The organism is Cupriavidus pampae (assembly GCF_914271485.1).
Lineage (GTDB): Bacteria > Pseudomonadota > Gammaproteobacteria > Burkholderiales > Burkholderiaceae > Cupriavidus > Cupriavidus pampae.
On the sequence record NZ_CAJZAG010000019.1, the window covers coordinates 1 to 101,570 of the forward strand.

Sequence of the window (101,570 nt, forward strand, 5' to 3'; positions counted from 1 at the left end):
CAACTTTGCGCCGATGATAGTGCGGATTACCCGTGTGAAAGTAGGTCATCGCCAGGCTCTTATGCTCAGAACCCCTCAGCGCACTCCGCTGAGGGGTTTTGTTTTTTATGCGTCGCTTCGATGTCCAATCGATGCGACAAGCGATGAGACCGTCACGCTCCATCGACGACTCAAAGGCCCCCGCAGCAGGCCGGTGAGCGTCCCCTATAGGGTAGGAGCGTGATGTTTATCGCGCCGATTGTGGTTCGCTTCCGAGGCGTTTCTTGCCGCGGTAGCAGGCTGACAAGGCCGCCGCAAAGCCTTTCCTCGTAAGGGGATAGTGCTTGACAGCCTTGGCCAGCTTCGCCATAATCGCTAGTTCGCTGCGGAGAGGTGCCCGAGTGGCTAAAGGGGGCAGACTGTAAATCTGTTGGCTTACGCCTACGCTGGTTCGAATCCAGCCCTCTCCACCAGAATGCAAGACAGCAATCCGGCCTAGCCGGTGTGAAGCAGGAAGTACGCAGGAAAGTAACCCGGGCGGGTGTAGCTCAATGGTAGAGCAGAAGCCTTCCAAGCTTACGACGAGGGTTCGATTCCCTTCACCCGCTCCAGCGTCGCGGTTGCTGTCAAAGAAGTAGTTCAAGTTTCGCCCATGTGGCTCAGTGGTAGAGCACTCCCTTGGTAAGGGAGAGGTCGGCAGTTCGATCCTGCCCATGGGCACCAAATACCCGCACTGGCAGTTGCTACCGAGACAGGAGTCGCGAAATGGCAAAGGAAAAGTTCGAACGGACCAAGCCGCACGTGAACGTAGGCACGATTGGTCACGTTGACCATGGCAAGACGACGCTGACGGCGGCAATCGCCACGGTGCTGGCTGCGAAGTTCGGTGGTTCGGCCAAGAAGTACGACGAAATCGACGCGGCGCCGGAAGAGAAGGCACGTGGTATCACGATCAACACGGCGCACGTTGAGTACGAGACGGCAAACCGCCACTACGCACACGTTGACTGCCCGGGCCACGCTGACTATGTGAAGAACATGATCACGGGCGCGGCACAGATGGACGGCGCGATCCTGGTGTGCTCGGCCGCTGACGGCCCGATGCCGCAGACGCGCGAGCACATCCTGCTGGCCCGTCAGGTTGGCGTGCCTTACATCATCGTGTTCCTGAACAAGTGCGACATGGTGGACGACGCCGAGCTGCTCGAGCTGGTGGAAATGGAAGTGCGCGAGCTGCTGTCGAAGTACGACTTCCCGGGCGACGACACGCCGATCATCAAGGGTTCGGCCAAGCTGGCGCTGGAAGGCGACAAGGGCGAGCTGGGCGAAGTGGCGATCATGAACCTGGCCGACGCGCTGGACACGTACATCCCGACGCCGGAGCGCGCGGTTGACGGTACGTTCCTGATGCCGGTGGAAGACGTGTTCTCGATCTCGGGTCGTGGCACGGTGGTGACCGGTCGTATCGAGCGTGGCGTGGTGAAGGTCGGCGAAGAAATCGAAATCGTGGGTATCCGCCCGACGGTGAAGACGACTTGCACGGGCGTGGAAATGTTCCGCAAGCTGCTGGATCAGGGCCAGGCTGGTGACAACGTGGGTCTGCTGCTGCGCGGCACGAAGCGCGAAGACGTGGAGCGTGGTCAAGTCCTGTGCAAGCCGGGCTCGATCAAGCCGCACACGCACTTCACGGGTGAGGTGTACATCCTGTCGAAGGACGAAGGTGGTCGTCACACGCCGTTCTTCAACAACTACCGCCCGCAGTTCTATTTCCGTACGACCGACGTGACGGGCTCGATCGAGCTGCCGGCGGACAAGGAAATGGTTATGCCGGGTGACAACGTGTCGATCACGGTCAAGCTGATTGCCCCGATCGCCATGGAAGAAGGTCTGCGTTTCGCCATCCGTGAAGGCGGTCGTACCGTCGGCGCCGGTGTCGTGGCCAAGATCCTCGACTAAGCAGTATTACTGGCGAACGCGACAACAACCGGTCGCGTTCGTTTGCCAGCGGGGTTGGCCTTGTGCCGACCCCAAAGTTGTTTTAGGGGTATAGCTCAACTGGCAGAGCGTCGGTCTCCAAAACCGAAGGTTGGGGGTTCGATTCCCTCTGCCCCTGCCAATTCAATCAGCCGCGTCGCGAGAGCAATCGCGACGCGGCTTAGTCTCGTTTGCGAAACATGGCCAATCCCAATGTCGAAACCGTAGGTGCCTCGAGCGGCAAGTGGCTGCTCGCGGTGGCGGTGCTGCTGGTGGTTGCCGGAGTCATCGGTTTCTACGTGCTTGCGCAGCAGCCCGGGTACGTACGCGGTGCCGCGCTGTTCGTCGGGCTTGCGCTCGGCGTCGTGGTGGCACTGGTATCCGCGCCCGGCAAGGACTTCGTGGGGTTCGCCAAGGAATCGTACCGGGAAGTTCGCAAGGTCGTATGGCCGACGCGCAAGGAAGCGGGTCAGATGACGGGCCTCGTGTTCGTCTTCGTCGTGATCATGGCGCTGTTCCTGTGGTCGGCTGACAAGCTGATCGAGTGGGTGATTTTCTCGCTCGTTCTTGGCTGGAAATAAGAGGTAGCACATGACGGATAACGCCCAGCAGGAAACCACCGCCGCGGAATCGCCTTCGTCGAAGAAGCGTTGGTATGTCGTGCATGCTTATTCCGGCATGGAAAAGAGCGTGCAACGCGCGCTGCAGGAGCGCATCGACCGCGCAGAGATGCAGGACAAGTTTGGCCGCATCCTGGTGCCGTCGGAAGAAGTTGTCGAGATCAAGGGTGGTCACAAGTCGGTGACCGAGCGTCGTTTCTTCCCGGGCTACGTGCTTGTGGAAATGGAAATGACCGACGAGACGTGGCACCTCGTGAAGAACACGAGCAAGGTGACCGGTTTCGTGGGCGGGGCGCGTAATCGCCCGAGCCCGATTTCCCAGCGGGAAGTCGACAAGATCATGACCCAGATGCAGGAAGGGGTCGAGAAGCCGCGTCCCAAGACGCTGTTCGAAGTGGGTGAAATGGTGCGCGTCAAGGACGGCCCGTTCACGGACTTCAACGGCAATGTCGAGGAAGTGAATTACGAGAAGTCGCGTCTGCGCGTCTCGGTCACGATCTTCGGACGTGCAACGCCGGTCGAGCTCGAGTTCGGTCAGGTCGAGAAGGTGTAAAGGGCTTTGCCCGGCGCACTCGCAAGAGTGGCGACGGGTTGATCCGGCAGATGCCGGATCCAAAGAGGAGCGTGAGGTCACGCCAGGCGTGGCGACAGCGCGTTATGACTCAACTGGATCATCCCGTTAGCGGATGATCCGTATGGAGTAAAGATGGCCAAGAAGATCATTGGCTTTATCAAGCTGCAAATTCCGGCTGGTAAGGCAAATCCCTCCCCGCCCGTTGGTCCCGCACTGGGTCAGCGTGGTCTGAACATCATGGAGTTCTGCAAGGCGTTCAACGCCCAGACCCAGGGTATGGAACCCGGTCTGCCGGTGCCGGTGGTGATTACCGCCTTCGCCGACAAGAGCTTCACGTTCGTGATGAAGTCGCCTCCCGCGACCGTGCTGATCAAGAAGGCAGCCGGCGTGGCCAAGGGCTCGCCGAAGCCGCATACCGACAAGGTTGGCAAGATCACCCGCGCCCAGGCTGAAGAAATCGCCAAGGCCAAGAACGCCGACCTGACCGCTGCCGATCTGGACGCGGCCGTGCGTACGATCGCCGGTTCGGCACGTTCGATGGGCATCACCGTGGAGGGTCTGTAAATGGCTAAGGTTTCGAAGCGCGTCGCCGCCAACAAGGCGAAGGTCGAGCGTACCAAGTTCTACGCGATCGACGAGGCCCTGGGCCTGGTGAAGGGTGCTGCCTCGGCAAAGTTTGACGAATCGATCGACGTGGCCGTGCAACTCGGCATCGATGCGAAGAAGTCGGACCAGGTGGTTCGCGGTTCCGTGGTGCTGCCGGCTGGTACCGGCAAGTCGGTGCGCGTGGCAGTGTTCGCGCAAGGCGACAAGGCCCAGGCCGCCAAGGACGCTGGCGCCGATATCGTCGGCATGGAAGACCTGGCCGAGCAAGTCAAGGCCGGTAACCTGAACTTCGACGTCGTGATCGCTTCGCCGGACACGATGCGTATCGTCGGTACGCTGGGCCAGATCCTCGGCCCGCGCGGCCTGATGCCGAACCCGAAGGTCGGCACGGTGACGCCGGACGTAGCCCAGGCCGTGAAGAACGCCAAGGCTGGTCAGGTGCAATACCGTGTGGACAAGGCCGGTATCATCCACGCGACCATTGGTCGTCGCTCGTTCGAAGACGCCGCGCTGAAGAGCAACCTCGCCGCACTGCTGGACGCGCTGGTGAAGTCGAAGCCGGCCACGAGCAAGGGCGTGTACCTGCGCAAGATCGCCGTGTCGTCCACGATGGGCGTTGGCGTGCGCGTTGACCAGGCTTCGCTGGCAGCCTGAACGCTGCCGCAGTCGCTGACCGGAACCCGATAACGCCGGTTGGACAAGAATGAAAGATCTCGCCTTGTGCGAGATCGGCTCCGGACCCGAAAGGAATGGAGCAAGGCTTTGGGCAGTGGAGTGGCCGCGGCGCGCAAGCGCAAAGGCCGCCCCGCTGGTTATCAAAGACCGCTGGTGTTCATGGGCGCAGTCTGGCTACGTGGACTTAATCGGAAGGCGACGAGCCGACCCGCCAGCGCAGATGGCGAACCCGAGGGATTGAAGCATCCGGGCAACCGGGTGATTCGGGCCAATCGGACGCCGTTCGTTTGGACTGATGCGTGTCGTTGGACCATGGGTCCGATAGCGCATCGTTTTGGAGCTTAACCGTGCCACTCAATATTGAAGATAAGAAGGCCGTCGTTGCTGAGGTTTCGGCGCAAGTCGCCGCTGCCCAGACCATCGTCGTCGCCGAATATCGCGGCATTAAGGTTAGCGATCTGACCAAGCTGCGCGCTACCGCTCGCACGCAAGGCGTCTACCTGCGCGTTCTGAAGAACACGCTGGCTCGCCGCGCTGTGGAAGGTACGCCGTTTGCAGGCCTCGCAGAGCAACTCACCGGTCCGCTGATCTACGGTATTTCCGCAGATGCAGTGTCGCCGGCGAAGGTGCTGAACGATTTTGCCAAGACCAACGACAAGCTGGTTCTTCGTGCAGGCTCGTTCGATGGCAAGGTTCTCGATGCTGCCGCCGTGAAGGCGCTGGCTTCGATTCCGAGCCGCGATGAACTGCTGGCTCAGCTGCTGGGCGTTATGCAGGCACCGGTGTCGGGCTTCGCCCGTCTGCTGGCTGCGCTGTCCGCCAAGAAGGCAGAAGGCGAACCCGCTGCGGCAGAAGCCGCTCCCGCGGAATCGGCCTGAGCCCTGCGTGGTCTCGCTTAGATAGATCGCAATACCCAATACCGAATCACATCTAGTAGGAGTAATTCCAAATGGCAATCAGCAAAGACGACATCCTTGAAGCCGTAGGCGCGATGTCCGTGATGGAACTGAACGACCTGGTGAAGGCGTTCGAAGAAAAGTTTGGCGTATCCGCCGCTGCGATGGCTGTTGCCGCCGCTCCGGGCGCTGGTGGCGCTGCTGCCGCTGAAGAAAAGACCGAGTTCAACGTTGTTCTGGCCGAAGTGGGCGCAAACAAGGTTGGCGTGATCAAGGCCGTTCGCGAAATCACCGGTCTGGGCCTGAAGGAAGCCAAGGATCTGGTCGATGGCGCACCGAAGCCCGTGAAGGAAGGCGTGGACAAGGCTGCTGCCGACGAAGCCAAGAAGAAGCTGGAAGACGCTGGCGCGAAGGTCGAAATCAAGTAAGTGGTATGCGCGTGCCCTCCGGCACGCGGTCAGGGCTGGCAAAGGGAATTCCCGGCGCCAGCCTTTTTGCGCTTCTGCGGGTGTGTTTGATGCGGCACCTGGATGACCTGCCAAATCAAGCGAGCAGGGCAGAATGCGCGAGAATGTGATGTAACAGAGGCTGCGCCGGCGAAGATTCGATGTTGCCGCAGCAGAACACAAACATCAGTGGCACACTAAGTGGTTGCTGATGTTTGTCTTCTGAACCGACTGCAGAAGACAAGTTTGGTCGGGTGTCCCCCGGGCGAGTACAGGCATTGCGCCAATGCAATGACCACACCGCCCGCAGCGTGCGGACACCGTCAGCCAGAGGTTGGTAGCGGCCAACCGCCAAATCCCCTCCCAGTCGCTGAACACCTCAGGGTAGGACAGGTCCACCTGCCCTGCGATGATTCGGAGATCCCATGGCGTACAGCTTCACCGAAAAGAAGCGCATTCGCAAATCGTTTGCGAAGCGCGCGACGGTTCATCAGGTTCCATTCCTGCTTGCCACTCAGATTGAATCCTACACCCAGTTCCTGCAAGCGGATACGCCTGCCGTGCGCCGGAAAACCGAGGGGTTGCAGGCCGCTTTTAACGCGATCTTCCCCATTTCGTCCCATAACGGGCTTGCCCGTATGGAGTTCGTCTCGTATCACCTGTCCAACCCGCCGTTCGACGTCAAGGAATGCCAGCAGCGTGGCCTGACGTTCCACTCGGCGCTTCGTGCCAAGGTTCGCCTGATCATCAACGATCGCGAAAACCCGGGCAAGGTGAAGGAAGTGAAGGAGCAGGAAGTGTACATGGGCGAAATTCCGCTCATGACCTCGACCGGCTCGTTCGTGATCAATGGCACCGAGCGTGTCATCGTGTCCCAGCTGCACCGTTCGCCGGGCGTGTTCTTCGAGCACGACAAGGGCAAGACGCACAGCTCGGGCAAGCTGCTGTTCTCGGCGCGGATCATCCCGTACCGCGGCTCGTGGCTCGACTTCGAATTCGACCCGAAGGACATCCTGTACTTCCGCGTCGACCGCCGCCGGAAGATGCCGGTGACGATCCTGCTGAAGTCGATCGGTCTGACGCCCGAGCAGATCCTTGCGCATTTCTTCGTGTTCGACAACTTCACGCTGCAATCGGAAGGCGCGCAGCTGGAGTTCGTGCCCGAGCGTCTGCGCGGTGAAGTCGCCCGCTTCGACATCGCCGACAAGAACGGTCGCGTGGTCGTCGAGAAGGACAAGCGTATCAACGCGAAGCACATTCGCGACCTCGACTCGGCCGGTACCAAGCTGATCAGCGTGCCGGAAGACTATCTGCTCGGCCGCGTGCTGGCGAAGAACATCATCGACCCGGACACGGGTGAGGTGATTGCCAACGCCAACGACGAGCTGACCGAGACGTTGCTCGAGAACCTGCGTGAAGCCGGCGTCAAGGAAATCCAGACGCTGTACACGAACGACCTCGACCAGGGTCCGTACATGTCGCAGACGCTGCGCGTGGACGAGACTGCGGACCAGACCGCTGCGCGTATCGCGATCTATCGCATGATGCGCCCGGGCGAGCCGCCGACCGAGGAAGCCGTGGAAGCGCTGTTCCAGCGTCTGTTCTACAGCGAGGAATCGTACGATCTGTCGCGCGTTGGCCGCATGAAGGTCAACAGCCGTCTGTCGCGCCCGAGCGGCGAGGGCAGCATGGTGCTGCAGGACGAGGACATCCTCGAGACGATCAAGATCCTGGTCAACCTGCGTAACGGCAAGGGCGAGGTCGATGACATCGATCACCTGGGTAACCGTCGCGTGCGTTGCGTGGGCGAACTGGCCGAAAACCAGTTCCGCGCTGGTCTGTCGCGTGTGGAGCGTGCGGTCAAGGAACGTCTGGGCCAGGCCGAGACCGAAAACCTGATGCCGCATGACCTGATCAACTCGAAGCCGATCTCGTCGGCGATTCGCGAGTTCTTCGGTTCGTCGCAGCTGTCGCAGTTTATGGACCAGACCAACCCGCTGTCGGAAATCACGCACAAGCGTCGTGTTTCCGCACTGGGCCCGGGCGGTCTGACGCGCGAGCGCGCGGGCTTTGAAGTCCGCGACGTGCACCCGACCCACTATGGCCGCGTGTGCCCGATCGAAACGCCGGAAGGTCCGAACATTGGTCTGATCAACTCGCTCGCACTGTATGCGCGCCTGAACGAGTACGGCTTCCTCGAGACGCCGTACCGCAAGGTCGTGGACAGCAAGCTGACCGACCAAGTGGACTACCTGTCGGCTATCGAGGAAGGCAAGTACGTGGTGGCGCAGGCCAACGCGACGCTCGACGGCGAAGGCAACCTGATCGACGAACTGGTTTCCGCGCGTGAAGGTTCCGAGCGTGAAACCCGTATGGTCACGCCGGACCGCGTGCAGTACATCGACGTGGCGCCGTCGCAGATCGTGTCGGCGGCAGCTTCGCTGGTGCCGTTCCTCGAGCACGACGATGCAAACCGTGCACTGATGGGCGCGAACATGCAGCGTCAGGCCGTGCCTTGCCTGCGTCCGGACAAGCCGCTGGTGGGTACCGGTATTGAGCGTACGGTGGCTGTTGACTCGGGCACCGCCGTGCAGGCGACGCGTGGTGGCGTGGTCGACTACGTCGATGCGATGCGTATCGTGATCCGTGTGAACGACGATGAAGCCGTGGCCGGTGAAGTCGGCGTGGACATCTACAACCTGATCAAGTACACGCGCTCGAACCAGAACACGAACATCAACCAGCGTCCGATGGTCAAGGTGGGCGACATCGTGGCCCGCGGCGACGTGGTGGCCGATGGTGCGTCGACCGACCTCGGCGAACTGGCGCTTGGCCAGAACATGCTCGTGGCGTTCATGCCGTGGAACGGCTACAACTTCGAAGATTCGATCCTGATCTCCGAACGCGTGGTGGCCGAAGACCGCTACACCTCGATCCACATCGAGGAACTGTCGGTCGTGGCCCGTGACACGAAGCTGGGACCCGAGGAAATCACGCGCGACATCTCGAACCTCGCCGAAGCGCAACTCGCGCGTCTGGACGAGTCGGGCATCACGTATATCGGCGCCGAAGTGGAAGCCGGTGACGTGCTGGTCGGCAAGGTGACGCCGAAGGGCGAAACCCAGCTGACGCCGGAAGAGAAGCTGCTGCGCGCGATCTTCGGCGAGAAGGCATCGGACGTGAAGGACACCTCGCTGCGCGTGCCGTCGGGCATGAGCGGCATCGTGATCGACGTCCAGGTCTTCACGCGTGAAGGCGTGACCCGCGACAAGCGTGCCCAGTCGATCATCGACGACGAACTGAAGCGCTATCGCCTGGACCTGAACGACCAGCTGCGTATCGTGGAAGGCGATGCGTTCCAGCGTCTGGAGCGTCTGCTGCTCGACAAGACCGTGAACGGCGGTCCGAAGAAGCTGGCCAAGGGCGCCAAGCTGACGCGCGAGTACCTGGCCGATCTGGACAAGTACCACTGGTTCGACATCCGTCCGGCCGACGAAGAAGTGGCTGCCCAGCTGGAAGCCGTCAAGGAAGCCATCGAGCAGAAGCGTCACGAGTTCGACCTCGCGTTCGAAGAGAAGCGCAAGAAGCTCACGCAGGGCGACGAACTGCCGCCGGGCGTGATCAAGATGGTCAAGGTGTACCTGGCCGTCAAGCGCCGTCTGCAGCCTGGCGACAAGATGGCAGGCCGTCACGGTAACAAGGGTGTGGTGTCGAAGATCGTGCCGATCGAAGACATGCCGTACATGGCGGACGGTACCCCGGCCGACATCGTGCTGAACCCGCTGGGTGTGCCGTCGCGGATGAACGTGGGCCAGATTCTGGAAACCCACCTGGGCTGGGCCGCACGCGGTCTGGGCGAGCGTATCGGCAACATGCTGAAGGCACAGGTGAAGGCCCAGGAACTGCGCAAGTTGCTGGCTCAGATCTACAACGAGAGCGGCAAGCCGGAAGATCTGGACAGCCTGTCCGATGCGGAAGTGCTCGAGCTCGCCACGAACCTGAAGAAGGGCGTGCCGTTTGCGACCCCGGTGTTCGACGGTGCGCACGAGGACGAAATCCGTCGCATGCTGGATCTGGCCTACCCGAGCGACATCGCCAGCGAGAAGGGTCTGACTGCTTCCAAGCAGCAGGTCACGCTGCACGATGGCCGTACCGGCGAAGCGTTCGAGCGTCCGGTCACGCTGGGTGTGATGCACATGCTGAAGCTGCACCACTTGGTCGATGACAAGATGCACGCGCGTTCGACGGGTCCGTACTCGCTGGTGACGCAGCAACCGCTGGGCGGCAAGGCGCAGTTCGGTGGCCAGCGTTTCGGTGAGATGGAAGTGTGGGCACTGGAAGCCTACGGCGCATCGTACGTGCTGCAGGAAATGCTGACGGTCAAGTCCGATGACGTGAACGGGCGTACCAAGGTGTACGAAAACATCGTCAAGGGCGAGCACTCGATCGACGCTGGCATGCCGGAGTCGTTCAACGTGCTGGTGAAGGAAATCCGCTCGCTGGGTATCGACATCGATCTCGATCGCTACTGATCGCGGCACCCCGGTTAAGCAGGATTTCTCACAGAATGAATGCCGCCCCTTCGGACAATGTCCGGGTGGGCGGCGAAACAAGGAGTTGCAATGAAAGCATTGCTCGATCTCTTTAAGCAGGTTCAGCAGGAAGAGCAGTTCGACGCGATCAAGATCGGCCTCGCCTCGCCCGAGAAGATCCGTTCGTGGTCGTACGGTGAAGTGAAGAAGCCGGAAACGATCAACTACCGCACGTTCAAGCCGGAGCGCGATGGTCTGTTCTGCGCCAAGATCTTTGGCCCGATCAAGGACTACGAGTGCCTGTGCGGCAAGTACAAGCGCCTGAAGCACCGTGGCGTGATCTGCGAGAAGTGCGGCGTGGAAGTGACGCTCGCCAAGGTTCGCCGTGAGCGCATGGGCCACATCGAACTGGCTGCGCCGACCGCGCACATCTGGTTCCTGAAGTCGCTGCCGTCGCGTCTGGGCATGGTCCTGGACATGACGCTGCGCGACATCGAGCGCGTGCTGTACTTCGAAGCGTTCGTGGTGCTCGAGCCTGGCATGACCCCGCTCAAGAAGAGCCAGATCATGTCCGAGGACGACTACCTCGCGAAGTGCGACGAGTACGGTGAGGGTGAATTCGTGGCGATGATGGGTGCCGAGGGCATCCGTGAACTGCTGCGCGGCATCGACATCGAAAAGCAGATCGAACAGATCCGCGCCGAGCTGCAGGCCACGGGCTCGGAAGCCAAGATCAAGAAGTTTGCCAAGCGCCTGAAGGTGCTCGAGGCCTTCCAGCGTTCGGGCATCAAGCCCGAGTGGATGATCCTCGAAGTGCTGCCGGTGCTGCCGCCCGAGCTGCGCCCGCTGGTGCCGCTGGATGGTGGCCGCTTCGCGACCTCGGACCTGAACGACCTGTATCGCCGCGTGATCAACCGTAACAACCGGTTGAAGCGCCTGCTCGAGCTGAAGGCTCCTGAGATCATCGTGCGCAACGAAAAGCGCATGCTGCAGGAAGCCGTGGACTCGCTGCTGGACAACGGCCGTCGCGGCAAGGCGATGACTGGCGCCAACAAGCGTCCGCTGAAGTCGCTCGCCGAAATGATCAAGGGTAAGGGCGGTCGTTTCCGTCAGAACCTGCTGGGCAAGCGCGTCGACTACTCGGGCCGTTCGGTCATCGTGGTGGGCCCGACGCTCAAGCTGCATCAGTGCGGCCTGCCCAAGCTGATGGCGCTCGAGCTGTTCAAGCCTTTCATCTTCCACAAGCTGGAAACGATGGGCATCGCCACCACGATCAAGGCGGCGAAGAAGGAAGTGGAAAGCCAGACCGCTGTGGTGTGGGACATCCTCGAAGAGGTGATCCGCGAGCACCCGGTGATGCTGAACCGCGCGCCGACGCTGCACCGTCTGGGTATCCAGGCGTTCGAGCCGGTGCTGATCGAAGGCAAGGCCATTCAGCTGCACCCGCTGGTCTGCGCGGCGTTCAACGCCGACTTCGACGGTGACCAGATGGCCGTTCACGTGCCGCTGTCGCTGGAAGCGCAGATGGAAGCCCGCACGCTGATGCTGGCGTCGAACAACGTCCTGTTCCCGGCCAACGGAGATCCGTCGATCGTGCCGTCGCAAGACGTGGTGCTGGGTCTGTACTACACGACCCGCGACAAGATCAACGGCAAGGGCGAGGGCATGACCTTTGCCGACGTCAGCGAAGTGCTGCGTGCGTACGAGAACAAGGAAGTCGAGCTGGCTTCCCGCGTGAACGTGCGTATCGTCGAGTACGACATGGTGGACAAGGACGCGCAGGGCGACGCTCGCTTTGCGCCGAAGATCACGCTGCAGGCCACCACGGTCGGCCGCGCGATCCTGTCCGAAATCCTGCCGAGGGGTCTGCCGTTCTCGGTGCTGAACAAGCCGCTGAAGAAGAAGGAAATCTCGCGTCTGATCAACACCGCATTCCGCAAGTGCGGCCTGCGCGAGACCGTGATCTTCGCCGACAAGCTGCTGCAGTCGGGCTTCCGCCTGGCAACGCGCGCCGGTATCTCGATCGCGATCGACGACATGCTGGTGCCGCCGCAGAAGGAGAAGATCATCTCCGAAGCGGCTGCCAAGGTGAAGGAATACGACAAGCAGTACATGTCGGGTCTGGTGACGGACCAGGAGCGTTACAACAACGTCGTGGATATCTGGGGCGCCGCCGGCGACCAGGTGGGCAAGGCGATGATGGAGCAGCTCCAGCACGAAGACGTGGTGGACCGCGAAGGCAAGACCGTCAAGCAGGATTCGTTCAACTCGATCTACATGATGGCCGACTCGGGTGCGCGTGGCTCCGCCGCGCAGATCCGTCAGCTGGCCGGCATGCGGGGCCTGATGGCCAAGCCGGATGGCTCGATCATCGAGACGCCGATTACGGCGAACTTCCGCGAAGGCCTGAACGTTCTGCAGTACTTTATCTCGACCCACGGTGCGCGTAAGGGTCTGGCCGATACCGCACTGAAGACCGCGAACTCGGGTTACCTGACCCGTCGTCTGGTCGACGTGACGCAGGATCTGGTCGTGGTTGAGGACGATTGCGGTACGTCCAACGGCGTGGCCATGAAGGCGCTGGTTGAAGGTGGTGAAGTCATCGAAGCCCTGCGCGACCGTATCCTCGGCCGTGTGACCGTGGCTGACGTGGTGAACCCGGAAACGCAGGAAACGGCGATCGAAACGGGCACGCTGCTCGACGAAGATCTGGTCGACCTGATCGACAGCCTCGGCGTGGACGAAGTGAAGGTGCGTACGCCGCTGGCGTGCGACACGCGCTACGGTCTGTGCGCGATGTGCTACGGCCGCGATCTGGGCCGCGGCGTGCTGGTGAACTCGGGCGAAGCAGTGGGCGTGATTGCTGCGCAGTCGATCGGTGAGCCGGGCACGCAGCTGACCATGCGTACGTTCCACATCGGTGGTGCGGCATCGCGTGCGGCTGTGGCCTCAAGCGTGGAAGCCAAGGCGACCGGTACCATCCGCTTCACGGCGACGATGCGCTACGTGACCAACGCCAAGGGCGAACTGATCGTGATCTCGCGTTCGGGCGAGACGCTGATCACGGACGACCATGGCCGCGAGCGCGAGCGTCACAAGATCCCGTACGGCGCGACGCTGCTGGTGCAGGACGGTCAGCCCATCAAGGCTGGTACGCAGCTGGCGACGTGGGATGCACTGACGCGACCGATCGTCTCGGAGTACTCGGGCACCATCAAGTTCGAGAACGTCGAAGAAGGCGTGACCGTTGCGAAGCAGATGGACGAAGTGACGGGTCTGTCGACGCTGGTCGTCATCGATGCCAAGCGCCGTACCGCCGCGACGAAGGGTCTGCGCCCGCAGGTGAAGCTGATGGACGCCAACAACCAGGAAGTGAAGATTCCGGGTACGGATCACTCCGTGACCATTGGCTTCCAGGTTGGCGCGCTGATTACGGTGAAGGACGGTCAGCAGGTGCACGTGGGTGAAGTGCTCGCGCGTATCCCGACCGAGTCGCAGAAGACTCGCGACATTACCGGTGGTCTGCCGCGTGTGGCCGAGCTGTTCGAAGCGCGTTCGCCGAAGGATGCCGCCGTGCTGGCGGAAGTCACCGGTACCACGTCGTTCGGTAAGGACACCAAGGGCAAGCAGCGTCTGGTCATCACGGACCTCGATGGCAATGCGCACGAGTTCCTGATCGCGAAGGAAAAGCAGGTGCTGGTGCACGATGGCCAGGTGGTGAACAAGGGCGAAATGATTGTCGAGGGTCCGGCGGATCCGCACGACATCCTGCGCCTGAAGGGCATCGAGGAACTCGCGCACTACATCGTCGACGAAGTGCAGGACGTGTACCGTCTGCAGGGCGTGAAGATCAACGACAAGCACATCGAAGTGATCGTGCGTCAGATGCTGCGCCGCGTGCAAATCGTGGACGTGGGCGACACCAAGTTCATCCCGGGTGAACAGGTGGAGCGTTCGGAACTGCTTGACGAAAACGATCGCGTGATCGCCGATGCCAAGCGTCCGGCCACGTACGAAAACCTGCTGCTCGGTATCACCAAGGCGTCGCTGTCCACGGACAGCTTCATCTCGGCGGCATCGTTCCAGGAAACGACGCGCGTGCTGACGGAAGCCGCGATCATGGGCAAGACCGATGACCTGCGTGGTCTGAAGGAAAACGTGATCGTGGGTCGTCTGATCCCCGCCGGTACCGGCCTGGCCTACCACCGTGCCCGCAAGGCGCGCGAGGCGGCCGAGCGCGAACGTGCACAGGCCATCTCGGACGAAGAGCAATCGCTCTTCATCGAGCCGCCTGTGGTGCAGGCGACCGAAGGCGACGGCGACGCTGTCTGATCCTTCAAGTTGCCATCCTCGTGATGGCGGCAAGTAAAGCCCGGCCTCTGGCCGGGCTTTTTTTTGCCCAAGCCGTCGTGGCACCGCGCTTGTTGCACTGATTTCGCGGGGATGTGATTCACCGCGTTTGGGTTCATGTGGATGCTATGCGTGTCGACCACACGCGAGGAGGCGTCCGTGACCGTTGCTCCGCTGTTTCTGTGCCAGATGCCGATGGCGGTGGCCGCGCTGTGCACCATGGCGTTTCCAGACGGTGCGAGGTCGCAGGCCGCGTCGCGACTCTCCCCCGGAGCTTCGATGACGCAGGCAGCGCCGCAGGTGTGGCTCAATCTCACACCCGGTGCCGCGATGCTGAACCTCAATGATCCCCACACGCGCGATCGCATCGCGCGGGATTGCGCGAGCGGGCGGCCCACCTCGCCCGACGATTGCGCGCAGCTCGAGGCGCTGCGGCGGTACGAAGCGTCGCAGCAGCCCGGCGCTCCGGACAGAGGGGGCGTGGCACCACCGCCGGGGCTGCGGTGGCCCACCGACACGGGCTTCCCACCGGCGGGTGGGAGGCCGGATGCGATGCCATTCCCTTGCGCTCCGGCGAACCCATGTCAGCGTTGATTGCCTATATGCGGGGTTCAGGCACGGAGCTTAGTGGTAAGGTTACGGCTTTTCCGGCTTCGCCTATTTCGTTGTCTATGTCGCGCGCGCTGGCGATTCTCAAAGATGTCTTTGGCTATCACGCCTTCCGCGGCCGGCAGGCGGAGATCATCGATCATGTAGCGGACGGTGGTGACAGCCTCGTGCTGATGCCCACCGGCGGCGGCAAGTCGTTGTGCTACCAGATTCCGGCACTGCTGCGGCAACGCGCGGGCCAGGGGACGGGCATCGTCGTGTCCCCGCTGATCGCGCTGATGCAGGATCAGGTCGCGGCGCTCACGGAAGCCGGCGTGCATGCCGCTGTCCTCAACTCCACGCTGACGAGCGCCGAGGCTTCCGCGGTGGAGCGCGACCTGCTCGCGGGCCGGATCGAAATCCTTTATGTGGCGCCGGAACGGCTGATGACGCCGCGCTTTCTCGACCTGCTCGAGCGCGCGCGCGTCGGTCTGTTCGCGATCGATGAGGCGCACTGCGTATCGCAGTGGGGCCACGACTTCCGGCCGGAATACATCCAGTTGTCGGTGCTGCACGAGCGCTTTCCGAGCGTGCCGCGCATCGCGCTGACCGCCACCGCCGATGCCGTCACGCGCGACGAGATCATCGAGCGTCTGGCGCTCGACGAAGCGCAGGTGTTCATCTCCAGCTTCGATCGACCCAATATCCGCTACCGCATCGTGGAGAAGGACAATGCGCGTCAGCAACTGCTGGCGTTCATCAAGGCCGAGCACATGGGCACAGGCGGCTCGCACGATAGTGGCATCGTGTACTGCCTGTCGCGCAAGAAAGTGGAGGAGACCGCGAGCTGGCTCGCGAGTCATGGCATCCGGGCGCTGGGCTATCACGCCGGCATGGACGCACAGGTGCGCCAGCACCATCAGGCCCGCTTCCGCGAGGAAGAGGGGATCGTGATGGTGGCGACCATTGCGTTCGGCATGGGCATCGACAAGCCCGATGTCCGGTTTGTCGCGCACCTCGACCTGCCCAAGAGCATGGAAGGCTATTACCAGGAGACCGGCCGTGCCGGTCGCGACGGGCTGCCCGCCAATGCGTGGATGGCCTATGGCCTTGGTGACGTCGTGCAGCAGAAGCGCATGATCGATGAGTCGGAAGCTGACGATGCGCACAAGCGTGTGTCGTCATCGAAGCTCGATGCGCTGCTGGGTTTGTGCGAGACGCCGGGCTGCCGGCGCGTGCGCATCCTCGCGTATTTCGAGGAATCGGCCGAGCCTTGCGGCAACTGCGATACCTGCCTGGAGCCGCCGGCAACCTGGGACGGCACGCGCGAAGCGCAGATGGCGTTGTCCTGCGTCTACCGGACCGCGCAGGCAAGCCGCGTGCATTTCGGTGCCACGCACCTGATCGACGTGCTGCGTGGCAACGCGTCGGAGAAGGTGCGGCAATGGGGCCACGACAAGGTTTCCACGTTCGGCATCGGCGCCGATCGCTCGGTATCCGACTGGCATGCCATCTTCCGCCAGCTGATCGCCCACGGACTGCTCGTGATCGATCACGGCGGCCATGGCGCGCTGCTGCTTGGCGACTCAGCGCGTGCCGTACTCAAGGGCGAGCAATCGATCACGCTGCGGCGTCAGGTCAGCAAGCCCGCACGCGGCGGTGATCGCGCCGCGCGCGGCAGCCGGACGGACCATACCGCGGACATGGACATCGATACGCTGGCCAACTGGGAGGCGTTGCGACGCTGGCGCACGGAGGCCGCGCGCGAGCACGGTGTGCCGGCCTACGTCATCTTCCACGACGCGACGCTGGCCGAGCTCGCGCGCAGCGCGCCCGATACGCTGGGCGCGCTGGCGGAAGTGCCGGGCATTGGTGCATCCAAGCTCGAGCGCTACGGCGACGACATCCTCGAGACGCTGCGCGCGGTGTCGTGACGGTCCGCGTCGTTTACGTACCGCGCGTACCGCGGTATACGTTCGAGACGCTTGACCGTTGCCGAGCAGCCCGCTATAGTGCCAGATTCGAGTTTTTGGCTTCGGATTTCGCTCGCCCGTGGAATATGTGAACGTCTGTTCGCTACGGGTGGAGTCGGTGGGATCCAGGCGAGCTCGCGCTCTTTGGCAAGTCTGTCATTTCACAGCCCTTCCTTTCGAGCGTTCGCTCAATCCTCTCGCCCAAAATTCGTAGTGCCCCTCTGGCCGACTGATCCGGTAGAGGGGTGTTTTTGTAAAACCAAGCTGGATTGAACAATGCCAACTATCAACCAACTGGTTCGCAAGCCGCGTGTCTCTGAAGTCGTCAAGAGCAAGAGCCCCGCGCTTGAGAACTGCCCGCAGCGTCGCGGCGTGTGCACCCGCGTGTACACCACGACGCCGAAGAAGCCGAACTCGGCACTGCGTAAGGTCGCCAAGGTGCGCCTGACCAACGGTTTCGAGGTCATCTCGTACATCGGCGGTGAAGGCCACAACCTGCAGGAACACTCGGTCGTGCTGATCCGCGGCGGTCGTGTGAAGGATTTGCCGGGTGTGCGTTACCACATCGTCCGTGGCTCGCTCGACTTGCAAGGCGTGAAGGATCGCCGTCAGGCTCGTTCGAAGTACGGCGCGAAGCGTCCGAAGGCTGCCTAACTGGCAACCAGGGCATAACGCCCAAAGCAATAAGCGATGGTCTGTGGCGCATGCGTCATGGGGCTGTCACCAGGCGGCGGTACAACGGAGCGTTTTGGCGCCGTGCCGTCGAGTAAGTGGTCACCCGGCGAATTTGCTGAACGCAAGCTAGTTGGTGGCCGGAGAGCGGGATTTGAACCGCGCTCTCAACTGAATCTAGAGGAAAGAAGATGCCACGTCGTCGTGAAGTCCCCAAGCGGGAAATTCTGCCTGATCCGAAGTTCGGTAACGTTGAAGTTGCCAAGTTCATGAACGTGCTGATGCTGGACGGCAAGAAGTCGGTTGCCGAACGTATCGTGTACGGCGCGTTTGATCAGATCGAAAAGAAGGCAGGCAAGGCCCCGATCGAAGTGTTCTCCGTTGCGATCAACAACGTGAAGCCGGTGGTCGAAGTGAAGAGCCGCCGCGTTGGCGGTGCTAACTATCAGGTTCCGGTCGAAGTTCGTCCGTCGCGTCGTCTGGCATTGGCGATGCGTTGGTTGCGCGAGGCCGCGAAGAAACGCAGCGAGAAGTCGATGGCGCTGCGCCTGGCGGGTGAGCTGCTCGAGGCAGCAGAAGGTCGTGGCGGCGCGATGAAGAAGCGCGATGAAGTGCACCGCATGGCCGAAGCCAACAAGGCGTTCTCGCACTTCCGCTTCTAAAGCGCGCGAGTTACGCGGTTGGTTGCCGGGCGGGCTGTGTCGTTACACATCTCGCCCGTTTGTGTTAAAGGCGCAGGTCATGAGATTTCTGCGCCTCATGGACGAATAGAGGATTAAAGTGGCTCGTAAGACTCCTATTGAGCGCTACCGTAACATCGGTATCTCGGCTCACATTGACGCGGGTAAAACCACCACGACCGAGCGGATCCTGTTCTACACCGGTGTGAACCACAAGATCGGTGAAGTGCATGATGGCGCGGCCACCATGGACTGGATGGAGCAGGAGCAGGAGCGTGGCATCACGATCACGTCCGCTGCGACCACCGCCTTCTGGAAGGGCATGGCCGGCAACTACCCTGAGCACCGCTTCAACATCATCGACACCCCGGGGCACGTGGACTTCACCATCGAGGTGGAGCGTTCCATGCGCGTGCTGGATGGCGCTTGCATGGTGTACTGCGCAGTGGGTGGCGTGCAGCCGCAGTCGGAAACCGTCTGGCGTCAGGCCAACAAGTATGGCGTGCCGCGTCTGGCGTTCGTCAACAAGATGGACCGCACCGGCGCGAACTTCTTCAAGGTCTACGACCAACTGAAGAACCGCCTGAAGGCCAACCCGGTGCCCGTCGTGGTGCCGATCGGCGCTGAAGACGGCTTCCAGGGCGTCGTCGATCTGCTGGAAATGAAGGCGATCATTTGGGACGAAGCCAGCCAGGGCGTGAAGTTCGAATACCAGGACATCCCGGCCGAGCTGCAAGCTACCGCTGACGAATGGCGCGAGAAGATGGTCGAGTCCGCCGCCGAAGCCAGTGAAGAGCTGATGGAAAAGTACCTGGGCGGCGAAGAGCTGACCCGCGACGAGATCGTCAAGGCGCTGCGTGACCGTACCATCGCCTGCGAAATCCAGCCGATGCTGTGCGGCACCGCGTTCAAGAACAAGGGCGTGCAGCGTATGCTCGACGCCGTGATCGACTTCCTGCCGTCGCCGGTCGATATTCCGCCGGTCAAGGGCGTGGACGAAAACGACGACGAGAAGAAGCTCGAGCGCAAGGCTGACGACAGCGAGAAGTTCTCGGCGCTGGCGTTCAAGATCATGACCGACCCGTTCGTTGGTCAGCTGATCTTCTTCCGCGTGTATTCGGGCAAGATCAATTCGGGCGACACCGTGTACAACCCGGTGAAGCAGAAGAAGGAGCGTCTGGGCCGTATTCTGCAGATGCACGCCAACCAGCGCGAAGAAATCAAGGAAGTGCTGGCCGGCGACATCGCCGCCGCGGTGGGCCTGAAGGATGCCACCACGGGCGATACGCTGTGCGATCCGGCTGCACCGATCGTGCTCGAGCGCATGATCTTCCCGGAGCCGGTGATCTCGCAGGCTGTCGAACCGAAGACCAAGGCTGACCAGGAAAAGATGGGCATCGCTCTGAACCGCCTGGCCGCTGAAGATCCTTCGTTCCGCGTGCGTACCGACGAAGAATCGGGTCAGACCATCATTTCGGGTATGGGCGAGCTCCACCTGGAAATTTTGGTTGACCGGATGAAGCGCGAATTCGGCGTGGAAGCCAACATCGGCGCACCGCAGGTTGCCTACCGCGAAACCATTCGCAAGACGGCCGAAGGCGTTGAAGGCAAGTTCGTCAAGCAGTCGGGCGGCCGCGGCCAGTACGGTCACGCCGTGATCACGCTGGAACCGCAAGAGCAGGGCAAGGGCTTCGAGTTCATCGACGCCATCAAGGGTGGTGTGATTCCTCGCGAATACATCCCCGCAGTGGAAAAGGGTATCGTCGATACCCTGCCGGCCGGTATTCTGGCGGGCTTCCCGGTGGTGGACGTGAAGGTGACGCTGACGTTCGGTTCGTACCACGATGTGGACTCGAACGAAAACGCGTTCCGCATGGCCGGCTCGATGGCTTTCAAGGAAGCCATGCGTAAGGCCAGCCCGGTTCTGCTCGAGCCGATGATGGCCGTGGAAGTGGAAACGCCGGAAGACTACACGGGTACCGTGATGGGCGACTTGTCGTCCCGCCGCGGCATCGTGCAGGGCATGGACGACATGGTTGGCGGCGGCAAGATCATCAAGGCCGAAGTCCCGCTGTCGGAAATGTTCGGCTATTCCACGTCGCTGCGCTCGGCCACGCAAGGCCGCGCCACGTACACCATGGAATTCAAGCATTACTCTGAAGCACCGAAGAATATCGCCGAGGCCGTGATGTCGGCCAAGGGCAAGTAAGACTAGCTTCGTCGCCATGCGCAACCCGCATGGCGGCGCAAATGAATCGACAAGACTGAATTCCATTAGGAGCTGAAAAATGGCAAAGGAAAAGTTCGAACGGACCAAGCCGCACGTGAACGTAGGCACGATTGGTCACGTTGACCATGGCAAGACGACGCTGACGGCGGCAATCGCCACGGTGCTGGCTGCGAAGTTCGGTGGTTCGGCCAAGAAGTACGACGAAATCGACGCGGCGCCGGAAGAGAAGGCACGTGGTATCACGATCAACACGGCGCACGTTGAGTACGAGACGGCAAACCGCCACTACGCACACGTTGACTGCCCGGGCCACGCTGACTATGTGAAGAACATGATCACGGGCGCGGCACAGATGGACGGCGCGATCCTGGTGTGCTCGGCCGCTGACGGCCCGATGCCGCAGACGCGCGAGCACATCCTGCTGGCCCGTCAGGTTGGCGTGCCTTACATCATCGTGTTCCTGAACAAGTGCGACATGGTGGACGACGCCGAGCTGCTCGAGCTGGTGGAAATGGAAGTGCGCGAGCTGCTGTCGAAGTACGACTTCCCGGGCGACGACACGCCGATCATCAAGGGTTCGGCCAAGCTGGCGCTGGAAGGCGACAAGGGCGAGCTGGGCGAAGTGGCGATCATGAACCTGGCCGACGCGCTGGACACGTACATCCCGACGCCGGAGCGCGCGGTTGACGGTACGTTCCTGATGCCGGTGGAAGACGTGTTCTCGATCTCGGGTCGTGGCACGGTGGTGACCGGTCGTATCGAGCGTGGCGTGGTGAAGGTCGGCGAAGAAATCGAAATCGTGGGTATCCGCCCGACGGTGAAGACGACTTGCACGGGCGTGGAAATGTTCCGCAAGCTGCTGGATCAGGGCCAGGCTGGTGACAACGTGGGTCTGCTGCTGCGCGGCACGAAGCGCGAAGACGTGGAGCGTGGTCAAGTCCTGTGCAAGCCGGGCTCGATCAAGCCGCACACGCACTTCACGGGTGAGGTGTACATCCTGTCGAAGGACGAAGGTGGTCGTCACACGCCGTTCTTCAACAACTACCGCCCGCAGTTCTATTTCCGTACGACCGACGTGACGGGCTCGATCGAGCTGCCGGCGGACAAGGAAATGGTTATGCCGGGTGACAACGTGTCGATCACGGTCAAGCTGATTGCCCCGATCGCCATGGAAGAAGGTCTGCGTTTCGCCATCCGTGAAGGCGGTCGTACCGTCGGCGCCGGTGTCGTGGCCAAGATCCTCGACTAAGCATCCTGCCGGGGCATGCCTTCGGGCATGACCCCTTTATCCCGGGCCACGCGCCCATCGCTCTTTAAGGAACAATCATGCAGAACCAGAAGATCCGTATCCGCCTGAAGGCATTCGACTATCGCCTGATCGACCAGTCGGCAGCCGAAATCGTGGATACCGCCAAGCGCACCGGCGCGATCGTCAAGGGTCCCGTGCCCCTGCCGACCCGCATCCAACGCTTCGACATCCTGCGTTCGCCGCACGTCAACAAGACCAGCCGCGATCAGTTCGAAATCCGTACGCACCAGCGTCTGATGGATATCGTTGATCCGACCGACAAGACCGTGGACGCGCTGATGAAGCTCGACCTGCCGGCCGGCGTGGACGTCGAAATCAAGGTGTAAGCATCGATTGGGGCGACGTCAGTCGCTCGATATCGACTCGGAACGGCGAACCCAGGTTCGCCGTTTTGCATGAAACAGTGGCTAACGCCGCCGTAAAGTATTCCCTGCGCCGCAATGGCGTGGTCCGGTCGCACGATCGTAGAGAAAGTTAGTCCCTCACTGTTGTTCTTTCCAAAGTACTGAGATATAGTGTACGGCTACCCGTTTCTTCGGGTACTGGGTGGCCATTTGGCCGAGCGCAATCTTCTTCGCGCAGCCCGCTCACATAGTTTTCGTGTTGTATCAATCAGCCCCGGCCAATCGCAGCTGGGAATGGAGCAAACCATGAGCCTTGGCCTTGTAGGTCGCAAGGTTGGCATGACCCGTATTTTCACGGATGACGGTGATTCGATTCCCGTTACCGTGGTCGAGGTCGGCGACAACCGCGTGACGCAAATCAAGACGGACGAGACCGACGGTTATACCGCCGTTCAAGTCACCTTCGGCAGCCGCCGCGCAAGCCGCGTTACGAAGCCGCTGGCGGGTCACCTCGCCAAAGCCGGCGTCGAAGCCGGCGAAGTCATCAAAGAGTTCCGTATCGATGCCGCAAAGGCTGCCGAGCTGCAAGCCGGCGCCGCGCTGTCGGTCGACCTCTTTGAAGTCGGTCAGAAGATCGACGTTCAAGGCGTGAGCATTGGTAAGGGCTACGCCGGTACCATCAAGCGCTATCACTTTGCATCGGGTCGTGCCTCCCACGGTAACTCGCGTTCGCACAACGTGCCGGGTTCCATTGGTATGGCGCAGGATCCGGGCCGTGTGTTCCCCGGCAAGCGCATGACGGGCCATCTGGGCGACGTCACCCGCACCGTTCAAAACCTCGAGATCGCCAAGATCGACGCAGAGCGCAAGCTGCTGCTGGTCAAGGGTGCCATCCCGGGTTCGAAGGGCGGCAAGGTCATCGTTACCCCGGCCGTCAAGGCCAAAGCCAAAGCTTAAGGAGCGGATCAATGGAACTCAAGCTCCTCCAGGACAATGGCCAAATCGGCGCGAGCGTTGACGCTTCGCCCGAAGTATTCGGCCGTGACTACAACGAAGCCCTCGTTCACCAGATCGTAGTTGCTTACCAGGCCAACGCGCGTAGCGGTAACCGTAAGCAGAAGGATCGTGAAGAGGTCAAGCACACGACCAAGAAGCCTTGGCGTCAGAAGGGTACGGGCCGCGCTCGTGCCGGTATGTCTTCCTCGCCGCTGTGGCGCGGGGGCGGCCGTATCTTCCCGAATTCGCCGGAAGAGAACTTCACGCAGAAGGTCAACAAGAAGATGTTCCGTGCCGGTATGCGCTCGATTTACTCGCAGCTGGCCCGTGAAGGTCGTATCAACGTCGTGGACGGTTTCACTGTCGACGCGCCCAAGACCAAGCTCTTGGCCGACAAGTTCAAGGCCATGGGCCTGGACTCGGTGCTGATCATCACCGACAGCCTCGACGAAAACCTCTACCTGGCTTCGCGCAACCTGCCGCACGTGGCAGTTGTCGAGCCGCGCCAGGCAGATCCGCTCTCGCTCGTGCACTACAAGAAGGTGCTCGTGACGAAGGCGGCTGTCGCGCAGATCGAGGAGTTGCTCAAATGACGCAAGTAGCCAAGAACGATCATCGTTTGATGCAGGTGCTGCTCGCGCCGGTGGTTTCCGAAAAGGCAACCCTGGTCGCCGACAAGAATGAACAAGTGGTGTTCGAAGTGGCCCGCGATGCTAACAAGCTCGAGGTAAAGGCCGCCGTAGAACTGCTGTTCAAGGTCGAGGTGCAGTCCGTTCAGATCCTGAACCAGAAGGGTAAGCAAAAGCGTTTCGGTCGCTTCATGGGTCGTCGTAACCATGTGAAGAAGGCCTACGTTTCGCTGAAGCCGGGTCAGGAAATCAATTTTGAAGCGGAGGCCAAGTAATCATGGCACTCGTCAAGACCAAGCCGACCTCGCCGGGTCGTCGCTCGATGGTGAAGGTCGTCAACAAGGACCTTCACAAGGGCGCCCCGCACGCTCCGCTGCTGGAAAAGCAATTCCAGAAGTCGGGTCGTAACAACAACGGTCATATCACCACCCGTCACAAGGGCGGTGGTCATAAGCACCACTACCGTGTGGTCGACTTCAAGCGCAACGACAAGGACGGCATCCCCGCCAAGGTCGAGCGTCTGGAATACGATCCGAACCGCAGCGCGAACATCGCGCTCGTGCTGTTCGCCGACGGTGAGCGCCGTTACATCATCGCCACCAAGGGCATGACTGCCGGTCAGCCGCTGCTGAACGGTTCGGAAGCGCCGATCAAGGCTGGTAACAACCTGCCGATCCGCAACATTCCGGTCGGTACCACGATCAACAACGTGGAAATGCTGCCGGGCAAGGGTGCGCAAATCGCGCGCGCTGCTGGTGGTTCCGCCGTGTTGCTGGCTCGCGAAGGCGTGTACGCCCAGGTGCGTCTGCGCTCCGGTGAAGTGCGTCGCATTCATATCGAATGCCGCGCCACCATCGGTGAAGTAGGCAACGAAGAGCACAGCCTGCGTGTTATCGGCAAGGCCGGTGCAACGCGTTGGCGCGGTATTCGCCCGACCGTCCGCGGTGTGGTGATGAACCCGGTCGACCACCCGCACGGTGGTGGTGAGGGCCGTACCGCTGCTGGTCGCGATCCGGTTTCGCCGTGGGGTACCCCGGCTAAGGGTTACCGCACCCGCAGCAACAAGCGCACTGCCAGCATGATCGTGCAGAAGCGCCACAAGCGTTAATCGGTAGGTAGGAGCTAAAGATATGACTCGTTCCGCAAAAAAGGGTCCGTTCTGCGACGCCCACCTGCTGAAGAAGGTGGAAACCGCAGTTAGCGGCAAGGACAAGAAGCCCATTAAGACGTGGTCGCGCCGCTCGACCATCATGCCGGACTTCATCGGTCTGACGATCGCCGTGCACAACGGCCGTCAACACGTGCCGGTGTATGTGACGGAAAACATGGTTGGCCACAAGCTCGGCGAATTTGCGCTCACGCGTACGTTCAAGGGCCACGCGGCTGACAAGAAAGCGAAGAGGTAAGGGGCCCATCATGGAAGTGAAAGCGATTCATCGCGGTGCCCGCATCTCCGCCCAGAAGACGCGTCTGGTTGCTGACCAGATCCGTGGTCTGCCGATCGAGCGCGCGCTCAACGTCCTGACGTTCAGCCCGAAGAAGGCCGCCGGGATTGTGAAGAAGGTGGTCGAATCGGCCATCGCCAACGCTGAGCACAACGAAGGTGCCGACATCGACGAACTGAAGGTCAAATCGATCTTCATCGACAAGGCAACCTCGCTCAAGCGCTTCACGGCACGGGCAAAGGGCCGCGGCAACCGCATCGAGAAACAAACCTGTCACATCACTGTGACGCTCGGCAACTAAGGAGTCACGATGGGACAGAAGATTCATCCGACTGGCTTCCGTCTGGCCGTCAGCCGTAACTGGGCTTCGCGTTGGTACGCCAACAACACGAAGTTCGCCGGCATGCTGAAAGAAGACATCGAAGTTCGTGAGTTTCTGAAGAAGAAGCTCAAGAACGCTTCGGTTGGCCGCGTCGTGATCGAGCGCCCTGCCCGCAATGCACGTCTCACCATCTATAGCTCGCGTCCGGGCGTGGTGATCGGCAAGAAGGGTGAGGACATCGAACTGCTCAAGGCCGAGCTGCAACGTCGCATGGGTGTGCCCGTGCACGTGAACATCGAGGAAATCCGCAAGCCGGAAACCGATGCGCAGCTGATCGCCGACTCGATCACCCAGCAGCTCGAGCGCCGTATCATGTTCCGCCGCGCAATGAAACGCGCGATGCAGAACGCGATGCGCCTCGGTGCCCAGGGCATCAAGATCATGAGCTCGGGTCGTCTGAACGGCATCGAAATCGCACGTACCGAGTGGTACCGCGAGGGCCGTGTGCCCCTGCACACCCTGCGTGCGGACATCGACTACGGCTTCTCCGAAGCAGAAACCACCTACGGCATCATCGGTGTCAAGGTGTGGGTCTACAAGGGAGACCACCTGGGTCGCAACGATGCGCCCGTGGTGGAAGAGCCGCAAGACGAGCGCCGTCGTCGTCCGGCACGTCCGGAAGGCCGTCGCCGTGATGGCGATCGTCCGGCGGGCAACCGCCGCGGTGGCCCCGGTGCTGGTCGCCGCGCTGCGCCTGGCGCAGATGCGAAGAGTGGAGAATAACAATGCTGCAACCCAAGCGCAGAAAGTATCGCAAGGAGCAGAAAGGCCGCAACACGGGTAAAGCTACCCGTGGCAACGCCGTGTCTTTCGGCGAATTCGGCCTGAAGGCCATGGGCCGCGGTCGTCTGACCGCGCGCCAGATCGAATCGGCCCGTCGTGCGATGACCCGTCACATCAAGCGTGGCGGTCGCATCTGGATCCGGATTTTCCCGGACAAGCCGATTTCGAAGAAGCCCGCTGAAGTCCGTATGGGTAACGGTAAGGGCAATCCGGAGTACTACGTGGCTGAGATTCAGCCGGGCAAGATGCTGTACGAAATGGATGGTGTGAGCGAAGAGCTGGCACGTGAGGCGTTCCGCCTGGCTGCCGCCAAGCTGCCGATCGCCACCAATTTCGTTGTGCGTCAGGTCGGGACGTAAGGAGAGCAGGGATGAAAGCATCCGAACTTCGCGGCAAGGACGCCGCCGGGCTGAACCAGGAGCTCTCCGAGCTGCTGAAGGCCCAATTTAGCCTGCGCATGCAAAAGGCCACCCAACAGCTGCAGAACACCAGCCAGCTGAAGAAGGTGCGCAAGGACATCGCGCGGGTGCAAACCGTGCTGAATGAGAAGGCAAGCTCGAAATGACTGAAACTGCAAAAACGGAATCGTCGCTTCGCCGCACGCTGGTTGGCCGGGTTGTGAGCGACAAGATGGACAAGACCGTAACGGTCCTGATCGAAAACCGCGTCAAGCACCCGCTGTATGGCAAGTACGTGCTGCGTTCGAAGAAGTACCACGCACACGACGAAGCCAACCAGTACAAGGAAGGCGACAAGGTCGAAATCCAGGAAACGCGTCCGCTCTCGCGGACCAAGTCCTGGGTGGTTTCCCGGCTGGTAGAAGCGGCGCGCGTCATCTAAGAACAACGTTCTCAGATTGACTTGCAAGGTCCAGGGTTATGTTGCTATAATCCTGGACTTCCGCTTTATTGCGCCCGCCCAAGCAGTACCAACCAGGTGGGCCTGTAAAGCGAAACCCGCCCAGATGATGTTGCCGTAGCTGTTCAGCGGATCGCGTCGTCTGGTGACTACCGACTTCAAAGTTGATCAACCCAAGCGGTTCTGGCGCAAAGCCTTGGACCGACGGGACCAAGACTGACCGACGGGCTCGCCTGACGGATTAAGTTGGGAAGATAACACCATGATTCAGACAGAAAGCCGGCTCGAAGTGGCCGATAACACTGGTGCGCGCGAAGTACTGTGCATCAAAGTGCTGGGTGGGTCCAAGCGCCGCTATGCGAGCGTGGGCGACATCATCAAGGTGACCGTGAAGGACGCAGCGCCGCGCGGTCGCGTAAAGAAGGGCGATATTTACAACGCCGTTGTCGTGCGCACCGCCAAGGGCGTGCGTCGCGCTGACGGTTCGCTCGTCAAGTTCGACGGCAATGCCGCCGTCCTGCTGAACACCAAGCTCGAGCCGATCGGCACCCGCATCTTCGGGCCGGTGACTCGTGAACTCCGTACCGAGCGCTTCATGAAGATCGTGTCGCTCGCTCCGGAAGTGCTGTAAGGAGCCGACATGAACAAGATTCGCAAAGGCGATGAGGTCATCGTGCTGACCGGCAAGGACAAGGGCAAGCGCGGTACCGTGCAAGCTATCCTCGGCGAGAAGCTCGCAGTGGAAGGCGTGAACGTCGCGAAGAAGCACGCTCGCCCGAACCCGATGCTGGGCACTACTGGTGGTGTGGTCGATAAGGTCATGCCGCTGCATATTTCCAACGTTGCGCTCGTGGATGCCAATGGCAAGCCGTCGCGCGTCGGCATCAAGGTGGAAGACGGTAAGCGCGTGCGCTTCCTGAAGACCACTGGCGCCGTCGTCGCTGCTTGATTCTGGGCACGCATAGGAGTTGAGCATGGCAGCACGTCTGCAAGAGTTTTACAAAGAGAAGGTTGTACCGAAGCTGATCGAGCAATTCGGCTACAAGTCGGTCATGGAAGTGCCGCGCATCACCAAGATCACCCTGAACATGGGTCTTGGCGAAGCCATCAATGACAAGAAGGTCATTGAGCTGGCCGTGGGCGACCTGACGAAGATCGCTGGTCAAAAACCCGTGGTGACGAAGGCCAAGAAGGCAATCGCCGGCTTCAAGATTCGCCAGGGCTATCCGATCGGTGCGATGGTGACCCTGCGCGGTGAGCGCATGTTCGAATTTCTCGATCGTTTCGTGACCGTGGCACTGCCGCGCGTTCGTGACTTCCGTGGTGTGTCGGGCCGTTCGTTCGATGGTCGTGGCAACTACAACATCGGTGTGAAAGAGCAGATCATTTTCCCCGAAATCGAGTACGACAAGATCGACGCACTGCGTGGTCTGAACATCAGCATCACGACGACGGCGAAGAACGACGAAGAAGCCAAGGCGCTTCTCGGTGCGTTCAAGTTCCCGTTCCGTAATTAAGGGGTAACCGTGGCTAAACTGGCTCTGATTGAACGTGAGAAGAAGCGCGCAAAGCTCGTGGCGAAGTTCGCCCCGAAGCGCGCTGCCCTCAAGGCCATCATCGACGACCAAGAAAAGTCGGAAGAAGAGCGTTATCTGGCGCGTCTCGAGCTGCAACAGCTCCCGCGCAACGCGAATCCGACCCGTCAGCGCAACCGTTGCGCGATCACCGGTCGTCCCCGCGGCACCTTCCGCAAGTTTGGCCTGGCGCGTAACAAGATCCGCGAGATCGCCTTCAAGGGCGAAATTCCGGGTCTGACGAAAGCCAGCTGGTAATTACGCACAGGCTACAGGAGAAACAGTATGAGCATGAGCGATCCGATCGCCGATATGCTGACGCGCATCCGCAACGCTCAAGGCGTGCAGAAGGCGTCCGTTGTCATGCCCTCGTCGAAGCTGAAAGCAGCGATCGCCAAGGTCCTGAAGGACGAAGGCTATATCGATGACTTCGCTGTCCAGGAAGATGGCGGCAAGGCACAACTGACTATCGGTCTCAAGTACTACGCCGGCCGTCCGGTCATCGAGCGCATTGAACGCGTGTCGAAGCCCGGTCTGCGCGTGTACAAGGGCCGTACCGACATTCCCCAGGTGATGAACGGCCTCGGCGTAGCGATCATCTCGACCCCCCAGGGTCTGATGACCGACCGCAAGGCACGTGCCACCGGCGTGGGCGGCGAAGTTCTTTGCTACGTCGCTTAAGGAGGAACCATGTCCCGTGTAGGTAAGGCTCCCATCGCGCTGCCGAAAGGCGCGGAAGTGAATGTGGCAGGCGGCGTGCTCTCCGTAAAGGGCCCGCTTGGTACGCTGTCGCAAGAGATTCACGGTCTGGTGAAGGCTAATGTCGAAAACGACACGCTGACCTTCGCACCGGCCGACGAGTCGCGTGAAGCAAACGCCCTGCAAGGCACCATGCGCGCCCTGGCGGCAAACATGGTCAAGGGCGTGACCACCGGTTTCGAGCGCAAGCTCACCCTGGTCGGCGTGGGCTATCGTGCCCAGCTGCAGGGTAGCGCGCTGAAGCTCCAGCTTGGTTTCTCGCACGACGTGATCCATGAGATGCCGGCCGGCGTAAAGGCGGAAACGCCGACGCAGACCGAGATCATCATCAAGGGTGCGGACAAGCAGAAAGTCGGTCAGGTTGCCGCGGAAGTTCGCGCGTACCGTCCGCCTGAGCCCTATAAGGGCAAGGGTGTTCGTTACGCCGACGAGCGTGTCCTCCTGAAGGAAACCAAGAAGAAGTAAGGGGTGCAATGATGAACAAGAAAGACGCTCGTTTGCGCCGTGCACGTCAGACCCGCGCCAAAATCGCGGAGTTGAAGGTCAACCGTCTGACCGTGTTCCGTACGAATTCGCATATCTACGCTCAGGTCTACTCGCCGTGCGGCACCCAAGTGGTGGCGTCGGCTTCGACGGCCGAAGCAGAAGTGCGCAAGGAACTGACCGGCAACGGTGCTACCGTCGCCGCCGCCACCGTGGTTGGCAAGCGCGTCGCCGAGAAGGCGAAGGCAGCTGGCGTGGAAGTTGTTGCGTTCGATCGCGGCGGTTTCCGTTTCCACGGCCGCGTGAAGGCCCTGGCCGACGCTGCGCGCGAAGCCGGCCTGAAGTTCTAAGCGAGAGAGAGATACGTCATGGCAAAGATGCAAGCAAAAGTCCAGCAGGACGAACGCGACGACGGCCTCCGCGAGAAGATGATCTCGGTCAACCGCGTCACCAAGGTGGTGAAGGGCGGCCGGATTCTCGGTTTCGCCGCGCTGACCGTGGTTGGTGATGGCGATGGCCGCATCGGCATGGGCAAGGGCAAGGCGAAGGAAGTGCCCGTGGCCGTGCAGAAGGCGATGGACGAAGCCCGTCGCAAGATGGTCAAGGTCTCGCTGAAGAACGGTACGCTGCAACACGAAGTGGTTGGCAAGCACGGCGCCGCCAAGGTGCTGATGATGCCCGCGAAGGAAGGTACCGGCGTGATCGCTGGTGGCCCGATGCGCGCCATTTTCGAAGTGATGGGCGTGACGAACGTGGTCACCAAGTCGCACGGCTCGACGAACCCGTACAACATGGTTCGCGCAACTCTCGACGGTCTGCAGAAGATGAGCACGCCGAGCGAGATCGCTGCGAAGCGCGGCAAGTCGGTCGAAGACATCCTCGGTTAAGGTGAACGAAATGTCGCAGAAAACCGTAAAAGTGCAACTCGTGCGCAGCCTGATCGGCACGCGCGAAGATCATCGCGCAACCGTCCGTGGCCTGGGCCTGCGCCGAATCAATTCGGTGTCGGAACTGCAGGACACGCCCGCCGTGCGCGGCATGATCAACAAGGTCTCGTACCTGGTCAAGGTTCTGGCCTGATACCGGGAACTCGGAGAGCAACATGCAACTGAACAACCTGAAACCGGCCGCCGGTTCGAAGCACGCCAAGCGTCGCGTCGGCCGCGGTATCGGCTCCGGCCTGGGCAAGACCGCCGGTCGTGGTCACAAGGGTCAGAAGTCGCGCTCGGGCGGCTTCCACAAGGTCGGCTTCGAAGGCGGTCAAATGCCGCTGTATCGTCGTCTGCCGAAGCGTGGTTTTACCTCGCTGACCAAGGCGTTCAACGCCGAGGTGACCCTGCGCGACATCGAGCGTCTGGAAGCTGCTGAAGTGGACCTTCTGGTCCTGAAGCAGGCCGGCCTCGTGGGCGAGCTGGTCAAGAACGCGAAGGTGATCAAGGCTGGCGAGCTGACCCGCAAGGTCACGATCAAGGGTCTGGGCGCCACTGCTGGTGCCAAGGCCGCGATCGAAGCCGCTGGCGGCCAGATCGCCGAGTAATTAGCAGCAGCCATCGCAGCAGGACGCGAGTCATAGTCGGAGCATCGTTTGGCCACGGCGAAACCTAACGCAAGCACGCAAGCCAGGAACACCGCAAAGTACGGCGATCTCAAGCGCCGTCTGATGTTTCTGGTGCTGGCCCTGATCGTCTACCGCATCGGTGCGCATATTCCGGTGCCGGGAATCGATCCGGATCAGCTCGCGAAGCTTTTCCAGAGTCAGTCGGGTGGCATCCTTGGGATGTTCAACCTGTTCTCGGGCGGTGCGCTGTCGCGCTTCACCGTCTTCGCGCTCGGCATCATGCCGTACATCTCGGCGTCGATCATCATGCAGTTGCTGACGATCGTGCTGCCGCAGCTGGAGACGTTGAAGAAGGAAGGGCAGGCGGGCCAGAGGAAGATCACGCAGTACACGCGCTACGGGACGGTGCTTCTGGCGCTGTTCCAGGCGCTGTCGATTGCAGTGGCATTGGAGTCGCAACCGGGTCTGGTTATCGATCCGGGCCTGATGTTCCGGGCGACGGCGGTGATCACGCTGGTGACCGGCACGATGTTCCTGATGTGGCTCGGTGAGCAGATCACCGAACGCGGTCTGGGCAACGGGATTTCGATCATCATCTTCGGTGGTATCGCGGCGGGCTTGCCCAACGCGATCGGCGGACTGTTTGAACTGGTCCGTACGGGTTCCATGAGCATCATTGCGGCGATCGTGATCGTTGCGATCATTGCAGGTGTGACCTTCGCCGTGGTGTTCGTCGAACGCGGTCAGCGCAAGATCCTCGTGAACTATGCCAAGCGTCAGGTCGGCAACAAGGTGTACGGCGGTCAGTCGTCGCACCTGCCGCTGAAGCTGAACATGGCCGGGGTGATTCCGCCGATCTTCGCGTCGTCGATCATTCTGTTCCCGGCGACGATCGCGGGGTGGTTCACGTCTGACTCGACGGGGTCGGTTGGCCGGTTCATCAAGGACCTCGCCGCCACGCTGTCGCCGGGTCAGCCGGTGTACATCCTGCTGTATGCGGCTGCGATTATTTTCTTCTGCTTCTTCTATACGGCCCTGGTGTACAACAGCCGTGAAGTTGCAGACAACCTGAAGAAAAGCGGTGCCTTCATTCCGGGTATTCGTCCGGGCGAGCAGACGACGCGCTACATCGACAAGATTCTGGTGCGATTGACGCTGGCTGGCGCGATGTACATCACGCTGGTCTGCCTGCTGCCTGAATTCCTGGTGCTGCGCTGGAACGTTCCGTTCTATTTCGGCGGAACCTCATTGCTGATCATCGTGGTCGTTACGATGGACTTCATGGCACAAGTACAGTCGTACGTCATGTCGCAACAGTATGAGTCCCTGCTGAAGAAGGCGAATTTCAAGGGTAACCTGACCTTGCGATGAAGTAGGGTCAGACCAGGCTCTAGGTATGGCAAAAGACGACGTCATCCAGATGCAAGGGGAGGTCCTGGAAAATCTCCCCAACGCGACGTTCCGCGTCAAGCTCGAAAATGGCCATGTAGTGCTGGGCCACATCTCCGGCAAGATGCGAATGAACTACATCCGGATTCTTCCGGGTGACAAGGTGACCGTCGAATTGACGCCGTATGATCTGTCACGCGCGCGCATCGTCTTCCGGACGAAGTGAAGCGAACAGGAATTGAAGGAAGAGGAAAATCATGAAAGTGCTGGCTTCTGTGAAGCGCATTTGCCGCAACTGCAAAATTATCAAGCGCAACGGTGTAGTGCGCGTGATCTGCTCGTCGGATCCTCGCCACAAGCAACGCCAAGGCTAATCGAAGAGGATTGACGAATGGCACGTATCGCAGGGGTTAACATCCCCAACCACAAGCACACCGAAATCGGCCTGACGGCTATTTACGGTGTCGGTCGCTCGCGCGCTCGCAAGATTTGCGAGGCCACCGGTGTTCCGTTTGACAAGAAGGTCAAGGATCTGACCGACGGCGACCTGGAAAAGCTTCGTGACGAAGTGGGCAAGGTAACGGTTGAGGGTGACCTGCGCCGCGAAAACACGATGAACATCAAGCGTCTGATGGACCTTGGTTGCTATCGTGGCGTTCGTCACCGCAAGGGTCTGCCGCTCCGCGGCCAGCGTACCCGCACCAACGCCCGCACCCGCAAGGGTCCGCGTAAGGCCGGCGTGGCTCTGAAGAAGTAAAGCCGAAGGCATAGGAACAGACACATGGCAAAAGGTCCGAACAACGCCGCCCAGCGCGCGCGTAAGAAGGTCAAGAAGAACGTTGCCGACGGCATTGCGCACGTTCACGCTTCGTTCAACAACACCATCATCACGATCACCGACCGTCAGGGCAACGCCCTGTCGTGGGCGACCGCCGGTGGCCAGGGCTTCAAGGGTTCGCGCAAGTCGACGCCCTTCGCTGCTCAGGTTGCTGCCGAGAACGCCGGCCGCGTGGCGCAAGACCAGGGTATCAAGAACCTGGAAGTGCGCATCAAGGGCCCCGGTCCTGGCCGTGAATCGGCTGTCCGTGCGCTGAACGCGCTGGGCATCAAGATCGCCGTGATCGAAGACGTGACGCCGGTGCCGCACAACGGCTGCCGTCCGCCGAAGCGTCGTCGTATCTAAGCATCGACACTGAACGCCGATATCGAGCCCGTGCAAATTGGCTCGATGCCGGTGTTTCGCCGATGTGGTAGTATCGCGCGTTGACCTGCTGCAACCTGTTGCGGCAGGTTTTCGTTTTGTGTTTCATGCTTTTGCGTTACTTCGCGGTGTTTCGGCGCCGCGAATGCCAATAAGCCCACCGTCCGTCAGATTTGCTGACGGACTCGCGGCGTGCCCGGTTTCCAGATGAAACCCGAGGCGGCGCAGCGATCGATCAAAGGAAGATAAAGTGGCACGTTATACCGGCCCGAAGGCCAAACTTTCCCGCCGCGAAGGCACCGATCTGTTCCTGAAGAGCGCACGCCGCTCGCTGGCCGACAAGTGCAAGCTGGATAGCAAGCCTGGTCAACACGGTCGCACCTCGGGTGCCCGTACCTCCGACTACGGCAACCAGCTGCGCGAAAAGCAGAAGGTCAAGCGTATTTACGGCGTGCTCGAGCGTCAATTCCGCCGTTACTTCGCGGAAGCCGACCGTCGCAAGGGCAACACCGGCGAAAACCTGCTGCAACTGCTGGAATCGCGTCTGGACAACGTCGTCTATCGCATGGGCTTTGGCTCGACGCGCGCTGAAGCGCGTCAGCTGGTGTCGCACAAGGCGATCATGGTGAACGGCATTGCACTGAACGTGCCGTCGGCCCAGATCAAGTCGGGCGACGTTGTGACCGTGCGCGAACTGTCGCGCAAGCAGGTCCGCATCGCTGAAGCGCTGTCGCTGGCCGAGCAGTCGGGTTTCCCGACCTGGGTGGCTGTCGATGCCAAGAAGTTCGAAGGCACCTTCAAGCAAGCCCCGGATCGCACCGATATCTCTGGCGACATCAACGAGAGCCTGATCGTCGAATTGTATTCGCGTTAATCGACTCGATCGATTCGCGAACGGTTCCGCGGTTGCGCCTCCCGCAACGCCTCGTTATCAGCCCGACGCGCGTCATGCGCGGTCGGGCTTATTGCCCATCATGCGATGGGCTTTTCAGGTTCCAAACGTCAGCCTTATCGGTGTAACGAGCCGAGGGTATTGAAAAGGACAACCTAATGCAAACAGCACTCCTCAAGCCTAAAATTATCGCCGTAGAACCGCTTGGCGACCATCACGCCAAAGTCGTGATGGAGCCGTTCGAGCGCGGCTACGGCCATACGCTCGGTAACGCGCTGCGTCGCGTGCTGCTGTCGTCGATGGTTGGCTACGCGCCGACCGAGGTCACGATCGCTGGAGTGGTGCACGAGTATTCCACCATCGACGGTGTGCAGGAAGACGTGGTCAACCTGCTTCTGAACCTCAAGGGTGTCGTGTTCAAGCTGCACAATCGTGACGAAGTCACGGTGTCGCTGCGCAAGGATGGTGAAGGCGTGGTTACGGCTGCCGATATCGAGCTGCCGCACGACGTTGAGATCATCAACCCGAATCACGTGATCGCCCATCTGTCCGCCGGCGGCAAGCTGGACATGCAGATCAAGGTCGAGCAAGGCCGCGGCTATGTGCCGGGCAACGTGCGCAAGTTCGGTGACGAAGCGGGCAAGGTTATCGGCCGCATCGTGCTGGACGCGTCGTTCTCGCCGGTGCGCCGTGTGTCGTACGCCGTTGAATCCGCTCGCGTGGAACAACGTACCGACCTCGACAAGCTGGTGATGAACATCGAAACCGACGGCGTGATTTCGCCCGAGGAAGCGATCCGCCAGTCGGCTCGCATCCTGGTGGATCAGCTGTCCGTGTTCGCCGCGCTGGAAGGCACCGAGTCCGCCGCCGAGGCCGCTTCGAGCCGTACGCCGCAGATCGATCCGATCCTGCTGCGCCCGGTCGACGACCTGGAGCTGACGGTGCGCTCGGCCAACTGCCTGAAGGCCGAAAACATCTACTACATCGGCGACCTGATCCAGCGTACCGAGAACGAACTGCTCAAGACCCCGAACCTGGGTCGCAAGTCGCTCAACGAGATCAAGGAAGTCCTCGCCTCCCGTGGCCTGACGCTCGGCATGAAGCTCGAGAACTGGCCGCCTGCTGGCCTGGAGAAGTAATTGACATAGCCGGGCTGCGGCAACGCGGCCCGGCTTGTCGAAACGCCGTCGGCATGGTGCCGACAAGAAGGGTGGCAACACCCGGAAGCACTACCGGCCCGCGCCCATGCCTGCCAGTTATCTGGTGGCATAGCGATAGAAGAGCTGGTCAAACACTGTTATCGAAAAGGAATCATCATGCGTCACCGTCATGGTTTGCGGAAGCTGAACCGCACCTCGTCGCACCGTCTCGCGATGCTGCGCAACATGTCCAACTCGCTGTTCCAACACGAGCTGATCAAGACCACCCTGCCGAAGGCCAAGGAACTGCGCAAGGTTGTCGAGCCCCTCATCACGCTGGCCAAGAAGGACACCGTGGCGAACCGTCGCCTGGCGTTCGCTCGCCTGCGCGATCGCGACATCGTGACCAAGCTGTTCACGGAACTGGGCCCGCGTTACAACGCGCGTCCGGGCGGCTACACCCGCGTGCTGAAGTTCGGTTTCCGTCAGGGCGACAATGCGCCGATGGCGCTGGTCGAGCTGGTCGACCGTCCGGAGATCACCGAAGCCCCGGCTGAAGAAGCTGCGGAATAAGGTATCGGACCTGCGGCAGCCTGTCTCACGACGGGTCTGCACGTAGCGCTTACAATCGAGCCAGGCTTTTGCCTGGCTCTTTTGTTTTTGGGCCCAACACAGAACAGGGAAGCGACGGGTATGCAGGTGCAGTCCGGGATCAGATCGGCCGCCATGATTTGGCGGGTTGACGCGCGGCGTGTGCTGCGGTGGATAGCCGCTGCCTGGCTGCTCGTGCTGCTGTGCCTGCTCGGGTGGCAGGGTACCGCGCGTGCCGCCACCGAGGACGACTTCCTGCCGCCGGAACAGGCGTTTCGATTTGCGGCGCGGCAGCTCGACGATCGGACGGTCGAGATTCGCTTTGACGTTGCCGATGGGTACTACCTGTATCGGGAGCGTTTCGCGTTTGCGGCGCAGCCTGCGTTGGTGAAGCTCGGTGCGCCGGAATTTCCGCACGGCAAGGTCAAGTTCGACGAGACCTTCAACAAGGATATGGAGACCTACCGCGGCAGCGTGACGATTCGCGTGCCCGTGGAGGCTGGGCCGGCCGATGGCAAATGGGCGCTGACCGTGACCTCGCAGGGGTGCGCGGACAAGGGGCTGTGCTATCCGCCGCAGGAACACGTGTTCCGCGTGGGCGGGGCGCCGCTGGCGAATCTGTTTGGCGATCGCGCGCCCGCCGCGACGACGTCGAGCGTTGCTGCGGCGGGTGCTTCCGCGTTGCCCGCACCGACACCGTCGGCCACCGTTGTGGCCGCGGATGACGGCGACCGTATCGCACGGGCGCTGGCCAGCCGCAATCTCGGCGTCATCGTCGCACTGTTCTTCGGTCTGGGCCTGCTGCTGACCTTCACCCCGTGCGTGCTGCCGATGGTGCCGATCCTGTCTTCGATCGTGGTCGGCGAGCATGTCACGCGTGGCCGGGCGCTGACGGTGTCGCTGGCCTATGTGCTCGGCATGGCCGTGGTGTACACGGCGATCGGCGTGGCGGCGGGACTGATCGGTGAAGGTTTGGCAGCTGCGCTGCAGACGCCCTGGGTGCTCGGCGCCTTTGCGGTGTTGATGGTGGCGCTGGCGCTGTCGATGTTCGGACTTTATGAATTGCAGCTGCCGCAGGGCTGGCAGACGCGGCTGACGGAGTCATCAAATCGCCGTCAGGGCGGGCAGATCGCGGGGGCAGCGCTGATGGGCGCGATCTCGGCGCTGATCGTCGGACCGTGCGTGACGGCGCCGCTCGCGGGTGCGTTGGCTTATATCGCGCAGACTGGCGATGCCATGATTGGCGGCAGCGCGTTGTTCGCGATGGCGATCGGCATGGGGGTGCCGCTTGTGTTGGTGGGCGTGGGCGCAGGCAATCTGCTGCCGCGCGCGGGCCGCTGGATGGAGGCGACCAAGCGCTTCTTCGGCTTCGTGTTGCTGGGCGTGGCGATCTGGATGATCACGCCGGTGCTGCCCGCGTGGACCGTGATGATTGCGTGGGCGGCGTTGCTGCTTGTGGGCGCGGTCTACCTTGGCGCATTCGATGCGCTGGGCGCCGACGCGCGCGGTCTGGCGCGTCTGGGCAAGGGGCTGGGCATCCTCGCCGCGTTGGCCGGCGCGATCGTGCTGGTGGGGCTTGCCTCCGGTGGTCGCGATCCGTTGCAGCCGTTGTCGCATTTCAGCGTGAGCGGCAACGAGGGCGGAGCGGGTGGGGCGCGCGAGCAGTCATCGGTGCGTTTCGAGCGCATTCGCAGCGTGGCGGAACTCGACGCACGCGTGGCGGCTGCCGCGGCGGCGGGCCGCCCGGTGATGCTCGATTTCTATGCGGACTGGTGCGTGAGCTGCAAGGAGATGGAGAAGTTCACGTTCTCCGATGCGAAGGTGGGCGCGCGCATGGCGCAGCTGACGCTGCTGCAGGCGGACGTGACCGCGAACAATGCCGACGATCGTGCGCTGCTCAAGCGCTTCAACCTGTTCGGGCCGCCCGGGATCATCCTGTTCGGTGCCGATGGCCAGGAGCGCCCCGTGCGCGTGATCGGTTATCAATCGGCTGATCGTTTCCTCGATAGCCTCGAGCGCGCGTTCGGCGCCTCCAGCGTCGCCGCGCGTTGATCCGATCGGGCGCTAGCGGTCCAGCCAGCGTCCTAGCGCCCACAGTGCGCCGATGCCGGCGACCACGGCACCCATCAGGCCGATCGACCACCAGAAGCCCTGCGGCGCATGGAGCCACGGCATGCGCTCGAAGTTCATGCCGAAGATCCCGGTGATCAGCGTCAGCGGCATGAACAACGCGGTGATGACCGTCAGCGTGCGCATGGTGCGATTGGTGCGATGCGCGACCGCCGAGAAGTGGATCTGCACGGCCGACTCGATCGAGTCCTCCAGCCGCCGCGCATGCGCGAGCACGCGCTGAATATGCTCCATGAGATCGGTAAGCCGGACCAGCAGTACCTCGTCGCGGCTGGCCGCCGCTGGCAGCGGCGCACCGTCTTGCTCGCTGCTATAGCGATTGTCGAGCAGACTGTCGCGAAACTCCTGCAGCGCGTCGCGTTGCTCCTCGCTCAGATGCTCGAGCCGTCGCAACTGGATGCGCGCATCGAGCAGCCCTTCCCAACTCGAAAAACTGCGGCGCGCGCTGAGCAATGCGCGCTGCCAGCGGTCGAGCTGGCGCGTGAGCGGCGAGCGTAGTTCGAGGTAGCGATCCACCATCGCGTTGAGCAACCGCAGCATCAGGTCCTCGGGCCGCGTGGGCGGACGTACCCCATGCACCAGCGCGGCCTGTCCGTTGGTGCCGGGGGCGCCGGCCGGTCGCGGTGCCTGACAGAGGTCGAGCAGGCGCTGGCGTACCTGATCCAGCGTGCGGGATGGACCCTGGCGCACGGTGACGAGTACCGTGTCGAACACGAAGAACGTGACCGGCTGGGTGTCGATACGTGCAAGCGCGGGCAAGAAGCCGGGCGGATACTTGCGCGCGGGTTTTTGCGCTGAGATGGGTACGGTCGAAGGTGTCGCCGCAGGCAGTGGCGTGGCCGGGGGCACGGACGCAGGCGCCGAGGCCGCATGCGCGGCGTCAGCCTCAGCGAACAGGCGGCTGGTCTCGAACGTGAGCTTGCGGAAGATCACCATGTCATACGCATTGGTCGTGTCGAAGAACGACGGATGCGATGGATTGGTGGCGTCCATCAGATGCAGGTCGAGCACGGGCGCGCCGGTCAGCGGCGTCAGGCGGTCACGCCACGCGGCGGGCGCGGGCGCGACTTCCTCGGTGTCGAAGTCCGCCCACACAAAGCGCGCTGCCGCGTTGCCAGCAAGAAACTCGCGCGCCGCCTCGAGGGTGGCGAGCGGGTGGACCTGACTGGCCGAGAAGCCAAGCAGTTGCATCGGCGGTGATCAGGCCCGCAGCAGACGCGCGGCGTCGCGCGCGAAGTACGTGAGGATGCCGTCGGCACCGGCGCGGCGGAACGCGAGCAGCGATTCCATCATCACCTTGTCGTGGTCGAGCCAGCCATTCTGCGCGGCGGCCTTGAGCATCGCGTATTCGCCGCTCACCTGGTACACGTAGGTCGGGTAGCGGAACTCGTCCTTCACGCGGCGCAGGATATCGAGGTACGGCATGCCGGGCTTGACCATGACCATGTCCGCGCCCTCCATGATGTCCTGTGCGACTTCGCGCAGGGCCTCATCGGTATTGGACGGGTCCATCTGGTACGTCATCTTGTTGCTCTTGCCCAGGTTCGCGGCCGAGCCCACGGCATCGCGGAACGGGCCGTAGAACGCGGACGCGTACTTGGCCGAGTACGCCATGATGCGCGTGTGGATGTGGCCGTGCTCTTCGAGCGCGGCGCGGACCGCGCCGATGCGGCCATCCATCATGTCGGACGGCGCGACGATATCGACGCCGGCCTCGGCCTGCGCGAGCGCCTGCTTGACCAGGATCTCCACCGTGATGTCGTTGATCACGTAGCCGTTGTCATCGAGCACGCCATCCTGGCCGTGACTCGTGTACGGGTCCAGTGCCACATCGGTCAGGATGCCGAGTTCAGGGAAGCGGTCCTTCAGTGCGCGCACGGCGCGCGGCACAAGGCCTTCCGCGCGCGTGGCCTCGATGCCATCGGGCGTCTTCAGCGACGGGTCGATCACCGGGAACAGCGCGATCACGGGAATGCCAAGCTTCACGCAGTCTTCTGCGATGGGCAGCAACAGGTCTACCGAGACGCGCTCCACACCAGGCATCGACGCTACGGTCTGACGCTGGTTCTGGCCTTCGAGGATGAAGACCGGGTAGATCAGGTTGTCGGGAGAGAGGCGAGTCTCGCGCATCATGCGGCGCGAGAAATCGTCGCGGCGCATGCGGCGGGGACGATATTCGGGAAACGTGGACATGTGCAGTTCCGGGGGAGTCGGCGCGATCACGCCGAAAGAAAAACTAAACTTTTAAGTGTGCCCGCTATCATACTCGCGGACACCTTGTGTTGCTTCGTGCGGCACGGTGTCCCCCGCTACTCCTCCCTGAGCGGGTACCCGCCCCAACCGGCGGGACGTTGGACCCCGTTGCCATGCAACGGGGCTTTTTTTGGGCACTTGAATCTAGGACTTGGACTTGCTGCGTTGCGTGACCTTCGGTCGCAGCGCTTTCGGTACCCGGTGCTTGGTCTTCTTGACCGGGGCCTTGGCAGCAGCGACCTTCCGGGTTTTTGCCACAGGCGCAGCAACAGCACCACCCGCCCCAAGGACAGCGGCATCCGCGCCCTCGGCGACTTCCGCCACCTCATCCGCAGCGCTGCCTTCATCGCTGCTCTCATCGCTGCTTTCGGTCGCTTCGACGCCATTCGCCTCAGGCGCCAAGGCTTCAGGCAATGAGAGCCAGCCGGCGATGACACGTTGTGCTTCCTCGATGCCACGGCGCTTGATGCTGGAAAACAACTGTGCGGTCATCGGCACCGGCGTCTCGAGCTGGTCCGCATAGCCGGCCAGCACCTTGCGCGTCTGGCGCAGCGCCAATGCGTTCTCGCTGTTGGTCAGCTTGTCCGCCTTGGTCAGCAGCACGTGGATCGGCCGGCCCGTGGGCAGGAACCACTCCACCATCTGGCAATCGAGGTCCGTGAATGGACGACGCGCGTCCATCATCAATACCAGCCCCGACAACTGCGTGCGGGTCTGCACGTAGTCGCTGAGCAGCCCCTGCCAGTGATACTTGGCCGTGCCCGAGACCTCCGCATAGCCGTAGCCGGGCAGATCGACGAGGAAGGCGAGCGGGTCCGGTGCCTTGACCGGCGCCACCGAGAAAAAGTTGATGTGCTGCGTGCGGCCGGGAGTACGCGACGAGAACGCGAGGCGCTTCTGGTTGCACAGGATGTTGATGGCCGTCGATTTGCCGGCATTGGAGCGGCCGGCAAACGCCACCTCCGGGACTGCCGTGGCGGGCAGATCGCGCAGGTGATTGACGGTAATGAAGAAGCGGGCCTGATGAAGAAGGGACATGCGAGAGAGTGGAGGACGGGACGCCGGTCGGGGGGCACGCGAGGCCAACTTGTGGCATCTCGTCACAGTGGCGTGCAGCCGTCAATCCGGAAAGCGATTTATTGTACAATACGCCGGTTTACGGTCTCCTGAGCGGGTGACGTGTGACATCCATTTTGTCGCACAGAGGTCTTGCACAGGACGCATGTCGCGGCAGTGGTGTTATCACCGAGGCTGCGACGGCCCGTCGCCGAAGGCGTTCCCACCGCCAGAGCTCCGGGTCGGCCGGCCTTGCATCCAGTATTCATAACAATTCTGACAAGGTGTGCGAATGAACCGCATTGCGAAGTTTCTGGCTGTCGTGGCGCTCGCTGTCCCGGCGTTGACCATGACGGGTTTGGCTACTGCCGCAGAGCAGGCCGCCGCTAAAGCCGATCCGGCCAAGGGCGAAACGCTCTATTCGCAAGGTGCGCCCGACCGCAATGTTCCCGCCTGCCTGAGCTGCCACGGCGCGGCTGGCAATAGCGGTGCGGCGGCAAATCCCAAGCTCGCCGGCCAGCAGGCCGAGTACGTGCACAAGCAACTCGAAGACTTCAAGGCCAAGACGCGTAACAACGCGATCATGACGCCGTACGCCTCGGTGCTGACCGACCAGGAAATGCGTGACATCGGCGCATACCTGGCCAAGCAGCAGCTGAAGCCGGCCACGGCCAAGAACAAGGATACGATCGAAGCCGGGCAGAAGATCTATCGCGCCGGTATCGCGGCCAAGGGTGTGCCGGCGTGCGCGGGCTGCCATGGTCCGACAGGGGCCGGTATCCCGGCGCAGTACCCACGCATCGGCGGCCAGTACTCCGAATACACGGAGGCACAGCTGATCGCATTCCGTCAGGGTACCCGCAAGAACAACTCGGTGATGAGCACGGTCGCCGCGCGCATGTCGGATGCCGAGATCAAGGCCGTCGCCGACTACGTGGCCGGCGTGCGCTGACATCTCGCCGTGCCGGACGCTGGTCGATGAAACCCTGCGTCCTGCCAACAATCGAAGAGGGTGGCGTGCTTGCAAAGCATGTCCACCCTCTTTCCTTTTTCACCACACGCAACAGCTGATTTGCCTCGGCGTTACCGTCCATGTCGACCGCTTCCACTTCGGGCCTGCACCTGAAGACCTCCCACCGCCTGCTGCGCGACATCGTCGAGTTGATGTCCTCGATGCGCTTTGCGATCACGCTGCTGACGGTGATCGCCATTGCCAGCGTGATCGGCACCGTGCTCAAGCAGAACGAGCCGTATCCGAACTACGTGAACCAGTTCGGCCCATTCTGGGCGGACCTGTTCCATGCGCTGTCGCTGCAGAAGGTCTATGGCTCGTGGTGGTTCCTGCTGATCCTGGCCTTCCTGGTGACGTCCACATCGTTGTGCATTGCACGAAACGGCCCGCGCATGATCGCCGACATGCGGTCGTGGAAGGATCATGTGCGCGAGCGCAGCCTGCGCGCGTTCCATCACCGCGGCGAGTTCGAGGGCGGCATGGCCCGCGCCGATGCGGTGGCGCGTCTGAATGCGCTGCTGCGCAACCGGGGTTACCGCATCAAGCCGGTGGAGCATGAAGGCGCCACGCTGCTGGCGGCGAAGGCGGGCGCGGCCAACAAGCTCGGGTACATCCTCGCGCATACGGCGATCGTGGTGATCTGCATCGGCGGTCTGCTGGACGGCGACATGCTGATTCGCGCGCAGATGTGGTTCGGCGGCAAGACTCCGATCAGCGGTAACGCCGTGATTACCGATGTGCCGCCGCAACATCGGTTGTCGGCGACCAATCCGGGCTTCCGCGGCAATGCATTTGTGCCCGAGGGCGCGACCGTCTCGACCGCGATTCTCAATGTGGCGGACGGCGCGCTGGTGCAGGACCTGCCGTTCACATTGACACTCAAGAAGTTCACGGTCGATTTCTATTCGACCGGCATGCCCAAGCTGTTCGCGTCGGATGTCGTGGTGACCGACCGCGCCACCGGCAAGCAGACCGAGGCGACGATCAAGGTGAACGAGCCGCTGATCGTCGATGGCATCGCGATCTATCAGTCGAGCTTCGAGGATGGCGGTTCGCGCCTGAAGTTCGTCGGCTATCCGATGGGCGGCACGACGGGCTCGACCTTTGCGCTGTCAGGGGCGGTGGGTGGCAGCGCCACGTTGACCGGTACCGGGACCGGGGCGGACGATGACAACCTGACCGTGGAGTTCAGCGACTTCCGCCTGATGAACGTCGAGAACGTGACCGACGCGTCGGGCAAGCCTGATGCGCGCGGCGTGGCGCGCAAGTCGATGGGTGCCGCGCTGGAGCAGCACCTCGGCGCGGCGGCCAATGCGGAGCGGCAGAAGGAGTTCCGCAACGTCGGCCCGTCGGTGCAATACAAGCTGCGCGACCGCAACGGCCAGGCGCGCGAATTCAACAACTATATGGTGCCCGTGGAGCTCGACGGACAGCTCGTGTTTCTGGCGGGCATGCGTGAAGCGCCGGACGAGCCGTTCCGATATCTGCGCATCCCGGCCGACGAGGAACGTTCCGTGGCGGACTGGATGCGTCTGCGCGCGGCGCTGCAGGATCGCGCCATGCGCGGTGAGGCCGCGCGGCGCTTTGCCGCGATCTCGATGCCGGGGGAGGGCAAGGAGACGCTGCGCCAGCAACTGGCCGAGAGCGCGCTGCGGGCGATGGATCTGTTTGCGGGCGCGGCACGCGCGCAACCCGACGCGCCGCCCGGTGGCTTTACGGCGATTGCCGCGTTCCTCGAGAAGACCGTGCCGCCGGCCGAGCAGCAGAAGGCCGCCGATGTGCTGCTGCGTATCCTCAACGGCAGCATGTGGGAGTTGTGGCAGATTGCGCGCGAGAAGGACAAGGCACCGGCAGTGGCCAATGACGCCAAGAGCAGTGCGTTCCTGCAACAAGCGGTCAACTCGCTGTCGGATAGTTTTTTCTACGCCGCACCGGTTTTTCTGCAACTGGATGATTTCGAGCAAGTGCGTGCAAGCGTGTTCCAGATGACGCGTGCGCCCGGTAAAAACATCGTGTATCTTGGGTGCTTGCTGCTCGTACTTGGCGTTTTTGCGATGTTCTACATTCGCGAACGCCGTGTATGGATCTGGGTCAAGGATAAACACGAAGGTCAGGGCAGCGAGGTGCTGATGGCGATGTCCACACAGCGCCGAACCCTCGATTTTGAGCGGGAGTTCGCGGCATTGCGCGACGATGTGGGTCGTGCGGCCGGCGCCAACCCGACGGAGGGATAACGGCCTCGTACGTCGCATACGGGGTGACACGAACCACAAGAGCAGGAATGCCATGTCTTCCAATGTGAATCCCGTCACGTCCGGGATGCATCCGACCTCCAAGCAGGCGATGCCATCCCAGACGCAGCCTCCGGCCGCGCACGCCGCCGAGGCTTATCTTGAACCGTCGTTCCTGCGCCGCCTCTCGTGGGTGGATTGGGTCTACGCGCTGTTGCTGGTCGTGGGAGCGGGTTTTGCGCTCACTCAGTACGGCGAGTGGATGAATGTCTACGACAAGGCCGTGTTGATCGGCGCCGTGCCGACCTTTGCGCTGCTCGGATGGCACTGGAAGGCGGTGCGGCCGCTGATGGCCGGGCTCGCGGTGCTGGCGATCGGGGCGATCCAGCTCTATCACGGCGATCTCGCGCGCGCCGAGCAAGCTTTCTTCCTCAAGTACTTCCTGTCGAGCCAGTCCGCGATTCTGTGGATGAGCGCGCTCGTGTTCCTGTCCACGCTGTTCTACTGGGTTGGGCTGGCCACGCGCTCCGACACCGGCTATAGCATCGGCAGCAAGCTCTGCTGGGCTGCGGTGGTGCTGGGCTTCACGGGCCTGTTCGTGCGCTGGTACGAGTCGTACCTGATCGGCACCGACGTGGGTCATATTCCCATCTCGAACCTGTACGAAGTGTTCGTGCTGTTCACGCTGATCACGTCGCTGTTCTACCTGTACTACGAGCGTCGCTATGCGACGCGCGCGCTGGGACCGTTCGTGATGCTGGTGGTGTCGGCGGCGGTCGGATTCCTGCTCTGGTACACGGTCAGCCGCAACGCGCAGGAGATCCAGCCGCTGGTTCCGGCGCTGCAGAGCTGGTGGATGAAGATCCACGTGCCCGCAAACTTCATTGGCTACGGCACCTTCTCGCTGGCGGCAATGGTCGCGGTGGCCTATCTGCTGAAGGAGCGCGGCATTCTCGCGGAGCGCCTGCCGTCGCTCGAGCTGCTTGACGACGTCATGTACAAGGCGATCGCGGTGGGCTTTGCGTTCTTCACGATCGCGACGATTCTTGGCGCACTCTGGGCTGCGGAGGCCTGGGGCGGCTACTGGAGCTGGGATCCGAAGGAGACCTGGGCGCTGATCGTGTGGCTCAACTATGCGGCGTGGCTGCATATGCGGCTGATGAAGGGCCTGCGTGGCACGATGGCGGCCTGGTGGTCGCTGGTGGGCCTGCTGGTTACCACGTTCGCGTTCTTGGGTGTGAACATGTTCCTGTCGGGCCTGCATAGCTACGGTGAGCTTTGATCCAGTTGCCTCCCCAGAAAATGAAGAGCCCGTCGCTTTTAGCGGCGGGTTTTTTGTTTGCGGCGAAAAAAGTCGCACTTCGCCGGAATAAACGCGTCACATCCAGTGTTTACTGAGAGAAGCGGACGCCGGCGGTCGGCGTCCAAAAACGAGAAGGAGAATTCACCATGGCATTGAACTCGCTGTTCCGTCCGGCCGGCATCGCGCTGGCATCCGCCTCGATCCTGCTCGGCGCCTGCGCTGGCTACGGTGGCGCGGGCGGCAACCTGCCACCGACCGTCAAGGTGACCGATGGCGTGCTGACCGATCCGCAAGGGCTGACGCTGTACACGTTCGACCGCGACACCGCCGGCAGCGGCAAGAGCGTCTGCAATGCCACGTGCGCGACCAACTGGCCGCCGCTGCTGGCCAGCCCGGGCACCAGCGCGAGCGGCAGCTACACGATCATCACGCGTGACGATGGCACGCGTCAGTGGGCCTTCAAGGGCAGCCCGCTGTATCGCTTTGCCAAGGACGCCAAGCCTGGCGACCGCGCTGGCGATAACCTGAACAACGTCTGGCACGTGGCCAAGCCGTAATCTTTCCCACTGGCGCCGAGCATGGCAGACCCCGGTCTGGCCATGCTCGGCCGCGTCCTGCATCGCACCCGAGCGGCACTTCGTCCACCGCGACACAGTGGCATACAAAATTGTTGTCAGGATTGCCCGCACCAACCGACAAAGCGGAAAGTCCAACGCTGCAATGGGTACGTTTTTTTTGGCCGGACGTACCGGTGCGTACCTAAGGCCGAACTCGAGGTGCTTCTGAAATGCTGATTCCTTCCCCCAAATGGCTGCGTGGCGATGACATCGCCGCGTCGGAGATCACGCCGCGTCATGTGTTCGAATCGCGCCGCCGGCTAATGATGATGGCTGCGGCAGGCGCCGCGGGTGCCACGCTGTCGCCGTGGTTCATGCGACGCGCACACGCTGCGCAGGCGCATGGTGCCAAGCTGGCCGCGAAGCTGAATCAGGCGTATGCCATCAGCGAGAAGCCCACGCCGTACGACGACGTGACCACGTACAACAATTTCTACGAGTTCGGTACGGACAAGTCCGACCCCGCGCGTTACGCAGGCACGTTGCGGACGCGTCCATGGCAGGTGTCGGTGGAAGGCCTCGTCAAGCAGCCGAAGGTGTATGACATCGACGAGTTGCTCAAGCTTGCGCCGCTCGAGGAGCGCGTCTACCGCATGCGTTGCGTAGAGGGCTGGTCGATGGTGATCCCGTGGATCGGCTATTCGCTGTCGGAGTTGATCAAGCGCGTGGAGCCGCAGCCCGGTGCGAAGTTCGTGCAGTTCATCACGCTGGCGGACAAGAAGCAGATGCCCGGTATCGGCAGTCCCGTGCTGGACTGGCCCTATAGCGAGGGCCTGCGCATGGACGAGGCGATGCATCCGCTGGCGTTGCTGACGTTTGGTCTCTACGGTGAAGTGCTGCCGAATCAGAACGGTGCGCCGGTACGCATGGTGTTGCCGTGGAAGTACGGCTTCAAGAGCGCGAAGTCTATCGTGAAGATCCGCTTTGTCGACAAGCAGCCGCCGACGAGCTGGAACCTCGCCGCAGCCAACGAGTACGGGTTCTACTCGAACGTGAACCCCGATGTCGATCATCCGCGCTGGAGTCAGGCGACCGAGCGACGCATCGGCGAGGACAAGGGGTCTGGCGGCTTTGCCGCGCTGTTCGCGCCCAAGCGCAAGACGTTGCCGTTCAATGGCTACGGCCAGCAGGTGGCATCGTTGTACGCGGGCATGGACCTCAAGAAAAACTTCTGATGGCGCGGGAGCGTGACATGAGCACCAATCCGTCTGCCGCACCGACCGGCACAAGGGCAGGAGCTCGGGTCGCGGGTGCCGCCGCACCGAGCGCCGGCACGCTTGCGATGCTATCCCCCGCGCGACTGCGGGCGGTAAAGGTGGCGGTGTGGCTGCTCGCCTTGCTGCCGTTCGCGCGCCTGATGTACCTCGGCGCCACGTCGCAATTCGGCGCCAATCCACTCGAGTTCGTGACACGTTCGACCGGTACGTGGACGCTGGTTCTGCTGTGCGTCACGCTGGCCGTGACGCCGCTGCGACGCCTGACTGGATGGAACTGGGTAGTGCGGCTACGCCGGCTGCTCGGGCTATTTGCGTTCTTCTACGGCCTGCAGCATTTCCTGCTGTGGCTGGCCGTCGATCGCGGCTTCGATGTGGCCTACATGATTGAAGATGTGGCCAAGCGGCCGTTCATCACGGTGGGGTTTGCGGCGTTCGTGCTGATGTTTGCGCTGGCCCTCACGTCACCCCATGTGGTCGTGCGGCGGCTCGGGGGCAAGCGCTGGCAGGTTCTGCACAAGGCGATCTATGCGATCGCGGTGCTGGCGATCCTGCATTTCTGGTGGCACAAGGCTGGGAAGAACGACTTCAGTGAAGTGTCGAACTACGCGGCGGTGGTGTTCGTGCTCCTGGGGATTCGTGCGTGGTGGGCGGTGCGGAAGCGGGCTGGGTAAGCATGATTACCCCAGGCTTCATTACCCCTCTGCCAGACGGAGAGGGGCACGGAGTCTGATCAGTCCTTGAGCAGGCGCTCGTTGCGGAACAGGTCTTCCGCGCGCTCGCGTTCGCGCACCAGATGCACCTGGTCGCCATCCACGAGCACTTCGGCCGCGCGGCCGCGCGTGTTGTAGTTCGAGCTCATCACGAAGCCATACGCACCTGCCGACATCACGGCGAGCAGGTCGCCGGGCTGCACCGCCAGTGCGCGGTCGCGGCCGAGCCAGTCGCCCGATTCGCACACCGGACCCACGATGTCATACGTCACTGCGGCGTCGCTGCGTGGCGATACGGCTTCGATGCGGTGGTACGCCTCGTACATGGCCGGACGTGCAAGGTCGTTCATCGCGGCATCGACGATGCAGAAATTCTTGGCCGCGCCCGGCTTCAGAAACTCTACCGTGGTCAGCAGCGCGCCGGCGTTGCCGACGAGCGAGCGGCCCGGCTCGAACAGCACTTCGCGGTGGCCATGGCCGCGCGCTGCCACGCGTTCCAGCAGCGTCGTGGCGAAGCCCGTGATGTCTGGCGGCGTTTCGTCGTCGTAGGTAATGCCGAGGCCGCCGCCGACATCGATATGCTCGAGGTCGATGCCTTCGCGCGCGAGGGCTTCCACCACGTCGAGCACCTTGTCGAGCGCCTCGAGATACGGCGCGACTTCGGTGATCTGCGAGCCAATATGGCAGTCGATGCCGGTCACCTCGAGGTGCGGCAGCGCGGCGGCCGTGCGGTACGTCTGCATGACGTCTTCGAACGCGACACCGAACTTGTTGCCCTTGAGGCCTGTAGAGATATACGGGTGCGTCTTGGCATCGACGTCCGGGTTGATGCGCAGCGAGACGCGCGCGCGCTTGCCGACGCGACCGGCCACGGCGTTCAGGCGATCGAGCTCGGGCACCGATTCCACGTTGAAGCCGCGCACGTCGTGCGAGAGCGCGAGGGCCATCTCCGCTTCGGTTTTGCCGACGCCCGAGAACACCACCTTGCGGGGGTCACCGCCCGCGGCCAGCACGCGCAGCAGTTCGCCGCCCGACACGATGTCGAAGCCGGCGCCGAGCTTCGCGAACACCTGCAGCACGGCGAGGTTCGAGTTGGCTTTCATCGCGTACTGCACGCGGGCACGGCGGCCCTTGCAGGCGGCGGCGTAGGCCTCGTAGGTGCTGGTCAGCGCGGCGCGCGAGTAGACGTAGGTCGGCGTACCAAATTCGGCGGCGATGCGTGCGAGCGGCACTTGCTCGACGGCGAGCGCGCCATTCTGGCGATGGAAGAATGCGGTCATGTTCAACGGGCGTTGGGGGCGGACGCCGGGGTTTCGGGCGTTTGGCCAGGCATCGGCGTATTCGGATTGCCGAGGCCGGTGTCGGGGACGGTCGGCGCGGTGGGCGCGGGTGGCACCCGGGGCATGTACAGCGGGCCGCGAATGCCGCAACCGGCGAGGGTCATCGCGAGGCCGGCTGCAAACGCCGATACAATCGCACGGCGCGGCATCGGAATCTGGCGCAGCATCGGAATGTCCTTCATGGTCTGGAATGGCTAGGGGGAGGATGACCGGCAGAACTGGCAATACAGAACCGGCAAAAACCGGCGAGATTCCGATCGTCACACCTTGAAATCAACAGCGCCGGGCGCGTGCGTCCGGCGGCCTTGGAGTTTAGCATGCCCCCCCTGAGTGAAACCGAGTTCCTGACGCTGGCCACGGCGGAGCTGGACCGCCTCGAGGCCGCGATCGAAGCCGCCGCGGATGCCGTCGATGCGGATGTCGAGATCAACCGTACCGGTAACGTGATGGAGCTTGAGTTCGAGGATGGCTCCAAGATCATCGTCAACAGCCAGGCGCCGATGCAGGAACTGTGGGTGGCCGCGCGGGCGGGTGGGTTCCATTTCCGCCATGACGGGGCGAAGTGGATGGATACGCGCGGTGGGGGAGAGTTTTATGCGGCGCTGTCGGCGTATATGAGCCAGCAGGCTGGGGCGGAGATTGCTTTGGTCGGTTGAGGCGTGGTGTGCCCTCTCCCCCGGCCCCTCTCCCCGAGGGAGAGGGGAGAAAACAATTGGTTGATTAACCTTTCACCCTCTCCCCCGGCCCCTCTCCCTCAAGGGAGAGGGGAGAAAACCGTTGGCATGCTGGGCGCATGCGCTGCGTTGAGGCTGGGGGGGCAGGCTTGGCGCGCTGCGCGCTGCCGCTCTCTCTCTTGAGGGAGAGGGGGAGAAAGCCATTGGCACGCTGAGCGAGCAGTAACTCAGGCGCCGCCGAACATTTCGAGGATCTTGCGTTTCTCGGTTTCGGGTTCGGGTGAGGGGGCGTGCTGGCCGTCGTCGGGTTTGCCGGGCCACGGGTCGCCCAGACCCACTGACGCGACACCGGCGCCGCCCGCGTTTTCTTCGAAGGTCCAGTCGCCCGCGACCATCACCACGCCCTCGGGGGCCTGGCGGTCGGGGGATTCGGGGACGCCCTTGAGGACCTTGGTCATGTAGCTGGTCCAGATCGGCAGGGCGAGGCCGCCGCCGGTTTCGCGCGCGCCGAGGCTCTTGGGCTGGTCGTAGCCCATCCATGCAATCCCCACCAGCTTCGGTGTATAGCCGGCAAACCAGGCATCGACCGAGTCGTTGGTGGTACCGGTCTTGCCCGCGAGGTCGTTGCGGCCCAGTTTCTGCTTGGCCGGATTGGCCGTACCCGAACGCACCACTTCGCGCAGCATGCTGTCGGCGATGAACGCGGTGCGCGCATCGAGCACGCGCACGGCATCCTGCCCCGCGCGCTGCGGCTGCGTTTCGGACAACACCTTGCCGCGCGAGTCGACCACACGCTGGATCAGGTACGGATTGACGCGGTAGCCGCCGTTGGCAAACACCGAGTAAGCGCCGGCCATCTGCAGCGGCGTCACGTTGCCGGCGCCGAGCGCCATCGGCAGGTAAGCCGGGTGCTTGTCGGCCTCGAAGCCAAAGCGCGTGATGTAGTCCTGCGCGTACTGCGTGCCGATCGCGCGCAGGATGCGCACCGAGACCAGGTTCTTGGACTTGGCGAGCGCGCGGCGCATCGTCATCGGCCCCTCGAACTTGCCGTCGTAGTTCTTCGGCTCCCACACCTGGCCACCGGTGTCGGGGCCGATCGTGAGCGGCGCGTCATTGATCACCGTCGCCGGCGAGAAACCCTTCTCCAGCGCGGCCGAGTAGATGAACGGCTTGAAGCTCGAGCCCGGCTGGCGCCACGCCTGCGTGACGTGGTTGAACTTGTTGCGGTTGAAGTCGAAGCCACCGACCATCGCGCGGATCTGGCCATCCTCGGGGCTCATCGACACGAACGCGGCCGAGACCTCGGGCAGTTGCGTGACCGACCACGACTTGTCCTTCTCGTCCTGCGTGACGCGAATGATCGCGCCCGGGCGGATGCGGACCTTGGGCTGCGCATTGTTCGCGAGGGACGGTGCGATGAACCGCAGCGCCTGGCCTTCGATCGTTGCCACTTCGCCCGACAGCAGCGTGGCTTCCACGCGCTTGGCCGTGACGCTCGTCACCACCGCGGAGCGCAGATCGTCGCTGCCCGGATGCTCGACCAGCGCATCGTCGATAGCCTGCTCGCGTTCGGCGGCGCCGCCCGGCAGATCGATGAACGCCTCGGGGCCGCGATAGCCGTGACGGCGCTCGTACGCCATGATGTTCGCGCGCACGGCATCGTACGCGGCGTCCTGATCGGGCTTGGCGAGCGTGGTGTAGACGGTCAGGCCGCGTGTGTAGGTTTCCTCGCGATACTGCGCGTACATCAGCTGGCGCACGATCTCCGCCACATACTCGGCGTGCGTCGAGAACTCATTGCCCTCGTTGCGCACTTTGAGGTCCTCGCGCACCGCCACGTCGTATTGTTCGGGCGTGATGTAGCGCAGGTCGCGCATGCGCTGCAGGATGTATTCCTGACGCACCTTGGCGCGGCGCGGGTTCACCACCGGGTTGTACGCCGACGGCGCCTTCGGCAGGCCGGCCAGCATCGCGGCCTCGGCCGGCGTCACGTCCTTGATCGACTTGCCGAAGTACACGCGCGCGGCGCTGGCAAAGCCGTAGGCGCGCTGGCCCAGATAGATCTGGTTCATATACACCTCGAGGATCTGATCCTTCGTGAGGTTGGCCTCGATCTTGTACGCGAGCAGCATCTCGTAGATCTTGCGCGTGTACGTCTTCTCGCTCGACAGGAAGAAGTTGCGCGCCACCTGCATGGTGATGGTCGACGCGCCTTGCGACAGACCGCCGCGCAGGTTTGCCAGACCCGCCCGCAGCACGCCCACGAAGTCCACGCCGCCGTGCTCGTAGAAGCGGTCGTCCTCGATCGCGAGCACAGCCTTCTTCATGACCTCGGGAATCTCACCGATCGGCACGAAGTTACGACGCTCTTCGCCAAATTCGCCGATCAGCACGTTGTCGGACGTGTAGATGCGCAGCGGGATCTTGGGGCGGTAGTCGGTGATCGTGTCGAGCGAAGGCAGGTTCGGCTCGGCAACCAGCAGCGCATAGCCGACCAGCAGCGCGACCGTGACGATTCCCGCGACGAACAGTCCGACCAACCAGAACATCGCGCGCACCCAGAGCGGGCGGCGAACGGGAAGGGACGGTTTCTGTTGTGCTGTGGCCATGGAGGGTCTGCGTGATCTGAGTGCCCGGATTATATCGTTGCGAAAGCCCGCAATCCGGCCCGCGGTGCGGCAAAAGGCGCTATCCCGCTGTTACAAGATGTAATGCCGTTGAGATCTGCATGTAACGCGATTGATGTCGGGGCGCGTATTGCCTCACCTCATGCGTCACGTCATCGGAAGAGGTAGTGCCGTGGCACTGCTGGCAAGAGGGGTAAAACGAGGAACGTCGGATTTTGGCAACGCTTTCTCAGGCGCGCTCACAAAAAGAAAGCGTGTTGAAACAGCCACATTGCCACGGCCCCGGCTTTTTGTGAGAATCCGCAACATAAACAGAAACGTTTCATCCAAGAAACAGAATCGCACTATTAGAGCAGTCATGCCGGGTGCGAGTTCAATGTCAGGGGGTCACCTTGCGACGGGGCATCTTGTCGGGTCTTCTGCGCCGGACTACGGTCGGCGTGGATATTGGGTCGTCTAGCGTCAAGGTTGTCGAGCTGTCCGTTGGTGCGGGCAGAGGCGATTACCGGCTGGAGAAATGCGCCAGCGAACTGCTGGATCGCAATGCCGTTGCCGATGGCAACGTCATCAACATCGAGGCTGTCGGCATCGCGCTCAAGCGCGCGCTCGGCAAGGCCGGCATTCGCACCAAGGACGTGGTCCTCGGTGTGCCGTCCATGCTGACCGAATCGCAGACAGTCAGTCTTCCGGACAACCTGTCCGAGGACGAACTCTATTCGCAGGTCGAATCGGAGGCGCATCGCCTTTATCCGCCTTCGCAGGCGGTCAATTTCGACTTCGCGGTCATCGGTCCCAACGAGACCGAGGGTGGCATCGGCGTCCGTGTGACGGCGGCCAACAGCGACCGCGTGCAGGAGCGTGTGACGGCAGCCGAAATGGCCGGGCTGAAGCCGCAGGTCATGGACGTCGAGGAGTACGCGGTTCAGCGCTCCATCGTGCAGATGCTCGGCGTGTCCGAGACGCTGGCCGAAGCCGATGCCAAGGACCTGCCGGTGGTCGCCGTGGTCCACCTCGGTGGCAGCCGCTCCAAAGCGATCTTCTATCAGGGTTGGAAAGAGCTGTACGAGCAGCCGCTCAACAGCTACGGCGATCAGCTTACGCAGAGCGCGGCACGCATGTTCACGCTCGACGCGCTGAAGGCCGAGATCAAGAAGCGCAAGAACACGCTGCCGGATGCCTGGCGCGCCCAGTTGCTCAAGCCCTCTCTCGAGGCGCTGGCAATGGAGGTGCAGGGCGCCATCGGCAACTTCATCGCGAGTTCGAGTCTCGGCCGGGTCGATGAGATCCTGCTCTCGGGCGGCCACGCGTCGCTGTTCGGCGTGCAAGCCGCCATTCAGCAGCAGACGCAGATCACGACCACGCTGGCCAATCCTTTCGCCAACATGACGACCGCGGGCAAGGTCAACGAGCGCTATCTCCAGCGCGACTTGCCTGCCTACATCGTCAGTGCGGGACTGGCATTGCGCGGGCTGCAATAACCCAACCGGGGGGATGAGCATGTCCACGAACACGATCCCGTCGGTCAACCTGCTGCCGTATCACGAGGCGCGCAAGGCGGCCCGGCGCAAGAAGGTCTACACGATGCTGGGCGGCGCGGCGGGTGCCGGCGCACTCGTCGTGTTGCTCGGCGGTTTGTATATCGACCATCGCATCAGCTCCGAAGTTGCGCTCAACGAGCAACTGAAGGCGGCCAACGCGAAGATGGATACCCAGATCAGCGAGGTCAACTCGCTGAAGAAGGATATCGAGTCGCTGCTGGACCGCCAGCGCGCGATCGAGAGCCTGCAGGCGCAGCGCAATCTGCCCGTGCAGCTGCTCGAGGAACTCGTGCGTCAGGTGCCCGAGGGCGTCTACCTGTCGTCGCTCAAGCAGACTGGCGACAACTTTGTCATCAACGGCATTGCGCAGTCGAACGAACGCATCTCCGAGCTGCTGCGCAACCTGAGTCAGGTCGGCTGGCTCGACCGCGCCGAGCTCGGCGAGTCGAAGGCCGTGTCGATGACGAACAACCTGCGCGAGCAGCGCCGGCTGTTCGATTTCTCGATGCGCTTCTCCTATCGCGCGCCGGAAGAGCCGGCCGACAAGAAGAAGGTCGGCGCTGGTGGTGCGGGTAGCGCCGGTAGTGCTACGGGGGCCGGCAAGGCGAAGGGCGGGAAGGTCTGATCATGGCGCTCAATACGAATATCTCGCTGACGGACCTCACCACGCAGTTCCGGGGCCTCAATCTCAACGAGCCGGAAACCTGGCCGGCCGCGCCACGCATCGTCTTCTCGATTCTCGCGGCGGTGCTCGTGCTGGCGCTCGGCTGGCAGTTCTACTGGAGTGACAAGTCCGACGAGCTCGAGCGCAAGCAGATGGAGCAGCAGCAGCTGCGCCAGTCCTACAAGACCAAGGTGGCGCAGGTGGCGAACCTTGCCGCATTGCGCGAGCAGAAGATCGAGGTGGAGAAGCGCGTGGCACTGGCCGAGCGTCAGTTGCCGAACAAGACCGAGATGGATGCGCTGCTGGCCGACGTGAACCATGCGGGCGTGGCGCGCGGACTGCAGTTCGAACTGTTCAAGCCGCAGCCGGCAACGGTGAAGCCGTACTACGCCGAGATTCCGGTCAACCTCAAGGTTACGGGCCGCTATCACGACATCGCGCAGTTCAACGCCGACGTGGCGGCACTGTCGCGGATCGTCTCGATGCGCAGCCTCGGCCTGTCGATGGGCAAGGACGGCGTGCTCTCGATGGAAGCGGCCGCCATGGCGTACCGCGCGCTGGATCCGGATGAGCAGGCCGCGCAACGGCGCGCTGCCGCGGATGCGGCAGCCAAGAAGAACGGCGGCAAGGCCGGAGGTGCCAAATGAGCGGGGCGATCGATCGCATGGCGTGCCAGCAGGATATCGGGCACGCGGGTCAGGGTGCGCGTCGGGTGCTCGCGCTGGCGGTGCTTGCTGTGATGACTGCAAGCACGTTGGGAGGCTGCGGGGGCAGCCAGAATGAGGATCTTCAGCAGTGGATGGCCACGACGCGCGCGGCCAAGGTGCCACCGCCCGAGCCTCTGCCCGATGTCACGCCGTACGTGCCGCGCGAGTATGGCGGCCGCAGTGCGCCAGAGCCCTTTGCACAGACCAAGATCGGCGAGCTGAACAAGTCGATGTCTGAGTCGCCGGAGGCCGGCCGGCGACACGAGCCGCTTGAAGACTATCCGCTGGAGAACTTCAAGATGCTCGGCATGATGAAGAAAAACGGCGAGACCTACGGTGTCGTACGCGTAGATAACAAGATCCATCACGTCAAGGTGGGTCAGTATCTCGGCCAGAGCTATGGCCGGGTGGTCCGCATCAGCGATCAAGAGATCGTGTTGCGCGAATTGGTTCGGGAAGGGGTCTCAGATTGGAAAGAGAAAATGACCAGCCTGAAGCTGGAGGGGTCCGCATGAACACGACACGTTGGTATCGCGCGCTCGCGGGCGCGGCGGCGATGGTGCTCGTGCTGGCCACCCCGGCTGCATGGGCTCAGACAAATCAGATCAAGCAGGTCGACGCCAACGTGATTGGCGAACAGACCGTGTTCACGATGGATCTGCAGGCGCCACCGCGCGAGAAACCTGCGGATTTCACGACGCAGAATCCCGCGCGCATCGCGATCGACCTGATGGACACCGGCTTTGCGCCGGGGCGCGCGCAGTATGACTATGCGGGCAAGGTGCTGAAGGGCGCCAACGTGATGCAGATTGGAACCCGTACCCGCGTGGTACTGGATCTCGTCCGCAGCGCGCCTTACCGCACCGAGATCCGCGGCAACCAGTTGCTGGTGGTGATCGAGAACTCGTCGCAGGCTACCAAGCCGGTCGCGCCGACGTTCGCGCCGAGCGCCACCGCGGCGGCAGCGGCAGCGGCAACGCGGCCCAGCGTGCGCAACATCGACTTCCGTCGCGGCACCGACAACGCCGGCCGCGTGGTGGTGGATCTGTCGTCGCGCGATTCGGGCATCAACATCCAGCAGCAGGGCCAGAACCTCGTGGTGGACTTTATCGGCACCACGCTGCCCACGGATCTGCGCCGCCGCTTCGACGTGAGCGACTTCGGCTCGCCCGTGCAGGCCATGCGTGCCACCGATACGACCGGCAATGCGCGTCTGACGATCGAGCCGCGCGGCAACTGGGAGTACAGCTCGTACCAGACCGACACGCAGTTCGTGGTCGAAGTGCGCCCGGTCAAGGAAGATCCGAACAAGCTGATCGCGGGGCAGGGCTTCCGTGGTGAGCGCATGTCGCTGAACTTCCAGAACATCGACATCCGTTCGCTGCTGCAGGTTTTTGCCGACTTCACGGGCCTCAACATCATCACGAGCGAATCGGTGCAGGGCAACCTGACGCTGCGCCTCAAGGATGTGCCGTGGGATCAGGCGCTGCAGATCGTGCTCGATGCCAAGGGTCTGGCTTCGCGCCGCAACGGCAACGTGCTGTGGGTCGCGCCGAAGAACGAGCTGGCCGAGAAGGAAAAGGCCGAGCTCGAGGCACGCGCGCAGATCGTGGAACTGGAGCCGATTCGCAGCCAGGTGTTCCAGCTGAACTACCAGCGTGCCGACGACGTGCGCCGCATGTTGCTGGGTATCGCGCCGACCGGTGGCGCGGGTGGCGGCGCGGCGCCGGCAGTGGGTGGCGTGGGCGGTGCGGCGGCCAACCGTATCCTGTCCAAGCGTGGCTCGCTGACCGCGGATCCGCGTACGAACCAGCTGTTCGTGTCGGACATCGGCAGCAAGCTCGAGGAAGTGCAGCAGTTCCTGACGAAGATCGACATTCCGGTACGCCAGGTCATCATCGAGGCACGGATCGTCGAGGCGTCGGATACCTTCAGCCGCAACCTCGGCGTGAAGCTCGGCTTTGCCTCGCCGCGCAGCGGCGCGGGCTACGGCAACACGTACACCAACGTCGTCAGCCCGGTGACGCAGGACGGACAGTGGGATAACGGTCCCGCGCTGAGCCTGCCGGCCGCCGCGATCAACACGATCAATCCGGCGTCGGTGGCGGTGAGCCTGTTCAACGCGGGTGCCGGACGGTTCCTCGCGCTGGAACTCTCGGCACTGGAAGCGGATGGCAAGGGCAAGATCATCTCGAGCCCGCGTGTGGTGACCGCCAACAACGTGAAGGCGCTGATCGAGCAAGGTACCGAGTTCCCGTACCAGCAATCGACCTCCAGCGGCGCGACCGCGGTGAGCTTCAAGAAGGCCAACCTGAAGCTCGAGGTGACGCCGCAGATCACGCCCGAAGGCAACGTGATGCTCGAGGTGGACGTGAACAAGGACAGCCCGGGTATTCAGACGCCGGTTGGCTTTGCGATCGACACCAAGCACGTGCAGACGCAGGTGCTGGTCGAGAACGGCGGTACCGTGGTGATCGGGGGTATCTATCAGCAGACGCTGAAGAACAACTCGAACAAGGTGCCGTTCCTGGGCGACATTCCGGTGCTCGGTTATCTGTTCCGCGACAACTCGAAGCAGGACGACCGCACCGAACTGCTGGTGTTCCTGACGCCGCGTATTCTGAATGACAATGTGTCGCTGAAATGATGCCGCGGGTGCGTCGCACCCGTTGGATGCATTAAACTGGCAGGCCGCGTCACATCGACGCGGCCTTTTTTCTATGTGAGGCGAAGACGACTTCGGCTCTTCAACGACAGTGACAGCAGCTCCGAACCTCTATTTTGTCGGTCTGATGGGCGCCGGCAAGACGACCGTCGGCCGCACCGTGGCACGGCGCCTCGATTACCCGTTCTTCGATTCGGACCACGAACTCGAAGCGCGCTGTGGCGTGAAGATTCCGGTTATTTTCGAGTGCGAGGGAGAGGTGGGCTTCCGCGATCGCGAGGAACAGACGATCGCCGAGCTCACGAGCCGGCAGGGCATCGTGCTGGCGACGGGCGGTGGCGCGGTGCTTCGCCCGGCCAACCGGGACGCGCTCAAGGCCAATGGCACCGTCGTGTATCTGCGCGCGAGCCCGCACGACCTGTGGCTGCGCACGCGCCACGACCGTAACCGGCCGCTGCTGCAAACCGAGAATCCCAAGGCGCGGCTGGAGGCGTTGTTTGCCGAGCGCGACCCGCTCTACCGCGAGGTGGCGGACTTCATTATCGAAACCGGCAAGCCGTCCGTGGCGCAGCTTGCTAATATGGTTCTCATGCAACTTGAAATGGCCGGCTATGTATTTCCGCCCGCGGCGATGACCGAGGGCGCAGAGAACGAACCGGTGCAGGGTTCCCACACATGATCACGCTTGAAGTCGACCTCGGGGCGCGCAGTTACCCGATCCATATTGGCGGCGGGCTGCTGGGCCGCGCCGACCTGCTGCAGCCGCACGTCCGCGGCCAGCACGCGGTTATCGTCACCAACGAGACCGTGGGTCCGCTCTATGCGGCGCGCGTGGAAGCCGCGCTGACGTCGCTCGGCAAGACCGTGCGCGTGGTGACGCTGCCGGATGGCGAGCGCTTCAAACAGTGGGAAACGCTGAACCTGATCTTCGACGCGCTGCTGCGCGCGGGGGCGGATCGCAAGACCACGCTGATCGCGCTCGGTGGCGGCGTGGTGGGCGACATGACCGGGTTTGCCGCGGCCTGCTACATGCGCGGCGTACCGTTCGTGCAGATGCCGACCACGTTGCTGGCGCAGGTGGATTCGTCGGTGGGCGGCAAGACCGGCATCAACCATCCGCTCGGCAAGAACATGATTGGCGCGTTCCACCAGCCCAACGCGGTGATCGCCGATATCGAGGCCCTGAAGACCCTGCCGGCGCGCGAACTGGCCGCAGGCCTGGCCGAAGTGATCAAGCACGGCGCGATTGCCGATGCCGATTACTTCGAGTGGATCGCCGAACATATCGACGCGCTCAACGCCTGCGATACGACGCGCATGGCCGAAGCGGTGCGCCGCTCGTGCGAGATCAAGGCGTCCGTGGTGGCGCAGGACGAGCGCGAGGGTGGGCTACGCGCAATCCTGAACTTCGGCCACACGTTCGGTCATGCGATCGAAGCGGGCATGGGCTATGGCGAATGGCTGCACGGCGAAGCCGTCGGCTGCGGCATGGTCATGGCCGCCGATCTGTCGCATCGCCTGGGCTTTATCGACGTGCAGACGCTCGCGCGCATCCGCACGCTGACGCAGAAGGCGATGCTGCCCGTGGTCGCACCGGACCTCGGCGTGGACCGCTATATCGAGCTGATGAAGGTGGACAAGAAGGCCGAGGCCGGTAGCGTCAAGTTCATCCTGTTGCGCAAGCTGGGCGAGGCGTTCATCACCACCGTGCCGGATCCGGACCTGCGCGACACGCTGCGTCACGCGGTGTTGAAACCCCCAACCGAGGCGCCGGTCGCCTGACCGATCGGCCATGCCTCGCAACCCTAACGCCGACCCCATGTTGGACTCACGGATTGCCGCATGACCGATCTCGAATCCCATCTCGCCCCATACGCCGCCCGCTCCGCGCAATCGCGCGGCCGCGTGCATGCGGAAGCCGCATCGTCGTCGCGCAGTGAATTCCAGCGCGATCGCGATCGCGTCATCCACAGCACGGCGTTCCGGCGGCTCGAATACAAGACGCAGGTCTTCGTCAATCACGAGGGCGACCTGTTTCGCACGCGCCTGACGCACAGCCTGGAAGTCGCGCAGATCGCGCGCTCGATCGCGCGTAACCTGCGGCTCAACGAGGACCTCGTCGAGGCCATTTCGCTGGCGCACGACCTCGGCCACACGCCGTTCGGCCATGCGGGACAGGATGCGCTCAACACCTGCATGAAGAACCACGGCGGGTTCGAGCACAACCTGCAGAGCCTGCTCGTCGTCGATGAACTCGAGGAGCGCTACGGCGGCTTCAACGGCCTCAACCTTACGTTCGAGACGCGCGAAGGCATTCTCAAGCATTGTTCGCGCGTCAATGCCGCGGCGCTTGGCGAGCTGGGCCGGCGCTTTCTCGAGGGCGCGCAGCCGCCGCTGGAAGCGCAGCTGGCTAATCTGGCGGACGAGATCGCGTACAACAACCACGATATCGACGATGGCCTGCGTTCGGGGCTGCTGACGCTCGATCAGCTCGACGAAGTCCCGATGTGGGCGCGCCATCGCGCCGAGGTGACGCAGGCATTTCCGGGCATCAACGGCCGCCGCGCGATCAACGAGACGGTCCGACGCATGATCAACACGCTGATCGTCGATCTGATCGAGACCACGACGCAGAACATCGTGGCTGCCAACGTGAAGTCGATCGACGCGGTACGCGCCGCCGGCACGCTGGTAGCGTTCAGTCCGAAGGTGCACGAGGAAGCGGCCGCGCTCAAGCGCTTCCTGTTCCGGCACCTGTACCGGCACTACCTGGTCATGCGCATGTCCGCGAAAGCACAGCGCATCGTCTCCGACCTGTTCGGCGCATTCATGACCGATGCGCGCCTGCTGCCGCCGCAGTATCAGGCGGGCCACGGTGGCGACCAGCCGCGCCTGATCGCGCATTACATCGCCGGCATGACGGATCGCTACGCGATTCGCGAGCATCGGCGCATCTTCGCGGTCAGCGAGAGCGAATAAAAGGCGGCGTGCCGCCGCCCATCAAAAAAATGGGGACGGATAAGACGGGCGCTCGGGCTATGATGGCGCCATTGCTGACCCGATTCGTTGATGCCCCCTGCCGCTGCTAGCGCCACCGCTAGTGCCCGACGGGTGGCTGCGATGCCCGATGGCCCGTCTTCCCCGCTTTTCTCCCTCCGGTTTGCCTGCACACGTGTTGCAGCGTGGCAACAATCGCCAGCCTATCTTCCAGGGGCCTGACGATTACGCCGAGTACCTCGACAGCCTGCGCATGGCCGCGCGCGAGTATGACCTCGCGGTCCACGCCTATGCGCTGCGGCCCAACCACGTGCATCTGGTGGCCACCCCGAAGGGCCCGGACGCGCTGAGCCTGGTGATGCAGGCGGTCGGTCGTCGCTATGCGCGCTACTTCAATCGAGTGGCAGCGCGGACCGGAACGTTGTGGGAAGGGCGCTTCCGCTCCGCGGTGCTCGAGCCCGAGGGCTGGTTACTGCCCGCGATGCTCTATGCCGAAGGCAATGCGGTGCGCGCGGGCGAGGTGGCGTCGCCCGAGCTCGACCGCTGGAGCAGCTATCACCATCACGCGGGCATCGAATCGAGTCCGCTTGTGAGCGATCACTCTTTGTACTGGGCATTAGGTAACACGCCTTTCGAGCGCCAATCGAACTACCGCGCGCTCACGGCGGAGGGGTTGTCGGGCAAGACCCTTGCGGCTTTGCAGCAGCATGCCCATAGCGGCTGGCCGCTGGGTGGGGAGGCATTTCTGACTCAATTGGGCCGCCACGCGGTGCGGCGGGTACAGCCGCTGCCCAAGGGACGACCGAAACGAGAAAATGCGCGTGTGGAGGAACAAGACGGTGCGGAAGTGGATATAACTTAATGTGTCCCCATTAAAATGACCGCAAAAAATGGTGCAGATTTAAATCTGTTCTGACCCCATTTAAAAACTTTTGCGAGTCATTCCGGATTCTCATATAGTTGCTCCACCCACATTCATTGTGCGGCGCGTCACGCTCGTGTACGCCGCAGCGGTTCGCTGTCCACGGCATCGTCAATCGAGACCTGAGAGTCCCGGGCGAAGCCGGCAGCCGAACCCTCGGTCCCCCCTTGCCTAAACGCGCAGCCTTCACCGGATAACTGCCCGTGGATCACTCGCAACACTCTTCCGATGCCGCACAGAGCGGCCTGCCACAGGCGCAAGGTCTCTATGACCCGACCAATGAAAAGGACGCCTGCGGCGTCGGCATGGTCGCGCATATCAAGGGCAAGAAGACTCACGAAATCGTCAGCCAGGGCCTGAAGATCCTCGAGAACCTCGATCACCGGGGCGCCGTCGGCGCGGACCCGCTGATGGGCGACGGCGCGGGCATCCTGATCCAGATTCCGGACCAGTTCTACCGTGAAGAGATGGCCAAGCAGGGCGTGACGCTGCCGCCCAACGGCGAATACGGCGTGGGCATGATCTTCCTGCCGAAGGAACACGCTTCCCGCCTGGCCTGCGAGCAGGAGCTCGAGCGCACGGTGCGTCTGGAAGGCCAGGTCGTACTCGGCTGGCGCGACGTGCCCGTCGATTGCAACATGCCGATGTCGCCGACGGTCCGTACGACCGAGCCGGTCATCCGCCAGATCTTTATTGGTCGCGGCCGCGACATCATGACCACGGACGCGCTGGAACGTAAGCTGTACGTGATCCGCAAGACCGCGAGCCACGCCATTCAGGCGCTCAAGCTCAAGCACGGCAAGGAATACTTCGTGCCGTCGATGTCGGCGCGCACGGTGGTCTACAAGGGCCTGCTGCTGGCGAACCAGGTTGGCGAGTACTACCTGGACCTGCAGGACTCGCGCACGGTGTCGGCGCTGGCGCTGGTGCACCAGCGTTTCTCGACCAACACGTTCCCCGCATGGGAACTGGCTCACCCGTATCGCATGGTCGCCCACAACGGCGAAATCAACACGGTCAAGGGCAACGTCAACTGGATCAACGCGCGTACCGGCGCGATCTCCTCGCCGGTGCTCGGCGACGACCTGCCGAAGCTGTGGCCGCTGATCTATCCGGGACAGTCCGATACGGCATCGTTCGACAACTGCCTCGAACTGCTGACGATGGCGGGCTATCCGCTGGTCCACGCGATGATGATGATGATTCCGGAAGCGTGGGAACAGCACACGATGATGGACGACAACCGTCGCGCGTTCTACGAGTACCACGCCGCCATGATGGAGCCGTGGGACGGCCCCGCCGCGATCTGCTTTACCGACGGCCGCCAGATTGGCGCGACGCTCGACCGTAATGGCCTGCGTCCGGCGCGTTTCTACGTGACCGAGGACGATATCGTGGTGCTGGCTTCGGAAGCCGGCGTGCTGCCGTTCCCCGAGTCGCGCGTGGTGCAGAAGTGGCGCCTGCAGCCGGGCAAGATGTTCCTGATCGATATGGAACAGGGCCGCATCATCGACGACAAGGAACTGAAGGACAACCTCGCCAACGCCAAGCCGTACAAGAGCTGGATCGACGCCGTGCGCATCAAGCTCGACGAGCTCGACGCGAAGGCCGAGGACGTGGCCGCCGAGAAGAAGCCGGTGGCGCGTCTGCTCGACCGCCAGCAGGCCTTCGGCTACACGCAGGAAGACGTCAAGTTCCTGATGGCGCCGATGGCGATCGCCGGCGAGGAAGCCACGGGCTCGATGGGCAACGACTCGCCGCTGGCCGTGCTGTCCTCGAAGAACAAGACGCTGTACCACTACTTCAAGCAGCTGTTCGCCCAGGTGACCAACCCGCCGATCGACCCGATCCGCGAGAACATGGTCATGTCGCTGGTGTCGTTCATCGGTCCGAAGCCGAACCTGCTGGAGCTGAACAACATCAACCCGCCGATGCGCCTCGAAGTGTCCCAGCCTGTGCTGGACTTCAAGGACATCGCCAAGATCCGCAACATCGAGCACTACACTGGCGGCAAGTTCCGCTCGTACGAGCTCAACATCTGCTATCCGGTCCAATGGGGCAAGGAAGGCATCGAGGCGCGCCTCGCGTCGCTGTGCGCGGAAGCTGTGGATGCCGTGCGTTCGGGCTACAACATCCTGATCATCACCGACCGCCGCGTCGACGATACCCAGGTGGCAATCCCCGCGCTGCTGGCCACTTCGGCCGTGCACCATCACCTGGTGGAGAAGGGCCTGCGCACGTCGACGGGTCTGGTGGTGGAAACCGGTTCGGCGCGTGAAGTGCATCACTTCGCGCTGCTGGCCGGCTACGGCGCCGAAGCCGTGCACCCGTACCTCGCGATGGAAACGCTGGCCGACATGGCGTCGGGCCTGTCGGGCGACCTGTCCTCGGACAAGGCCGTGAAGAACTTCGTCAAGGCGATCGGCAAGGGCCTGTACAAGGTGATGTCGAAGATGGGCATCTCGACGTACATGTCGTACACGGGCGCGCAGATCTTCGAAGCCATCGGCCTGTCGCGCGAGCTGGTGCAGAAGTATTTCCACGGCACGCCGTCGAATGTCGAGGGCATCGGCATCTTCGAGGTGGCCGAGGAAGCGCTGCGTCTGCATGGCGATGCATTCGGTAGCAACCCCGTGCTCGAGACCATGCTCGACTCCGGTGGTGAGTACGCCTACCGCGTCCGCGGCGAAGAGCATATGTGGACGCCGGATTCGGTGGCCAAGCTCCAGCACTCGGTGCGTGCCGACGATGGCAAGGGCGCATACCAGACGTACAAGGAATACGCGAACATCATCAACGACCAGAGCCGCCGTCACATGACGCTGCGCGGCCTGTTCGAGTTCAAGGTGGACCCCGCGCGCGCGATTCCGCTCGAGGAAGTGGAACCGGCCAAGGAAATCGTGCGGCGCTTTGCCACCGGCGCGATGTCGCTCGGCTCGATCTCGACCGAAGCCCACACCACGCTGGCCGTGGCGATGAACCGCATCGGCGGCAAGTCGAACACGGGCGAAGGCGGCGAGGACGAGAAGCGCTATCGCAACGAACTGCGCGGCATTCCGATCAAGCAGGGCGAGACGCTCAAGGGTCTGCTCGGCGACAACGTGATCGAGCGCGACCTGCAACTGCAGGCCGGCGATTCGCTGCGTTCGAAGATCAAGCAGGTGGCATCGGGCCGTTTCGGTGTGACCGCCGAATACCTGGCCTCGGCCGACCAGATCCAGATCAAGATGGCGCAGGGTGCCAAGCCGGGCGAAGGCGGCCAGCTGCCGGGCCACAAGGTGTCTGACTACATCGGCAAGCTGCGTTGCTCGGTGCCGGGCGTCGGCCTGATTTCGCCGCCCCCGCACCACGACATCTATTCGATCGAGGATCTGGCACAGCTGATCCACGACCTGAAGAACGTCAACCCGGTGTCGGACATCTCGGTCAAGCTGGTGTCCGAAGTGGGCGTTGGCACGATTGCCGCGGGCGTGGCCAAGGCCAAGGCCGACCACGTCGTGATCGCCGGCCATGACGGCGGCACCGGCGCGTCGCCGTGGTCGTCGATCAAGCACGCGGGCACCCCGTGGGAACTGGGCCTGGCCGAGACGCAGCAGACGCTGATGCTCAACGGCCTGCGCAACCGCATTCGCCTGCAGGCCGACGGTCAGATGAAGACCGGCCGCGACATCGTGATCGGTGCGCTGCTGGGCGCGGACGAGTTCGGCTTTGCCACGGCACCGCTGGTTGCCGAGGGCTGCATCATGATGCGCAAGTGCCATCTGAACACCTGCCCGGTGGGCGTGGCCACGCAGGATCCGGCGCTGCGCAAGAAATTCCAGGGCAAGCCCGAGCACGTCGTGAACTTCTTCTTCTTCGTTGCGGAAGAAGCGCGCGAGATCATGGCGCAATTGGGCATTCGCACGTTCGACGAGCTGATCGGCCGCGCCGACCTGCTCGACACGCGTGCCGGCATCGAGCACTGGAAGGCGCGCGGCCTCGACTTCGGCCGCATCTTCTACCAGGCACCGATCCCCGCCGACGTGCCGCGTTTCCACACGGACGTGCAGGATCACGGCCTGTCGGTGGAAGCCGGCAAGGCGCTGGACCACGTGCTGATCGCCAAGGCGCGTCCGGCCATCGACAAGGGCGAACGTGTGTCGTTCATCCAGCCGGTGAAGAACGTCAACCGTACCGTCGGCGCGATGCTGTCGGGCGTGGTGGCCAAGCAGTACGGCCACGAAGGCCTGCCTGATGACACCATCCACATCCAGCTGCAGGGCACAGCGGGCCAGTCGTTCGGCGCGTTCCTCGCGCACGGCATCACGCTGGACCTGGTTGGCGACGGCAACGACTACGTCGGCAAGGGCCTGTCGGGCGGCCGCGTGATCGTGCGCACGCCGCACGAGTTCCGCGGCGATCCGACGCGCAACATCATCGTGGGCAACACGGTGCTGTACGGCGCGATCGCGGGCGAAGCGTTCTTCAACGGCGTGGCCGGCGAGCGTTTCGCGGTACGTAACTCGGGCGCGGTGGCTGTGGTGGAAGGCACCGGCGACCATGGTTGCGAATACATGACCGGCGGCACGATCGTCGTGCTGGGCGGCACCGGCCGCAACTTCGCGGCGGGCATGTCGGGTGGCGTGGCGTACGTCTATGACGAGGACGGCCTGTTCGACAAGCGCTGCAACACCGCGATGGTCGCGCTGGAGCCTGTGCTGGCCGGGGCGGATCAGGAGAAAACTCAGCCGCAGTCGCAGTGGCACAAGGTCGACGGCAATCGCGTGCTGGACGATCAGATCCTGAAGAACCTGATCGAGCAACATTTCCGCTACACCGGTTCGGAGCGCGCCAAGGCGCTGTTGTCGGACTGGGCCACGGCACGCCGCAAGTTCATCAAGGTCTTCCCGACCGAGTACAAGCGCGCGCTGGGCGAAATGTTCGAGAAGGAACAGGCCACGCGCGACGCCGACCGCGAGCCGGTGGCTGCCTGACGCTCCATCACAAGCCACACCAGGAACGCGCCGCTCCGCGGCGCATACAAGATGACCTCACAGCGAGGCCGCGCTCCACGCCGGCCTCGCCCAGCAAGACCAAGGACGCAACATGGGTAAGGCGACTGGCTTTCTCGAATTTCCGCGCCAGAACGAAGGCTACGAGACCGTAGTCAAGCGCGTGAAGCACTACAAGGAATTCGTGTTCGCGCTGTCCGACAGCGAAGCGAAGATTCAGGGTGCGCGCTGCATGGACTGCGGCATTCCGTTCTGCAACAACGGCTGCCCGGTCAACAACATCATTCCGGACTTCAACGATCTGGTGTATCGCCAGGACTGGAAGTCCGCGATCGAGGTGCTGCACCAGACCAACAACTTCCCCGAGTTCACGGGCCGCATCTGCCCGGCACCGTGCGAGGCTGCCTGCACGCTGGGCATCAACGAGCTGCCGGTGGGCATCAAGTCGATCGAGCACGCGATCATCGACAAGGCATGGGAAGAAGGCTGGGTCGCGCCGCAGGTGCCGAAGCACAAGACCGGCAAGACCGTCGCCGTGGTGGGCTCGGGCCCCGCGGGCATGGCTGCCGCGCAGCAGCTGGCACGCGCGGGTCATGACGTGACCGTGTTCGAGAAGAACGATCGCGTCGGTGGTCTGCTGCGCTACGGCATTCCCGACTTCAAGATGGAGAAGACGCTGATCGACCGCCGCATCGAGCAGATGCAGTCGGAAGGCGTGACGTTCCGCGCGGGCGTGATGGTGACCGACGGCGCGCTGCCGGCCGGCATCAAGAACTACGCACGCGAGACGATCAGCGCGCAGGCGCTGATGGATCAGTTCGATGCCGTGGTGCTGGCCGGTGGCGCCGAAGTACCGCGCGATCTGCCGGTGCCGGGTCGCGAACTCGCTGGCGTGCATTACGCGCTCGAGTTCCTGATTCCGCAGAACAAGGAAGTGGCGGGCGATGGCCTCAACGACATCCGCGCCGACGGCAAGCATGTGATCGTGATCGGTGGCGGCGATACCGGTTCCGACTGCGTGGGCACCTCGAATCGCCATGGCGCCGCGTCGGTGACGCAGTTCGAACTGCTGCCGCAACCGCCGGAAGAAGAGAACAAGCCCCTGGTGTGGCCGTACTGGCCGATCAAGCTGCGCACGTCGTCGTCCCACGACGAAGGTTGCTCGCGCGACTGGTCCGTGGCGACCAAGGAATTCATCGGCGAGAACGGCAAGATCACCGCACTGAAGGCATGCCGCGTGGAATGGAAGGATGGCCGCATGCAGGAAGTGCCGGGCAGCGAGTTCATCCTGCCGGCGGACCTCGTGCTGCTGGCGATGGGCTTCACCAACCCGGTGGGCTCGATGCTCGAGGCATTCGGCGTGGATACCGACGCGCGCAAGAACGCCAAGGCTTCGACCGAAGGCGAACGCGCGTATCACACCAATGTGCCGAAGGTGTTCGCGGCCGGCGACGTGCGCCGTGGCCAGTCGCTCGTGGTGTGGGCGATTCGCGAAGGCCGCCAGGCCGCGCGCTCGGTGGACGCGTTCCTGATGGGCCATACCGAACTGCCGCGTTAAGACACGTTCAGACGCGTGGCCGGGCCTCTCCATTGCGGAGAGGCCCGTTGCGTTTACCGCAGCCGTTTTTCCATCAATACCGCCGTCTCGCCGTAGGTGGCCAGCTTGGTTGCATGCGTGGCCGCCGCTGCCGACGGCGCGTACCCAAGCCTGCGCCACCATGGCGCCGCCGACTGCACGGCGATCAGGCGTGACATCTCCAATCCTTGTTCGATCGCCGCTGCGCGTGCCGCCTCGTAAAGGCGCAAAGCAATGCCGGTGCCCCGGCCCGCGGGTGCCACCGCCATGTCGTGGACAAACCAGACCAGCGGCGTGTGCGCGGGCCAGTCGCTTGAGAGCAACCCGTCCCACGGCGGTAACGAATCGGCTGGCCATGGGTGCGTAAGCAGGTAACCGAGCCACATGCCATCGGCGCGTGTCGCCGCCCAGCAGGTGTGCGGCGAGAGCGCGATGCGGCTCGCGAGGGCCGCGTCGGATTCGAGCAGCGCGTCGCCATAGCATTGCGCCTGCACGGCGCTCACGCCGGGAAGGTCGGCGCCAGTCAGGCGCCGCAGTACGAGTTCGGACATGCGGCGATTATAGGGAGTGGGGCATTGGGGTCCACCCGGCTATGGTTTACGTGCTCTGTGCCCGCGCCGATCGAGTTCGTACAATTTTCCCGTAGGACTCACTTCCAGTAAGAGTGAACGCTTAACACTCAACGCGAACCCACCTCGCACTCCTTTCAGCCGACAAGTTGCCGTGGCTCAGCCATGGTGCGGAGGAAATTGATGTCCGAAGTGCGCACGTTGACGCGGCTTTGGCGAGGTCGAACGAAATTACCCGCAGCCATGATGTTGGTGGCAGGCCTCGTGACCGGTCTGGTGACCGGCCTGCCGACTTCCGCCCGCGCGCAGCCGGCGGAGACCGCCGCGTCCCGTCCGATGACATATCCCGCGCGATCGATGCGATTGATCGTGCCATTTCCGGCCGGTGGCGTCGCCGATGCGGTTGCGCGCATGCTCGCCGAGCGCCTGTCCGCGCGGCTCGGGGTGGCAGTGGAGGTGGACAATCGCCCCGGTGCCGCCGGCACCACCGCTGGCGATGTGGTGGCCAAGGCCAGTTCCGACGGTCATACGTTGCTGTTCCACCAGACCAATATGCTGATCCAGCCCGGTCTCGAGCCGGTGCCCTATGACGTCGTGCGCGATTTCACGCCAGTGGCACGCGTTGCCACGATGCCGCTGTTTCTCGTGATCGACGGCCGGCTGCCGATGCAGACCGCGCAGCAGTGGACGACCGCAGTGCGCTCGAACCCATCCTCTTACAGTTATGGCTATGGCCAGCCGGGCAGCCCTGCGCACCTGTATGCCGAGTACGCCGTGCGTGGCCTGTCCAATGCCGTGCCGCTGGTAGCCGCCAAGGGCGAGGCCGCAGTGGTACAGGAGCTGCTCGCGGGCCGCATTAGTGCGTGTTTCTGCTCGTTCAGCGCGGTGCAGACGCATTTGCGCAATGGCGGACTGCGGCTGCTGGCGGTGACCGGCATGACGCGTTCGCCGCTTGCGCCACAGGTGCCGACGCTGCAGGAGCAGGGTCTCGATGGCTACGCGGCGGCCGCGTGGTACGGCGTGATGGCGCCGGCCAAGACGCCGCGCGCCATCGTGGCGCGGCTGGCTTCCGAGCTCGATAGCGTCACTGGCGAGCGGGAAGTGCGGGCAAGGCTGATGGCGGCGGGCCTGACGCCCGTGCGCGACTCGCCGGAAGCGTTTGCCACCGCGATCCGCTCGGAATCGATCCAATGGCAGGTTATTCTGCGTCAGGCCTCCCACGGCGGTGAACCGTGAAAGTTGCCTGCAACTTGCGGCAAATTCGCCGAGCAAGGCGGCAATCTCTTCAAATGTAACGGCCCCCACACTGCGGTCGGCACGTCTAGGTGGTAGCCCTTATAATGGCCGCCTGTCCAATCCGGTGCCAATGTGACCGCAACCACTCCCGACCTTTCCGTCCCGTCTGGCCTTGCGCCTGCGACCAGCGGGCGCGCCCAGGCAGCAGAAGACATCGTCGTGCTCGACGATGTGGACTTCGCGTATGCGGATGGCGACAAGCCGATTCTCGCGGGCCTGACCATGCGCTTTCCGCGCGGCAAGGTGGTTGCCGTGATGGGCGGCTCCGGCTGTGGCAAGACCACGGTTCTACGTCTGATCGGCGGGCAAGTGCGGCCGCGGCGTGGGCAGGTGACGGTCGCGGGCGCCAATATCGACGCGCTCGACGAGCGTGGCCTGTACGCAGTGCGACGACAAATGGGGATGCTGTTCCAGTTTGGCGCCCTGTTCACTGATCTGTCTGTATTCGACAACGTCGCCTTTCCGCTGCGCGAGCACACGGACTTGCCCGAGTCGATGATCCGCGACCTCGTGTTGATGAAGCTCAACGCGGTAGGCCTGCGCGGCGCGCGCGACCTGATGCCGGCGCAGATCTCGGGCGGCATGGCGCGGCGCGTGGCCCTGGCGCGCGCCATTGCGCTGGACCCGTCGGTGCTCATGTACGACGAGCCGTTTGCGGGGCTCGACCCGATCTCGCTGGGTTTGACCGCGCGCCTGATCCGCAACCTCAACGATGCGCTCGGCGCGACCACGATCATCGTCTCGCACGATGTGCAGGAGACCTTCCAGATCGCGGATTACGTCTATTTCATCGCCAACGGCCGCATCGCCGCCGAAGGTGAGCCCGAGGCGCTGCGTGCTTCGACCGACCCCTTTGTGCATCAGTTCGTGCACGCGGAGGCCGATGGCCCGGTGCCGTTCCATTACAGCGGGCCGACCCTGGCCGACGACTTCCTCGCCGGAGGTGGACGATGAACGCGGTGGTGTCGTTCTTCAGCTCGATCGGTGCATTCGTCCGCATCGGCATCAGCGGCATCGGCAACGGCGCGCGGATGTTCGCCGCGATGCTGGCGCTGTCGCCCGCGCTGCTGCGCCGGCCGCGGCTCATTACTGATCAGGTCTTCTTTGTCGGCAACCTGTCGCTGGTCATCATTGCGGTGTCCGGCCTGTTCGTCGGCTTCGTGCTGGGGCTGCAGGGTTATTACACGCTCAATCGCTATGGCTCCGAGCAGGCGCTCGGTCTGCTGGTGGCGCTGTCGCTGGTGCGTGAGCTGGGTCCGGTGGTTTCCGCGCTGCTGTTCGCGGGCCGCGCGGGCACCTCGCTGACCGCCGAGATCGGCCTGATGAAGGCGGGCGAGCAGCTGACCGCGATGGAGATGATGGCCGTGAACCCGCTGCAGCGCGTGATTGCGCCGCGTTTCTGGGCCGGCGTGATCGCGATGCCGATTCTGGCCGCGATCTTCAGCGCGGTGGGCATCCTCGGCGGCTACCTCGTTGGCGTGCAGCTGATCGGCGTGGACTCCGGCGCGTTCTGGTCGCAGATGCAGGGCGGCGTCGATGTGCGTGCCGACGTGCTCAATGGCGTGATTAAAAGCTTCATTTTTGGCGTGGCGGTGACGTTTATCGCCTTGTACCAGGGTTTCGAGGCGCGTCCGACGCCGGAGGGCGTGTCGCGCGCCACCACGCGTACTGTCGTGATCGCCTCGCTGGCCGTGCTCGGGCTGGACTTCCTGCTGACCGCGCTGATGTTCAGCTGAGGCGGCACCAACAGAATGGAAAAGACAAGCGAATGAAAAAGAATTCCCTCGATTTCTGGGTGGGGCTGCTGGTGGTGGCGGGGTTTGCCGCGTTGTTGTTCCTCGCGCTGAAGGCCGGCAACCTGAGCTCGTTCTCGTTCGAGCAGACTTATCGCGTGCGGGCCGACTTCGACAATATCGGCGGCCTCAAGGCGCGCGCGCCGGTCAAGAGCGCAGGCGTGGTGGTGGGCCGTGTGGCCGAGATCCGCTTCGACGACCAGAGCTACCTCGCGACGGTGGAACTGAACATCGACAAGCGCTATCAGTTTCCGAAGGATTCGTCCGCCAAGATCCTGACTTCGGGTCTGCTGGGCGAGCAGTACATCGGCCTGGAAGCGGGCGGCGACACCAAGATGCTCGCCGATAACAGCAAGATCACGATGACGCAGTCGGCGGTGGTGCTCGAGAACCTGATCGGCCAGTTCCTGTACAACAAGGCGGCCGACTCGGGCGCCGGTGGTGGCAATGCTGGCGGCGCGGCACCGGCTTCCGCTCCCGCTTCGGGCGGCGCGACACTGCCGGCGGCACCGGGTACGGACGGAGGCGCGAAATGAAACGCACCTCTCGCTCCACCCGCCTGCACCGTCCGCGAGGTCGCGTATTGCTTGCAACGGCGACGATCGCGGCGGCGGCGGCCCTGTCTGGCTGCGCCACGGGCCCTGATGCCAATCCGAAGGACCCGCTCGAGCCGTTCAATCGCGGCGTTTCGCGCGTCAACGACGAAGTCGACAAATACGCGCTGAAGCCGGTGGCACAGGTCTATGCGGACTATATGCCGTCGCCGATCCGCACTGCGGTTGGCAACGTGTTCTCGAATGTCAGCGATGTCTATTCGGCGGTGAACAACCTGCTGCAGGGCAAGCCGTCGCGCGCCGCCGAAGACACGATGCGTGTGGCCATCAACACGATTTTCGGCCTCGGTGGCCTGATCGATATCGCCACGCCGGGCGGACTGCCGAAGTACAAGGAAGACTTCGGCCAGACGCTGGGCGTGTGGGGCGTGCCGCCGGGCCCGTACCTCGTGCTGCCGCTGTTTGGCCCCAGCACCGTGCGTGACACCGGCGGCATGCTGGTGGATCGGCTGATGGATCCCACCTCGTATATCTATCCGGTCTGGGCACGCTATGCGGTCTCGGGCGTGCGCATTGTCGACGGTCGCTCGCAATTGCTGGCCGCGACCAGCCTGATCGACGCCGCCGCGCTGGATCGTTACGCATTCCTGCGGGACTCGTATCTGCAACGCCGTCAGTACCTTATCTATGATGGCAACCCGCCGGGCGGCGACGACGACGAACCCGGTACACCGGCCGATGGCGACCAGCAGGCATTGCCGGTCTCGCCGGCACAGCGTCTGGTGCCGGGTAGCCCGGGCTTCCGCTTCCGCTGAAGCTGCTGAAGCTGGCGCGAAGAAAGTATTTGCAGCGCGGCACGCCCGCCACGGGGCTGGACCTGTGAAGGTGATGTCAGCGCTGAAACAAAGTGTATAGAAGTGGCGTCCAAGCCCTGAATGGCCCCGATGTGGCAACGCAGAGCGTGGATGCTTGTGTTTCAATGCGTGCGTTGACCGGTCATCTTCACGGACTGGCAACGGCCGGCACCTGCCGTCGGTGCCGGTGGTATCGCACAAGATTAGAAAGGAATACGCTCATGCTGAAGCGACTGTTGGCCCCCTTCCTCACTGTCATTGCACTGACCGGCGTTGCATTCACCGCGCCGGCCCAAGCCCAGGTGGGCGCCGATCTCGCCGCCACGCCGGATGGGCTCGTCAAGGCCGTCGTGTCCGACGTCATGAACACGGTCAAGAGCGACAAGGACATGCAGGCCGGCAATATCGGCAAGATCACGCAGCTGGTCGAGCAGAAGATCCTGCCGCACGCCAATTTCGAGAAGACCACGCAGATCGCGATGGGCCGCAACTGGTCGAAGGCCTCGCCCGAACAGCAAAAGATCATTACCGATCAGTTCAAGACGTTGCTGATTCGTACGTATGCCGGCGCGATCGCGCAGATTCGCGACCAGGCCGTGCAATATCGTCCGTATCGTGGCACTGCCGACGACACCGATGCGACCATCCGCACGCAGGTGATCAACAAGGGCGAGCCGATCCAGATGGATTACCGCCTGGAGAAGACGCCTGAGGGGTGGAAGGTCTATGACATCAACGTGCTGGGCGCGTGGCTGACGGAAGCCTACAAGGGCAGCTTCAACACGATCGTGACGCAACAGGGTATCGACGGCGTCATCAAGACCCTGCAGGACCGTAACAAGCAGCTCGCCAACGCCAAGTAAGACCGGCTTCGCGTACAATGGGCCTTCGTGCCTCGAAACGCCTGTGGCTCGCCACAGGCGTTTTCGTTTGCGCCTCAGTTTCGGCCTCAGTTTCCGCCTTAGCCTTCAACCTATCCTGATTCGATGCCTTCGCTCGGAACCTCGCTCACCAACCAGAACGCCGCCACCGTGCTGCGTGACGGGCTGGCGCGCGTGTCGCAGGGCGATGTAGCGGTCGATTGCGCGGGTCTGACGCAGGTTGACTCATCGGCCGTTGCCGTGCTGCTCGGTTGGCAGCGCGCTGCCGCGGGCCGTGGTCAGTCGCTGTCGATCGTCAACGTGCCGCCGCAGCTTGGCGAGCTGGCCGCTCTCTATGGCGTCGCGGGCCTGCTGGGCCTGTCTTCGGTCCTGCCGTCCGACGCTACACACCCGCAAGGCCACCACCGACATTGAACCGGCATCCTTGGCTGCGCAACATGCTGCGTCGGCCGATGCGATGCCGCGGCGGTGGGTCCGCAGCGGGACCTATCCCGCATCCCCTATAATTCCGGGTTATTCGCCCCCACATGCCCCAGACACCATTCCCCCAGGTGCTGCGCGGCAGACCCGGGGGCTCCAGACTCCAAGCCAGGCCGGTCCCGAAAGCGGACCCGTCACAAGACATTCGGCCATGAAAGCCATCGAAATCACCGACGTTCGCAAGCGCTACCGCAATCTGCAAGCGCTCAAGGGCGTCAGTTTTACCGTCGAGCGCGGTGAGTTTTTCGGACTGCTCGGCCCCAACGGCGCAGGCAAGACCACGTTGATCTCGATTCTCGCGGGCCTGAACCGCGCGGACTCCGGGCGCGTTCAGGTGCTCGGGCACGATGTGGTGGAGGACTACCGCATGGCGCGCCGCATGCTTGGCGTGGTGCCGCAGGAACTGGTATTCGATCCGTTCTTCACGGTGCGCGAGACCCTGCGTCTGCAGTCCGGTTACTTCGGCATGCGCAACAACGACGACTGGATCGACGAGATCATGGCCAATCTCGATCTCACGAACAAGGCCGACAGCAACATGCGCCAGCTCTCGGGCGGCATGAAGCGCCGCGTGCTGGTGGCGCAGGCGCTGGTGCACCGCCCGCCCGTGATCGTGCTCGACGAGCCGACCGCCGGCGTCGATGTGGAACTGCGCCAGACGCTGTGGAAATTCATTTCGCGGCTGAATCGCGAAGGCCACACCATCATCCTGACCACGCATTACCTCGAAGAAGCCGAAGCGCTGTGCGATCGCATCGCGATGCTCAAGTTCGGCGAGGTGGTCGCGCTCGATCGCACGAGCAGTCTGCTCAATCAGTTCGCCGGACTGCAGTTGGTACTCACCCTCTCGCGCGGCGTTCTGCCGCCTGCGCTCGAGGCATTGCGCATGCCCGCCAATCCGGGCGAGCGCGCGCATCGGCTACGCCTGTCGGGCTATGAAGCCGTGGAGCCGATCCTCGCCGCGTTGCGCGAGGCCGGCTGCGAAATCGAGGACATGGAAGTGAGCAAGGCCGATCTCGAGGACGTGTTCGTCCAGATCATGCGTCGCGAGGGGCATATGCCCGGGTCCACGCCGGCCACGGCGATGGAGGCCGCAGCATGAAGACGCCGGTGGAGATTGAACTGGCCGAGAATGCGCGCCTGTCGGCCATGTCCGTCGGCGGGTTCGTGGGCTTTCGCACGCTGCTCTACAAGGAGGTGTTGCGCTTCTGGAAGGTTGCCTTCCAGACTGTGGCGGCACCGGTGATGACCGCGGTGCTGTACCTGCTGATCTTCGGCCATGTGCTGGAAGGCCGCGTGGAGGTGTACCAGGGCGTCAACTACACCTCGTTCCTGGTGCCGGGACTGGTGATGATGAGCGTGTTGCAGAACGCGTTCGCCAACAGTTCGTCATCGCTGATCCAGTCGAAGATCACGGGCAACCTCGTGTTCATCATGCTGCCGCCGCTGTCGCACTGGGAGATGTTTGGCGCGTACGTCACCGCCTCGATCATCCGTGGGATTTCCGTGGGGCTTGGCGTGCTGCTGGTGACGGGGCTGCTCGTGCCGCTGCATGTGGCCAATATCGGCTGGGTGTTTCTGTTCGCGCTGCTCGGTGCCGGCATCCTCGGCACGCTGGGGTTGATTGCCGGGATCTGGGCCGAGAAATTCGACCAGCTCGCGGCGTTTCAGAACTTTTTGATCATGCCGGCCACGTTTCTGGCGGGCGTGTTCTATTCGATTCATACACTGCCGCCATTCTGGCAGGCGGTGTCGCATGCCAACCCGTTCTTCTACATGATCGACGGGTTCCGCTTTGGCTTCTTCGGCGTTTCGGATGTGTCGCCGATGTTCAGCCTGACGGTGGTCGGCATTGCCTTCGTGGTACTCGCGGCGCTGGCGCTGCGGATGCTGCGGACCGGATACAAACTGCGTCATTGAGGGCGTTTAGCCTCTCGTGTCGCACAAATGAATGAAGTTTTAATAGAGACAGACATGCTGCCCACACCGGAACAAGTCAGGGACTACATTGCCCAAGGATTGCCCTGCGACCATCTGGAGGTCGAAGGCGACGGCCAGCACTTCTTCGCGACGATCGTCAGCGCTGAGTTCGACGGCAAGCGGCTGATCCAGCGACACCAGCGCGTGTACGCGGCGCTGGGCGACCGCATGCGCGCGGAGATTCATGCGCTGTCGATGAAGACGCTCACCCCGGCCGAATGGCAAGCCGGCGCCGCCTCGAAGTAACCAGACATTAATAGACGGAACATGGACAAATTCCAGATTCAGGGCAATGGCCCGCTGTCCGGAGAGATCCGGGTCTCGGGCGCGAAGAACGCCGCACTGCCGATTCTCTGCGCGGGTCTGCTTAGCGCCGATGATGTGATCATCGACAACGTGCCGAATCTGCAGGACGTGCGCACGATGCTCAAGCTGCTGCGCGAGATGGGCATGCGCGCGGAGCTCGATGGCGCGCGCGCCACGCTCAACGGCGCCGATGTGAACCTGCCGGAGGCCTCGTACGAACTGGTCAAGACCATGCGCGCGTCGATCCTCGTGCTCGGTCCGCTGGTCGCGCGCTTCGGCGAGGCTCGCGTATCGCTGCCCGGTGGCTGCGGCATTGGCGCGCGTCCAGTCGATCAGCACATCAAGGGCCTGCAGGCGATGGGCGCCGAGATCTCGATCGAGCATGGTTTTATCCATGCCCGCGCGTCGCGCCTGAAGGGCACGCGCGTGGTGACCGACATGATCACCGTCACCGGCACCGAGAATCTGCTGATGGCCGCGACGCTGGCCGACGGCGAGACCGTGCTCGAGAACGCGGCGCGCGAACCCGAAGTGACCGACCTCGCGAACCTGCTCGTGAAGATGGGCGCGCGCATCGAGGGCATCGGCACGGACCGCCTGGTGATTCAGGGCGTGGAGCGCCTGCATGGCGCCACGCACTCGGTGGTGGCCGATCGCATCGAAGCCGGCACGTTCCTGTGCGCGGCCGCCGCGACGCTCGGCAACGTGGTGCTGCGCGATGTGCCGCCGCTGATCCTCGATGCCGTGCTCGCCAAGCTGCGCGAGACCGGCGCGCAGATCGAGACCGGCGATGACTGGATCAAACTGGCGATGCCGCGCCGCGCGCAGGCCGTGAGCTTCCGCACGTCCGAATACCCGGCATTCCCCACCGACATGCAGGCCCAGTTCATGGCGCTCAATGCGGTGGCCGAAGGCACGGCGCGCATTACCGAGACCATCTTCGAAAACCGCTTCATGCACGTGCAGGAGCTCAACCGGCTCGGCGCCAACATCACGGCCGAGGGCAATACCGCGGTGGTGACCGGTGTGCCGCGCCTGTCGGGTGCCACCGTCATGGCCACCGATCTGCGCGCCTCGGCGAGTCTCGTGATCGCGGGTCTGGTGGCCGATGGCGATACCGTCATCGACCGCATCTACCATCTCGACCGTGGCTACGATCGCATGGAAGACAAGCTGTCCGCGGTGGGCGCGAAGATCCGCCGCATTTCCTGACGCGCCCTCCAAGAACAAGATTGAGAAGAATTCGATGAGTCCCGCTGCCTTTTCCTCGCTCAATGCCACCTCCGGTCAGCTCACGCTGGCGCTGTCCAAGGGCCGTATCTTCACGGAGACGCTGCCGCTGCTCGAAGCCGCCGGCATCCGCGTGACCGAAGATCCTGAGACCTCGCGCAAGCTGATCCTGCCGACGTCCGACCCGGCCGTGCGCGTGATCATCGTGCGCGCCTCGGACGTACCGACGTACGTGCAGTACGGCGCCGCCGACTTCGGCGTGGCGGGCAAGGACGTGCTGCTCGAGCATGGCATGACGGGCCTGTATGCGCCGATCGATCTCAACATCGCACGCTGCCGCATGTCGGTGGCGGTGCCGGCGGGCTTCGACTATGTCAACGCGGTGCGCCAGGGTGCGCGCCTCGCGGTGGCCACCAAATACGTGCAGACCGCGCGCGAGCACTTCGCCAAGAAGGGCGTGCACGTGGATCTGATCAAACTGTATGGATCGATGGAACTGGGCCCGCTGGTGGGCCTGTCCGACGCGATCGTCGACCTCGTGAGCACCGGCGGCACGCTGCGCGCGAACAACCTGGTCGAGGTCGAGGAGATCATGCAGATCTCGTCGCGGCTGGTGGTGAACCAGGCCGCGCTGAAACTCAAGCGCGAACGCCTCGCACCGATTCTCGAAGCGTTTGAAGCGGCCTCGGCTGCGATGGCTTGAGAGTGCGAGGAAGGTAGCGAGGAAGGAAGTCATGAACGATACCGATATGGACAACCTGTCGATCCGCCGGCTCGACTCGACCGAACCCGGCTTTGCCACGGCATTGCGGCAGGTGCTGGCGTTCGAGGCGGGCGAGGACGAAGCCATCGATCGCGCGGCCGCGCAGATCCTGGCGGACGTGCGCACGCGCGGTGATGAAGCGGTGCTCGAATACACGCGCCGCTACGACCGCGTGGAAGCGGCATCGCTGGGCGCGCTGGAACTGTCGCAGGCCGAACTCGAAGCTGCGCTCGAAGAGCTCGAACCCAAGCGCCGTGCGGCGCTGGAAGCCGCGGCAGCACGCGTGCGCGCCTATCACGAGAAGCAGAAGATCGAATGCGGCAGCCATAGCTGGGAATACACCGAGGCCGACGGCACGATGCTGGGCCAGAAGGTGACGCCGCTGGACCGTGTGGGCATCTACGTGCCCGGTGGCAAGGCTGCGTATCCGTCATCGGTGCTGATGAACGCGATTCCCGCGCGCGTGGCTGGCGTGAAGGAAGTGATCATGGTCGTGCCGACGCCGGGTGGCGTGCGCAACGAACTGGTGCTGGCCGCCGCGCAGATCGCGGGCGTGGACCGCGTGTTCACGATCGGTGGCGCACAGGCCGTGGGCGCGCTCGCGTTCGGCACGGCGACGATTCCGCAGGTCGACAAGATCGTCGGCCCGGGCAACGCGTATGTGGCCGCCGCCAAGCGCCGCGTGTTCGGCACCGTCGGCATCGACATGATCGCTGGCCCTTCCGAGATCCTGGTGATCTGCGACGGCAGCACCGATCCCGACTGGGTGGCGATGGACCTGTTCTCGCAGGCCGAGCACGACGAACTCGCGCAATCGATCCTGCTGTGCCCCGATGCTGCTTATCTCGACCGCGTCGAGGCCAGCATCCAGCGCCAGCTTGGCACGATGCCGCGCCGTCAGGTGATTGCCGCCTCGCTGTCCGGCCGTGGCGCGCTGATCAAGGTACGCGATATGGAAGAGGCCTGCGAGATCGCCAACGCGATCGCGCCCGAGCACTTGGAGATTTCGGCCGAGAATCCGCGCCAATGGAGCGAGAAGATTCGCCACGCCGGTGCCATCTTCCTGGGTCGCTATACGAGCGAGTCGCTTGGCGACTACTGCGCCGGTCCGAACCACGTACTGCCCACCTCGCGCACCGCGCGCTTCTCGTCGCCGCTGGGCGTGTACGATTTCCAGAAGCGTTCGAGCCTGATCGAGGTGAGCGAGACCGGCGCGCAGATGCTGGGCGAAATTGCCGCGGAACTCGCGTATGGCGAAGGGCTGCAGGCGCATGCGCGCAGTGCCGAATACCGTTTCAAGCGGTCGTAAGTTTTACTACCGTTCGTTTTCCCCACTCAATGACGCAAGCAGAGGACTCCATGTCAGCCGTACAGCCTTCCCTGATCGACCGCATCATCCGTGACGACGTGCGCGCCATGGGCGCTTACCACGTGCCGGATTCGCACGGTCTGGTGAAGCTCGACGCGATGGAGAACCCGTACCAGCTGCCGCCGGCACTGCGCGAGCAGCTCGGCAAGCGGCTGTCGGAGGTGGCGCTCAATCGCTATCCGGTACCGACCAGCGAAGCGCTGCGCGCCAAGCTCAAGTCCGTGATGCAGGTGCCGGCCGGCATGGAAATTCTGCTCGGCAATGGCTCGGACGAACTCATCAGCATGCTCGCGATGGCCGCGGCCAAGCCGGGCGCGAAGGTGCTGGCGCCGGTGCCGGGCTTCGTGATGTACGCGATCTCCGCGCAGTTCGCGGGCCTCGAGTTCATCGGCGTGCCGCTGCGCGCGGACTTCACGCTCGATCGCGGGAAGATGCTGCGGAAGATGGCCGAGGAGCAACCGGCGATCATCTATCTGGCGTATCCGAACAACCCGACTGGGAACCTGTTCGACGCCGAGGACATGGACATGATCGTGCGCGCCGCCAATGGCGACGTGTGCAACAGCCTCGTGGTCGTGGACGAGGCCTATCAGCCGTTCGCGCAGAACAGCTGGATGCCGCGTCTGGCGGACTTCAGCAATCTGCTGGTCATGCGCACGGTGTCCAAGCTCGGCCTGGCCGGCATCCGCCTGGGTTATATGGCGGGTTCGCCGGCGTGGATCGAGCAGCTCGACAAGGTGCGCCCGCCGTACAACATCAACGTGCTGACCGAAGCCACCGCGTTGTTCGCGCTCGAACACGTGGATGTGCTCGACGAACAGGCCGCGCAGCTGCGCGAACAGCGTTCGTTGTTGTCTGCTCAGCTGGCCGCTTTGCCCGGCGTGACGGTGTTCCCGAGCGATGCCAACTTTCTGCTGATTCGCGTGGCGAATGCGGCACAGACGTTCGAACGCCTCGTTTCACGCAAGGTACTGATCAAGAACGTGAGTAAAATGCACGAATTGCTGGCCAACTGTCTGCGCGTGACGGTCAGCACGCCCGAAGAAAACGCGCAGTTTATGGAAGCGTTCGTCGCTTCGTTGCAGGATTAACCCCACCATGCGTGTTGCAGAGGTCACCCGCAATACCTCCGAAACGCAAATCCGCGTTTCACTGAATCTCGACGGCACCGGTCGCCAGAAGCTGGCGTCGGGTGTGCCGTTCCTCGACCACATGCTGGATCAGATCGCCCGCCATGGCATGTTCGACCTCGAAGTCGAAGCCACTGGCGACGTCCATATCGACGACCATCACACGGTCGAAGATGTCGGCATCACGCTCGGCCAGGCCGTTGCGCGCGCGATCGGGGACAAGAAGGGCATTACGCGTTATGGCCACAGCTACGTGCCGCTGGACGAATGCCTGTCGCGCGTGGTCATCGACTTCTCGGGCCGCCCAGGGCTGGAGTTCCACGTGCCGTTCACGCGTGCGCGCGTGGGCAGCTTCGATGTGGACCTGACCATCGAGTTCTTCCGTGGCTTTGTCAATCATGCGGGCGTGACGCTCCATATCGACAACCTGCGCGGCATCAATGCGCACCATCAATGCGAAACGGTGTTCAAAGCGTTCGGCCGGGCACTGCGCATGGCGGTGGAGCTGGACCCGCGTTCGGCAAACACGATTCCGTCGACCAAAGGCACGCTCTGAGGAATACGTTTCCGGGACATTAGTCTGGCGAGCCGGCTGTTGCGGCGCTGCCGATCGTTCGCGACCGACCGCAACCCATGGACACGCTCAAGTCATTCATCTCGCTGCTGGCGCTGATCAATCCGATCGGGGCGATCCCGTTCTTTATCAGCCTGACGAGCCAGCAGACCGAGGCCGAGAAGATGCGGACGATCAAGATCGCATCGATCTCGGTGGCGATTGTCATGGGCGTGTCGGCGTTGCTGGGGCAGCAGATCATCGAGTTCTTCAATATCTCGGTGGCGTCGCTGCAGGTGGGGGGTGGACTGATCATGATCATGATGGCGATGAACATGATCAACGCGCAGTCGAGCCGCACGCGCGCCACGCCAGAGGAAGAGGACGAGGCGGAAGCCAAGTCGAGCATCGCGGTGGTGCCGCTGGCGCTGCCGCTGCTGACCGGCCCGGGGTCGATCAGCACGGTGATCGTCTATGCAGGCAAGACCCAGCATTGGTATCAGCTGCTGATTCTGGTCGGCATCGGCATCGTGCTTGGCGGCGTGGTGTACATGACGTTCCGCGCGGCCGATCCGATCGCGCGGGTGATTGGCCGTACCGGCATCAATATCGGCACGCGCCTGATGGGACTGATCCTGTCGGCGCTGGCCGTGGAATTCATCGTGGACGGGCTGAAGACCCTGTTGCCTGTTTTGAAATCATGACTACCATAGCTATTGTGGATTACGGCATGGGCAACCTGCGCTCGGTGGCGCAGGCGTTGCGCGCCGCGGCACCGGAAGCGAATGTCCAGGTGGTGGATCGCCCCGAAGCGATTCGCGCGGCGGACCGCGTGGTGCTGCCGGGGCAGGGCGCCATGCCGGATTGCATGGGGGCGCTCGGCGCATCGGGCCTGCAGGAGGCGGTGATCGAAGCGGCCGCCAACAAGCCGATGTTCGGTGTGTGCGTTGGCGAACAGATGCTATTCGACCGCAGCACCGAAAGTCGTCCTGGAGAAGCAGCCACGCCGTGCCTCGGATTGATGCCCGGAGAGGTCATCCGGTTCGAGCTGGAAGGGCAGATTCAACCGGACGGCTCGCGCTTCAAGGTGCCGCAGATGGGCTGGAACCGCGTACGTCAGACCCGGGCACACCCGATCTGGCAGGGCGTTCCGGACGATAGCTGGTTTTATTTCGTGCATAGTTACTACGTGCACGCGCAGGACCCGGTGCATACCGCCGGCGAAACCGAATACGGCGTCGTGTTTACCAGCGCGGTAGCACGCGATAATATTTTTGCCACGCAGTTCCACCCCGAGAAGAGCGCAGCGATGGGTTTGCAGCTATACCGGAACTTCGTGCATTGGAATCCCTGAAGTAACCCCTGATCGACGGCCGTCATTGCGGCGGCCCGCTTTCATTTTTTCCTTTTTACACAACCTCGCTCGTCACGCATATGTTGCTCATTCCGGCCATCGACCTGAAGGACGGTCAGTGTGTACGCCTTAAACAAGGCGACATGGACCAGGCCACCGTCTTTTCCGAAGATCCTGCCGCCATGGCACGTCATTGGGTGGACCAGGGCGCGCGCCGTCTCCACCTCGTCGACCTCAATGGTGCATTCGTGGGCAAGCCCCGTAACGAAGCCGCGATCAAGGCGATCATCGCCGAAGTCGGCGGTGAAATTCCGGTGCAGCTCGGTGGTGGCATCCGCGACCTCAACACCATCGAGCGCTGGCTCGACGATGGCTTGTCCTACGTGATCATCGGCACCGCCGCGGTCAAGAACCCCGGTTTCCTCAAGGATGCGTGCTCCGCGTTCGGCGGCCACATCATCGTCGGCCTCGATGCCAAGGACGGCAAAGTGGCGACGGACGGCTGGAGCAAGTTGACCGGCCACGAAGTGGCGGACCTCGCGCGCAAGTACGAGGACTACGGCGTGGAAGCGATCATCTACACCGACATCGGCCGCGACGGCATGCTGCAAGGCATCAACATCGACGCGACGGTCAAGCTCGCGCAGTCGATGACGATTCCGGTCATTGCCAGCGGTGGCCTGTCGAACCTGACCGATATCGAACGCCTGTGCGAGGTGGAGCGCGAAGGGGTGGAAGGCGTGATCTGCGGTCGCGCGATCTACTCCGGCGACCTCAACTTTGCCGACGCGCAGGCGCGCGCCGATACCCTGGGCGCCGAGTAATTTTTATACGCACGCACCCGTAGCACCCTCGCCGTAAGCTTGTGACTATGGCAGCGGCGGGCGGTGCGCAAGGAACCTCATGCTAGCCAAACGTATCATCCCCTGCCTGGATGTGACCAATGGGCGGGTGGTCAAGGGCGTCAACTTCGTCGAGTTGCGCGACGCGGGCGACCCGGTCGAGATCGCGCGCCGCTACGACGATCAGGGCGCCGATGAAATCACTTTCCTCGACATCACCGCGACCAGCGATGGCCGCGACCTGATTCTGCACATCATCGAGGCGGTGGCTTCGCAGGTGTTTATTCCGCTGACGGTGGGCGGTGGGGTACGCGCGGTGGAAGACGTACGTCGCCTGCTTAACGCGGGCGCGGACAAGATCAGCGTCAACTCGTCGGCGATCGCCAATCCGCAGTTGGTATCGGATGCCGCCGGCAAGTACGGTTCGCAGTGCATCGTGGTGGCGATCGATGCCAAGCGCAGCTCCGCGCCGGGCGAGCCCGCGCGCTGGGAAGTGTTCACGCATGGCGGCCGCAAGGCCACCGGGCTCGACGTGGTGGAGTGGGCGCGCCAGATGGCCGCGCGCGGCGCCGGCGAGTTGCTGCTCACGAGCATGGATCGCGACGGCACCAAGAGCGGCTTTGACCTCGAACTCACGCGCGCTGTCAGCGACGCGGTGTCGATTCCCGTTATTGCATCGGGGGGTGTTGGCGGCCTGCAGGATCTGGCCGACGGCATTACCGTTGGCCGTGCCGACGCAGTTCTGGCCGCGAGCATTTTTCACTACGGCCAGCACACCGTCGGTGAGGCAAAAGACTTCATGGCCCGGCAGGGCATCCCGATGCGGACGTGACTATGGCAAAGAAGTGGCTCAACAAGGTGAAGTGGGACGATAACGGTCTGGTACCGGTGATCGTCCAGGAAGTCGGCTCGAATGACGTGCTGATGTTCGCGTTCATGAATCGCGACGCGTTGCAGCGCACCGTCGAACTCGGCGAGGCCGTGTTCTGGTCGCGCTCGCGCAAGCGCCTGTGGCACAAGGGCGAGGAGTCCGGCCACGTGCAGAAGGTGCACGAGATGCGTCTGGACTGCGATGAGGACGTGGTGCTGCTGAAGGTGACGCAGGTGGACAACATCGCCTGCCATACCGGCCGCCACTCGTGCTTCTTCCAGAAGTTCGAAGGCGACGTCGAGACCGGCGACTGGCAGACCGTGGAGCCGGTGCTCAAGGATCCGTCCACCATCTACGCCAAGCCATGAGTGCCTCCCAATCGAATACGCCCGGCTTGAACGCCGCGGACGTTCTGGCACGCGTGGCCGCCACGCTGGAGTCGCGCAAGCCCGAAAACGGCGGCGACCCCGACAAGTCGTACGCCGCCAAGCTATTCCACAAGGGCGACGACGCCATTCTCAAGAAGATCGGCGAGGAAGCCACGGAAACCGTGATGGCCGCCAAGGACGCGCGCGCCGCGGGCCTGACGGCCGAGGCCACCGGCAAGGTGGTCTACGAAGTGGCGGACCTGTGGTTCCACAGCATGGTGCTGCTGGCGAAGTTCGGCCTGACGCCGGCCGACGTCATCAACGAACTGGCGCGCCGCGAAGGCATGTCCGGGCTCGAGGAGAAGGCCAGCCGCAAGGAGTGAGGCAGCGGGTGGAGTAAGGTAGAGGCTAACGAGGCAACTAGGCAAAAAGCCAGGGAAGGTGCAACGATGGCAAACGACTTTACCGGGCAGGTAACCACCACCGCCGACACTGGCCAGCTGGACAGCCTGCGCAAGCTCACCCATATCCTCTACGCGCTGTACGCGATCTTCTGGATCACGGGCGGCGTGACGGCGCTGATCGCGATCGTGATCAATTACGTGAAGCGCGACGATACGGAGGGCACGCTCTACGCCACGCACTTCGCATGGCAGATCCGTACGTTCTGGTGGTATCTGGGCTGGATGGCGCTCAGCGGGGTCTTTGCGATTACGGTTTTGCTGTTTCCCGTGGCCATTGCCATGTGGAGCGTATTGTCCTTGTGGATGCTTTACCGTATCGTGAAGGGTTGGTTGTATCTGAACGATAACAAGCCGATGTATCGGGGATAACTGCGGCGGTAACAGCGCCCGTCGGTAACAGAATCGTAATGTTTCGGTATGCGGTCGGTAAGCGTTAGACGGCTACATTGAACGCAACGGGACATGCTGGTGTAATGTTCCGCCAAGCCGCAACGAAATTTTCATGGAACCGCAGGATAATTGCGTTTTCCACATTCACGCCGGGAACCGTCGTCCGGCGCGAATTTTGAAGGACGGTAATTCAGGGGCAGAACGGCGTGAGTCGCCGTTCCAGGCTTCATCAGGAGCAAGAAATGGGTTCGTTTAGCATTTGGCACTGGCTGATCGTGCTGGTGATCGTCATGCTCGTGTTCGGTACCAAGAAGCTGCGCAATATCGGCACGGATCTGGGCGGCGCGGTCAAAGGCTTCAAGGACGGCATGAAGGACGGCGAGAAGGACGCGCAAGCGGACGCGCCGGCCAAGGAACTGCGCGACGCGACGACGATCGACGTAGAGGCCAAGGAAAAGTCGCGCCAGCAGTAAGCGGCCGACATTCTTCCTTGCAACGCGCCTTGCATCCCGTCTCCCCGGCGGCCACGTTCAGCGTGGCCCGCTTTTCTTGTGTCTCAGGTTCGACGTCCGCATGATCGATCTCGGCATTTCCAAGCTGGCACTGATCGGCGCAGTTGCGCTGATCGTGATCGGTCCCGAGCGCCTGCCGAAGGTAGCGCGCACGGTCGGCGCACTGGTCGGTCGCGCCCAGCGCTATATCAGTGACGTCAAGGCGGAAGTCAGCCGCGAGGTGGAACTCGACGAACTGCGCAAGATGCGTACGGAGTTCGAGACCGCCGCGCGCGACGTCGAGCAGACGATCCACAAGGAAGTGAATGACCTCAACCAAGAGGTCAAGGACCAGGCGCAGGCCGTCAACGACGCGCTCTCGGGCAATGCGTCCGGAGACGGTTTTGACAGCAGCAGTCCTTTCGGCAACAGCGATGGCGGTTTCGTGCCGTCGTGGGACGCCGCGCACAAATCGCACAATGGCCGCAAGAGCTGGCGCGTCAAGCAGGGCGCGCGGCCAGTCTGGTTCAAGCGTCAGCAGGGCACGCGCACGTGGGTGCAGTCTGGCGCCGCGCGCGTCAAGCGTCATCGTCCCGCGCGTGGCGCGGCACGATCCTTCTTCGAATAGGCATGCAGGTCGCCGACCGAATTCAAGTATCCAGCCCTCGTGGCTGAGCGGTTTCAAGCCATGAGCGACACGCAATCCCCAGATCCCCAGCGTCCACCGGACGAAGCGCAGGAAACCTTCATCTCCCATCTGATCGAGCTGCGCGAGCGTCTTGTGAAGGCGGTGGCGGGAGTCATCCTCGTATTCGTCAGCCTGGTCTATTGGGCGCCGCTGATCTTCAACCTGTTCGCGCGGCCGCTGATGGAGTCGCTGCCCAAGGGCGGCAAGATGATCGTCACGGACGTCACCGGCTCATTCTTCGTGCCGATGAAGGTCACGCTGCTGGTCGCCTTTCTGATTGCGCTGCCCTGGGTCCTGTACCAGATCTGGCAATTCGTTGCGCCGGGTCTGTACCAGCATGAGAAGAAGCTGATCATGCCGCTGGTCTCGAGCACTTACCTGCTGTTCCTGTGCGGCGTCGCGTTTGCGTACTTCTTAGTGTTCCCGACCGTGTTCCACTTCATGGCGCACTACAACGCGCCGCTCGGGGCCGAGATGTCGACAGATATCGACAAGTACCTGAGTTTCGCGATGACGACCTTTTTAGCGTTCGGCATCACGTTCGAGGTGCCGGTCGTGGTGGTCGTGCTCGTGCGCTTTGGCGTGGTGGAGCTGGCCAAGCTCAAGCAGATCCGTCCTTACGTGATCGTGGGCGCGTTCATCATCGCTGCGGTGGTCACACCGCCGGACGTGCTGTCGCAACTGCTGCTGGCAGTGCCGCTGATCGCACTTTACGAACTCGGCCTGATCCTCGCGCGCTTTGTCTCCGCTCCGCGAGCCGCAGAGGACGCCGCAGGCGAGACCACCGAAACCACCGCCGACTGATCCCGGCCGATCGTCTGTCTCCGCAGCAAGCCGCTGCGGCAGATTTCCCAATCATTGCATTCCGAAAGTCTGCTGATTCTCGCTAAGTCATTGATTTAGCGAGATTTCTGCGGCGCGTCATTTTCTGGGCTGCTCATCTCGCCCGGCGCCGGTGCGCTTGCCGACCTCGCGCAAAGGGCCGCAAAGACGAACACCGTACGCTCGGCCGCGTTGTTGTTTCATGACAACATAACTCGTTCGCATTCGATGTTTACGGCCGAAAAGTCTTCTGTCGAGCGCGACCCCTGTCACATAATACGACGCAGACGTGAACGTTAATGCGTCGCCCAAGCACTTGGGCAACCAAGATTTCCCAATCAGTTGACAAGGAAAGTGTCGATATGAAGATGAAACTGTTTGCAGCTGCCGTTGCCGCTCTGGCCGCCGGCGGTGCGTATGCCCAGTCGAGCGTGACCCTGTACGGTGTGGTTGACGCCGGTATCGAATACCAAAACCACCAAGTTAATCCTGCTGGCGTGACCGGCAGCCACGACGTGGTTCGCCTGAGCTCGGGCAACATGTCCGGCAGCCGTTGGGGCCTGCGTGGTGTTGAAGACCTGGGCGGTGGCCTGAAGGGCGTCTTCGTGCTGGAAAGCGGTTTCAACGTTGACACCGGTACGTCGGGCCAAGGTGGCCGTCTGTTCGGTCGTCAGGCATTCGTCGGTGTGCAAAGCCAATACGGCACGCTGACGTTGGGCCGTCACCAGACCCCGTTCTATGACTTCGGTCTGGCCTTCGACCCGATGGCCATTTCGACGAACTACTCGATCACCTCGCAAGGTACCGAGTTCCAGTCGCGTGCTGACAACTCCGTCAAGTACATCGGCACGTTCGGCGGCCTGACCACCCAGTTGCTGTACTCGACCGGTAGCAACACCGGCGCGACCGCAGCTTCGGCTTACCAAGGCATCAACGGTGAAGTCCCGGGTAACTACCACACCGGCCGTGAGTACAGCGCCAGCGTGGTTTACAACGGTGGCCCGTTCTCGCTGGGCGTGATCTATGACGAAACCAACGTCGGTATCCTGGGCACGCCTGATGCCAAGATCCGTCGCGCTTCGGCAGCTGGTACGTACTCCTTCGGCCCGGCCAAGGTGTTCGCTGGCTACCGTTACGCCAAGGCTTCGGACGGCGCACGTCTGCCGGGCGGCACGCTGGCTAACGGCGTAGTTGCTGCTGATCGTTCGAACCTGTACTGGGCTGGCGTGGGTTACCAGCTGACCCCGGCCCTGTCGCTGACGGGCGCGGCTTACTACCAAGACTTCCGCAACACCGGTGCTGATCCGTGGAGCTTCGTCGTTTCGACGGACTACGCGTTCTCGAAGCGTACCGACGCCTACCTGAACGTGGCTTACGCCAAGAACAAGGATGGCTCGACGCTGGGTCTGTCGGGTTCGGGCGCAGCAGGTTCGGGCTTCGGCGCGACCAGCGGCTCGGCCAACCAGTTCGGCGCTGTGGTTGGTGTTCGCCACAAGTTCTAATTTGACGCAGGCGTAAGCCTGCATCGAATTGGGCTGGATCAAAACCCCGGCATCCTTGCGGATGCCGGGGTTTTGTTTTGTGCGGCCGCGTGATGTGTGATCACGGTTTGTTCTTGGCCTCCTCGAGGCTGAGGCTGTGGGGGAGGAGGGTAGCGCCGCATACCGGTGCCGCTGGCCGACTCACCGGCGCTGGCGCTGGCGCTGGTACTGGCACTGGTACTGGTACTGGTACCAGCGCCAGCACCGGGGCATCGCGCCACCCGTACCCAAGTCAGCGAGTGAGCGTTAGCAAGGCAGCACGAACGCAGCACGCGAACCGCACGCGCAATAAAAAAGCCAGGACCTTGGTCCTGGCTTTTTTACGATCCGACGTAGAAGAAGATCAGTCGTTCTCGTCCAGCGGCAGCGCGCGCCGCGGTGGCGGGGGACGCTTGCCAATGGTCACTGCCACATCCACCGGCTTGCTACGTCGCATCACCTTCATCTTCACCTCAGCGCCCGGCTTCAGCTGCGCTATCGAATTCAGCAGCGCGGTGGTATCGCTAATCGACTGGTTATCGACCGACACCAACACATCGCCAGGTCTGACCCCGGCCTTGTCAGCCGGCCCACCCTGAACAACCGCCGCGATCAGCGCGCCTTCCTTGGCATCGAGGCCGAATGACTCGGCGATCTCGGGTGTCATGTCCTGCGGTTCCACACCGATCCAGCCGCGCGTGACGCTGCCGGTGGAGATGATCGACTCCATCACCTGCTTGGCCGTGGACACCGGAATCGCAAAGCCAATCCCCAGCGAGCCACCCGAGCGCGAATAGATCGCGGTGTTGATGCCGAGCAGATTGCCGCGCGCATCGACGAGCGCGCCACCCGAGTTGCCCGGGTTGATCGCCGCATCGGTCTGAATGAAGTTCTCGAACGTGTTGATACCGAGGTGGCTGCGACCTAAAGCGGAGACAATACCCATCGTCACGGTCTGCCCGACGCCGAACGGATTGCCGATTGCCAGCACCACGTCACCGACCTGTACGTTCTCGAGACGGCCGAGCGTAATTGCCGGCAGGTCCTTGAGTGTGACCTTGAGCACCGCGAGATCGGTTTCCGGATCCGAGCCCACCACCTTCGCATTGGCCTTGCGGCCATCGGTCAGCGCGATCTCGATTTCATCGGCGCCATCCACGACGTGGTGGTTGGTTAGAATGTAGCCTTCCGAGCTGACGATCACGCCAGAACCAAGGCTTGCCACCGGCTCCTGCCGTTGCTCCGGTAAGCGATCGCCAAAGAAGAAGCGGAACCACGGATCTTCCGACTGCGGGTTCGGCGAACGCTTCGAGCCGTTCTTGCTGGTGAAAATATTGACGACGGCCGGCATCGCCAGCTTGGCCGCATCACTATAAGAGCCTTCGGCAGGGCCGCCGGCAACATTGGGCACGACTTCCTTCAGTGCCACGATCGGCGAGCCGGACTGCACGGCGACGCGCCCGCGCTGCAGCCACTCGGGTTTTAGTGTGGCGACGACGAACCACACAGCCAGCACGACGGTGACAGCCTGCGCGAAGAACAGCCAGAAGCGGCGCAACATATCGAAGATTGGACCAGGAATGGAAACAAAAGAGCTTGAATTGTACTTGAACGACCTACTGGAAGTTCCCCGTTTCAAGGACTATTGCCCGAACGGACTGCAAGTGCAAGGTCGACCTGAAGTCACCCATATCGTCACGGGCGTGACGGCCAGCCTGGCGCTGCTCGATGCGGCGATCGATGTCGGTGCCGATGCGATCCTCGTTCATCATGGCTACTTCTGGAAAAACGAAGATGCGCGCGTGATCGGGCAGAAGCATGCGCGGCTGAAACGTTTGCTGGCCGCGGATGTGAACCTGATGGCGTATCACCTGCCGCTGGACAACCACGTCGAGCTCGGCAACAACGCGCAGCTGGCCGCACAGCTAGGGCTGACGCCGACCGGCAGGTTTTCTGACGATCAGCTCGGCTGGACCGGCACGTTGCCGTGGCCGATGTCGCTGCGCGAATTTGCCGCACATGTGGCGGGCGTGCTGCAGCGCGAGCCGCTTGCGCTCGGCGATCCGGAGAAGGTCGTGCGCAATGTGGGGTGGTGTACCGGCGGCGCGCAGGGCTACTTCGATGCCGCGGTGGCCGCGGGCGTCGATGTCTATGTGAGCGGCGAAGTGTCGGAGCAGACCACGCACCTCGCGCGTGAGAGCGGCGTGGCGTACCTGGCGGCAGGGCACCACGCCACCGAGCGCTACGGCATTCGCGCGCTAGGGGAGCATCTGGCGCAGCGCTTCGAGCTGCGCCATACCTTTATCGATATCCCAAATCCCGTTTAAACAACGCGCTTACGGGCGCGCCTTCAGGCTATCGCGAATCTCGCGCAGCAGCACGATATCTTCCGCCGGCGCGGCCGGTGCCGGCGCTTCTTCATCCTTGGCGCGCATCTTGTTGAAGGCGCGAACCATCATGAAGATGATGAAAGCCAAAATAATAAAGTTGACCGCGATGGTCAGGAAATTGCCATAAGCGAACACAGGCACGCCCGCTTTTTTCAAAGCATCGAGGGTGTTGGGCGTGTTGGGCGGAGGGTCCGCGAGCACCACGAACATGTTCGAGAAGTCCAGCTTGCCGACGATCCGGCCGACCACAGGCATGATCAGATCATTGACCACGGAATCGACAATCTTGCCGAAAGCCGCGCCAATAATGACACCTACGGCGAGATCGATGACGTTGCCGCGCATCGCGAAGGTTTTGAACTCTTGCATCATTCCCATGCGTTTTCTCCTTCTTTGTAGCTGGTGATTTGACGTTCCGAAGAGGCCTCCGAAGGCTTCAAGACTGCCGGAGGACTTTCGCGGACGCAAGTACAGTTCCACCTATCGCACGGCCATGACCGATAATCGACCAACAACCTATAGGTAGTTCGCCTATCGCCGTAAGATGTGCCTCAGGTATAATTTTTGGTTGACGCAAGATCAAATTGACTTCCCCTGGGGTTTGGAATGAGTGACCAGCAGAACGTGAATAACGTGGACAAAGGTCGCCGCAATTGGTTGATCGCAACTTCGGTTGCGGGCGGCGTAGGAGGCGTGGCAGTAGCAGTTCCTTTCGTCAGTACCTTTGCACCCTCGGAGAAAGCCAAAGCCGCCGGTGCACCGGTGGAGGCTGACATCGGCGGACTCAAGCCCGGCGAGATGATGACCGTGGAGTGGCGAGGCAAACCGGTCTGGATTCTTCGCCGTACCCCGGAGATGCTGGCATCGCTCAAGAAGACCGATGCGGAAGTCGCCGATCCCAATTCAGACGTTCCGTTCACGATGCCGACGCCGGCATATTGCAAGAACGAAACGCGCTCCCGCGACGACCACAAGGATGTGTTGGTCGTCGTCGGGATCTGCTCGCACCTCGGGTGCTCGCCTTCCGGTCCGTTCGCGGCCGGATCCAACCCCCAGCTGGGCGCCGACCCGGGCTTCCTGTGCCCGTGCCACGGCTCCACCTTCGACCTCGCAGGCCGCGTGTTCAAGAACAAGCCGGCACCGCAGAATCTTGACGTACCCCCGTACCAGTTCCTGACCGATACGAAGATCGTGATCGGCAAGGACGAGAAAGGAGAAGCTTGATCATGGCGGCCGAGAAAGTAGTCAAAACAACTGGCCTGCTGGGCTGGATCGACGCCCGCTTCCCCGCGACGCAACTCTGGGAAGATCATCTCTCCAAGTACTACGCGCCGAAGAACTTCAACTTCTGGTACTTCTTCGGTTCGCTCGCGCTGCTGGTGCTGGTCATTCAGATCGTGACCGGCATCTTCCTGGTGATGAACTACAAGCCGGATGCCACGCTGAACGCCGCGGGCATTCCGGTGGCGTTTGCCAGCGTGGAGTTCATCATGCGCGAGGTGCCATCGGGCTGGCTCATCCGCTATATGCACTCGACGGGCGCGTCCGCGTTCTTCGTCGTGGTCTATCTGCACATGTTCCGCGGGCTGCTGTACGGTTCGTATCGCAAGCCGCGTGAACTGGTCTGGATCTTCGGCTGCCTGATCTTCCTGTGCCTGATGGCGGAAGCGTTCATGGGCTATCTGCTGCCGTGGGGGCAGATGTCGTACTGGGGCGCGCAGGTGATCGTGAACCTGTTCTCCGCGATTCCCGTGATCGGCCAGGATCTGTCGCTGTTTATCCGCGGTGACTACGTGGTGAGCGATGCCACGCTGAACCGGTTCTTCTCGTTCCACGTGATTGCGGTGCCGCTGGTGCTGCTGGGCCTGGTGGTGGCGCACATCATCGCGCTGCACGAAGTGGGCTCGAACAACCCGGACGGCGTGGAGATCAAGGCGAAGAAGGACGAGAACGGTATCCCGCTCGACGGCATTCCGTTCCATCCGTACTACTCGGTGCACGACCTGATGGGCGTGACCGGCTTCCTGATCTTCTTCTCGGCGGTGATCTTCTTCTTCCCCGACATGGGCGGCTACTTCCTGGAAGCGAACAACTTCTTCCCGGCGGATCCGCTCAAGACGCCGCCGCACATCGCGCCGGTGTGGTACTTCACGCCGTTCTACTCGATGCTGCGTGCCACGACCTCGAACTTCCTGCCGATTCTGTGGCTGTTCTTCGCGGTGGTGCTCGGCATGGTGATCCTGCGCAGCAAGGACACGCGCGTGAAGATCGGCTCGATCCTGGTCCTCGTGATCCTGGCGCTGGGCTTCTGGAAGATCGACGCGAAGTTCTGGGGCGTGCTGGTGATGGGCGGCTCGGTGATCGTGCTGGTGTTCATGCCGTGGCTCGACTGCTCGCCGGTCAAGTCGATCCGCTATCGTCCTTCGTTCCACAAGTCGATTCTGACGGTCTTTGTGGTGGTGTTCCTGGTCCTTGGGTACCTCGGCGTGCAACCGCCGTCGCCGGTCGGAGAAAAGATTTCGCAGCTCGGTACGCTGCTGTACTTCGCTTTCTTCCTGACCATGCCGCTGTGGAGCCGCGCCGGTACGTTCAAGCCGGTGCCGGATCGCGTGACTTTTCACGCCCACTGAGCGTCGCGCGAATTCCCGACAAGAGGACAAGGACACAAGATGAAAAAGCTTCTTTCGATTCTCGCACTGGTCGGCGTGTGCTTTGCCACCGTGCCCGCCATGGCATCCGAGGGAGGGTACCCCCTCGAGCCGGCGCCGCTCGACACGAGCGATATGTCGTCGCTCCAGCGTGGCGCCAAGCTGTTCGTCAACTACTGCCTGAACTGCCATAGCGCCTCGATGATGCGCTACAACCGTCTGCGCGATCTCGGTCTGACCGACGAGCAGATTCAGCAGAACCTGTTGTTCTCCGCGGACAAGGTGGGCGAGCTGATGACGATCTCGATGCCGCCGAAGGATGCGAAGGCGTTCTTCGGGGCGCAGCCGCCGGACCTCTCGGTCATCGCGCGCGCCCGCGGCAACGACTGGCTCTATACGTACCTGCGCACGTTCTACCGTGACGACTCGCGCGCCACGGGCTGGAACAACCTGGTGTTCCCGGCCGTCGGCATGCCGCACGTCCTGTACGAACTGCAGGGCCAGCGCGCGGCGAAGTTTGCCGAAGTGGAAGAGCACGGCGAGAAGGTGCACAAGTTCGCCGGCTTCGAGCAAATCACCCCGGGCAAGCTGAGCACGCAGGACTACGATCAGGCCACGGCGGACCTCGTCAACTACCTGAACTGGATGGCGGAGCCGGCGCAGAGCCATCGCAAACGCCTGGGCGTCTGGGTCCTGCTGTTCCTGGGCGTGCTGACCGTATTCGCATGGCGCCTGAACGCTGCGTACTGGAAAGACATCAAGTAATTTGTAACAAAAAAGCCCGATCATGACGGGGGCCGACGTCGAAGTTGCTACTGGCAACAACGCGCCGGCCCTTATGCTGTGCGGCTTGCGGGCAGATTGGTGCCCCCTGCGGCACGCCGGCTATTTGTAACTTATTTGCTTTTCGATAGACCGTTCTGACAAAATGCTTGCCCTGTCTGAACTAGCGCTGCCCGGTTCGTCCCTATGACGAAAAGCTTCTCGTTAGGGAAGCTTTTTTCAGTGGTCCGAACCCCCACCCAAGGAATCCAACCATGATGGTGTTGTATTCGGGAACGACTTGCCCGTTTTCCCAACGTTGCCGCCTTGTCCTGTTTGAAAAGGGCATGGACTTCGAAATCCGCGACGTGGATCTGTTCAACAAGCCCGAAGACATCTCGGTGATGAACCCGTACGGTCAGGTTCCCATCCTGGTCGAACGCGATCTGATCCTGTACGAGTCGAACATCATCAACGAGTACATCGACGAGCGCTTCCCGCACCCGCAGCTGATGCCGGCTGATCCGGTGCAGCGCGCGCGCGCCCGCCTGTTCCTCTTCAACTTCGAGAAGGAACTGTTCACCCACGTGTACGTGCTGGAGAACGAAAAGGGCAAGGCTGCCGAGAAGAATCACGAGCGCGCCCGCGCCGCGATTCGCGACCGCCTGACGCAACTTGCGCCGATCTTCGTCAAGAACAAGTACATGCTCGGCGAAGAGTTCTCGATGCTGGACGTGGCCATCGCGCCGCTGCTCTGGCGTCTGGACCACTACGGCATCGAACTGTCGAAGAACGCCGCACCGCTGCTGAAGTACGCCGAACGGATCTTCAGCCGCCCGGCCTACATCGAAGCACTGACCCCGTCCGAGAAGGTGATGCGTCGTTAAGACGCGCATACGCTGCAAAGGATGGACGCCACCAAACGAATCAATGTCTGAAACTTCCACCAAGCCCTATCTGATCCGCGCCATCTACGAGTGGTGCACCGATAACGGCTTTACGCCGTATATCGCCGTCTTTGTCGACGCCAATACGAGCGTTCCGCGCGAGTTCGTGAAGAACAACGAAATCGTGCTGAACGTGAGCTTCGACGCGACCAGCGGCCTGGACATGGGCAACGAGTGGATAGCGTTCAGCGCGCGCTTCGGTGGCGTATCGCGCAAGATCGATGTGCCAGTGGAGAACGTACTGGCCATCTACGCGCGCGAGAACGGGCAGGGGATGGCTTTCCCGGTAGAGCGCAGCGTGCCAGAGACGCAGGCTTTGACCGAACGGGAAAGCAATCCGCCGCCGAAGCTGGCGTCTGTTGAGTCGTCTGATACAGCTGCGCCGGTGACTGCTTCGGAAGGTTCGTCGTCGGATCCGGAAGACGATCCGACACCGCCGCCGGTGCCCCGCATCGGGGGCAAGAAGCCTTCGCTGAAGGTGGTCAAATAAGGCTTCGATTTTTGGGACCGCATGCGATAGAATCGCGGTCTCCACACATGCCGGCTTAGCTCATCAGGTAGAGCAGTTGATTTGTAATCATCAGGTGGCGGGTTCGAGTCCTGCAGCCGGCACCAAGTTTTGAAGGAAAGGCCACGCGAATGCGTGGCCTTTTTGTTTGGTGCGGCCACACGGGGGCCATCAATGGTTCGGGCAACGGCCCGCCGCTCGCGCAGTGACGTTTTCAAGAAATGCTGATAGCGGCCCCCGCGGCCCAACGATATGTTTGTCGCCTGAAGCAACCACAAATAGGTTGCCGTATGGGGTCAAACAGAATGAATCCACTCTCCTCTCAGAACAGGGAGTCCGAGCTTAGTTATGCTTACTTGCACGCTGTCGCTTCGTCAGTCGGTGTCGCATGCGAAGTCGCCGGCCGACATGCCGATAATGCCGGGGTCGACGCACGCTTAGTAGGTTGGGGGCCCTTTACCGATAGGGGACTTCGGCGGGAGGTCGATGTGAAAGTTCAGCTGAAGGCAACGGTAAAAATCCCCTCGGAGGTCGACGGAGCACTCTCGTATAGCCTTGCTGGAGTCTCGCGATACGACCACTTGCGGACCGACGCAAGGTCGACGCCTCGCATACTGGTCGTCCTGTTCTTGCCACCCGCGGCCGATGAGTGGATCACCCAATCCGATAGTGCACTCTCGCTACACAATTGCGCTTACTGGGTTAGTCTTCTTGGTGCGAGGGCTTCAACAAACAAGTTTTCGCAGACCGTCTATCTGCCAAAGTGCCAACGGTTTGATGGTCCAGGCCTGCTGTCTCTCATGAGCAGCCTTTCTCGGGGTGAAATTCCACGTTATCGGGAGGTGGAAGCGTGACTTGCGACAAGGCAGTAGCACCGACGGACCTGCGCGACTATCTGCGATCCCAAGGTTGGGCGCTGTTGGAAGAAGCTCTCGCCGATCGCCTGTACATGGTCGAGAACGCCAACTTCCCGATGCGCCAGCTCACATTTCCAATGGATGCGACGGCAGACGACTATTCGGAGTCGGTCGATATCGTCATCGCGAAGCTCGCCGACATGATGGGGCAGACGTCGTCCTCGATCCTCTCCAAGGTTCGCGCACTAAAAGATGATGTGGTTCGTCTTCGAGTGTTTTCAGACGGAAATGACAGTACCTTGCCATTGAGCTTTGCATCGACGTTAATTGGCAGCACTGAGAAGTTGCTTCGCGCGGCAGCATGCACTGTTCTGCGACCGCGGACTTACCACGGTCGGCTCAATCTTGGAGAGGCGGCGCAGTTCGTGGACGCCGCGCGCTTTGGTCAAACTGAAGAGGGAAGCTTTGTACTGAAGGTCGCCTGTCCGATCCATGCTATGCAGGTTCAGGGCGACCTCGAGCCAAGTGACAGTGAAGAGCCCTTCGTGCGGCAGGTAACACTGTCGTTGCATAGAGCGCTTTCGCAGTTGACTTCCGCAATTGAGCGAGATGAGTTGGATCGCCTAGTCGACGATCTGAAGAGATCACCTAAGCCTCTTGTGTCGTCGAACCTTTGTGAAGCCCTGTCGGCGATGCACGAGGAGAGAGCAGACAACTCCTTGGATATCGCCGTCGACTGGTCATCGCTCCGAATGGTCAATGATCGCGCCGCCGGTCGCACCATTCGCATACAGCGCGACTACTTCTCTCGCATCGAAGAGGTGCGCCGAGAACTGAGGCCTGTGGAGCTCCATGAAGAGGACACGTTCATCGGCACGGTTGAGCGCCTTGAAGGAGAGATGGGTCAAGATGGGCGCAGAGCCGGCGACGTAGTCCTTTCGCTGCTATTGCCAGATGAGGGAGAGACCGTTCGCGCGAGGGTGACGCTTTCCGCGGATGACTACGAGCGCGCCGATCGGGCGCATATGCGCAACGGCGCTTACGTGCTCGTCATGGGGCGACTTGGACCTGGACGTCAGCCTCGGCAACTGACCCACGTGCTGCGGTTCGAAGTGCTTGCCGCGAGATAGAAAACTCGACCGTGCCTGCGCAGAGGATCGAGCCGTATTGCGCGGTATTGTATGTGGCGACGCTGACGTGCCATGGCGCTATTGCGCCAGCGCTTGACCTTGCTCAAAAATGGGGGTGCTCCCTCGAACCGCTAGCGCCTGTTTACGCCGCCAAATGCTTACGGAAATGGTCGGCTGTATCCGGATCAGCAAAGTACACGTAGCAGCCCTTCATTCCACGCGATAAAAGCACTCGATAGGTATTTTTCACCAACCGAACAAAATCGTCCTTAGATCGTTTGACCGTCGTATCGTGCGTATTTCGGCGAACGTGACCGCCGATTTCGGGATCGTGACCGATTCGGCGGGATGGGAGTTGCGCGGTGTCGATTGTAGGGTTTCGTATCAGTCTTGGTCGAGTCCT

Annotated in this window: 106 protein-coding genes, 5 tRNA genes and 1 pseudogene; 102 read left to right on the forward strand and 10 right to left on the reverse strand. The window is 62.6% G+C overall.

Going from position 1 to position 101,570, the window contains the following annotated elements:
* Positions 1-366 precede the first annotated feature (366 nt).
* The 49 genes from LDO41_RS32530 (at position 367) to dsbD (ending at position 39,179) form a co-directional block, all read left to right on the forward strand.
* A tRNA-Tyr gene (locus LDO41_RS32530) sits at positions 367-452 on the forward strand.
* Between the two features lie 64 nt (positions 453-516).
* Positions 517-590, forward strand: a tRNA-Gly gene (locus tag LDO41_RS32535).
* A gap of 37 nt (positions 591-627) precedes the next feature.
* Positions 628-702, forward strand: a tRNA-Thr gene (locus LDO41_RS32540).
* Between the two features lie 42 nt (positions 703-744).
* Positions 745-1,935, forward strand: a complete 1,191-nt coding sequence (gene tuf / locus LDO41_RS32545) for an elongation factor Tu (RefSeq protein ID WP_223995657.1) — start codon at positions 745-747, stop codon at positions 1,933-1,935.
* Between the two features lie 84 nt (positions 1,936-2,019).
* Positions 2,020-2,095: transfer RNA gene (locus tag LDO41_RS32550), tRNA-Trp, on the forward strand.
* A gap of 58 nt (positions 2,096-2,153) precedes the next feature.
* Positions 2,154-2,534 carry a preprotein translocase subunit SecE gene (gene secE / locus LDO41_RS32555; protein ID WP_223995658.1) on the forward strand — a complete coding sequence of 127 codons (381 nt, stop codon included), beginning with the start codon at positions 2,154-2,156 and terminating at the stop codon, positions 2,532-2,534.
* 10 nt (positions 2,535-2,544) lie between these two features.
* On the forward strand, positions 2,545-3,126 hold the full coding sequence (nusG, locus tag LDO41_RS32560; protein ID WP_109585069.1) for a transcription termination/antitermination protein NusG: 582 nt from the start codon (positions 2,545-2,547) through the stop codon (positions 3,124-3,126).
* 153 nt (positions 3,127-3,279) lie between these two features.
* Positions 3,280-3,711, forward strand: a complete 432-nt coding sequence (gene rplK / locus LDO41_RS32565) for a 50S ribosomal protein L11 (RefSeq protein WP_042882508.1) — start codon at positions 3,280-3,282, stop codon at positions 3,709-3,711.
* Positions 3,712-4,407: a 50S ribosomal protein L1 gene (gene rplA, locus LDO41_RS32570; protein WP_223995659.1), complete on the forward strand. Its 696-nt coding sequence runs from the start codon at positions 3,712-3,714 to the stop codon at positions 4,405-4,407.
* A 368-nt stretch (positions 4,408-4,775) separates the two neighbouring features.
* Positions 4,776-5,306, forward strand: coding sequence for a 50S ribosomal protein L10 (gene rplJ, locus LDO41_RS32575; RefSeq protein WP_223995660.1), 531 nt, complete (start codon positions 4,776-4,778; stop codon positions 5,304-5,306).
* A 71-nt stretch (positions 5,307-5,377) separates the two neighbouring features.
* A complete protein-coding gene (rplL, locus tag LDO41_RS32580; protein WP_223995661.1) occupies positions 5,378-5,752 on the forward strand; it encodes a 50S ribosomal protein L7/L12 in 375 nt (124 codons plus the stop codon).
* Between the two features lie 443 nt (positions 5,753-6,195).
* Entirely contained in the window at positions 6,196-10,302 is a 4,107-nt protein-coding gene (gene rpoB / locus LDO41_RS32585) for a DNA-directed RNA polymerase subunit beta (RefSeq protein ID WP_223995662.1), read from the forward strand.
* A gap of 90 nt (positions 10,303-10,392) precedes the next feature.
* Positions 10,393-14,634, forward strand: coding sequence for a DNA-directed RNA polymerase subunit beta' (rpoC, locus tag LDO41_RS32590; RefSeq protein WP_223995663.1), 4,242 nt, complete (start codon positions 10,393-10,395; stop codon positions 14,632-14,634).
* A 177-nt stretch (positions 14,635-14,811) separates the two neighbouring features.
* Positions 14,812-15,246, forward strand: a complete 435-nt coding sequence (locus LDO41_RS32595) for a hypothetical protein (protein ID WP_223995664.1) — start codon at positions 14,812-14,814, stop codon at positions 15,244-15,246.
* 77 nt (positions 15,247-15,323) lie between these two features.
* Positions 15,324-17,174, forward strand: a complete 1,851-nt coding sequence (gene recQ, locus LDO41_RS32600; RefSeq protein ID WP_223995736.1) for a DNA helicase RecQ — start codon at positions 15,324-15,326, stop codon at positions 17,172-17,174.
* Between the two features lie 315 nt (positions 17,175-17,489).
* A complete protein-coding gene (gene rpsL, locus LDO41_RS32605) occupies positions 17,490-17,867 on the forward strand; it encodes a 30S ribosomal protein S12 (RefSeq protein ID WP_006162330.1) in 378 nt (125 codons plus the stop codon).
* 209 nt (positions 17,868-18,076) lie between these two features.
* The gene (gene rpsG, locus LDO41_RS32610) at positions 18,077-18,547 is read left to right on the forward strand and encodes a 30S ribosomal protein S7 (protein ID WP_006576502.1); all 471 of its coding nucleotides are present in this window, start codon (positions 18,077-18,079) and stop codon (positions 18,545-18,547) included.
* A 118-nt stretch (positions 18,548-18,665) separates the two neighbouring features.
* Positions 18,666-20,774, forward strand: a complete 2,109-nt coding sequence (gene fusA, locus LDO41_RS32615) for an elongation factor G (protein ID WP_223995665.1) — start codon at positions 18,666-18,668, stop codon at positions 20,772-20,774.
* Positions 20,775-20,853: 79 nt separating this feature from the next.
* On the forward strand, positions 20,854-22,044 hold the full coding sequence (gene tuf / locus LDO41_RS32620) for an elongation factor Tu (protein WP_223995657.1): 1,191 nt from the start codon (positions 20,854-20,856) through the stop codon (positions 22,042-22,044).
* Positions 22,045-22,121: 77 nt separating this feature from the next.
* Positions 22,122-22,430 (forward strand): 30S ribosomal protein S10, encoded by a 309-nt coding sequence (rpsJ, locus tag LDO41_RS32625; protein ID WP_006160488.1) that lies wholly within the window; start codon positions 22,122-22,124, stop codon positions 22,428-22,430.
* Between the two features lie 324 nt (positions 22,431-22,754).
* Positions 22,755-23,405: a 50S ribosomal protein L3 gene (gene rplC, locus LDO41_RS32630; RefSeq protein ID WP_223995737.1), complete on the forward strand. Its 651-nt coding sequence runs from the start codon at positions 22,755-22,757 to the stop codon at positions 23,403-23,405.
* 11 nt (positions 23,406-23,416) lie between these two features.
* Entirely contained in the window at positions 23,417-24,037 is a 621-nt protein-coding gene (gene rplD / locus LDO41_RS32635) for a 50S ribosomal protein L4 (RefSeq protein ID WP_035870768.1), read from the forward strand.
* Positions 24,034-24,348 carry a 50S ribosomal protein L23 gene (rplW, locus tag LDO41_RS32640; protein ID WP_109585082.1) on the forward strand — a complete coding sequence of 105 codons (315 nt, stop codon included), beginning with the start codon at positions 24,034-24,036 and terminating at the stop codon, positions 24,346-24,348. Before rplD ends, rplW begins: the two co-directional genes overlap by 4 nt.
* A gap of 2 nt (positions 24,349-24,350) precedes the next feature.
* Positions 24,351-25,181: a 50S ribosomal protein L2 gene (gene rplB / locus LDO41_RS32645; RefSeq protein ID WP_223995666.1), complete on the forward strand. Its 831-nt coding sequence runs from the start codon at positions 24,351-24,353 to the stop codon at positions 25,179-25,181.
* Positions 25,182-25,203: 22 nt separating this feature from the next.
* Positions 25,204-25,479: a 30S ribosomal protein S19 gene (rpsS, locus tag LDO41_RS32650; protein WP_223995667.1), complete on the forward strand. Its 276-nt coding sequence runs from the start codon at positions 25,204-25,206 to the stop codon at positions 25,477-25,479.
* A gap of 10 nt (positions 25,480-25,489) precedes the next feature.
* Positions 25,490-25,819, forward strand: a complete 330-nt coding sequence (gene rplV, locus LDO41_RS32655; protein ID WP_223995668.1) for a 50S ribosomal protein L22 — start codon at positions 25,490-25,492, stop codon at positions 25,817-25,819.
* 9 nt (positions 25,820-25,828) lie between these two features.
* Positions 25,829-26,623, forward strand: a complete 795-nt coding sequence (gene rpsC / locus LDO41_RS32660; protein ID WP_223995669.1) for a 30S ribosomal protein S3 — start codon at positions 25,829-25,831, stop codon at positions 26,621-26,623.
* Positions 26,624-26,625: 2 nt separating this feature from the next.
* Positions 26,626-27,042: a 50S ribosomal protein L16 gene (rplP, locus tag LDO41_RS32665; RefSeq protein WP_006576240.1), complete on the forward strand. Its 417-nt coding sequence runs from the start codon at positions 26,626-26,628 to the stop codon at positions 27,040-27,042.
* Between the two features lie 11 nt (positions 27,043-27,053).
* A complete protein-coding gene (rpmC, locus tag LDO41_RS32670) occupies positions 27,054-27,248 on the forward strand; it encodes a 50S ribosomal protein L29 (protein ID WP_109585086.1) in 195 nt (64 codons plus the stop codon).
* A complete protein-coding gene (gene rpsQ / locus LDO41_RS32675; protein WP_150373512.1) occupies positions 27,245-27,523 on the forward strand; it encodes a 30S ribosomal protein S17 in 279 nt (92 codons plus the stop codon). The genes rpmC and rpsQ overlap by 4 nt, the downstream gene beginning before the upstream one ends.
* A 280-nt stretch (positions 27,524-27,803) precedes the next feature.
* Complete coding sequence (rplN, locus tag LDO41_RS32680) at positions 27,804-28,172, forward strand: 50S ribosomal protein L14 (protein ID WP_223995670.1); 369 nt, start codon at positions 27,804-27,806, stop codon at positions 28,170-28,172.
* A 9-nt stretch (positions 28,173-28,181) separates the two neighbouring features.
* Positions 28,182-28,490 (forward strand): 50S ribosomal protein L24, encoded by a 309-nt coding sequence (gene rplX, locus LDO41_RS32685; RefSeq protein ID WP_223995671.1) that lies wholly within the window; start codon positions 28,182-28,184, stop codon positions 28,488-28,490.
* A 25-nt stretch (positions 28,491-28,515) separates the two neighbouring features.
* Entirely contained in the window at positions 28,516-29,058 is a 543-nt protein-coding gene (rplE, locus tag LDO41_RS32690; RefSeq protein ID WP_109585089.1) for a 50S ribosomal protein L5, read from the forward strand.
* A 9-nt stretch (positions 29,059-29,067) separates the two neighbouring features.
* Positions 29,068-29,373 (forward strand): 30S ribosomal protein S14, encoded by a 306-nt coding sequence (gene rpsN, locus LDO41_RS32695; protein ID WP_109585090.1) that lies wholly within the window; start codon positions 29,068-29,070, stop codon positions 29,371-29,373.
* A gap of 27 nt (positions 29,374-29,400) precedes the next feature.
* Complete coding sequence (gene rpsH, locus LDO41_RS32700; RefSeq protein ID WP_223995672.1) at positions 29,401-29,796, forward strand: 30S ribosomal protein S8; 396 nt, start codon at positions 29,401-29,403, stop codon at positions 29,794-29,796.
* Between the two features lie 9 nt (positions 29,797-29,805).
* The gene (rplF, locus tag LDO41_RS32705; RefSeq protein WP_223995673.1) at positions 29,806-30,339 is read left to right on the forward strand and encodes a 50S ribosomal protein L6; all 534 of its coding nucleotides are present in this window, start codon (positions 29,806-29,808) and stop codon (positions 30,337-30,339) included.
* Positions 30,340-30,350: 11 nt separating this feature from the next.
* Positions 30,351-30,707 carry a 50S ribosomal protein L18 gene (gene rplR / locus LDO41_RS32710; RefSeq protein WP_290370939.1) on the forward strand — a complete coding sequence of 119 codons (357 nt, stop codon included), beginning with the start codon at positions 30,351-30,353 and terminating at the stop codon, positions 30,705-30,707.
* Positions 30,708-30,725: 18 nt separating this feature from the next.
* Positions 30,726-31,244, forward strand: coding sequence for a 30S ribosomal protein S5 (gene rpsE, locus LDO41_RS32715; protein WP_011299302.1), 519 nt, complete (start codon positions 30,726-30,728; stop codon positions 31,242-31,244).
* Between the two features lie 10 nt (positions 31,245-31,254).
* Complete coding sequence (gene rpmD / locus LDO41_RS32720; protein WP_010812381.1) at positions 31,255-31,437, forward strand: 50S ribosomal protein L30; 183 nt, start codon at positions 31,255-31,257, stop codon at positions 31,435-31,437.
* Between the two features lie 22 nt (positions 31,438-31,459).
* Positions 31,460-31,894: a 50S ribosomal protein L15 gene (gene rplO, locus LDO41_RS32725; RefSeq protein ID WP_223995675.1), complete on the forward strand. Its 435-nt coding sequence runs from the start codon at positions 31,460-31,462 to the stop codon at positions 31,892-31,894.
* Between the two features lie 48 nt (positions 31,895-31,942).
* Positions 31,943-33,286: a preprotein translocase subunit SecY gene (gene secY / locus LDO41_RS32730; RefSeq protein WP_223995676.1), complete on the forward strand. Its 1,344-nt coding sequence runs from the start codon at positions 31,943-31,945 to the stop codon at positions 33,284-33,286.
* Between the two features lie 25 nt (positions 33,287-33,311).
* Entirely contained in the window at positions 33,312-33,530 is a 219-nt protein-coding gene (infA, locus tag LDO41_RS32735; protein WP_010812378.1) for a translation initiation factor IF-1, read from the forward strand.
* 31 nt (positions 33,531-33,561) lie between these two features.
* Complete coding sequence (rpmJ, locus tag LDO41_RS32740; RefSeq protein WP_008642959.1) at positions 33,562-33,678, forward strand: 50S ribosomal protein L36; 117 nt, start codon at positions 33,562-33,564, stop codon at positions 33,676-33,678.
* Positions 33,679-33,695: 17 nt separating this feature from the next.
* The gene (gene rpsM, locus LDO41_RS32745; protein WP_223995677.1) at positions 33,696-34,061 is read left to right on the forward strand and encodes a 30S ribosomal protein S13; all 366 of its coding nucleotides are present in this window, start codon (positions 33,696-33,698) and stop codon (positions 34,059-34,061) included.
* A gap of 24 nt (positions 34,062-34,085) precedes the next feature.
* Complete coding sequence (gene rpsK, locus LDO41_RS32750) at positions 34,086-34,487, forward strand: 30S ribosomal protein S11 (protein WP_008642963.1); 402 nt, start codon at positions 34,086-34,088, stop codon at positions 34,485-34,487.
* A gap of 268 nt (positions 34,488-34,755) precedes the next feature.
* Positions 34,756-35,379 (forward strand): 30S ribosomal protein S4, encoded by a 624-nt coding sequence (rpsD, locus tag LDO41_RS32755; RefSeq protein WP_223995678.1) that lies wholly within the window; start codon positions 34,756-34,758, stop codon positions 35,377-35,379.
* A gap of 176 nt (positions 35,380-35,555) precedes the next feature.
* A complete protein-coding gene (locus LDO41_RS32760; protein WP_109585098.1) occupies positions 35,556-36,536 on the forward strand; it encodes a DNA-directed RNA polymerase subunit alpha in 981 nt (326 codons plus the stop codon).
* Between the two features lie 177 nt (positions 36,537-36,713).
* Positions 36,714-37,109, forward strand: coding sequence for a 50S ribosomal protein L17 (gene rplQ, locus LDO41_RS32765; protein WP_223995679.1), 396 nt, complete (start codon positions 36,714-36,716; stop codon positions 37,107-37,109).
* Between the two features lie 153 nt (positions 37,110-37,262).
* Positions 37,263-39,179, forward strand: a complete 1,917-nt coding sequence (gene dsbD / locus LDO41_RS32770; RefSeq protein ID WP_223995680.1) for a protein-disulfide reductase DsbD — start codon at positions 37,263-37,265, stop codon at positions 39,177-39,179.
* A gap of 12 nt (positions 39,180-39,191) precedes the next feature.
* On the opposite strand, the gene LDO41_RS32775 is transcribed toward dsbD, so the two are convergent.
* The 3 genes and pseudogenes from LDO41_RS32775 to yihA all read right to left on the reverse strand — a co-directional run.
* Complete coding sequence (locus LDO41_RS32775) at positions 39,192-40,448, reverse strand: magnesium transporter CorA family protein (protein WP_223995681.1); 1,257 nt, start codon at positions 40,446-40,448, stop codon at positions 39,192-39,194.
* Positions 40,449-40,457: 9 nt separating this feature from the next.
* Positions 40,458-41,450: a porphobilinogen synthase gene (gene hemB, locus LDO41_RS32780; RefSeq protein WP_223995682.1), complete on the reverse strand. Its 993-nt coding sequence runs from the start codon at positions 41,448-41,450 to the stop codon at positions 40,458-40,460.
* A 402-nt stretch (positions 41,451-41,852) separates the two neighbouring features.
* Positions 41,853-42,548: pseudogene (gene yihA, locus LDO41_RS32785) on the reverse strand (ribosome biogenesis GTP-binding protein YihA/YsxC); the annotation flags it as partial.
* Positions 42,549-42,858: 310 nt separating this feature from the next.
* On the opposite strand from yihA, the gene LDO41_RS32790 reads away from it, so the two are divergent.
* The 6 genes from LDO41_RS32790 (at position 42,859) to msrQ (ending at position 49,617) form a co-directional block, all read left to right on the forward strand.
* On the forward strand, positions 42,859-43,518 hold the full coding sequence (locus LDO41_RS32790) for a c-type cytochrome (protein WP_223995684.1): 660 nt from the start codon (positions 42,859-42,861) through the stop codon (positions 43,516-43,518).
* 140 nt (positions 43,519-43,658) lie between these two features.
* Positions 43,659-45,812 (forward strand): cytochrome c biogenesis protein ResB, encoded by a 2,154-nt coding sequence (locus LDO41_RS32795; RefSeq protein ID WP_223995685.1) that lies wholly within the window; start codon positions 43,659-43,661, stop codon positions 45,810-45,812.
* Positions 45,813-45,921: 109 nt separating this feature from the next.
* A complete protein-coding gene (ccsB, locus tag LDO41_RS32800; protein ID WP_223995738.1) occupies positions 45,922-47,091 on the forward strand; it encodes a c-type cytochrome biogenesis protein CcsB in 1,170 nt (389 codons plus the stop codon).
* Between the two features lie 167 nt (positions 47,092-47,258).
* Complete coding sequence (locus LDO41_RS32805) at positions 47,259-47,669, forward strand: COG4315 family predicted lipoprotein (RefSeq protein ID WP_223995686.1); 411 nt, start codon at positions 47,259-47,261, stop codon at positions 47,667-47,669.
* A 230-nt stretch (positions 47,670-47,899) separates the two neighbouring features.
* Positions 47,900-48,904, forward strand: a complete 1,005-nt coding sequence (gene msrP / locus LDO41_RS32810) for a protein-methionine-sulfoxide reductase catalytic subunit MsrP (RefSeq protein WP_223995687.1) — start codon at positions 47,900-47,902, stop codon at positions 48,902-48,904.
* Positions 48,905-48,921: 17 nt separating this feature from the next.
* A complete protein-coding gene (msrQ, locus tag LDO41_RS32815) occupies positions 48,922-49,617 on the forward strand; it encodes a protein-methionine-sulfoxide reductase heme-binding subunit MsrQ (RefSeq protein ID WP_223995688.1) in 696 nt (231 codons plus the stop codon).
* A gap of 59 nt (positions 49,618-49,676) precedes the next feature.
* Here msrQ and lysA read toward each other — a convergent pair whose 3' ends face one another.
* Both lysA and lptM read right to left on the reverse strand, forming a co-directional pair.
* Complete coding sequence (lysA, locus tag LDO41_RS32820) at positions 49,677-50,936, reverse strand: diaminopimelate decarboxylase (protein ID WP_223995689.1); 1,260 nt, start codon at positions 50,934-50,936, stop codon at positions 49,677-49,679.
* 2 nt (positions 50,937-50,938) lie between these two features.
* Positions 50,939-51,178 (reverse strand): LPS translocon maturation chaperone LptM, encoded by a 240-nt coding sequence (lptM, locus tag LDO41_RS34440; RefSeq protein WP_223995690.1) that lies wholly within the window; start codon positions 51,176-51,178, stop codon positions 50,939-50,941.
* A gap of 135 nt (positions 51,179-51,313) precedes the next feature.
* Here lptM and cyaY point away from each other — a divergent pair, with 135 nt between their 5' ends.
* Entirely contained in the window at positions 51,314-51,652 is a 339-nt protein-coding gene (gene cyaY, locus LDO41_RS32830; RefSeq protein WP_223995691.1) for an iron donor protein CyaY, read from the forward strand.
* A gap of 245 nt (positions 51,653-51,897) precedes the next feature.
* On the opposite strand, the gene LDO41_RS32835 is transcribed toward cyaY, so the two are convergent.
* A complete protein-coding gene (locus LDO41_RS32835; protein ID WP_223995692.1) occupies positions 51,898-54,279 on the reverse strand; it encodes a penicillin-binding protein 1A in 2,382 nt (793 codons plus the stop codon).
* A gap of 425 nt (positions 54,280-54,704) precedes the next feature.
* On the opposite strand from LDO41_RS32835, the gene pilM reads away from it, so the two are divergent.
* From pilM to LDO41_RS32890, 11 genes are all read left to right on the forward strand, one after another.
* On the forward strand, positions 54,705-55,775 hold the full coding sequence (pilM, locus tag LDO41_RS32840) for a type IV pilus assembly protein PilM (RefSeq protein WP_223995693.1): 1,071 nt from the start codon (positions 54,705-54,707) through the stop codon (positions 55,773-55,775).
* A 19-nt stretch (positions 55,776-55,794) separates the two neighbouring features.
* Complete coding sequence (locus tag LDO41_RS32845) at positions 55,795-56,460, forward strand: PilN domain-containing protein (RefSeq protein ID WP_223995694.1); 666 nt, start codon at positions 55,795-55,797, stop codon at positions 56,458-56,460.
* A gap of 2 nt (positions 56,461-56,462) precedes the next feature.
* The gene (locus LDO41_RS32850) at positions 56,463-57,146 is read left to right on the forward strand and encodes a type IV pilus inner membrane component PilO (protein WP_223995695.1); all 684 of its coding nucleotides are present in this window, start codon (positions 56,463-56,465) and stop codon (positions 57,144-57,146) included.
* 17 nt (positions 57,147-57,163) lie between these two features.
* The gene (locus tag LDO41_RS32855) at positions 57,164-57,721 is read left to right on the forward strand and encodes a pilus assembly protein PilP (protein ID WP_377745320.1); all 558 of its coding nucleotides are present in this window, start codon (positions 57,164-57,166) and stop codon (positions 57,719-57,721) included.
* Positions 57,718-59,853 carry a type IV pilus secretin PilQ gene (gene pilQ / locus LDO41_RS32860; protein WP_223995696.1) on the forward strand — a complete coding sequence of 712 codons (2,136 nt, stop codon included), beginning with the start codon at positions 57,718-57,720 and terminating at the stop codon, positions 59,851-59,853. Before LDO41_RS32855 ends, pilQ begins: the two co-directional genes overlap by 4 nt.
* A gap of 109 nt (positions 59,854-59,962) precedes the next feature.
* Positions 59,963-60,550, forward strand: a complete 588-nt coding sequence (locus tag LDO41_RS32865) for a shikimate kinase (RefSeq protein ID WP_223995697.1) — start codon at positions 59,963-59,965, stop codon at positions 60,548-60,550.
* Positions 60,547-61,653 (forward strand): 3-dehydroquinate synthase, encoded by a 1,107-nt coding sequence (aroB, locus tag LDO41_RS32870; protein WP_223995698.1) that lies wholly within the window; start codon positions 60,547-60,549, stop codon positions 61,651-61,653. The genes LDO41_RS32865 and aroB overlap by 4 nt, the downstream gene beginning before the upstream one ends.
* Before the next feature lie 60 nt (positions 61,654-61,713).
* On the forward strand, positions 61,714-62,850 hold the full coding sequence (locus LDO41_RS32875) for a deoxyguanosinetriphosphate triphosphohydrolase (protein ID WP_223995699.1): 1,137 nt from the start codon (positions 61,714-61,716) through the stop codon (positions 62,848-62,850).
* Positions 62,851-62,998: 148 nt separating this feature from the next.
* On the forward strand, positions 62,999-63,730 hold the full coding sequence (locus LDO41_RS32880) for a transposase (protein WP_223995700.1): 732 nt from the start codon (positions 62,999-63,001) through the stop codon (positions 63,728-63,730).
* Positions 63,731-64,035: 305 nt separating this feature from the next.
* Positions 64,036-68,763 carry a glutamate synthase-related protein gene (locus tag LDO41_RS32885; RefSeq protein WP_377745322.1) on the forward strand — a complete coding sequence of 1,576 codons (4,728 nt, stop codon included), beginning with the start codon at positions 64,036-64,038 and terminating at the stop codon, positions 68,761-68,763.
* Positions 68,764-68,875: 112 nt separating this feature from the next.
* Positions 68,876-70,339, forward strand: coding sequence for a glutamate synthase subunit beta (locus tag LDO41_RS32890; protein ID WP_223995701.1), 1,464 nt, complete (start codon positions 68,876-68,878; stop codon positions 70,337-70,339).
* Positions 70,340-70,392: 53 nt separating this feature from the next.
* Here the strand turns inward: LDO41_RS32890 and LDO41_RS32895 are convergent, their stop codons facing one another.
* The gene (locus LDO41_RS32895; RefSeq protein WP_223995702.1) at positions 70,393-70,908 is read right to left on the reverse strand and encodes a GNAT family N-acetyltransferase; all 516 of its coding nucleotides are present in this window, start codon (positions 70,906-70,908) and stop codon (positions 70,393-70,395) included.
* 261 nt (positions 70,909-71,169) lie between these two features.
* On the opposite strand from LDO41_RS32895, the gene LDO41_RS32900 reads away from it, so the two are divergent.
* From LDO41_RS32900 to LDO41_RS33025, 26 genes are all read left to right on the forward strand, one after another.
* A complete protein-coding gene (locus LDO41_RS32900) occupies positions 71,170-72,162 on the forward strand; it encodes a tripartite tricarboxylate transporter substrate binding protein (RefSeq protein WP_377745295.1) in 993 nt (330 codons plus the stop codon).
* A gap of 282 nt (positions 72,163-72,444) precedes the next feature.
* Positions 72,445-73,176: an ABC transporter ATP-binding protein gene (locus LDO41_RS32905; protein ID WP_377745324.1), complete on the forward strand. Its 732-nt coding sequence runs from the start codon at positions 72,445-72,447 to the stop codon at positions 73,174-73,176.
* Entirely contained in the window at positions 73,173-73,958 is a 786-nt protein-coding gene (gene mlaE, locus LDO41_RS32910; RefSeq protein ID WP_377745297.1) for a lipid asymmetry maintenance ABC transporter permease subunit MlaE, read from the forward strand. Before LDO41_RS32905 ends, mlaE begins: the two co-directional genes overlap by 4 nt.
* A 32-nt stretch (positions 73,959-73,990) precedes the next feature.
* Entirely contained in the window at positions 73,991-74,551 is a 561-nt protein-coding gene (gene mlaD / locus LDO41_RS32915) for an outer membrane lipid asymmetry maintenance protein MlaD (protein ID WP_223995704.1), read from the forward strand.
* Entirely contained in the window at positions 74,548-75,384 is an 837-nt protein-coding gene (locus LDO41_RS32920) for an MlaA family lipoprotein (protein ID WP_223995705.1), read from the forward strand. The genes mlaD and LDO41_RS32920 overlap by 4 nt, the downstream gene beginning before the upstream one ends.
* A gap of 260 nt (positions 75,385-75,644) precedes the next feature.
* Positions 75,645-76,286 carry an MlaC/ttg2D family ABC transporter substrate-binding protein gene (locus LDO41_RS32925; RefSeq protein WP_223995706.1) on the forward strand — a complete coding sequence of 214 codons (642 nt, stop codon included), beginning with the start codon at positions 75,645-75,647 and terminating at the stop codon, positions 76,284-76,286.
* A 123-nt stretch (positions 76,287-76,409) separates the two neighbouring features.
* Positions 76,410-76,718, forward strand: a complete 309-nt coding sequence (locus LDO41_RS32930) for an STAS domain-containing protein (RefSeq protein ID WP_223995707.1) — start codon at positions 76,410-76,412, stop codon at positions 76,716-76,718.
* Between the two features lie 217 nt (positions 76,719-76,935).
* Positions 76,936-77,886, forward strand: coding sequence for an ABC transporter ATP-binding protein (locus LDO41_RS32935; protein WP_223995708.1), 951 nt, complete (start codon positions 76,936-76,938; stop codon positions 77,884-77,886).
* A complete protein-coding gene (locus LDO41_RS32940) occupies positions 77,883-78,704 on the forward strand; it encodes an ABC transporter permease (protein WP_223995709.1) in 822 nt (273 codons plus the stop codon). Before LDO41_RS32935 ends, LDO41_RS32940 begins: the two co-directional genes overlap by 4 nt.
* Before the next feature lie 54 nt (positions 78,705-78,758).
* On the forward strand, positions 78,759-79,010 hold the full coding sequence (locus LDO41_RS32945) for a BolA family protein (RefSeq protein ID WP_223995710.1): 252 nt from the start codon (positions 78,759-78,761) through the stop codon (positions 79,008-79,010).
* Between the two features lie 21 nt (positions 79,011-79,031).
* Positions 79,032-80,282 carry a UDP-N-acetylglucosamine 1-carboxyvinyltransferase gene (gene murA, locus LDO41_RS32950; RefSeq protein WP_223995711.1) on the forward strand — a complete coding sequence of 417 codons (1,251 nt, stop codon included), beginning with the start codon at positions 79,032-79,034 and terminating at the stop codon, positions 80,280-80,282.
* A gap of 34 nt (positions 80,283-80,316) precedes the next feature.
* The gene (hisG, locus tag LDO41_RS32955; protein WP_223995712.1) at positions 80,317-81,003 is read left to right on the forward strand and encodes an ATP phosphoribosyltransferase; all 687 of its coding nucleotides are present in this window, start codon (positions 80,317-80,319) and stop codon (positions 81,001-81,003) included.
* Positions 81,004-81,034: 31 nt separating this feature from the next.
* A complete protein-coding gene (gene hisD, locus LDO41_RS32960; protein WP_223995713.1) occupies positions 81,035-82,372 on the forward strand; it encodes a histidinol dehydrogenase in 1,338 nt (445 codons plus the stop codon).
* 50 nt (positions 82,373-82,422) lie between these two features.
* Positions 82,423-83,523: a histidinol-phosphate transaminase gene (gene hisC, locus LDO41_RS32965; RefSeq protein ID WP_223995714.1), complete on the forward strand. Its 1,101-nt coding sequence runs from the start codon at positions 82,423-82,425 to the stop codon at positions 83,521-83,523.
* 7 nt (positions 83,524-83,530) lie between these two features.
* Positions 83,531-84,118 (forward strand): imidazoleglycerol-phosphate dehydratase HisB, encoded by a 588-nt coding sequence (hisB, locus tag LDO41_RS32970; RefSeq protein ID WP_223995715.1) that lies wholly within the window; start codon positions 83,531-83,533, stop codon positions 84,116-84,118.
* Positions 84,119-84,195: 77 nt separating this feature from the next.
* Positions 84,196-84,819 carry a YchE family NAAT transporter gene (locus tag LDO41_RS32975; RefSeq protein WP_223995716.1) on the forward strand — a complete coding sequence of 208 codons (624 nt, stop codon included), beginning with the start codon at positions 84,196-84,198 and terminating at the stop codon, positions 84,817-84,819.
* On the forward strand, positions 84,816-85,469 hold the full coding sequence (gene hisH, locus LDO41_RS32980; protein WP_223995717.1) for an imidazole glycerol phosphate synthase subunit HisH: 654 nt from the start codon (positions 84,816-84,818) through the stop codon (positions 85,467-85,469). The genes LDO41_RS32975 and hisH overlap by 4 nt, the downstream gene beginning before the upstream one ends.
* Positions 85,470-85,549: 80 nt before the next feature.
* Positions 85,550-86,293 (forward strand): 1-(5-phosphoribosyl)-5-[(5-phosphoribosylamino)methylideneamino]imidazole-4-carboxamide isomerase, encoded by a 744-nt coding sequence (gene hisA / locus LDO41_RS32985; protein WP_223995718.1) that lies wholly within the window; start codon positions 85,550-85,552, stop codon positions 86,291-86,293.
* Between the two features lie 79 nt (positions 86,294-86,372).
* Complete coding sequence (gene hisF / locus LDO41_RS32990; RefSeq protein WP_223995719.1) at positions 86,373-87,143, forward strand: imidazole glycerol phosphate synthase subunit HisF; 771 nt, start codon at positions 86,373-86,375, stop codon at positions 87,141-87,143.
* Between the two features lie 2 nt (positions 87,144-87,145).
* Positions 87,146-87,550, forward strand: a complete 405-nt coding sequence (gene hisI / locus LDO41_RS32995; RefSeq protein ID WP_223995720.1) for a phosphoribosyl-AMP cyclohydrolase — start codon at positions 87,146-87,148, stop codon at positions 87,548-87,550.
* Positions 87,547-87,933, forward strand: coding sequence for a phosphoribosyl-ATP diphosphatase (locus LDO41_RS33000; RefSeq protein WP_223995721.1), 387 nt, complete (start codon positions 87,547-87,549; stop codon positions 87,931-87,933). The genes hisI and LDO41_RS33000 overlap by 4 nt, the downstream gene beginning before the upstream one ends.
* Positions 87,934-87,999: 66 nt before the next feature.
* A complete protein-coding gene (locus LDO41_RS33005; protein ID WP_223995722.1) occupies positions 88,000-88,383 on the forward strand; it encodes a DUF4870 family protein in 384 nt (127 codons plus the stop codon).
* A 263-nt stretch (positions 88,384-88,646) separates the two neighbouring features.
* Positions 88,647-88,877: a Sec-independent protein translocase subunit TatA gene (gene tatA / locus LDO41_RS33010; protein WP_223995723.1), complete on the forward strand. Its 231-nt coding sequence runs from the start codon at positions 88,647-88,649 to the stop codon at positions 88,875-88,877.
* Between the two features lie 100 nt (positions 88,878-88,977).
* Complete coding sequence (gene tatB / locus LDO41_RS33015) at positions 88,978-89,523, forward strand: Sec-independent protein translocase protein TatB (RefSeq protein WP_223995724.1); 546 nt, start codon at positions 88,978-88,980, stop codon at positions 89,521-89,523.
* Positions 89,524-89,583: 60 nt separating this feature from the next.
* Entirely contained in the window at positions 89,584-90,387 is an 804-nt protein-coding gene (gene tatC, locus LDO41_RS33020) for a twin-arginine translocase subunit TatC (protein WP_223995725.1), read from the forward strand.
* A 380-nt stretch (positions 90,388-90,767) separates the two neighbouring features.
* A complete protein-coding gene (locus LDO41_RS33025) occupies positions 90,768-91,907 on the forward strand; it encodes a porin (protein WP_223995726.1) in 1,140 nt (379 codons plus the stop codon).
* Positions 91,908-92,289: 382 nt separating this feature from the next.
* Here LDO41_RS33025 and LDO41_RS33030 read toward each other — a convergent pair whose 3' ends face one another.
* Positions 92,290-93,486 carry a Do family serine endopeptidase gene (locus tag LDO41_RS33030; RefSeq protein WP_223995727.1) on the reverse strand — a complete coding sequence of 399 codons (1,197 nt, stop codon included), beginning with the start codon at positions 93,484-93,486 and terminating at the stop codon, positions 92,290-92,292.
* 19 nt (positions 93,487-93,505) lie between these two features.
* Between LDO41_RS33030 and LDO41_RS33035 the strand changes: the two genes are divergently transcribed.
* Complete coding sequence (locus tag LDO41_RS33035; RefSeq protein ID WP_223995728.1) at positions 93,506-94,252, forward strand: Nif3-like dinuclear metal center hexameric protein; 747 nt, start codon at positions 93,506-93,508, stop codon at positions 94,250-94,252.
* A gap of 9 nt (positions 94,253-94,261) precedes the next feature.
* Here LDO41_RS33035 and mscL read toward each other — a convergent pair whose 3' ends face one another.
* The gene (gene mscL / locus LDO41_RS33040) at positions 94,262-94,693 is read right to left on the reverse strand and encodes a large conductance mechanosensitive channel protein MscL (protein ID WP_290370938.1); all 432 of its coding nucleotides are present in this window, start codon (positions 94,691-94,693) and stop codon (positions 94,262-94,264) included.
* Positions 94,694-94,921: 228 nt separating this feature from the next.
* On the opposite strand from mscL, the gene petA reads away from it, so the two are divergent.
* From petA to LDO41_RS33080, 8 genes are all read left to right on the forward strand, one after another.
* A complete protein-coding gene (petA, locus tag LDO41_RS33045; RefSeq protein ID WP_223995729.1) occupies positions 94,922-95,539 on the forward strand; it encodes a ubiquinol-cytochrome c reductase iron-sulfur subunit in 618 nt (205 codons plus the stop codon).
* Positions 95,540-95,541: 2 nt separating this feature from the next.
* A complete protein-coding gene (locus LDO41_RS33050) occupies positions 95,542-96,945 on the forward strand; it encodes a cytochrome b (RefSeq protein WP_223995730.1) in 1,404 nt (467 codons plus the stop codon).
* Positions 96,946-96,984: 39 nt separating this feature from the next.
* A complete protein-coding gene (locus LDO41_RS33055) occupies positions 96,985-97,728 on the forward strand; it encodes a cytochrome c1 (protein WP_223995731.1) in 744 nt (247 codons plus the stop codon).
* Positions 97,729-98,000: 272 nt separating this feature from the next.
* The gene (locus LDO41_RS33060) at positions 98,001-98,612 is read left to right on the forward strand and encodes a glutathione S-transferase N-terminal domain-containing protein (protein WP_008643086.1); all 612 of its coding nucleotides are present in this window, start codon (positions 98,001-98,003) and stop codon (positions 98,610-98,612) included.
* A gap of 43 nt (positions 98,613-98,655) precedes the next feature.
* On the forward strand, positions 98,656-99,162 hold the full coding sequence (locus tag LDO41_RS33065) for a ClpXP protease specificity-enhancing factor (RefSeq protein ID WP_223995732.1): 507 nt from the start codon (positions 98,656-98,658) through the stop codon (positions 99,160-99,162).
* Positions 99,163-99,211: 49 nt separating this feature from the next.
* Positions 99,212-99,287, forward strand: a tRNA-Thr gene (locus LDO41_RS33070).
* A 198-nt stretch (positions 99,288-99,485) separates the two neighbouring features.
* Positions 99,486-100,034, forward strand: a complete 549-nt coding sequence (locus LDO41_RS34445) for a DUF4365 domain-containing protein (protein WP_223995733.1) — start codon at positions 99,486-99,488, stop codon at positions 100,032-100,034.
* Positions 100,031-101,167: a hypothetical protein gene (locus LDO41_RS33080; RefSeq protein ID WP_223995734.1), complete on the forward strand. Its 1,137-nt coding sequence runs from the start codon at positions 100,031-100,033 to the stop codon at positions 101,165-101,167. The genes LDO41_RS34445 and LDO41_RS33080 overlap by 4 nt, the downstream gene beginning before the upstream one ends.
* Before the next feature lie 142 nt (positions 101,168-101,309).
* Here the strand turns inward: LDO41_RS33080 and LDO41_RS33085 are convergent.
* Positions 101,310-101,570, reverse strand: a 261-nt coding sequence (locus LDO41_RS33085) for a DNA/RNA helicase domain-containing protein (RefSeq protein WP_223995735.1), incomplete at its 5' end; no start/stop codon positions are given.

What these genes read in the sequence shown, in the direction of transcription:
- tuf (WP_223995657.1), top strand. Translation starts at nt 745, where the DNA reads ATGGCAAAGGAAAAGTTCGAACGGACCAAGCCGCACGTGAACGTAGGC.
- secE (WP_223995658.1), top strand. Translation starts at nt 2,154, where the DNA reads ATGGCCAATCCCAATGTCGAAACCGTAGGTGCCTCGAGCGGCAAGTGG.
- nusG (WP_109585069.1), top strand. Translation starts at nt 2,545, where the DNA reads ATGACGGATAACGCCCAGCAGGAAACCACCGCCGCGGAATCGCCTTCG.
- rplK (WP_042882508.1), top strand. Translation starts at nt 3,280, where the DNA reads ATGGCCAAGAAGATCATTGGCTTTATCAAGCTGCAAATTCCGGCTGGT.
- rplA (WP_223995659.1), top strand. Translation starts at nt 3,712, where the DNA reads ATGGCTAAGGTTTCGAAGCGCGTCGCCGCCAACAAGGCGAAGGTCGAG.
- rplL (WP_223995661.1), top strand. Translation starts at nt 5,378, where the DNA reads ATGGCAATCAGCAAAGACGACATCCTTGAAGCCGTAGGCGCGATGTCC.
- rpoB (WP_223995662.1), top strand. Translation starts at nt 6,196, where the DNA reads ATGGCGTACAGCTTCACCGAAAAGAAGCGCATTCGCAAATCGTTTGCG.
- rpoC (WP_223995663.1), top strand. Translation starts at nt 10,393, where the DNA reads ATGAAAGCATTGCTCGATCTCTTTAAGCAGGTTCAGCAGGAAGAGCAG.
- recQ (WP_223995736.1), top strand. Translation starts at nt 15,324, where the DNA reads ATGTCGCGCGCGCTGGCGATTCTCAAAGATGTCTTTGGCTATCACGCC.
- rpsL (WP_006162330.1), top strand. Translation starts at nt 17,490, where the DNA reads ATGCCAACTATCAACCAACTGGTTCGCAAGCCGCGTGTCTCTGAAGTC.
- rpsG (WP_006576502.1), top strand. Translation starts at nt 18,077, where the DNA reads ATGCCACGTCGTCGTGAAGTCCCCAAGCGGGAAATTCTGCCTGATCCG.
- tuf (WP_223995657.1), top strand. Translation starts at nt 20,854, where the DNA reads ATGGCAAAGGAAAAGTTCGAACGGACCAAGCCGCACGTGAACGTAGGC.
- rpsJ (WP_006160488.1), top strand. Translation starts at nt 22,122, where the DNA reads ATGCAGAACCAGAAGATCCGTATCCGCCTGAAGGCATTCGACTATCGC.
- rplC (WP_223995737.1), top strand. Translation starts at nt 22,755, where the DNA reads ATGAGCCTTGGCCTTGTAGGTCGCAAGGTTGGCATGACCCGTATTTTC.
- rplD (WP_035870768.1), top strand. Translation starts at nt 23,417, where the DNA reads ATGGAACTCAAGCTCCTCCAGGACAATGGCCAAATCGGCGCGAGCGTT.
- rplW (WP_109585082.1), top strand. Translation starts at nt 24,034, where the DNA reads ATGACGCAAGTAGCCAAGAACGATCATCGTTTGATGCAGGTGCTGCTC.
- rplB (WP_223995666.1), top strand. Translation starts at nt 24,351, where the DNA reads ATGGCACTCGTCAAGACCAAGCCGACCTCGCCGGGTCGTCGCTCGATG.
- rpsS (WP_223995667.1), top strand. Translation starts at nt 25,204, where the DNA reads ATGACTCGTTCCGCAAAAAAGGGTCCGTTCTGCGACGCCCACCTGCTG.
- rplV (WP_223995668.1), top strand. Translation starts at nt 25,490, where the DNA reads ATGGAAGTGAAAGCGATTCATCGCGGTGCCCGCATCTCCGCCCAGAAG.
- rpsC (WP_223995669.1), top strand. Translation starts at nt 25,829, where the DNA reads ATGGGACAGAAGATTCATCCGACTGGCTTCCGTCTGGCCGTCAGCCGT.
- rplP (WP_006576240.1), top strand. Translation starts at nt 26,626, where the DNA reads ATGCTGCAACCCAAGCGCAGAAAGTATCGCAAGGAGCAGAAAGGCCGC.
- rpmC (WP_109585086.1), top strand. Translation starts at nt 27,054, where the DNA reads ATGAAAGCATCCGAACTTCGCGGCAAGGACGCCGCCGGGCTGAACCAG.
- rpsQ (WP_150373512.1), top strand. Translation starts at nt 27,245, where the DNA reads ATGACTGAAACTGCAAAAACGGAATCGTCGCTTCGCCGCACGCTGGTT.
- rplN (WP_223995670.1), top strand. Translation starts at nt 27,804, where the DNA reads ATGATTCAGACAGAAAGCCGGCTCGAAGTGGCCGATAACACTGGTGCG.
- rplX (WP_223995671.1), top strand. Translation starts at nt 28,182, where the DNA reads ATGAACAAGATTCGCAAAGGCGATGAGGTCATCGTGCTGACCGGCAAG.
- rplE (WP_109585089.1), top strand. Translation starts at nt 28,516, where the DNA reads ATGGCAGCACGTCTGCAAGAGTTTTACAAAGAGAAGGTTGTACCGAAG.
- rpsH (WP_223995672.1), top strand. Translation starts at nt 29,401, where the DNA reads ATGAGCATGAGCGATCCGATCGCCGATATGCTGACGCGCATCCGCAAC.
- rplF (WP_223995673.1), top strand. Translation starts at nt 29,806, where the DNA reads ATGTCCCGTGTAGGTAAGGCTCCCATCGCGCTGCCGAAAGGCGCGGAA.
- rplR (WP_290370939.1), top strand. Translation starts at nt 30,351, where the DNA reads ATGAACAAGAAAGACGCTCGTTTGCGCCGTGCACGTCAGACCCGCGCC.
- rpsE (WP_011299302.1), top strand. Translation starts at nt 30,726, where the DNA reads ATGGCAAAGATGCAAGCAAAAGTCCAGCAGGACGAACGCGACGACGGC.
- rpmD (WP_010812381.1), top strand. Translation starts at nt 31,255, where the DNA reads ATGTCGCAGAAAACCGTAAAAGTGCAACTCGTGCGCAGCCTGATCGGC.
- rplO (WP_223995675.1), top strand. Translation starts at nt 31,460, where the DNA reads ATGCAACTGAACAACCTGAAACCGGCCGCCGGTTCGAAGCACGCCAAG.
- infA (WP_010812378.1), top strand. Translation starts at nt 33,312, where the DNA reads ATGGCAAAAGACGACGTCATCCAGATGCAAGGGGAGGTCCTGGAAAAT.
- rpmJ (WP_008642959.1), top strand. Translation starts at nt 33,562, where the DNA reads ATGAAAGTGCTGGCTTCTGTGAAGCGCATTTGCCGCAACTGCAAAATT.
- rpsM (WP_223995677.1), top strand. Translation starts at nt 33,696, where the DNA reads ATGGCACGTATCGCAGGGGTTAACATCCCCAACCACAAGCACACCGAA.
- rpsK (WP_008642963.1), top strand. Translation starts at nt 34,086, where the DNA reads ATGGCAAAAGGTCCGAACAACGCCGCCCAGCGCGCGCGTAAGAAGGTC.
- LDO41_RS32760 (WP_109585098.1), top strand. Translation starts at nt 35,556, where the DNA reads ATGCAAACAGCACTCCTCAAGCCTAAAATTATCGCCGTAGAACCGCTT.
- rplQ (WP_223995679.1), top strand. Translation starts at nt 36,714, where the DNA reads ATGCGTCACCGTCATGGTTTGCGGAAGCTGAACCGCACCTCGTCGCAC.
- dsbD (WP_223995680.1), top strand. Translation starts at nt 37,263, where the DNA reads ATGATTTGGCGGGTTGACGCGCGGCGTGTGCTGCGGTGGATAGCCGCT.
- LDO41_RS32775 (WP_223995681.1), bottom strand. Translation starts at nt 40,448, where the DNA reads ATGCAACTGCTTGGCTTCTCGGCCAGTCAGGTCCACCCGCTCGCCACC.
- hemB (WP_223995682.1), bottom strand. Translation starts at nt 41,450, where the DNA reads ATGTCCACGTTTCCCGAATATCGTCCCCGCCGCATGCGCCGCGACGAT.
- LDO41_RS32790 (WP_223995684.1), top strand. Translation starts at nt 42,859, where the DNA reads ATGAACCGCATTGCGAAGTTTCTGGCTGTCGTGGCGCTCGCTGTCCCG.
- LDO41_RS32795 (WP_223995685.1), top strand. Translation starts at nt 43,659, where the DNA reads ATGTCGACCGCTTCCACTTCGGGCCTGCACCTGAAGACCTCCCACCGC.
- ccsB (WP_223995738.1), top strand. Translation starts at nt 45,922, where the DNA reads ATGCCATCCCAGACGCAGCCTCCGGCCGCGCACGCCGCCGAGGCTTAT.
- LDO41_RS32805 (WP_223995686.1), top strand. Translation starts at nt 47,259, where the DNA reads ATGGCATTGAACTCGCTGTTCCGTCCGGCCGGCATCGCGCTGGCATCC.
- msrP (WP_223995687.1), top strand. Translation starts at nt 47,900, where the DNA reads ATGCTGATTCCTTCCCCCAAATGGCTGCGTGGCGATGACATCGCCGCG.
- msrQ (WP_223995688.1), top strand. Translation starts at nt 48,922, where the DNA reads ATGAGCACCAATCCGTCTGCCGCACCGACCGGCACAAGGGCAGGAGCT.
- lysA (WP_223995689.1), bottom strand. Translation starts at nt 50,936, where the DNA reads ATGACCGCATTCTTCCATCGCCAGAATGGCGCGCTCGCCGTCGAGCAA.
- lptM (WP_223995690.1), bottom strand. Translation starts at nt 51,178, where the DNA reads ATGAAGGACATTCCGATGCTGCGCCAGATTCCGATGCCGCGCCGTGCG.
- cyaY (WP_223995691.1), top strand. Translation starts at nt 51,314, where the DNA reads ATGCCCCCCCTGAGTGAAACCGAGTTCCTGACGCTGGCCACGGCGGAG.
- LDO41_RS32835 (WP_223995692.1), bottom strand. Translation starts at nt 54,279, where the DNA reads ATGGCCACAGCACAACAGAAACCGTCCCTTCCCGTTCGCCGCCCGCTC.
- LDO41_RS32845 (WP_223995694.1), top strand. Translation starts at nt 55,795, where the DNA reads ATGTCCACGAACACGATCCCGTCGGTCAACCTGCTGCCGTATCACGAG.
- LDO41_RS32850 (WP_223995695.1), top strand. Translation starts at nt 56,463, where the DNA reads ATGGCGCTCAATACGAATATCTCGCTGACGGACCTCACCACGCAGTTC.
- LDO41_RS32855 (WP_377745320.1), top strand. Translation starts at nt 57,164, where the DNA reads ATGGCGTGCCAGCAGGATATCGGGCACGCGGGTCAGGGTGCGCGTCGG.
- pilQ (WP_223995696.1), top strand. Translation starts at nt 57,718, where the DNA reads ATGAACACGACACGTTGGTATCGCGCGCTCGCGGGCGCGGCGGCGATG.
- aroB (WP_223995698.1), top strand. Translation starts at nt 60,547, where the DNA reads ATGATCACGCTTGAAGTCGACCTCGGGGCGCGCAGTTACCCGATCCAT.
- LDO41_RS32875 (WP_223995699.1), top strand. Translation starts at nt 61,714, where the DNA reads ATGACCGATCTCGAATCCCATCTCGCCCCATACGCCGCCCGCTCCGCG.
- LDO41_RS32880 (WP_223995700.1), top strand. Translation starts at nt 62,999, where the DNA reads ATGGCCCGTCTTCCCCGCTTTTCTCCCTCCGGTTTGCCTGCACACGTG.
- LDO41_RS32890 (WP_223995701.1), top strand. Translation starts at nt 68,876, where the DNA reads ATGGGTAAGGCGACTGGCTTTCTCGAATTTCCGCGCCAGAACGAAGGC.
- LDO41_RS32895 (WP_223995702.1), bottom strand. Translation starts at nt 70,908, where the DNA reads ATGTCCGAACTCGTACTGCGGCGCCTGACTGGCGCCGACCTTCCCGGC.
- LDO41_RS32900 (WP_377745295.1), top strand. Translation starts at nt 71,170, where the DNA reads ATGATGTTGGTGGCAGGCCTCGTGACCGGTCTGGTGACCGGCCTGCCG.
- LDO41_RS32905 (WP_377745324.1), top strand. Translation starts at nt 72,445, where the DNA reads ATGCGCTTTCCGCGCGGCAAGGTGGTTGCCGTGATGGGCGGCTCCGGC.
- mlaE (WP_377745297.1), top strand. Translation starts at nt 73,173, where the DNA reads ATGAACGCGGTGGTGTCGTTCTTCAGCTCGATCGGTGCATTCGTCCGC.
- mlaD (WP_223995704.1), top strand. Translation starts at nt 73,991, where the DNA reads ATGAAAAAGAATTCCCTCGATTTCTGGGTGGGGCTGCTGGTGGTGGCG.
- LDO41_RS32920 (WP_223995705.1), top strand. Translation starts at nt 74,548, where the DNA reads ATGAAACGCACCTCTCGCTCCACCCGCCTGCACCGTCCGCGAGGTCGC.
- LDO41_RS32925 (WP_223995706.1), top strand. Translation starts at nt 75,645, where the DNA reads ATGCTGAAGCGACTGTTGGCCCCCTTCCTCACTGTCATTGCACTGACC.
- LDO41_RS32930 (WP_223995707.1), top strand. Translation starts at nt 76,410, where the DNA reads ATGCCTTCGCTCGGAACCTCGCTCACCAACCAGAACGCCGCCACCGTG.
- LDO41_RS32935 (WP_223995708.1), top strand. Translation starts at nt 76,936, where the DNA reads ATGAAAGCCATCGAAATCACCGACGTTCGCAAGCGCTACCGCAATCTG.
- LDO41_RS32940 (WP_223995709.1), top strand. Translation starts at nt 77,883, where the DNA reads ATGAAGACGCCGGTGGAGATTGAACTGGCCGAGAATGCGCGCCTGTCG.
- LDO41_RS32945 (WP_223995710.1), top strand. Translation starts at nt 78,759, where the DNA reads ATGCTGCCCACACCGGAACAAGTCAGGGACTACATTGCCCAAGGATTG.
- murA (WP_223995711.1), top strand. Translation starts at nt 79,032, where the DNA reads ATGGACAAATTCCAGATTCAGGGCAATGGCCCGCTGTCCGGAGAGATC.
- hisG (WP_223995712.1), top strand. Translation starts at nt 80,317, where the DNA reads ATGAGTCCCGCTGCCTTTTCCTCGCTCAATGCCACCTCCGGTCAGCTC.
- hisD (WP_223995713.1), top strand. Translation starts at nt 81,035, where the DNA reads ATGAACGATACCGATATGGACAACCTGTCGATCCGCCGGCTCGACTCG.
- hisC (WP_223995714.1), top strand. Translation starts at nt 82,423, where the DNA reads ATGTCAGCCGTACAGCCTTCCCTGATCGACCGCATCATCCGTGACGAC.
- hisB (WP_223995715.1), top strand. Translation starts at nt 83,531, where the DNA reads ATGCGTGTTGCAGAGGTCACCCGCAATACCTCCGAAACGCAAATCCGC.
- LDO41_RS32975 (WP_223995716.1), top strand. Translation starts at nt 84,196, where the DNA reads ATGGACACGCTCAAGTCATTCATCTCGCTGCTGGCGCTGATCAATCCG.
- hisH (WP_223995717.1), top strand. Translation starts at nt 84,816, where the DNA reads ATGACTACCATAGCTATTGTGGATTACGGCATGGGCAACCTGCGCTCG.
- hisA (WP_223995718.1), top strand. Translation starts at nt 85,550, where the DNA reads ATGTTGCTCATTCCGGCCATCGACCTGAAGGACGGTCAGTGTGTACGC.
- hisF (WP_223995719.1), top strand. Translation starts at nt 86,373, where the DNA reads ATGCTAGCCAAACGTATCATCCCCTGCCTGGATGTGACCAATGGGCGG.
- hisI (WP_223995720.1), top strand. Translation starts at nt 87,146, where the DNA reads ATGGCAAAGAAGTGGCTCAACAAGGTGAAGTGGGACGATAACGGTCTG.
- LDO41_RS33000 (WP_223995721.1), top strand. Translation starts at nt 87,547, where the DNA reads ATGAGTGCCTCCCAATCGAATACGCCCGGCTTGAACGCCGCGGACGTT.
- LDO41_RS33005 (WP_223995722.1), top strand. Translation starts at nt 88,000, where the DNA reads ATGGCAAACGACTTTACCGGGCAGGTAACCACCACCGCCGACACTGGC.
- tatA (WP_223995723.1), top strand. Translation starts at nt 88,647, where the DNA reads ATGGGTTCGTTTAGCATTTGGCACTGGCTGATCGTGCTGGTGATCGTC.
- tatB (WP_223995724.1), top strand. Translation starts at nt 88,978, where the DNA reads ATGATCGATCTCGGCATTTCCAAGCTGGCACTGATCGGCGCAGTTGCG.
- tatC (WP_223995725.1), top strand. Translation starts at nt 89,584, where the DNA reads ATGAGCGACACGCAATCCCCAGATCCCCAGCGTCCACCGGACGAAGCG.
- LDO41_RS33025 (WP_223995726.1), top strand. Translation starts at nt 90,768, where the DNA reads ATGAAGATGAAACTGTTTGCAGCTGCCGTTGCCGCTCTGGCCGCCGGC.
- LDO41_RS33030 (WP_223995727.1), bottom strand. Translation starts at nt 93,486, where the DNA reads ATGTTGCGCCGCTTCTGGCTGTTCTTCGCGCAGGCTGTCACCGTCGTG.
- LDO41_RS33035 (WP_223995728.1), top strand. Translation starts at nt 93,506, where the DNA reads ATGGAAACAAAAGAGCTTGAATTGTACTTGAACGACCTACTGGAAGTT.
- mscL (WP_290370938.1), bottom strand. Translation starts at nt 94,693, where the DNA reads ATGGGAATGATGCAAGAGTTCAAAACCTTCGCGATGCGCGGCAACGTC.
- petA (WP_223995729.1), top strand. Translation starts at nt 94,922, where the DNA reads ATGAGTGACCAGCAGAACGTGAATAACGTGGACAAAGGTCGCCGCAAT.
- LDO41_RS33050 (WP_223995730.1), top strand. Translation starts at nt 95,542, where the DNA reads ATGGCGGCCGAGAAAGTAGTCAAAACAACTGGCCTGCTGGGCTGGATC.
- LDO41_RS33055 (WP_223995731.1), top strand. Translation starts at nt 96,985, where the DNA reads ATGAAAAAGCTTCTTTCGATTCTCGCACTGGTCGGCGTGTGCTTTGCC.
- LDO41_RS33060 (WP_008643086.1), top strand. Translation starts at nt 98,001, where the DNA reads ATGATGGTGTTGTATTCGGGAACGACTTGCCCGTTTTCCCAACGTTGC.
- LDO41_RS33065 (WP_223995732.1), top strand. Translation starts at nt 98,656, where the DNA reads ATGTCTGAAACTTCCACCAAGCCCTATCTGATCCGCGCCATCTACGAG.
- LDO41_RS34445 (WP_223995733.1), top strand. Translation starts at nt 99,486, where the DNA reads ATGAATCCACTCTCCTCTCAGAACAGGGAGTCCGAGCTTAGTTATGCT.